Source organism: Amycolatopsis sp. PSD-21 (assembly GCF_055561455.1).
This window is the reverse complement of the sequence record NZ_CM145712.1, coordinates 5,260,815-5,374,762: the sequence shown is the minus strand read 5'-3', so window position 1 is coordinate 5,374,762 and position 113,948 is coordinate 5,260,815. Positions and strand designations below refer to the sequence as shown.

At 68.7% G+C, this 113,948-nt stretch carries 98 protein-coding genes, 4 tRNA genes and 4 pseudogenes (1 of these 106 only partly in view); 63 read left to right on the top strand and 43 right to left on the bottom strand.

Going from position 1 to position 113,948, the window contains the following annotated elements; genetic code table 11:
- Positions 1–220: 220 nt before the first annotated feature.
- Positions 221–1,255: an AsnC family transcriptional regulator gene (locus tag ACZ1DY_RS25290; RefSeq protein WP_465481072.1), complete on the bottom strand. Its 1,035-nt coding sequence runs from the start codon at positions 1,253–1,255 to the stop codon at positions 221–223.
- Positions 1,256–1,371: 116 nt separating this feature from the next.
- On the opposite strand from ACZ1DY_RS25290, the gene ACZ1DY_RS25285 reads away from it, so the two are divergent.
- Both ACZ1DY_RS25285 and ACZ1DY_RS25280 read left to right on the top strand, forming a co-directional pair.
- Positions 1,372–2,598, top strand: a complete 1,227-nt coding sequence (locus ACZ1DY_RS25285; RefSeq protein ID WP_465481071.1) for a M20 metallopeptidase family protein — start codon at positions 1,372–1,374, stop codon at positions 2,596–2,598.
- Complete coding sequence (locus ACZ1DY_RS25280) at positions 2,595–3,932, top strand: MFS transporter (RefSeq protein WP_465481070.1); 1,338 nt, start codon at positions 2,595–2,597, stop codon at positions 3,930–3,932. Before ACZ1DY_RS25285 ends, ACZ1DY_RS25280 begins: the two co-directional genes overlap by 4 nt.
- On the opposite strand, the gene ACZ1DY_RS25275 is transcribed toward ACZ1DY_RS25280, so the two are convergent.
- Positions 3,929–4,912, bottom strand: coding sequence for an SDR family oxidoreductase (locus tag ACZ1DY_RS25275; RefSeq protein ID WP_465481069.1), 984 nt, complete (start codon positions 4,910–4,912; stop codon positions 3,929–3,931). The genes ACZ1DY_RS25280 and ACZ1DY_RS25275 overlap by 4 nt on opposite strands.
- A 147-nt stretch (positions 4,913–5,059) precedes the next feature.
- Between ACZ1DY_RS25275 and ACZ1DY_RS25270 the strand changes: the two genes are divergently transcribed.
- Positions 5,060–5,923 (top strand): helix-turn-helix transcriptional regulator, encoded by an 864-nt coding sequence (locus tag ACZ1DY_RS25270; RefSeq protein WP_465481068.1) that lies wholly within the window; start codon positions 5,060–5,062, stop codon positions 5,921–5,923.
- Here ACZ1DY_RS25270 and ACZ1DY_RS25265 read toward each other — a convergent pair.
- The 5 genes from ACZ1DY_RS25265 to ACZ1DY_RS25245 all read right to left on the bottom strand — a co-directional run bounded on the left by ACZ1DY_RS25265 (position 5,898) and on the right by ACZ1DY_RS25245 (position 9,823).
- Positions 5,898–6,092: a hypothetical protein gene (locus tag ACZ1DY_RS25265; RefSeq protein ID WP_192741939.1), complete on the bottom strand. Its 195-nt coding sequence runs from the start codon at positions 6,090–6,092 to the stop codon at positions 5,898–5,900. The two genes, ACZ1DY_RS25270 and ACZ1DY_RS25265, sit on opposite strands and share 26 nt — an antisense overlap.
- 102 nt (positions 6,093–6,194) lie before the next feature.
- Positions 6,195–6,824, bottom strand: a complete 630-nt coding sequence (locus tag ACZ1DY_RS25260) for a TetR/AcrR family transcriptional regulator (RefSeq protein WP_465481067.1) — start codon at positions 6,822–6,824, stop codon at positions 6,195–6,197.
- Positions 6,825–6,920: 96 nt separating this feature from the next.
- A complete protein-coding gene (locus ACZ1DY_RS25255) occupies positions 6,921–7,751 on the bottom strand; it encodes an alpha/beta fold hydrolase (RefSeq protein ID WP_465481066.1) in 831 nt (276 codons plus the stop codon).
- Positions 7,752–7,767: 16 nt separating this feature from the next.
- Entirely contained in the window at positions 7,768–9,054 is a 1,287-nt protein-coding gene (locus tag ACZ1DY_RS25250; protein WP_257486134.1) for an MFS transporter, read from the bottom strand.
- A 157-nt stretch (positions 9,055–9,211) separates the two neighbouring features.
- Positions 9,212–9,823 (bottom strand): TetR/AcrR family transcriptional regulator, encoded by a 612-nt coding sequence (locus ACZ1DY_RS25245; RefSeq protein ID WP_465481065.1) that lies wholly within the window; start codon positions 9,821–9,823, stop codon positions 9,212–9,214.
- 134 nt (positions 9,824–9,957) lie between these two features.
- Between ACZ1DY_RS25245 and ACZ1DY_RS25240 the strand changes: the two genes are divergently transcribed.
- Entirely contained in the window at positions 9,958–12,429 is a 2,472-nt protein-coding gene (locus tag ACZ1DY_RS25240) for a beta-glucosidase H (protein WP_465481064.1), read from the top strand.
- A 154-nt stretch (positions 12,430–12,583) separates the two neighbouring features.
- Complete coding sequence (locus tag ACZ1DY_RS25235; protein ID WP_465481063.1) at positions 12,584–13,612, top strand: 5'/3'-nucleotidase SurE; 1,029 nt, start codon at positions 12,584–12,586, stop codon at positions 13,610–13,612.
- Positions 13,613–13,664: 52 nt separating this feature from the next.
- Here ACZ1DY_RS25235 and ACZ1DY_RS25230 read toward each other — a convergent pair whose 3' ends face one another.
- The 4 genes from ACZ1DY_RS25230 to ACZ1DY_RS25215 all read right to left on the bottom strand — a co-directional run bounded on the left by ACZ1DY_RS25230 (position 13,665) and on the right by ACZ1DY_RS25215 (position 17,487).
- Positions 13,665–14,708, bottom strand: a complete 1,044-nt coding sequence (locus ACZ1DY_RS25230; RefSeq protein WP_257486138.1) for a quercetin 2,3-dioxygenase — start codon at positions 14,706–14,708, stop codon at positions 13,665–13,667.
- Positions 14,705–15,619 (bottom strand): alpha/beta hydrolase fold domain-containing protein, encoded by a 915-nt coding sequence (locus ACZ1DY_RS25225; RefSeq protein WP_465481062.1) that lies wholly within the window; start codon positions 15,617–15,619, stop codon positions 14,705–14,707. Before ACZ1DY_RS25225 ends, ACZ1DY_RS25230 begins: the two co-directional genes overlap by 4 nt.
- A gap of 75 nt (positions 15,620–15,694) precedes the next feature.
- Complete coding sequence (locus ACZ1DY_RS25220) at positions 15,695–16,576, bottom strand: LysR family transcriptional regulator (protein WP_465481061.1); 882 nt, start codon at positions 16,574–16,576, stop codon at positions 15,695–15,697.
- Between the two features lie 56 nt (positions 16,577–16,632).
- Positions 16,633–17,487, bottom strand: a complete 855-nt coding sequence (locus ACZ1DY_RS25215) for an alpha/beta hydrolase (protein WP_465481060.1) — start codon at positions 17,485–17,487, stop codon at positions 16,633–16,635.
- Between the two features lie 101 nt (positions 17,488–17,588).
- On the opposite strand from ACZ1DY_RS25215, the gene ACZ1DY_RS25210 reads away from it, so the two are divergent.
- On the top strand, positions 17,589–18,200 hold the full coding sequence (locus ACZ1DY_RS25210; RefSeq protein WP_465481059.1) for a TetR/AcrR family transcriptional regulator: 612 nt from the start codon (positions 17,589–17,591) through the stop codon (positions 18,198–18,200).
- Positions 18,201–18,204: 4 nt separating this feature from the next.
- Positions 18,205–18,798, top strand: a complete 594-nt coding sequence (locus tag ACZ1DY_RS25205) for a hypothetical protein (protein ID WP_465481058.1) — start codon at positions 18,205–18,207, stop codon at positions 18,796–18,798.
- Positions 18,799–18,918: 120 nt separating this feature from the next.
- Here ACZ1DY_RS25205 and ACZ1DY_RS25200 read toward each other — a convergent pair whose 3' ends face one another.
- Positions 18,919–19,827 carry a pectate lyase family protein gene (locus ACZ1DY_RS25200; protein WP_465481057.1) on the bottom strand — a complete coding sequence of 303 codons (909 nt, stop codon included), beginning with the start codon at positions 19,825–19,827 and terminating at the stop codon, positions 18,919–18,921.
- 323 nt (positions 19,828–20,150) lie between these two features.
- On the opposite strand from ACZ1DY_RS25200, the gene ACZ1DY_RS25195 reads away from it, so the two are divergent.
- The 6 genes and pseudogenes from ACZ1DY_RS25195 (at position 20,151) to ACZ1DY_RS25170 (ending at position 26,453) form a co-directional block, all read left to right on the top strand.
- A complete protein-coding gene (locus ACZ1DY_RS25195) occupies positions 20,151–21,914 on the top strand; it encodes a pectate lyase (protein WP_465481056.1) in 1,764 nt (587 codons plus the stop codon).
- Positions 21,915–21,984: 70 nt separating this feature from the next.
- Positions 21,985–22,842 (top strand): SAM-dependent methyltransferase, encoded by an 858-nt coding sequence (locus ACZ1DY_RS25190; RefSeq protein WP_257486146.1) that lies wholly within the window; start codon positions 21,985–21,987, stop codon positions 22,840–22,842.
- Positions 22,843–23,089: 247 nt separating this feature from the next.
- Positions 23,090–23,608: pseudogene (locus ACZ1DY_RS25185) on the top strand (ABC transporter permease); the annotation flags it as partial.
- An 84-nt stretch (positions 23,609–23,692) separates the two neighbouring features.
- Positions 23,693–24,478: pseudogene (locus tag ACZ1DY_RS25180) on the top strand (ABC transporter ATP-binding protein); the annotation flags it as partial.
- Positions 24,479–24,547: 69 nt separating this feature from the next.
- Complete coding sequence (locus tag ACZ1DY_RS25175) at positions 24,548–25,450, top strand: ABC transporter permease (protein WP_465485707.1); 903 nt, start codon at positions 24,548–24,550, stop codon at positions 25,448–25,450.
- A 28-nt stretch (positions 25,451–25,478) separates the two neighbouring features.
- The gene (locus ACZ1DY_RS25170) at positions 25,479–26,453 is read left to right on the top strand and encodes a glycine betaine ABC transporter substrate-binding protein (protein ID WP_126734667.1); all 975 of its coding nucleotides are present in this window, start codon (positions 25,479–25,481) and stop codon (positions 26,451–26,453) included.
- Positions 26,454–26,475: 22 nt separating this feature from the next.
- Here ACZ1DY_RS25170 and ACZ1DY_RS25165 read toward each other — a convergent pair whose 3' ends face one another.
- Together ACZ1DY_RS25165 and ACZ1DY_RS25160 are read right to left on the bottom strand one after the other, a co-directional pair.
- Entirely contained in the window at positions 26,476–26,682 is a 207-nt protein-coding gene (locus ACZ1DY_RS25165; RefSeq protein WP_257486147.1) for a hypothetical protein, read from the bottom strand.
- Between the two features lie 38 nt (positions 26,683–26,720).
- Positions 26,721–27,518, bottom strand: coding sequence for a hypothetical protein (locus tag ACZ1DY_RS25160; RefSeq protein WP_257486148.1), 798 nt, complete (start codon positions 27,516–27,518; stop codon positions 26,721–26,723).
- A 157-nt stretch (positions 27,519–27,675) separates the two neighbouring features.
- Here ACZ1DY_RS25160 and ACZ1DY_RS25155 point away from each other — a divergent pair, with 157 nt between their 5' ends.
- From ACZ1DY_RS25155 to ACZ1DY_RS25145, 3 genes are all read left to right on the top strand, one after another.
- Positions 27,676–28,056 (top strand): MerR family transcriptional regulator, encoded by a 381-nt coding sequence (locus tag ACZ1DY_RS25155; RefSeq protein WP_465481055.1) that lies wholly within the window; start codon positions 27,676–27,678, stop codon positions 28,054–28,056.
- Between the two features lie 98 nt (positions 28,057–28,154).
- On the top strand, positions 28,155–29,078 hold the full coding sequence (locus ACZ1DY_RS25150) for an NADP-dependent oxidoreductase (RefSeq protein WP_465481054.1): 924 nt from the start codon (positions 28,155–28,157) through the stop codon (positions 29,076–29,078).
- A gap of 166 nt (positions 29,079–29,244) precedes the next feature.
- Positions 29,245–29,691, top strand: a complete 447-nt coding sequence (locus tag ACZ1DY_RS25145; protein ID WP_126734665.1) for a hypothetical protein — start codon at positions 29,245–29,247, stop codon at positions 29,689–29,691.
- Positions 29,692–29,754: 63 nt separating this feature from the next.
- On the opposite strand, the gene ACZ1DY_RS25140 is transcribed toward ACZ1DY_RS25145, so the two are convergent.
- Positions 29,755–30,609 (bottom strand): alpha/beta fold hydrolase, encoded by an 855-nt coding sequence (locus ACZ1DY_RS25140; RefSeq protein ID WP_465481053.1) that lies wholly within the window; start codon positions 30,607–30,609, stop codon positions 29,755–29,757.
- An 87-nt stretch (positions 30,610–30,696) separates the two neighbouring features.
- On the opposite strand from ACZ1DY_RS25140, the gene ACZ1DY_RS25135 reads away from it, so the two are divergent.
- Positions 30,697–31,542 (top strand): sulfite exporter TauE/SafE family protein, encoded by an 846-nt coding sequence (locus tag ACZ1DY_RS25135; protein WP_465481052.1) that lies wholly within the window; start codon positions 30,697–30,699, stop codon positions 31,540–31,542.
- Here ACZ1DY_RS25135 and ACZ1DY_RS25130 read toward each other — a convergent pair.
- Positions 31,520–32,593 carry a flavin-containing monooxygenase gene (locus ACZ1DY_RS25130; RefSeq protein WP_465481051.1) on the bottom strand — a complete coding sequence of 358 codons (1,074 nt, stop codon included), beginning with the start codon at positions 32,591–32,593 and terminating at the stop codon, positions 31,520–31,522. The two genes, ACZ1DY_RS25135 and ACZ1DY_RS25130, sit on opposite strands and share 23 nt — an antisense overlap.
- Before the next feature lie 88 nt (positions 32,594–32,681).
- A complete protein-coding gene (locus ACZ1DY_RS25125; protein ID WP_465481050.1) occupies positions 32,682–34,019 on the bottom strand; it encodes an FAD-dependent oxidoreductase in 1,338 nt (445 codons plus the stop codon).
- 104 nt (positions 34,020–34,123) lie between these two features.
- Here ACZ1DY_RS25125 and ACZ1DY_RS25120 point away from each other — a divergent pair, with 104 nt between their 5' ends.
- Both ACZ1DY_RS25120 and ACZ1DY_RS25115 read left to right on the top strand, forming a co-directional pair.
- On the top strand, positions 34,124–34,963 hold the full coding sequence (locus ACZ1DY_RS25120; RefSeq protein WP_126734661.1) for a helix-turn-helix domain-containing GNAT family N-acetyltransferase: 840 nt from the start codon (positions 34,124–34,126) through the stop codon (positions 34,961–34,963).
- Positions 34,964–35,086: 123 nt separating this feature from the next.
- Positions 35,087–35,623 carry a hypothetical protein gene (locus tag ACZ1DY_RS25115; protein ID WP_465481049.1) on the top strand — a complete coding sequence of 179 codons (537 nt, stop codon included), beginning with the start codon at positions 35,087–35,089 and terminating at the stop codon, positions 35,621–35,623.
- 362 nt (positions 35,624–35,985) lie between these two features.
- Here ACZ1DY_RS25115 and ACZ1DY_RS25110 read toward each other — a convergent pair whose 3' ends face one another.
- Entirely contained in the window at positions 35,986–36,330 is a 345-nt protein-coding gene (locus ACZ1DY_RS25110) for a DoxX family protein (RefSeq protein WP_465481048.1), read from the bottom strand.
- 103 nt (positions 36,331–36,433) lie between these two features.
- Between ACZ1DY_RS25110 and ACZ1DY_RS25105 the strand changes: the two genes are divergently transcribed.
- Both ACZ1DY_RS25105 and ACZ1DY_RS25100 read left to right on the top strand, forming a co-directional pair.
- Positions 36,434–36,691, top strand: a complete 258-nt coding sequence (locus tag ACZ1DY_RS25105; protein ID WP_465481047.1) for a hypothetical protein — start codon at positions 36,434–36,436, stop codon at positions 36,689–36,691.
- Between the two features lie 52 nt (positions 36,692–36,743).
- Positions 36,744–36,908: pseudogene (locus ACZ1DY_RS25100) on the top strand (cytochrome P450); the annotation flags it as partial.
- Positions 36,909–36,989: 81 nt separating this feature from the next.
- Here the strand turns inward: ACZ1DY_RS25100 and ACZ1DY_RS25095 are convergent.
- Positions 36,990–37,337 (bottom strand): ArsR/SmtB family transcription factor, encoded by a 348-nt coding sequence (locus ACZ1DY_RS25095; protein WP_126734659.1) that lies wholly within the window; start codon positions 37,335–37,337, stop codon positions 36,990–36,992.
- Positions 37,338–37,510: 173 nt separating this feature from the next.
- Here ACZ1DY_RS25095 and ACZ1DY_RS25090 point away from each other — a divergent pair, with 173 nt between their 5' ends.
- Positions 37,511–38,980, top strand: coding sequence for an MFS transporter (locus ACZ1DY_RS25090; protein WP_257486159.1), 1,470 nt, complete (start codon positions 37,511–37,513; stop codon positions 38,978–38,980).
- Positions 38,981–39,026: 46 nt separating this feature from the next.
- Here the strand turns inward: ACZ1DY_RS25090 and ACZ1DY_RS25085 are convergent, their stop codons facing one another.
- The 6 genes from ACZ1DY_RS25085 to ACZ1DY_RS25060 all read right to left on the bottom strand — a co-directional run bounded on the left by ACZ1DY_RS25085 (position 39,027) and on the right by ACZ1DY_RS25060 (position 44,985).
- Positions 39,027–39,905, bottom strand: a complete 879-nt coding sequence (locus tag ACZ1DY_RS25085) for a Gfo/Idh/MocA family protein (protein ID WP_465481046.1) — start codon at positions 39,903–39,905, stop codon at positions 39,027–39,029.
- Entirely contained in the window at positions 39,902–40,381 is a 480-nt protein-coding gene (locus tag ACZ1DY_RS25080) for a flavin reductase family protein (RefSeq protein ID WP_126734656.1), read from the bottom strand. The genes ACZ1DY_RS25085 and ACZ1DY_RS25080 overlap by 4 nt, the downstream gene beginning before the upstream one ends.
- A 25-nt stretch (positions 40,382–40,406) precedes the next feature.
- Entirely contained in the window at positions 40,407–41,840 is a 1,434-nt protein-coding gene (locus ACZ1DY_RS25075; protein ID WP_465481045.1) for an alpha,alpha-trehalose-phosphate synthase (UDP-forming), read from the bottom strand.
- A gap of 78 nt (positions 41,841–41,918) precedes the next feature.
- The gene (locus tag ACZ1DY_RS25070; protein WP_465481044.1) at positions 41,919–43,040 is read right to left on the bottom strand and encodes a zinc-dependent alcohol dehydrogenase; all 1,122 of its coding nucleotides are present in this window, start codon (positions 43,038–43,040) and stop codon (positions 41,919–41,921) included.
- Positions 43,041–43,091: 51 nt separating this feature from the next.
- Positions 43,092–44,321, bottom strand: a complete 1,230-nt coding sequence (locus ACZ1DY_RS25065) for an acyl-CoA dehydrogenase family protein (protein WP_465481043.1) — start codon at positions 44,319–44,321, stop codon at positions 43,092–43,094.
- A gap of 217 nt (positions 44,322–44,538) precedes the next feature.
- Positions 44,539–44,985, bottom strand: a complete 447-nt coding sequence (locus ACZ1DY_RS25060) for a hypothetical protein (RefSeq protein ID WP_465481042.1) — start codon at positions 44,983–44,985, stop codon at positions 44,539–44,541.
- 55 nt (positions 44,986–45,040) lie between these two features.
- Here ACZ1DY_RS25060 and ACZ1DY_RS25055 point away from each other — a divergent pair, with 55 nt between their 5' ends.
- Complete coding sequence (locus ACZ1DY_RS25055; protein ID WP_465481041.1) at positions 45,041–45,364, top strand: XF1762 family protein; 324 nt, start codon at positions 45,041–45,043, stop codon at positions 45,362–45,364.
- Positions 45,365–45,646: 282 nt separating this feature from the next.
- On the opposite strand, the gene ACZ1DY_RS25050 is transcribed toward ACZ1DY_RS25055, so the two are convergent.
- Positions 45,647–45,772 carry a hypothetical protein gene (locus tag ACZ1DY_RS25050; RefSeq protein ID WP_257486163.1) on the bottom strand — a complete coding sequence of 42 codons (126 nt, stop codon included), beginning with the start codon at positions 45,770–45,772 and terminating at the stop codon, positions 45,647–45,649.
- A 66-nt stretch (positions 45,773–45,838) separates the two neighbouring features.
- Here ACZ1DY_RS25050 and ACZ1DY_RS25045 point away from each other — a divergent pair, with 66 nt between their 5' ends.
- From ACZ1DY_RS25045 to ACZ1DY_RS25020, 6 genes are read left to right on the top strand one after another with little or no spacing between them, the layout of a single operon-like run.
- Positions 45,839–46,678 carry a 2-amino-3,7-dideoxy-D-threo-hept-6-ulosonate synthase gene (locus ACZ1DY_RS25045; protein WP_465481040.1) on the top strand — a complete coding sequence of 280 codons (840 nt, stop codon included), beginning with the start codon at positions 45,839–45,841 and terminating at the stop codon, positions 46,676–46,678.
- Complete coding sequence (locus ACZ1DY_RS25040) at positions 46,675–47,802, top strand: 3-dehydroquinate synthase II (RefSeq protein WP_257486165.1); 1,128 nt, start codon at positions 46,675–46,677, stop codon at positions 47,800–47,802. The genes ACZ1DY_RS25045 and ACZ1DY_RS25040 overlap by 4 nt, the downstream gene beginning before the upstream one ends.
- Before the next feature lie 25 nt (positions 47,803–47,827).
- Positions 47,828–49,321: a class I adenylate-forming enzyme family protein gene (locus ACZ1DY_RS25035; protein WP_465481039.1), complete on the top strand. Its 1,494-nt coding sequence runs from the start codon at positions 47,828–47,830 to the stop codon at positions 49,319–49,321.
- Between the two features lie 8 nt (positions 49,322–49,329).
- On the top strand, positions 49,330–50,415 hold the full coding sequence (aroF, locus tag ACZ1DY_RS25030; RefSeq protein ID WP_465481038.1) for a 3-deoxy-7-phosphoheptulonate synthase: 1,086 nt from the start codon (positions 49,330–49,332) through the stop codon (positions 50,413–50,415).
- Positions 50,408–52,054, top strand: a complete 1,647-nt coding sequence (locus ACZ1DY_RS25025) for an HAL/PAL/TAL family ammonia-lyase (protein ID WP_465481037.1) — start codon at positions 50,408–50,410, stop codon at positions 52,052–52,054. The genes aroF and ACZ1DY_RS25025 overlap by 8 nt, the downstream gene beginning before the upstream one ends.
- A gap of 10 nt (positions 52,055–52,064) precedes the next feature.
- On the top strand, positions 52,065–53,498 hold the full coding sequence (locus tag ACZ1DY_RS25020; RefSeq protein ID WP_465481036.1) for a phenylacetate--CoA ligase family protein: 1,434 nt from the start codon (positions 52,065–52,067) through the stop codon (positions 53,496–53,498).
- Positions 53,499–53,527: 29 nt separating this feature from the next.
- On the opposite strand, the gene ACZ1DY_RS25015 is transcribed toward ACZ1DY_RS25020, so the two are convergent.
- The 3 genes from ACZ1DY_RS25015 to ACZ1DY_RS25005 all read right to left on the bottom strand — a co-directional run bounded on the left by ACZ1DY_RS25015 (position 53,528) and on the right by ACZ1DY_RS25005 (position 57,698).
- A complete protein-coding gene (locus ACZ1DY_RS25015) occupies positions 53,528–54,523 on the bottom strand; it encodes an LLM class F420-dependent oxidoreductase (RefSeq protein WP_465485706.1) in 996 nt (331 codons plus the stop codon).
- 93 nt (positions 54,524–54,616) lie between these two features.
- The gene (gene asnB / locus ACZ1DY_RS25010) at positions 54,617–56,437 is read right to left on the bottom strand and encodes an asparagine synthase (glutamine-hydrolyzing) (protein ID WP_465481035.1); all 1,821 of its coding nucleotides are present in this window, start codon (positions 56,435–56,437) and stop codon (positions 54,617–54,619) included.
- A gap of 34 nt (positions 56,438–56,471) precedes the next feature.
- Positions 56,472–57,698, bottom strand: coding sequence for a cytochrome P450 (locus ACZ1DY_RS25005; RefSeq protein ID WP_465481034.1), 1,227 nt, complete (start codon positions 57,696–57,698; stop codon positions 56,472–56,474).
- A gap of 295 nt (positions 57,699–57,993) precedes the next feature.
- Here ACZ1DY_RS25005 and ACZ1DY_RS25000 point away from each other — a divergent pair, with 295 nt between their 5' ends.
- Positions 57,994–59,232: a serine hydrolase domain-containing protein gene (locus ACZ1DY_RS25000; protein ID WP_465481033.1), complete on the top strand. Its 1,239-nt coding sequence runs from the start codon at positions 57,994–57,996 to the stop codon at positions 59,230–59,232.
- 23 nt (positions 59,233–59,255) lie between these two features.
- The gene (locus ACZ1DY_RS24995) at positions 59,256–60,779 is read left to right on the top strand and encodes an FAD-binding oxidoreductase (RefSeq protein ID WP_465481032.1); all 1,524 of its coding nucleotides are present in this window, start codon (positions 59,256–59,258) and stop codon (positions 60,777–60,779) included.
- Between the two features lie 98 nt (positions 60,780–60,877).
- Here the strand turns inward: ACZ1DY_RS24995 and ACZ1DY_RS24990 are convergent, their stop codons facing one another.
- Positions 60,878–62,074 (bottom strand): FAD-dependent monooxygenase, encoded by a 1,197-nt coding sequence (locus ACZ1DY_RS24990; RefSeq protein ID WP_465481031.1) that lies wholly within the window; start codon positions 62,072–62,074, stop codon positions 60,878–60,880.
- Between the two features lie 247 nt (positions 62,075–62,321).
- Here ACZ1DY_RS24990 and ACZ1DY_RS24985 point away from each other — a divergent pair, with 247 nt between their 5' ends.
- On the top strand, positions 62,322–65,111 hold the full coding sequence (locus ACZ1DY_RS24985; RefSeq protein WP_465481030.1) for an ATP-binding protein: 2,790 nt from the start codon (positions 62,322–62,324) through the stop codon (positions 65,109–65,111).
- A gap of 43 nt (positions 65,112–65,154) precedes the next feature.
- Here ACZ1DY_RS24985 and ACZ1DY_RS24980 read toward each other — a convergent pair whose 3' ends face one another.
- A complete protein-coding gene (locus ACZ1DY_RS24980) occupies positions 65,155–65,916 on the bottom strand; it encodes an SDR family NAD(P)-dependent oxidoreductase (protein ID WP_465481029.1) in 762 nt (253 codons plus the stop codon).
- A 48-nt stretch (positions 65,917–65,964) separates the two neighbouring features.
- The gene (locus ACZ1DY_RS24975; protein ID WP_465481028.1) at positions 65,965–66,483 is read right to left on the bottom strand and encodes a quercetin 2,3-dioxygenase; all 519 of its coding nucleotides are present in this window, start codon (positions 66,481–66,483) and stop codon (positions 65,965–65,967) included.
- Positions 66,484–66,746: 263 nt separating this feature from the next.
- Between ACZ1DY_RS24975 and ACZ1DY_RS24970 the strand changes: the two genes are divergently transcribed.
- Positions 66,747–68,201, top strand: coding sequence for an MFS transporter (locus ACZ1DY_RS24970; protein WP_465481027.1), 1,455 nt, complete (start codon positions 66,747–66,749; stop codon positions 68,199–68,201).
- Positions 68,202–68,280: 79 nt separating this feature from the next.
- On the opposite strand, the gene ACZ1DY_RS24965 is transcribed toward ACZ1DY_RS24970, so the two are convergent.
- Positions 68,281–68,982, bottom strand: coding sequence for a LuxR C-terminal-related transcriptional regulator (locus ACZ1DY_RS24965; RefSeq protein WP_465481026.1), 702 nt, complete (start codon positions 68,980–68,982; stop codon positions 68,281–68,283).
- 176 nt (positions 68,983–69,158) lie between these two features.
- Between ACZ1DY_RS24965 and ACZ1DY_RS24960 the strand changes: the two are divergent.
- Positions 69,159–70,409 (top strand): annotated as a pseudogene (locus ACZ1DY_RS24960) (IS256 family transposase).
- 418 nt (positions 70,410–70,827) lie between these two features.
- On the opposite strand, the gene ACZ1DY_RS24955 reads toward ACZ1DY_RS24960, so the two are convergent.
- The 4 genes from ACZ1DY_RS24955 to ACZ1DY_RS24940 all read right to left on the bottom strand — a co-directional run bounded on the left by ACZ1DY_RS24955 (position 70,828) and on the right by ACZ1DY_RS24940 (position 71,633).
- Positions 70,828–70,902: transfer RNA gene (locus ACZ1DY_RS24955), tRNA-Val, on the bottom strand.
- A gap of 1 nt (position 70,903) precedes the next feature.
- Positions 70,904–70,974: transfer RNA gene (locus ACZ1DY_RS24950), tRNA-Cys, on the bottom strand.
- 25 nt (positions 70,975–70,999) lie between these two features.
- A tRNA-Gly gene (locus ACZ1DY_RS24945) sits at positions 71,000–71,072 on the bottom strand.
- 135 nt (positions 71,073–71,207) lie between these two features.
- Positions 71,208–71,633, bottom strand: coding sequence for an SsgA family sporulation/cell division regulator (locus ACZ1DY_RS24940; RefSeq protein WP_005159130.1), 426 nt, complete (start codon positions 71,631–71,633; stop codon positions 71,208–71,210).
- 389 nt (positions 71,634–72,022) lie between these two features.
- Here ACZ1DY_RS24940 and ACZ1DY_RS24935 point away from each other — a divergent pair.
- The 5 genes from ACZ1DY_RS24935 (at position 72,023) to ACZ1DY_RS24915 (ending at position 77,956) form a co-directional block, all read left to right on the top strand.
- Positions 72,023–72,094 (top strand) — tRNA-Val (locus tag ACZ1DY_RS24935).
- An 871-nt stretch (positions 72,095–72,965) separates the two neighbouring features.
- The gene (locus ACZ1DY_RS24930; protein ID WP_465481025.1) at positions 72,966–74,492 is read left to right on the top strand and encodes a sugar transferase; all 1,527 of its coding nucleotides are present in this window, start codon (positions 72,966–72,968) and stop codon (positions 74,490–74,492) included.
- Between the two features lie 108 nt (positions 74,493–74,600).
- Positions 74,601–75,215, top strand: a complete 615-nt coding sequence (locus ACZ1DY_RS24925) for a malonic semialdehyde reductase (protein ID WP_192741987.1) — start codon at positions 74,601–74,603, stop codon at positions 75,213–75,215.
- 180 nt (positions 75,216–75,395) lie between these two features.
- On the top strand, positions 75,396–77,423 hold the full coding sequence (gene thrS, locus ACZ1DY_RS24920; RefSeq protein ID WP_465481024.1) for a threonine--tRNA ligase: 2,028 nt from the start codon (positions 75,396–75,398) through the stop codon (positions 77,421–77,423).
- On the top strand, positions 77,420–77,956 hold the full coding sequence (locus ACZ1DY_RS24915) for an HIT family protein (RefSeq protein WP_257486183.1): 537 nt from the start codon (positions 77,420–77,422) through the stop codon (positions 77,954–77,956). The genes thrS and ACZ1DY_RS24915 overlap by 4 nt, the downstream gene beginning before the upstream one ends.
- A gap of 78 nt (positions 77,957–78,034) precedes the next feature.
- On the opposite strand, the gene ACZ1DY_RS24910 is transcribed toward ACZ1DY_RS24915, so the two are convergent.
- On the bottom strand, positions 78,035–78,577 hold the full coding sequence (locus ACZ1DY_RS24910; RefSeq protein WP_034307837.1) for a YceI family protein: 543 nt from the start codon (positions 78,575–78,577) through the stop codon (positions 78,035–78,037).
- 118 nt (positions 78,578–78,695) lie between these two features.
- Between ACZ1DY_RS24910 and ACZ1DY_RS24905 the strand changes: the two genes are divergently transcribed.
- The 6 genes from ACZ1DY_RS24905 to ACZ1DY_RS24880 all read left to right on the top strand — a co-directional run bounded on the left by ACZ1DY_RS24905 (position 78,696) and on the right by ACZ1DY_RS24880 (position 83,018).
- Positions 78,696–79,238 carry a MarR family winged helix-turn-helix transcriptional regulator gene (locus ACZ1DY_RS24905; RefSeq protein ID WP_257486184.1) on the top strand — a complete coding sequence of 181 codons (543 nt, stop codon included), beginning with the start codon at positions 78,696–78,698 and terminating at the stop codon, positions 79,236–79,238.
- 103 nt (positions 79,239–79,341) lie between these two features.
- A complete protein-coding gene (gene pgsA, locus ACZ1DY_RS24900; RefSeq protein WP_016334780.1) occupies positions 79,342–79,983 on the top strand; it encodes a phosphatidylinositol phosphate synthase in 642 nt (213 codons plus the stop codon).
- Positions 79,980–80,897, top strand: a complete 918-nt coding sequence (locus tag ACZ1DY_RS24895) for a phosphatidylinositol mannoside acyltransferase (protein ID WP_034307832.1) — start codon at positions 79,980–79,982, stop codon at positions 80,895–80,897. Before pgsA ends, ACZ1DY_RS24895 begins: the two co-directional genes overlap by 4 nt.
- Before the next feature lie 22 nt (positions 80,898–80,919).
- Entirely contained in the window at positions 80,920–82,065 is a 1,146-nt protein-coding gene (locus tag ACZ1DY_RS24890) for a glycosyltransferase family 4 protein (RefSeq protein WP_126734628.1), read from the top strand.
- Positions 82,062–82,544: an NUDIX hydrolase gene (locus ACZ1DY_RS24885; RefSeq protein ID WP_257486186.1), complete on the top strand. Its 483-nt coding sequence runs from the start codon at positions 82,062–82,064 to the stop codon at positions 82,542–82,544. Before ACZ1DY_RS24890 ends, ACZ1DY_RS24885 begins: the two co-directional genes overlap by 4 nt.
- Before the next feature lie 12 nt (positions 82,545–82,556).
- On the top strand, positions 82,557–83,018 hold the full coding sequence (locus ACZ1DY_RS24880; protein WP_126734626.1) for an XdhC family protein: 462 nt from the start codon (positions 82,557–82,559) through the stop codon (positions 83,016–83,018).
- Here ACZ1DY_RS24880 and ACZ1DY_RS24875 read toward each other — a convergent pair.
- Positions 83,012–85,120 (bottom strand): elongation factor G-like protein EF-G2, encoded by a 2,109-nt coding sequence (locus ACZ1DY_RS24875; RefSeq protein ID WP_257486188.1) that lies wholly within the window; start codon positions 85,118–85,120, stop codon positions 83,012–83,014. The genes ACZ1DY_RS24880 and ACZ1DY_RS24875 overlap by 7 nt on opposite strands.
- 164 nt (positions 85,121–85,284) lie before the next feature.
- On the opposite strand from ACZ1DY_RS24875, the gene ACZ1DY_RS24870 reads away from it, so the two are divergent.
- The 7 genes from ACZ1DY_RS24870 (at position 85,285) to asnB (ACZ1DY_RS24840) (ending at position 94,904) form a co-directional block, all read left to right on the top strand.
- Positions 85,285–86,703, top strand: a complete 1,419-nt coding sequence (locus ACZ1DY_RS24870; RefSeq protein WP_465481023.1) for an FAD-binding oxidoreductase — start codon at positions 85,285–85,287, stop codon at positions 86,701–86,703.
- Positions 86,704–86,843: 140 nt separating this feature from the next.
- A complete protein-coding gene (pdxS, locus tag ACZ1DY_RS24865) occupies positions 86,844–87,758 on the top strand; it encodes a pyridoxal 5'-phosphate synthase lyase subunit PdxS (RefSeq protein ID WP_007034941.1) in 915 nt (304 codons plus the stop codon).
- A 265-nt stretch (positions 87,759–88,023) separates the two neighbouring features.
- Complete coding sequence (locus ACZ1DY_RS24860) at positions 88,024–88,641, top strand: VldE C-terminal domain-containing protein (RefSeq protein ID WP_465481022.1); 618 nt, start codon at positions 88,024–88,026, stop codon at positions 88,639–88,641.
- Positions 88,638–90,788 (top strand): prolyl oligopeptidase family serine peptidase, encoded by a 2,151-nt coding sequence (locus ACZ1DY_RS24855; protein ID WP_465481021.1) that lies wholly within the window; start codon positions 88,638–88,640, stop codon positions 90,786–90,788. Before ACZ1DY_RS24860 ends, ACZ1DY_RS24855 begins: the two co-directional genes overlap by 4 nt.
- Positions 90,785–92,035 carry an MFS transporter gene (locus ACZ1DY_RS24850; protein WP_465481020.1) on the top strand — a complete coding sequence of 417 codons (1,251 nt, stop codon included), beginning with the start codon at positions 90,785–90,787 and terminating at the stop codon, positions 92,033–92,035. Before ACZ1DY_RS24855 ends, ACZ1DY_RS24850 begins: the two co-directional genes overlap by 4 nt.
- Positions 92,036–92,044: 9 nt before the next feature.
- A complete protein-coding gene (locus ACZ1DY_RS24845; RefSeq protein WP_465481019.1) occupies positions 92,045–93,148 on the top strand; it encodes a DUF1611 domain-containing protein in 1,104 nt (367 codons plus the stop codon).
- Between the two features lie 13 nt (positions 93,149–93,161).
- Positions 93,162–94,904 carry an asparagine synthase (glutamine-hydrolyzing) gene (gene asnB, locus ACZ1DY_RS24840; protein ID WP_465481018.1) on the top strand — a complete coding sequence of 581 codons (1,743 nt, stop codon included), beginning with the start codon at positions 93,162–93,164 and terminating at the stop codon, positions 94,902–94,904.
- Between the two features lie 10 nt (positions 94,905–94,914).
- Here the strand turns inward: asnB (ACZ1DY_RS24840) and ACZ1DY_RS24835 are convergent, their stop codons facing one another.
- On the bottom strand, positions 94,915–98,013 hold the full coding sequence (locus ACZ1DY_RS24835; RefSeq protein ID WP_465481017.1) for an AfsR/SARP family transcriptional regulator: 3,099 nt from the start codon (positions 98,011–98,013) through the stop codon (positions 94,915–94,917).
- Positions 98,014–98,238: 225 nt separating this feature from the next.
- Between ACZ1DY_RS24835 and ACZ1DY_RS24830 the strand changes: the two genes are divergently transcribed.
- From ACZ1DY_RS24830 to ACZ1DY_RS24815, 4 genes are all read left to right on the top strand, one after another.
- The gene (locus tag ACZ1DY_RS24830) at positions 98,239–98,418 is read left to right on the top strand and encodes a hypothetical protein (protein ID WP_465481016.1); all 180 of its coding nucleotides are present in this window, start codon (positions 98,239–98,241) and stop codon (positions 98,416–98,418) included.
- A gap of 79 nt (positions 98,419–98,497) precedes the next feature.
- On the top strand, positions 98,498–99,022 hold the full coding sequence (locus tag ACZ1DY_RS24825) for a hypothetical protein (protein ID WP_465481015.1): 525 nt from the start codon (positions 98,498–98,500) through the stop codon (positions 99,020–99,022).
- On the top strand, positions 99,010–99,936 hold the full coding sequence (locus ACZ1DY_RS24820) for a hypothetical protein (protein WP_465481014.1): 927 nt from the start codon (positions 99,010–99,012) through the stop codon (positions 99,934–99,936). The genes ACZ1DY_RS24825 and ACZ1DY_RS24820 overlap by 13 nt, the downstream gene beginning before the upstream one ends.
- Complete coding sequence (locus ACZ1DY_RS24815) at positions 99,933–100,961, top strand: GNAT family N-acetyltransferase (protein ID WP_192742004.1); 1,029 nt, start codon at positions 99,933–99,935, stop codon at positions 100,959–100,961. Before ACZ1DY_RS24820 ends, ACZ1DY_RS24815 begins: the two co-directional genes overlap by 4 nt.
- 549 nt (positions 100,962–101,510) lie before the next feature.
- Here the strand turns inward: ACZ1DY_RS24815 and ACZ1DY_RS24810 are convergent.
- The gene (locus tag ACZ1DY_RS24810; RefSeq protein WP_465481013.1) at positions 101,511–102,503 is read right to left on the bottom strand and encodes an aldo/keto reductase; all 993 of its coding nucleotides are present in this window, start codon (positions 102,501–102,503) and stop codon (positions 101,511–101,513) included.
- 187 nt (positions 102,504–102,690) lie between these two features.
- Here ACZ1DY_RS24810 and ACZ1DY_RS24805 point away from each other — a divergent pair, with 187 nt between their 5' ends.
- The 6 genes from ACZ1DY_RS24805 (at position 102,691) to ACZ1DY_RS24780 (ending at position 110,597) form a co-directional block, all read left to right on the top strand.
- Positions 102,691–104,568: an ABC transporter ATP-binding protein gene (locus ACZ1DY_RS24805; protein WP_465481012.1), complete on the top strand. Its 1,878-nt coding sequence runs from the start codon at positions 102,691–102,693 to the stop codon at positions 104,566–104,568.
- On the top strand, positions 104,565–106,349 hold the full coding sequence (locus tag ACZ1DY_RS24800) for an ABC transporter ATP-binding protein (protein ID WP_465481011.1): 1,785 nt from the start codon (positions 104,565–104,567) through the stop codon (positions 106,347–106,349). The genes ACZ1DY_RS24805 and ACZ1DY_RS24800 overlap by 4 nt, the downstream gene beginning before the upstream one ends.
- Positions 106,350–106,439: 90 nt before the next feature.
- Positions 106,440–107,501, top strand: a complete 1,062-nt coding sequence (locus tag ACZ1DY_RS24795) for a phytanoyl-CoA dioxygenase family protein (RefSeq protein WP_465481010.1) — start codon at positions 106,440–106,442, stop codon at positions 107,499–107,501.
- Positions 107,483–108,796 (top strand): DUF6271 family protein, encoded by a 1,314-nt coding sequence (locus ACZ1DY_RS24790; RefSeq protein WP_465481009.1) that lies wholly within the window; start codon positions 107,483–107,485, stop codon positions 108,794–108,796. The genes ACZ1DY_RS24795 and ACZ1DY_RS24790 overlap by 19 nt, the downstream gene beginning before the upstream one ends.
- A 14-nt stretch (positions 108,797–108,810) precedes the next feature.
- Complete coding sequence (locus tag ACZ1DY_RS24785) at positions 108,811–110,058, top strand: type III PLP-dependent enzyme (protein WP_465481008.1); 1,248 nt, start codon at positions 108,811–108,813, stop codon at positions 110,056–110,058.
- On the top strand, positions 110,058–110,597 hold the full coding sequence (locus tag ACZ1DY_RS24780) for a GNAT family N-acetyltransferase (protein WP_465481007.1): 540 nt from the start codon (positions 110,058–110,060) through the stop codon (positions 110,595–110,597). Before ACZ1DY_RS24785 ends, ACZ1DY_RS24780 begins: the two co-directional genes overlap by 1 nt.
- On the opposite strand, the gene ACZ1DY_RS24775 is transcribed toward ACZ1DY_RS24780, so the two are convergent.
- Positions 110,569–111,477 carry an aminoglycoside phosphotransferase family protein gene (locus tag ACZ1DY_RS24775; RefSeq protein WP_465481006.1) on the bottom strand — a complete coding sequence of 303 codons (909 nt, stop codon included), beginning with the start codon at positions 111,475–111,477 and terminating at the stop codon, positions 110,569–110,571. The two genes, ACZ1DY_RS24780 and ACZ1DY_RS24775, sit on opposite strands and share 29 nt — an antisense overlap.
- Before the next feature lie 115 nt (positions 111,478–111,592).
- A complete protein-coding gene (locus ACZ1DY_RS24770; protein WP_465481005.1) occupies positions 111,593–112,705 on the bottom strand; it encodes a hypothetical protein in 1,113 nt (370 codons plus the stop codon).
- 162 nt (positions 112,706–112,867) lie between these two features.
- Between ACZ1DY_RS24770 and ACZ1DY_RS24765 the strand changes: the two genes are divergently transcribed.
- A protein-coding gene (locus ACZ1DY_RS24765; RefSeq protein ID WP_465481004.1) for a glycosyltransferase family 2 protein crosses the window boundary here: on the top strand, positions 112,868–113,948 show its 5' portion. The gene runs 83 nt beyond the window's last position; 1,081 of the gene's 1,164 nt are visible here — the first part of the coding sequence; it begins with the start codon at positions 112,868–112,870; its stop codon lies beyond the right edge, outside the window.

The window sequence follows — 113,948 nt, the reverse complement described above, 5'->3', positions numbered from 1 at the left end:
AGGCCTCAAATCGAGTCCCTTGTGGACAGTCGAGATCTCCTGGATGAGCCGCTCCTGCCGCAGACCGAGTGGCAATGTGCGACTGCCAACCTCCAATGTCCCGGAAGTGGCTTTCGCGACACGCGCCGAGGCCAACTCACGCTGCGAAAGCCACTTCCCCAACCTCCAACGTTGCGAAAGTGGCTTTCGCAACACCTCAGGCGCCTACCCCGCACAAGGCTCACCCCCGTCGAGCAGGCATCGTGACGACGAATCCCGTGCTGCGCCCCAAATCGTCCAGCAGCCACCCCATCCGTTTGGCCGTCCGCAGGATCAAGGCCGAGTCGACGACCGACAGCGGGGCCAGGTCCTGTTCCAGATGTTCCTGCATCCGCATCGATTCCTCGATCGAGCGCATCCAGGTGGTCACCAGCAGGTTCGCCGGGCCGGGCAGGCTCGCGATCTGACGGATGGCCGGGTTGGCCCTCAGCCGGTCCACGCAGGTCGGCACGTGCGCGACGGGCACCTGGCACCACCAGTTGACGACGATCGGCGACGGGGTGAGCCCCTGCGCGATCTCGCACCGGAAGGTCAGCGCGTCGGCGGCGATCAGGTGACCGAGCTGGCGCCGGACGGTCGACACCGGGCGGCCGGTGAGCCGGGCGAGGTCCGCGGCGGTGCGGCGGCCGTCTTCGCCCAGCGCCTCGGTCAGCGCGGCGTACGGCTCCTGCCACGGCTGTAGCGCCGTCTGCCGTCCGCCCGCGCCGCCGGACGACGGCGGCAGCTGCGACAACGCCTGCACGCGCTCCCGGTCCAGCGCGCCCACCCGCCACGAGCTGCCTTCGACGTGCAGCCGCGCCACCAGATGCGAACGGATGTTGAGGACGCCGGGAAGCCCGGGGATCGCGTCCAGCAGCAGGGTGGAGAGGTCGTGCATGCCGAGGCCGAACACCGTCAGCACCAGGCTGTACTCGCGCGAAGCCTCCTCGATGCTGACGACCGACGGCCAGGTGGACAGTTCGCGGATGAGTTCCCGGATCCGGCCGCTCGCACACCGGATCTCGACGTACGCGGCCTGAACCCGGGACCGCCCGGGCACGCGTGGATACGCCGTCACCCAGGCTCCGCCTCCATCGCGCAGCCGCTCCCATCGCCGCGCCAGCGTCACCGGCGACGAGCCGAGGGCGTCGCCCAGCTGCGCCCAGGTGGCGCGCGGCCGTAGTTGCAGAGCGTGGATGAGCGAAAAGTCCTCCTCATCCAGGGAATCGATCACCATTTGTTCTTCCAGGGGCCGATCGTTGAGCGATTCCGACAATTCTAGCTCGATATCGGACGCGGATTCGCACACTCGACGACCAAGACGCCGACGTCCGACGAAGAGGAGATCGACCGGTGGACCTTCACGACGACGCTCGAAGCCTGCAGGACGAGCTGGTCCGGCTCCGCAGCGACCTGCATCGCGAGCCCGAGATCGGTCTCGACCTGCCCCGTACCCAGGAGCGGGTTCTGCGTGAACTCGACGGGCTCGGCCTGGAGGTCTCCACCGGGACCGGCACGACCTCGGTGACCGCGGTGCTGCGCGGCGAGGGCACGGCGCGGGATTCGGCCCGGCCGCGCACGGTTTTGCTGCGCGCGGACATGGACGCTCTCCCGGTGGCCGAAGCGACCGGGCTGGACTTCGCCGCCACGAACGGCGCGATGCACGCCTGCGGCCACGATCTGCACACCACGTCGCTGGTCGGCGCGGCCCGGCTCCTGCACACCCACCGAGACCGGATCAACGGCGACGTCGTCCTGATGTTCCAGCCCGGCGAAGAGGGCTGGGACGGCGCCGGAGTGATGCTCCGGGAAGGCGTGCTCGAGGCCGCGGGCAGGCGCGCCGACGCGGCCTACGGGCTGCACGTCTTCTCGTCGATGCTGCCCAGCGGGCAGTTCGCCGGCCGTCCCGGCACGCTGATGTCCGCGTCGTACCGGCTGCTCGTCACGGTGCACGGAGAGGGCGGCCACGGGTCGATGCCGCACCGCGCCAAGGATCCGATCTCCGCGACCGCGGCGATGATCACCGCGTTGCAGACGATGGTCACCCGGCGGTTCGACATCTTCGATCCGGCCGTGCTCACCGTCGGCGTCATCCGCGGCGGCACCAAACGCAACGTCATCCCCGCCATCGCCGAGTTCGAGGCCACCGTCCGCTGTTTCTCGGACGCCGCCGGCGCGCTGCTCGACACGGCGATCCGGGAGACGATCGACGGCGTCGCGCGAGCGCACGCGGTCACCGCCGACGTCGTGTTCGAGAGCGAGTACCCGGTCACCGTCACCGACGTCGACGAGACCGCGTTCGGCGCCGAGGTCGTCCGCGAGACGATCGGCGAGCAGTACTACACCGAACTGCCGAATCCGGTGGCCGGTTCCGAGGACTTCTCCCGGGTGCTGGCCGAGGTGCCGGGCACGTTCCTCGGTCTCGGTGCGCTGATGCCTGGGCTCGAGCCGGACACCGCGCCCAACAACCACAGCCCGTACGCCGACTTCGATCCGTCCGTGCTGTCGAGGGCCGCCACCGTCTACGCCGAACTCGCCGTCCGCCGTCTCGACCGCTTCGCCGAAGGAGCCACCCGATGAGCGCGACCGCGGGCACGGCCACCATCCCGGATCGCCGCCGCACCCTGTTCGGGCTCGGCGCGGGCAACGCGATGGAGTGGTTCGACTGGAACATCTACGCGACGTTCGCGTCGTTCTTCGCCGCGCAGTTCTTCAACGCGCAAGACGAGGTTTCGGCGCTGCTGAGCACCTTGGCGGTCTTCGCGGTCGGCTTCGCCGCCCGGCCACTCGGCGGCTTGGTCTTCGGCTGGATCGCCGACCGCAAGGGCCGTCAGCTGGCGATGACGCTGACGGTCGCGATCGCCGCCGGCGGCAGCCTCGTCATCGGTCTTTCCCCGACCTACGGCCAGATCGGCGTGTGGGCGTCGGTGATCCTCGTGGTGGCACGGCTGGGCCAAGGTCTCGCGCACGGCGGTGAGCTGCCATCGGCGCAGACCTACATCGCCGAGGTCGCCCCCGCCGCCCGCCGCGGGCTGTGGTCGAGCCTGATCTACTTCTCCGGAACGTGCGGCGTGCTCGCCGGAACCCTGCTGGGCGCGGTCCTCTCCGGTGTGCTGAGCCACGATCAGATGCTCTCGTTCGGCTGGCGGATCCCGTTCGTGCTCGGTGGCGTCTTCGGGCTCTACTCGCTCTACATGCGGATGCGCATGCGGGAGACCGGCGTGTTCCTCGCCGAGAACGCCAAGGACGACGCCGCCGGGAAGAAGGCCGAGAAGGGCCGGATCTGGCAGACGATCAAGCAGCACCCGAAACTGCTCGTGCAGGTCGTCGGGCTGACCGTCGGCGCCACGGTCATCTACTACATGTGGGCCGTCGCCGCGCCGTCGTACGCGATCACCGTGCGGGGCGTCGACCCGACCGGTGCGCTGTGGGCGGGCGTGTTCGCGAACGTGATCTTCCTGATCGCCCTGCCGCTGTGGGGAAGGCTGTCCGATCGCATCGGCAGGAAGCCGGTCCTGTTCATCGCGATCGTCGGCCTCCTGGTGCTGAGCTTCCCGCTGAACGCGATGGTCGGCGACCAGGCCTGGCAGCTGTTCGTGGCGATGTCGATCGCGCTGGTCTTCATGGCCGGGTTCTCCTCCATCGGCCCGGCGGTCTACGCGGAGATCTTCCCGACCCGCATCCGCACCATCGGCGTCGGTGTGCCGTACTCGATCGCGGTCGCGGCCTTCGGTGGAACCGCGCCGTACCTGCAGACGCTCCTCGCCAAGAACGGCTACCCGTCGCTGTTCGTCGTCTACGGCATGGTGCTCATGGTCATCAGCGCCTTGGTCGTCTTCACCCTCCCGGAGACCCGCGGCGTCGACCTGCACGAGAAGGCGAAAGCGGAGGCCGGGTCCAAGGCCGCCGTCTAAGACCGGCGCCTTGATCCCGGGTCGTGGTGGGCGTCCTCGCCGGCGGGGAAGGCGGTGCCGGTGAGTTCCTCGGAGATCCGCCAGATCCGTGCGGCGTCGTCCTTGCCGCGGAGTCGCGAGTAGACGGTCTGCTCGGCGGGGGCGCCCGCCAGATGCCCGAGTCCGCTGGGTCCGTACAGGCGGGCGCCTTGTGTCTCGGGCGAGGTCGCGGCCATCAAGGCGGGGAGCAGTGCCGTCTCGACCGTCCCGAGGAGGATGCCGCGGCCGGCGAGAGCCCGGATGACGCGGACACCGACGGTGTCCCGTGTCCGGCCGACCTCGGGGCGCGCGGCGAGGAGGCTGGTGGCGGCGACGCCGGGGTGGGCGAGGTTGCTGGTGATTTCCCAGCCCCCGGCCTGGCTGCGCCGGTCGAGTTCGAGGCCGAACAGGCCGAAGGCGATCTTCGACTGGCTGTAGGCGTGGCGGCCGTTGTAGGACCGTTCCCAGTTCACGTCGTCCCAGTTGATGGAGTGCTGGTTCGCGGCGACGCTGATCTGCGACGTCACCCGCGCACGTCCCGCGCGCAGCAAAGGCAGCAGGTGGGCGACGAGAGCGAAATGCCCCAGATGGTTACTGCCGAACTGCAGCTCGAATCCCTCGGTGGTGGTCTGCCGGTCCGGCGGGGTCATCACACCGGCGTTGTTGACGAGGAGGTGGATCGGCCGGCCCTCCTCACACAGCGTGGCGCCCAGCGCGGCGACCGAGTCCAGCGACGACAGGTCTAGGTCCCGGAGGGAGACCTTCGCTCCCGGATGCTGCTGCTCGATCTTCGCGATGGCCGCGTCGCCCTTGCGGCGATTGCGGACGGGCATGACGACTTCGGCGCCGGCGGCGGCCAGACGGGCCGTCAATCCCAATCCGACCCCGTCGCTGGCGCCGGTGACGACGGCGAGCTTCCCGGACAGATCGGGAACGGTGATATCCGGTCGGGTGCGTGCCATGTGCTGCTCCTGGTTCTCCTGGCCGTCGATGTGTTCCCTCCCAGGCTGCGCCGGATCGACGGCACTAGCCACGGCCTGTCGATCCCAGGCAAACCTCCGGCGGCGGAGGCAGACTGAACCGGCACCGGGACCAGAGAGGAAGCAGCCGTGATCGATCGAGCCGGGCTCGCCGGGTTCCTGCGCCGTCGCCGCGAGTCGCTCCAGCCCGAAGACGTCGGGCTCCCGCGCGGGCAACGGCGCAGAACCGCCGGCCTGCGCCGCGAAGAGGTCGCCACGCTCTGTCATATTTCCACCGACTACTACAGCAGGCTGGAGCGGGAACGCGGACCTCACCCGTCCGAGCAGATGATCGCTTCGATCGCGCAGGGCCTCCATCTGTCGCTCGACGAACGAGACCACCTTTTCCGGCTCGCCGGGCACAACCCGCCCGCGCGGGGCGCGACCAGCGAACACATCAGCCCAGGCCTGCTCCGCATCTTCGACCGGCTCACCGACACGCCCGCCGAGATCGTCACCGAGCTCGGCGAGACGCTCCGGCAGACCCCGCTCGGTGTCGCCCTCACCGGCGACACCACCCGGTACACCGGCCCGTCCCGCAGCATCGGCTACCGGTGGTTCACCGACGAGGCCACCCGGTCGCTCTACCACCCCGACGACCATCCGTTGCACACGCGCGTCTTCACCGCGGGGCTCCGCAAGATGGTCACCCTCCGCGGACCCGGTTCACGGGCGGCGCACCTCTTGGATCTCCTGCTCGACCGCAGCGAGGAATTCCGCACCGCGTGGAACGACCACGAGATCGGCGTCCACTACAACGGCGTCAAACGGTTCGTGCACCCCGAGGTCGGCGCACTGGAACTGACCTGTCAGACCCTGATCGATCCCGACCAGTCCCACCTGCTCCTCGTCAACACCGCGGTCCCCGGCAGCGAAAGCCACGAGAAGCTCCAGCTTCTCGCCGTCATCGGGCCCCGGACGCGTGAGCTCAGTGGCCGGCCAGATCCATCGTGAACAGAAGCAGTGCGAAGAACAATTGGAGTGCGGCGATACAGACGCCCGCGACGACAAGGCCGTCCAGCCGATATTGCCGGTCGGTGAACGCCGACGTCGCTCCGGCGGCCAAGGCCAGCACCGAGGCCACCTCTCCGTAGGGGAGCACCCAGGCGAGCAAGGCGAGCACGAGACAGACAGGACCGAGTACGCCTTTGACTCCGGGACGATCTCTCGCTGCCAGCCGTCGAGTCACGCGCCGATCTTCCCTTCAGCTCGTCTGGCGCACACGCTACCGCCGGGTCGCCCACCGGTGTTTCACGGCGTCGACGAAGGCGCCGAACTCCACGGTCATCGAGACCGTGCCGGGGTCGAGCATCCACTGCTGCTGCAGGCCGTCCAGTACGGCGATCGTCGTGCGTACCAGCGTGGCCACCGGGGCGTCGGCCCGGATCTCCTCGGCGTTCTGTCCACTGTGGATCGCTTCGGTCAGCCACCGGGTCACCGTGGTGTAGTGCGATCGCGTCCACTCGTGCGCGGGGTGCCGCGGATCGGTGGCCTCGGCGGTCACGCGGACGAACAACCCCACCAGTTCCGGTCGCGTGGTGTTGCGGGCGACCAGCGCCTCGAGCGCCGCGAACGCGGCCCAGCTCAAGGGCATCCGGTCGCCGTCTTGCCGGAGGAAGCGGGTGTCCTCCGCGTCGCGTGCTTCGAGCACCGCCGTCAAGAGGGCGGTCTTGCTCGGAAAATGGTGCAGCAGCCCGGACTGCGAAAGCCCGGCGGTGCGGGCGACGGTGGCGATCGAGGTGCCGCGGTACCCGGTGGCGGAGAACAGTTCGGTGGCCACTCGTACGACGGCCGCCCGCGACGCCGCGCCGGCCGCTTCCCCGCGCGTGGTCGGCCTTTCGGCGGGGAGGGACATGAAGCACTGCTCCTGGCGGTCCTGCGCTCGCGCGCCCGACGGGGTTACGAGCGCAGGGTAGTCCGCCATGGCCGGCCGGGCGCGAACCAGGCCGTTCTAGCCCGCTTGAGCCCAGAATTCCGCGAAGAGGCGCGCCGTGACGCCCGGCTTTTCCTCGTTCGGCGTGTGGCCGGAACCGGCGATGACCTCGTATCGGGCGCCGAGACGGGCCGCCATCTCGCGTTGCGCCTCCGGCGGCCACGCCGCGTCGTTTTCTCCGTGGGCCACCATGATCGGGACCCCGGTCGCCCGCAGTTCCGCCACCCGGTCCGGTTCGCCGGCGATGGCGCGGGCGATGCCGAGCAGATTGGCCGGGTTGGTCTCGTGGACCCGGGTCCGCAGATACGTCACGACCGGTTCAGGAGCCCCGGCGGCGAAGAACGGTTCGAGGAATCGCCAGGCGCCGGCGGAACCTTCGGCGGCGATGGCGTCTTGCAGTGTCGGTCCGGCCGGACCGGTGACGGTGGAGCCGCCGGGGCCCGAGCACAGGATGGTGTAACTGCGGAAGCGGTCCGGCTCCCGGATCACCGCCGCGCGTGTGACCAGGCCGCCGAAGCTGTGCCCCACCAGGTGGACCCGCTCGTCCGGCACGGCGGCGTCGAGTACCTCCAGCAGGCCGGTGGCGAAGGCCTCCACGGTGTAGTCGTCGGCGTCGTCCGGGCCTTCGGACAGCCATTGTCCCTGCTGGCTGTAGGTCAGGACGTCGTAACCGGAATCGGTCAGCCCGCGCAGCATCGGGACGAAGTCCTCTTTGGACCCGGTGAAGCCGGGGACGAGCACGGCGACGCCGTTGGCCGCGCCGCCGTCGGGCGTGGCCCGGACGGCGGACAGCCTGCCCGCCGTGGTGGGCACGGTGAGTGTGCGGGCATGGGAGGGAAGGGAGTACAACGGTCGCTCCTCGGGGTCAGCGGACGGATCGGATGGGCAGGAACGCGGCGGCGCCGATGAGCACGAGCAATCCGGCGACGGCGAACAGGACGTGGTACCCGGCGAGGGTGATGAGGAAGGCGGAGAAGGTCGGCGCCACCGCCTGGGGGAAGTTGGTGGCGACGTTGAGCAGTCCGAGGTCCTTGGCCGCGTCGTCGTCGCTCGGCAGCACCTGGGTCATCAGCGCGACGTCGAGGGTCATGTAGGTGCCGAACCCGAAGCCGGAGATCGCCGCGAACGCCAGCATGCCCCCGATGGTCGGGCTGAAGAGAGGAAACGCCAGTCCGACGGCGATGATCACCGAAGCGGCGATCACGAACGGCTTGCGGCGGCCGACGCGGTCCGACCACGGGCCGGTGACGAAGCTGGAGAGCACCGTGCCGACGAGCATCACCAAGGACAGTTGCCCGGTGACGGCGTTCGCGCGCTCCAGCGGGATACCCACGTGGTCGACCAGGATGTAGAGCTGGAAGTTGTAGACGGCCCAATAGCCGAGCACGAACAGCATCCGGGCGACGAAGGCCCAGGCGAAGTCGGGGTGGCGGCGCGGGCTGACCCAGAAGCCCTTCAGGAACGCCGGCCACGACCAGGCGGCACGTGGCCGTCCTTCGCTGGAGGTGTCGCGGTTTATGAGCACGAACACCAAGATGACCACGAGCACGACGGCGGCGAAGACGCTGTAGCCGATCCCGAGGTCGGTGGCGAACCGGGCGGCCAGCAGCACACCCGCGGTGGCGCCGACCATGCTGCCGACACCGACGAAGGCGGACGCCGTGCCACGCTGCCCGGCCGGCAGCCGGTCGGCCAGGATCGCCGTCATCGGGCCCTGGACGATATTGAGCGAGACCTGCACGAGGAGCCACAGCACGGCCAGCAGCGCGACCGAGCCGGCCACGGGAAGCGTCACCAGGAACACCGCGCCGAACAGCGCGCCGAGCATCATCCACGGGGTGCGGCGGCCGAACCGGCTGCGCGTGCGGTCGGACAGCGCGCCGACGATGGGCTGCACGAACAGTGTGGCGAACGCCGACACGCTGACCACCAGGCCGAGGCTGCCGACCTTTCCCGCGGGGTCGACCTCGGCGACCTGGTTCGGCAGCAGGATGCCCAGGAGGCCCGAATAGGCGAGGAAGAGGGAGAAGTTGCCGATCAAGAGCGACCCGATGAGCACGCGCCCGCGCCCTGGACCAGGGCGGGGACCGGGGACATCGTCCGGCGCGACGGTCGCGGTGTGCGGTGCTGGGTCAGGCAGTGTGGGGGCCATGGCCGCCTCCTGAACGCGAATGCCGGGCACCACTGCCACGGCGAATGCGGCGCATCACATCACGGCGACCGACCGCTTAGTCGGTCTGTATATACGTTCGTGATCTACTAGTGTCGCGAGTGTGACCTCTTGCGGGGTCGGAAAGCGTCAGGCCGGCTCAGGTGGTCTGGCGCAGCAACTGGATCAGCGCGTTGAACGAGGCGGTCATGTCCGCCTCGTCGGCGTCCAGGAGCCACTGGAACTGCATGCCGTCCATCACCGCGATCACCAGGGGCGCCACCGCTTCCGGGGTGAGGTTCCCCGGCAGGCGGTCACCGAATTCCCGGCGCAGGGTCTCGGTCAGCGAGGCGCGGATCGTGGCGTAGCGGCGGGTGAAGAACTCGCGTGCCGGGTGGTCGCCCGTGACGCTCTCGCCGAGCAGGGCGGAGAACGTCTGGACCACGCCTGGCCTGCTCGCGTTGTATTCGACGAGGGTGGCCAGCAGGTCCAGTGGCCATGGGCCCGTCGCCTGCTCGGTGGCGCCGGCGGTGTCCCATTCGTCGCGCGCCTCGAGCAGGGCGACGAGCAGGTCCTCCTTGGTGGGGAAGTAGTGCAGGAGGCCCTGCTGGGTGATGCCGACGCGGTCGGCGACGGCGGCCAGGGAGGCGCCGCGGTAGCCGCGTTCGGCGATGACGGCCATGGCCGCCCGGAGGATTTCGTTGCGCCGGTCCGCGCGTCGCCGCCCTGGGCGGGCCGCGTCGGCGTGCCCGGCCTCGTCTGTCGCGCGCACGGGACAAGGGTAACCGGTGGCCTGTAGATAACGAAACGGAAACGAAACCTACCGACCGTCAAGTCAGTGGGTGACGATGGCCGGCACGGACGTCCTGTCGGACCGGCCGCCGGGTCACTACAGAGGGAGTCGCAGTGAACAGTCACCACGCCGATCACGGGGCCGAGATCGAGGCGGCGATCGACGCCGCCTTGCCCACGCTCGGCCTCGACGTCAAGGCGAGGCTGGTGGCGGGCCAGGGCATGTGGTCCCTGCCCGCGCTGCCGGAGATCGGCCTGCGGTCGCTGGTGATGTCCGACGGCCCGATCGGGGTCCGCGGGGTGCGATGGACCGCGGCCGATCCTTCGATCGCCCTACCGAGTCCCACCGCGATGGCGGCCACCTGGGATCCCGGACTCATCCGCCGGGCAGGCCATCTGCTGGCGCAGGAAGCACGCCGCAAGGGCGTGCACGTGCTGCTGGCGCCGACGGTCAATCTGCACCGTTCGCCCTTGGGCGGCAGGCATTTCGAGTGCTATTCCGAAGACCCGTTCCTCACCGGCGCGATCGGGACCGGGTACGTGCGCGGCGTGCAGGAAGGCGGCGTCGGAACCACCGTCAAGCATTTCGTCGCCAACGACGCCGAGACCGACCGGTTCACCGTCGACAACCTCGTCGACGAGCGCACACTCCGCGAGCTGTACCTGACGCCGTTCGAGATGATCGTCGCCGGTGCGAAGCCGTGGGGTGTGATGGCGGCCTACAACTCGGTGAACGGCCCGACGATGACCGAGCACGACGAACTGCAGAACGGGGTCCTGCGGGGGGAGTGGGGCTTCGACGGCGCCATCGTCTCGGACTGGTTCGCCACCCGGTCCACCACGGGCGCCATCGGCGGCGGGCTCGACGTCGCGATGCCCGGCCCGCGCACGGTATACGGCGAAGCGTTGGCCGCGGCCGTTCGCGCCGGTGAGGTGGAAGAGTCCACAGTGGACAATGCGGTCCGCCGGGTGCTGCGCCTTGCCGCGCGGACCGGCGCCTGGGACCGGGTCGCTCCGGCGGTGGCGGCGGACGAGCTGCCCGCCCCGCTCGACGGCGTGGCGATGGCGAGGGAACTCGCCGGACGGGCGTTCGTGCTCCTGCGCAATCGGGACGAGGTGCTCCCGCTGGACGCCGCCCGCCACGGCACCGTCGCCCTGATCGGCGCGGCCGCGCGGGACGCCCGGGTGCTGGGCGGCGGCTCGGCCCAGGTGTTCCCGGAGCACGTGGTGTCCCCGCTGGAAGGTCTGCGGGCAGCGCTGCCGGAGGGGGCCTTGACCTACCGTATCGGCGCCGACCCGACCGACGAGCTCAGCGTCGCGGGCAACGGTTTCGAGCTGCGCGCGGTGTGCCGGGACGCCGAGGGAACGGTGCTGGGCGAGGACACGCTGCCCCACGGCATGGTGCAGTGGTTCGGTACCGACCTGCCCGAGGGGGTCACGCTCGACCGCCTGCGTTCGGTCGAGATCACCGGCAGGTTCACCCCGCGCGAGTCCGGGCTGCATTCGTTCGGTACCAAGGGTCTCGGCGCGTTCACCCTGTCCGTCGACGGCACGGTGCTCTTCGACGGTGTCGCGGTCGCCGACGGCCTCGACCCCTTCGAGGCGTTCTTCGCCGCCCCGGCCGAGCGAGCCAAGGCGGAGCTCGTCGCGGGAAAGACCGTCGAAGTCGGCCTGGTCTACACCGTTCCTGATCTGTCGGGGGCGCCGGTCGCGAGCATCAGCTGCGCGCTGGTGCACCGCGAGCCGCAGCTCGACGCCGACGAGCTGATCGAAGAGGCGGTGGCCGCCGCGTCGGTGTCCGACGCCGCGATCGTGGTCGTGGCGACCACCGAGCGCGTGGAGAGCGAGGGATTCGACCGCGCCGACCTGCGTCTGCCGGGCCGCCAGGACGAACTGGTGCACCGGGTGGCCGCGGTCAACCCGCGCACGATCGTCGTGGTCAACGCGGGCTCCCCGGTGGAGATGCCGTGGCGCGACGAGGTCGCAGCGGTGATGCTGAGCTGGTTCCCCGGGCAGGAGGGCGGTTCCGCGCTCGCCGACGTGCTGCTCGGCGACGCCGAACCCGGTGGCAGGCTGCCCACCACCTGGCCTGTCCGGCTGGACGACGCGCCGGTCACCCAGGTGCGCCCTCGGGACGGGAAGCTCAGCTACGACGAGGGTGTCTTCATCGGCTACCGAGCCTGGCAGCGGGGCGACGCCGAACCGGCCTACTGGTTCGGGCACGGACTCGGTTATACCGACTGGTCCTATGAGGACGCCCGTGTCGTCGAACCGGACACTGTGGACGGTGACGTGCGGGTCATGGTGACCGTGCGCAACTCCGGCATCCGCGACGGCCGCGAGGTCGTCCAGGTGTACGCCTCCCGCCCGGACAGCGCGGTGGACCGGCCGCACCGCTGGCTCGCCGGTTTCGCGACCGTGGAGTGCGCCGCCGGGGCGCGCGCCACGGTGGACATCGCCCTTCCCCAGCGGGTTTTCGCGCACTGGGACGGCGCGTGGACGGTCGAACCCGGCGAGTTCGAGCTCCACATCGGACGGTCGGCCGCCGACATCCGGCTGGTGCGTGCCATGACCCCCGGTCCGTGAAGGCCTCCTTCCCTGCCTTGAGGGTAAGGAAGGGGCCCATCGCTACCTGCTGGCAGGGACTTCGGCAGCCGGTCCTGTCGCCGGGGTCTCCCACGGTCTGGACGTCCTGCTTGTCCTTACCTCTCGATGGATCTCCCCGGAAAGGAAACCTTCCATGAAAACACGTTCGGCTCTCAAGGCCGGTGCCCTGCTGGCGGCCACCGCCACCGTGGTGCTCACCGGCGCCTCGGGTGCGGTGGGCGCGCCCGCGGCGCCGCTGGCCGGGATGCGCGTCCTGCTCGGCAACGACGATTCGATGCAGGCCGCGCGGCCGGACGGCGCCGACGGCATCGGCCTGTACGACTTGCGGAAACGTCTCTGCGCCGCGGGGGCCGACGTGGTCGTGGTCGCGCCGTGGGCGTACATGAGCGGCGCGAGCGGAGCGGTGACCACCGGTGGCACCGTCTCCGCGCAGCGGCGCACCGCGATGCCCGCCGGATACCAGCAGGACTGTGGGGGAGCGCCCGGCGCGGGCGCGGTGTTCGGCCTGTGCCGGGGAGCTTCGCCGTGCACGCCGGCCTCGCCTTCGGCCACCCCGGCCGACACGGTGAAGTTCGCGCTGCGCGGTGGGCTCGGTCATCTGGTGGGCTGGCGCGAAGCGCCCGACGTCGTGGTGACCGGGATCAACTCGGGGCCGAACGTCAGCTCGGCGGTCAACGACTCGGGCACCGTGGGCGCCGCGATCGCCGCGCTCGACAGCGAGGTCCCGGCGGTGGCGTTCAGCGGGATGGTCGGGGACGGGCTGGTGGTCGGCCGGAAGACCTACGAGGCCGCGGCCGAGTTCGGTGCCCGCCTCCTGACCCGGCTGCGGCAACGCGACCTGCTGTCCCCGCGGTTCGCGCTGAACGTGAACTACCCCGACGCGGCGCGAGGCAAGGCGAGCCGGGTGTCCTGGACCAGCATGGGCACCGGCCCGCTCGGCGTCGCCACCTTCACCCCGGTGGACGCCGACACCTTCACCCTCGGTCTCGGTCTCTGCCCGGCGGACCGGTACTGCCTGCCCGAGACCAAACGCGATTCGGACACCGAGGCCATCCGCCGCGGCGAGGTGTCGATCACCCCGATCACGGCGGACCGGACCCTGCCGGGCCGGGACGCCGACCGGGTCCGGGCGGCCGTCACCGGCGGACGGCTGCCCGGCTGAGGGGGAGCTGCCCGGTCACCGATGCGTGGTGGCCGGGCAGCGCCGCCGGCGATTACAGCCCGGTGGCACGGATCCGGTCCGGGGGCCCGCCCACCACTACGACGTCCAGGTCCGGGTTCGCCCGGATGCCGCCGACGACCACCGACGGGTCGATGAGTCCTTCGGTGTGCACGTGATCGTCGGTCGGCACCCCGGTCACGTCGAAGAACGGCTCGAAGATGTCGGAGGTGAGCAGCCCGAGCAGCTGGGTGTTGTGCGCCGTGACGGCGAAGCTGTGCACGGCCCCGGCCGGCGCGTGCAGGAAGTCGCCGGGCGTCAGCAGGATCTCCTCGCCGTTGACCCACAGCCAGATCCGGCCGGAGAGACAGAGGAAGTTCTCGGTGTGCCGCCGGTGGAAATGCCGGATGACGTACGGCTGCGGCGCGGCGAGGGTGTTGACCGCGAAATAGCGGCCGCCGGTGTTGCGGCCGCGGGCCAGGAAAGAGTTGACCGCGTCCGGCCATCCCCGCCGTTCCCCGGTGCGGGAGCGCAGGAAATAGCCCTCGGTTCCCCCGGGCAGGGTGTCGTCCCATTCGGTGCTCGGGGCCACGAGGGGAAGGTCGTGCCGCGTCGCCTTCGACGGCGCTTCGCCGGTGACCGTGGCGCCCGCGGCGTAGAGGTGCCGCTCGACCTTCGCCGCCTCGGAGAGCCCGTCCAGAGCGCCGCCGGGGGCGGAGTACTGCAGCACCTTCGTCAAATGGCTCAGCATGCGGCAGGCCACCGGGGTTCCCGGCGGGACGTGCACGGAGTCACCGGGAACCAGCACCCGGCTCTCGCCCGGCAGCCAGAACTGAGCGCTGCCCTCGAAGACGTAGAACGAACGCTGGTGCTCGGTGAAGCTGTGGAACGGGATTTCCGCCCCCCGCGGGCCGAGCACGAACGCCGCGTCGAACAGGCCGCCGGTGTCGCGAGTCCGGGCGATGACCGTCCACAACAGACCGCCGGTCTCGAACCGCAGGCCCTCGCCGCTCGCCAGGTAGTAGGGGACCGGTTCGCCGGGTAGGGCGCCGACCACGGGCACGACTCCGTGCATGGTCTCCGGATCGGGAGTGGTCACCGGTTTTCTCCTGTCATGAGGTGCTTTCGGAAGAAGTCGTGGATGTCGGAGAAGCCGAACGCGGCCTGTTCGCCCTCCGCCGCCAGCCTGCCGTCGTCCATCACCCGGCCGAGTGCGACGTCGAGACGGCCGGGAGGATTGAGGAAACCGTGCCGGTAGCCGTCGAGGAGGTGCAGCTCGCTCGGCACACCGGCGGCCACGAGCGCGGCGTGCAGGCGTTCGCTCTGCCGGTGGGACACCAGCACGTCGGCGGTGCCGTGGGAGATTTGGAACGGCGGTGCGCCGGGGCTGATCCAGGTGAGCGGGCTCGCCAGCCGTGCCTGCTCCGGCAGCCGCGCGGGATGCCCACCGAGCAGCCGTGCCTCCGGAGTGGACTTCGCGTCGAGCCCAGGGCGGGCCGTCTCCGCGTCGGCGACGACCTCGGCGAGATCGACCGGGGGATAGGACACCGCCACCGCTTTTACCGGTACGGCACCGCTTTCTCGCTCACCCGGTACCTCGGCGAGGTGTCCGGTGAGCCCGGCGAGCGCGGCCAGATGACCACCGGCCGACGCGCCCCAGAGCCCGACGGCCCCGGGGCGCAGACCATAGTGCCCGGCGTGCGCGTTCAGAAACCGGACGGCGGCGCGCACGTCGTGCAACTGGGCGGGGAACAACGCCTGCGACGAGAGCCGGTATTCGATACTCGCCATCGCGCAGCCGGTGGCCACGGCATGCCTTGCGAGGTCGGGTGCCAGCGTCCGGTCACCGGCGAACCAGCCGCCGCCGTGCAGCCACAGCACCACCGGGACCGTGCCGCCGGTGACCGGGCGGTACAGGTCGAGCAGGAGGTCCCCGGTGTCCCGCCGGGCGAAGACGACGTCGGCTTCTACGCGGATCGTTTCGGACGGGGGCGCGGAGCGAGATGCCATGTCCGCAAGCTTCGTCGGCCGCGCCACGACATACCAGCGCGATCATCCGCACGATCGTTCGGCGGATCCGGATGATCAGCCTGGCGCGTCACCGAGTTCGACGGCGATCCGGACGAACCGATCCAGCGCGCCGGAGCGGCGTTCCCGGCGCAGGTACAGGTACGTCGTGGCCGGCGGGGAGTCCTCGATGGGCACGAACGTCAAGCCAGGCCGCGCGTAGGTTTCGGGCGCGGATTCCCCGGCCACGTTGACGCCTTGCCCGGCGCCGCACAATTCGAGCACCTCTTCGAAGTTCCTGGCGATCGGCAGCAATGTGGGCGTGATGCCGGCCTCGGTGAGCGGCGAAGACCAGTGCCGCGCGGCCGTCTCGTCCTCGACGGACACGAAGGTCTCGCCGTCCAGATCGGCCAGCCGTACCGAGTCCCGCGCGGCGAGCGGATGCCGGTCGGGTACCACCAGCACGCACCGTTCTTCCCACAATGGCAACGATTCGAACGCGGGCGACGGATTCCGGCCGAGTTCGGCGACGAACGCACAGTCCACCTCGCCGCCGGCGAGCGCGTCGTGACAGCCGAGGAAACCGAGCTGCCTGATCTGCCACCGGACCTGCGGCAGTTCGTCCGCGACCGCCGCCATGATCCGGCGGAACCTCGGGCTGGAGACCATCAGGCCGACCCGGACGCCCGGCTCGTCGGCCGTCTTCCGTGCCCAGGCCAGGACCTCGTCCATGGCCGCGATGGCCTCCCGTGCCCGCGGCTCCAGCTCCCGGCCGTGTTCGGTCGGTTCGACGCTGCGGGAGGTGCGCTGGAACAACGTGCGGGCCAGCCGTCGTTCGAGCGCGGCGATCTGCTCGCTCACCGCGGACGAACTCAGGTGCAGCCGGGCGGCGGCGCGGCCGAAATGACGCTCCTCCGCCACGGCCAGGAAGCACCGGAGGTGATGAATCGTGAGGTCCATGGCTGTCCGCCGGTCAGCAGGCGGTCCTCCCGAAGGTGATCGTAGAGCGGGCAAGGTCATCCATTCGGTGCCCGGCAGGTCCTGAGGTAGCTGAGGAACGAAGCCTGCAGGCCGGTCACGTGCGTTTCGCGCAGGACCGCGCTGGTGACGGCTTCGCCGCGTGCGGTGAGGCGGTGCAGGAGAGTCGCCGTGTTCTTCGTGAGGCTCTGGTAGATGGCCAGGTCTCCGAGCAACTCTTGCTCGTTGAGGGTCACGTGGAGTCTGGCTGCCTGCTCACCCAGCTCTTGGAGCCGGGCGAAGACCTGACTGTCTTCACTGGCGACGCCGGGACTGCCCGCACCGATGCTCTCGAAGAGAGTGCAACCGGTGAGCCAGGTGTAGAGGCTGAACAGGCCGCCGTAGGAGTAGCCGAAAAGGCCGTGACCGCTCGTGGCGGTGCCGTAGTCGCGTTCGATCCGCGGGTGCAGTTCCGTGGTGAGGAAGTTCAAGAACGCGTCGGCGTGGGTGTCGCGTAGTTCGGCGAGGTAGGCGTCGGATTCCTCTCGGGTCCTCGCGCCCATTCGAACCCCCAACTCCACGGCGTCGACGAGCTCCTTGGCGATGGGCTCGCCGGGTGGCACGAGGTCCCTGTTGCGCAGCCGATCCCAGTGCTGTGCGTCTTCACCCGCGTAGCCGACGCTGACCTGGATGTAGGGCTGGATCCGCTGCATGGGGTCCGCCTGGGTGACGATGAGCGGAGCCGTCTGGCCCACGGCCCAGTTGCCGTCGAGCACGTACACGGCAGGCGCTCGCGTCGTGGCGGGGTCGTAGCCCGGGGGAGTGGTGACCCAGACGCCGTAGTCGTGCCCTCCGCTCGAACGCAGCTCGAAATAGTCGGTGTCGGCAAGGCAGCCCTGCCACATGGTGCTCATCGAAGGCCCTTCACATTCAACGCTGACGCCGACTGCCTGAACACGTGTGACGCGCGGCACGGTACTGTCGGCTCTTCTTTTCCAATGGATAAACTGCGGGAGTGATCTTGTCAAGCGCGGAACGCAAGGGCGACGCACGCGAGCGCCTCCTGGCTCGGCTTCTCGACGCCTTCGGCGAGGCGCTTCCCTCGCCGGAGGTGTCGCTCCGCGAGATCGCCGCCCGGGCAGGGACCAGCCACGCCCTCCTGCGCTACCACTTCGGGTCGCTCCCGGGCGTCTTGGCGGCGATGCTCAAGGAGCAGCGATCTCGCGACAACGAGGCGCTCTTCGAGGCCGCCCGGCAGGGCACCTTCGACGACTTCGTCGTGGCGATCTGGCGGGCCTACACCCGTCCGGAGCAACTGTCGCGAGTCCGCGGCTTCTTTCACGTCGTCGGGCTGGCCGCCTACAGCCCGGGGGACTTCCGTGAGTTCGTCGACTCGCTCGACGACCTGACCAAGATGCTGGCCTCACTCGCGGAACGCGAAGGGCTCGACGCCGACGAAGCGTTGACCACGGCCACCGTCACCATCGCCGCGATTCGTGGCCTGCTCCTCCAGGAGGTCCTGACTCCGCAAGGCCACTCGCGGGACGCGGTCGCCTTGATCCTGCGCATGAGGACGGGCGAATCCGTTCCGCGGACACGCCCTGGACGCCGGGGTATGTCAGAGTGACGGAATGTCCGACCGGTTTGCTGATCGCGATGAGCCGATGTTCTACCTGCGTCCGGGCAAGGTGCTGGTGCGCTGCCCGCGATGTGCCGGCCGGGCGGTGGCCACCGACACCAGGGTGAGTTGCACGGGGTGCGGGTACGCCTCTGTGGACGGACGCGGTGGCGCCGCAGGCGACCGCCTGGAGCTCTTCGCCAACGGCCGCTGTGGGAACTGTGGGCGGCCGATGGCGCAACGGCTGCGGCGATGGCGGCGTGCCCGGCCGCGCGCGCTCAGCGTGCTTTGCCGCCACTGCCGGGCCGTGACCGCTCTTCCGGTGTCGGCGGTGTGCTCTCCTTCTGTTCCGGTGGTGCCCCGGTATCGCGGTCTTGAGTTGTGGCTACAGGCCCCGTGCAAAGGGGAGACTCTCTGGGCTTACCACGAAGCACACCTCGATTACTTGGAACGGTATGTCGCGGCCGGAATCCGCGAGCAGGTTCCGAACCACAACGGCAGTCTGGCCAGCCGCCTTCCCGCCTGGATCAAATCGGCGAGGAACCGCGACGACGTTTTGCGTGCCCTGTCTCGAATGCGGGCCTCCCTGCAGGATCGTGAAGCGTGAGATCCCGGGCCCGCGGTTGTACCGGCTCCAGGGCCATGGGCATCCCCAGACGGATGACGCGAAAGCCACTTTCGCAACACTCAAGGTTGCGAAAGTGGCTTTCGCGTCAGGCCCGGCCGGTCAGGGCAGGATCTTGCCCGCTCCCGCTCCGGCGGTCACGCTGCCTTTCACCGCACTCGCGGGCTCGAGGCTGTAGGCGTACGGAATCTTGGCCACCGTGCCGCTCGCCTCCGGTGAACCGGATCCGGTGAAGAGGTTCCCGCGCTGCACCAGGGTGCCTGCCGGCGAACCCGCGTAGCCGACCAACGTCGGCTCGTCGACGTTGTCGAAATGGTTGTTCTCGACCAGGACGCCGGCGTTGCAGGTGGACGCGACACCGTATTCGTTGTCCCGGTAGTAGTTGTTGAACACGTGCACCGGATTGGCGAATCGCACCCGCGGATGCCGTGTCCCCGAGCCGTCGAAGTAATTGTGGTGATAGGTCACCCGCAACTTGCCGGTGTCCTGGCTCCCGTTGTCGTCGCTGTGCCCGAGCAGCATCGATTTGCCGTGCCCGTGCACGCGGTTCCAGGACACCGTGATGTAGTCCGAAGCGCGCTTGATGTCGACGGCACCGTCGTATCCGTTGGTGAACGTGTTGTGGTCGACGACCACGTTGGTCGACGCCTTTTCGATGTTGATCGCGTCGTCGTCCCAGTCCCGGAAGGACAGATTCCGGATCACCACGTTCTTGGATCCGCTCAAGGTCAGGCCGCAGCCGTCGATCGTCGCGCCCGCGTTGCCCAGAATGGATTTGTTGGACCCGACCTTGAGCATGCCGGAGCAGGAAATGGTGCCGGAGACCCGCACCACCGCCGCCGTGGTCCCGCTGATCGCCGAACTCAGCGCGGACGCCGAGGTCACCGTGATCGGCGTCGCGCCGCCGCCGCCTTGGGTGCCGCCGTTCTGGCTCGCCCAGCCGATCGGTGCCTCCTGTGCGGGGAGTTCCGCATCGGCGCCGGTGGTCACCACGGCCGTCGAAGTGATCACGGCCGAAGTCAGAATCGAAAGGAATCGAGAAGGACGCAAATTCATCACGCCGCCTCCTTGCGGTCGATGAAAACGGAATGTCCTAAAAGGATTTATTCGGATCCGATGGCGAAGTGTCGAGAACAGGAGACCAATGAACCGGCGTCGCGTCAACCCTCGATCGCCGATTCCCGATTCACACTGATGAATCGTGAGGCCAGCCGCACCGCGATTCGCCGATATTGCTCCAGGCGGACGACCCGGGCTTGACGGGAGCGCTCCCAGCTATCACGATGCGTTTACAAGTGTGGATGGTGTTCATATATGTGAATCGAGATGTGATCATGAACCTCACGCGCCGCAGCTTCGGACTCCTCGCCACCGCTGTGCCGGTGGCCGTCCTCGCGGGTGGAAACCAGGCCGTTCAGGCCGCCGTGCCGGGAATCCCGGAGGTCATGCGCCGGGCCGCGGCGTTCTTCGACGAAGAGCTCTCCTATCGCGGTGCCTATGTCTGGAGCTACCTGCCCGACCGCTCCCAGACCTGGGGTGAGATGGCGGCCAACCGCACCATGTGCTGGGTGCAGCCGCCGGGAACGCCGTCGATCGGGCACAGCCTGCTCGACGCGTACCACGCCACCGGCGACGAATCCTTCTACCGCGCCGCTTCGCGCACCGGTCTCGCCTTGGCGGCCGCCCAGTTGCCGGTCGGCGGCTGGAACTACGTGCACGATTTCGCGGGTACGAAGTCGCTGCGCCGGTGGTACGACACCGTCGGCGCGAACGGCTGGCGACTGGAGGAGTTCCAGCACTACTACGGCAACGCGACCTTCGACGACGCGGGCACGTCCTCCGCGGCTCAGTTCATGCTGCGCCTCTACCTGGAACGCGGCGATCACCGATTCGGCGCGGCCCTCGACCGCGCCCTGCGCTTCGTGGTGAAGGCGCAGATCCGCGGAGGGATCGCCGATGGCGGCTGGCCGCAGCGCTTCCCCCAGTTCGCGGGGGCCGTGAAGGACACACCGTGGCCCGAGGTGCTGCCGCCGTGGTTACCCACCGACATCCGCCACGGCATGGAGGACGGTGACTACACCGGCCACGTCACCTTCAACGACGACGTCCTCGGCGAGAACATCAAATTCCTGCTGATGTGCATGTCCACTTTGGACAAGCCGGGGCTGGCCGAGCCGATCCGGCGCGCGATGGACTGCCTGCGCCGTCTGCAGCAGCCAGGACCGCAGGCGGGCTGGGCGTTGCAGCACCTCGCCAGGGCGTCGGGCGGCAGGCCGGCGGGGGCTCCGGCGGGTGCGCGATCCTACGAACCCCGCGCCCTGGCCACGCACACCACCCAGACCAATGTGCAGCAGCTGTTCCACTACTTCCGGCTCACCGGCGATCGAGGGTTCCTCGACCGTGTTCCCGAAGCCATCGCGTGGCTGGACAGCTGCCCGCTCACCGCGCGGCAGCACGCAGAGAACCCGTTGCTGGCCGGGCGAACCCATCCCACCTTCGTGGATCTGGAGACCAACCGGGCGCGGTTCGTCCACCGCTTCGGCTCGAACGTCCGCAACGGCGCCTACTACACCGACAACGACCACCGCGCGACGCTGAGCCATTATTCCGGCGGCCGGGTGATCGACACCGCCGCCCTGCGCGCCACCTACGAGCAACTGCGCGCCCTCACCCCGGCGCAGGTCGCCGATCTGAAGGCCCGCTCACCACTCAGCGGCGTCCGGGTCCCGCTCCCTCGCTACTTCACCCCGCGCGAGCCTCAGCTCACCGACCTCTTCCTCGGCGCGCCGTCACAGCTGCCGGTCGTGTCGGACGCGGAAGCGAAGGCGCTGGCCGACGGGCTGGGCGGCAACGACTACTGGCTGACCCCGGCGGACGCGATCACCAACCCGTATCGCGGCCCTTCGCCGGCCACGCCTTACGCCGGAAAGGCGTATATGAGCAAGCACGTGGGGGACCTGTACGACACGTCGCCCTACGATCCGCTCAACCCGCCCGAGGAGCCGCCGTACCGGCCGAAAGAGCGGCCGCCGGTGATCAGCACCAGTACCTATGTGGCCAACATGGGCAAGCTGATCTCCTGGGCCGCCGCCCGGTAGTCGCGTACAGTAGGTTAATCGCTAACGTAGTGGGGTCGATCTTTGCCGGCGTTCGGTTGTGAGGGTGGACATGCCGTCGTACGAGTCCGGGTACACCGCGCCGAGTTCCGTTCCGGTCGGGGTGGACCCGACTCGGGCGAGCATCGCGCGCGTGTACGACGCAGCGCTGGGCGGCAAGGACAACTACGAGATCGACCGTGAGGTCCTGCGGCAGGTCGCGACCAAGGCACCCGAAGTCCGGGATCTGGCGTGGTCCAACCGCAATTTCCTGACCCGGGCCGTGCGGTTCCTCGCCCAGCAGGGGAAGATCACCCAGTTTCTCGACTGCGGTTCGGGACTGCCGACGGCGGAGAACACCCACCAGATCGCCCAGCGGGTCAATGCCGGCACGCAGGTGGTTTACGTCGACAACGATCCCGTGGTGCTCGCCCATGGCCGGGCCATCCTCGAGAACAACCCGAACACGCACTTCGTCGCCGAGGACATTTTCCAACCCGAGCGGCTCCTGGCCGACGCGGCGGTTCGCGAGCACCTCGACTTCACGCGTCCGGTGGCCTTACTGCAGGTGGGCACCCTGCATCACTACACCGCCGACAATGGCGCGGACCTGATGCGCGAGTACATCGACGCGCTGCCCAGTGGCTCGTTCGTCGTCATCGCGCACTTCTTCGATCCGGAGAAGCCCGGGTTGAGCGAGCTCGCCAGGAAGATGGAAGAGCTGTTCATGCACAGCCCGATGGGCTCGGGCCGGTTCCGCACGGCAAGCGAGATTACGAGCTTCGTCGAGGGCCTCGAGATCATGCCCTCCGGTCCTGGCAAGGAACCAGGCCTGGAGCTGTGCGATCTCTGGTGGCCGGACGGGCCGAAACTCGCCCCGCTCAACGAGGTCGAGCAGTGCATCGCCGGGGTTGTCGCCCGCAAACCCTAGTGCTTGCTGCCGTCGAATATCGATTGTCCCTCGTTCGTCACCCCTGCCAGGGTGGCGGACGTGACGCGATCGTTCCTTCCCGGCCTTGAGCTGGACAGGAACCCCGCCGCCATGTTGGGCTGTGGTCGGCGATTTCCTTCCTGCGACGTCGAGGAGTGCCGCCCTGAGCCTGTCGGAGTACCTCCGGGAGAACTGGATCGACGTCGTGAACGACGCGATCCTGCACGTGGATCTCACCCTGGCGGCGATGGGACTCGCCGTGCTGGTCGGCATGACGATCGGCCTGCTCACCTACCGGCGGCGCTGGCTCGGCGCGATGGCGACCACGACGACGGCGGCGTTCCTGACCGTCCCGTCGATCGCGCTGCTGGGCATCCTGATCGGCCCGTTCGGGCTGGGGCTGACGAATGTCCTGTTCGCTCTGGTGCTCTACGCGCTCCTGCCGATCACGCGCAACACGATCGTCGGGCTGCGCGGCGTCGATCCGGCCGTGGTGGACGCGGCGCGCGGGATGGGGCTCGGCCGCCTGCGGCTGCTGTTCCGCGTGCGGCTGCCGCTCGCCTGGCCGGTGATCCTTTCCGGCATCCGGGTCTCGACGCAGATCACGATCGGCATCGCGGCCATCGGGGCGTATGTCAAGGGCCCCGGCCTCGGCAACCAGATCTTCGACGGGCTCGGCCGGTTCGGCTCGGTCAACTCCCTGAACCAGGTACTCACCGGAACGCTCGGGATCATGGTGCTGGCGCTGCTGTTCGACCTGGCCTTCGTGGTGGTCGGCAAGCTGACGACACGGCGACGTCCCCGCGCCCTCCGAGAGGTGGCTCCGGCGGCGAAGGGGAGAGCCGCCGGAATGGGCGGTGAGACGATCGAGTTGCGGGACATCAGCAAGCACTACCCCGGACGAGCGGTGCCGGCGGTCGAAAACCTGACGATGCGCATCCCCGCGGGTGAGATCGTCGTGCTGGCCGGCCCTTCGGGGTGCGGCAAGACGACGACCATGCGGATGATCAACCGGCTCGTCGAGCCCACCGCGGGCGTCGTCACGATCGGCGGCACCGACGTGTCGGCGCTCGACCTCGACGAACACCGCCGCAACACCGGCTACGTCATCCAGCAGATCGGGCTCTTCCCGCATCTGCGCGTGGACGCCAACATCGGCGTGGTGCCGCGGCTGCTCGGCTGGACCCGGCGACGCATCGCCGACCGTGTGCGCGAGCTGCTCGACGTCGTCGGCCTGACCCGCGAGCACGGCGTCCGGTACCCGCGCGAGCTTTCCGGCGGTCAGCAGCAGCGCGTCGGGGTGGCGCGGGCGATGGCCGCGGACCCGCCGGTCATGCTGATGGACGAGCCGTTCGGCTCCACCGACCCGATCACACGCGCCCGGCTGCAGGACGAATTCCTTCGCCTGCAACGGGAAGTGCGCAAGACGATCGTGTTCGTCACGCACGACTTCGACGAGGCGCTGAAGGTCGGCGACCGGATCGCCGTGCTGCGGCCGCGATCGGTGATCGCGCAGTACGACACGCCCCAGGCGATCCTCGCCGCGCCGGCGGACGATTACGTCGCGAGCTTCGTCGGGCCGAAGCGGAACCTGAAGCGGCTCGCGCTGATCCGGGTGGGTGACCTGGAGCTTCGGCCGGCGGCCGGGCCGGACGGCCTGCCTCCGGTCCGGCCCGACGTCACCCTGCGGGACGTGCTGGACGTGATGGTGCGGACCGGCAGCACCTCGGTCGTGGTCACCGAGGACAGCTCCGGGCAGCCGCTGGGGGTGTGCGACGTGTCCAGCCTCGTCGCGGCGCTGCGACCCATCGACGAGGCGCCCGCGATCCCGGCCGCCGAGGAGGCGCCTGTCGCGGGCCCGGACACCAACGAGCCCGCGCGGCCTCGCCGGCGACGGCTCGGGCTTCTGGTGCGCCCGGTCCTGTTGATCCTCACCCTGCTGACGCTCTTCCTGATCGTGCGTGCGCATCCGCTCGACTCGATCGAACAGCGTTTTCTCAATGCCGGCGAGATTTTCACCGAACTGGGCGCGCACCTGCGGCTCACCGCGATCTCGACGGCGTGCACCATCGCGATCGCCCTCCCGCTCGGCATCCTGCTCACCCGCGCCGGCGCCCGCTGGGCCAGGCCGATCGGGCTGGGGCTGGGCAATCTCGGCCAGGCGATCCCGTCGATCGGGCTCGTCGTGCTGCTCGCGCTCTGGATCGGCACGGGTACCGCGACGGCGGTGACGGCACTCGTCGTCTACGCCACCTTGCCGGTGCTGCGCAACACGATCGTCGGGCTCGACGGTGTCGACCCGACCCTCGTCGACGCCGCGCGAGGCATGGGAATGGGCAAGACGGCCATTCTGTGGCGGATCGAACTGCCGCTCGCGGTACCGGTGATCCTCGCCGGGATCCGGACCGCGCTGGTGCTCACCGTCGCGAGCGCGACGCTGGCGACGTTCATCGACGGCGGTGGCCTCGGCGGCGGGCTCGTCGCCGGAATCGGGCTGTACCGCCCGATGCTGAGCTTGACCTTCGGCGTCATCGTCGCCGTACTGGCGCTCTTCGTCGACTGGCTGGGGCTGGTCGCCGAGGAGATCCTGCACCCGCGCGGCATGTAGCTCGACCGACCTCAAGGAGGACCAACCCATGCGGATGCTCCAGCGCACGACCGCCGCGGTGCTCGCGCTCGTCACGGCGGCGGCGCTCTCGGCAGGCTGCACGATCGGCAAGGACGAGACCGGCGCACAGGTGGGCGCGGGATCCATCAAGAAGATCGACGCGCTGAACGGTGTCCAGATCCGGGTCAGCTCCAAGGAATTCGACGAGCAGCTGCTGCTCGGCCAGATCGCCATCGTCGCACTGCAGGCGGCCGGGGCGAGCCCGCAGGACAAGACCAACATCACCGGATCGAGCAACGTCCGCCAGGCGCTCACCAGCGGCGCGGTCGACCTGTACTGGGAATACACCGGTACCGCCTGGATCAGCTACCTCAACCAGACCAAGCCGATCAGCGACCCGCAGGCGCAGTACGACGCGGTCAAACAAGCCGACATCGCCAACGGCGTCACCTGGTGGGCACGCTCGCCGGCCAACGACACCTACGCCCTCGCCGGCAACCCGGCGACACTGGCCCGGACCGGCGTCAAGACGCTGTCCGACTACGCGGCACTGGTGAAGCGCGATCCGGCCGCGGCCTCGACCTGTATGGGCCCGGAGTTCAAGAGCCGGGACGACGGATTCCCCGGCCTGGCGAAGACCTACGGGTTCACCCTGCCCGACCCGCAGGTGCACCTGCTCAACGACGCCGTCGTCTACCCGAGCATCGGCAAGGGGGAGCCGTGCGGCTTCGGCTCGGTCGCCTCCACCGACGGACGCGTGGCCGCGCAGCAGCTCACCGTGCTCGAGGACGACAAGCACTTCTTCCCGACGTACAACCCCGCGATCACGATCGCCACCCCGCTCGCCCAGAAATACCCGCAGCTGGAGCAGGTCTTCACGCCGATCGCCGCGAAGCTGGACACCGCGACGCTCACGGATCTGAACAAGAAGGTCAGCGTCGACGGCCAGAAGCCCGCCGCGGTCGCCCACGACTGGCTCAAGGCCGGGGGTTTCATCAGCTGAACCGGCGGGATGGCGCCCGTGGTCAGGCGTCGCGGTTGCCGATGGCGGTCAGTCCGGTGCAGATGGCGGCGGTCGCCCACAGTGTCATCGCGACGAGCGCGCCCAGCGGGGTCGCCGCGCCACTGAGCTGGCCGGTATCGCGGCGGAGGCGGGCCGGGTGCTGTAGGTCCAGCTCTACTTTGTGAGCTCGCCGGGGATGAGGGAGCTGCCCCTTCGAGACCTCAGCCATGGCACGGGCCGGGCGGGGCACCCGGCCCGTGCGTGCCGTCAGGCCAAGCGGACCTGGAAGACGGCGACCCGGGCGTCATGCCCGTCCACGCGCATGTCCACGGTCTTGGTGTCGATGAACTGCTCCTGGACGACGCCGTTGCCCGCCAGCCAGTTGATGCGGTCGATCCCCGTGCCGAAGCACCGGCGCTCCGCTTCCAGGTTGGTGGCCTTGTAGTAGTTCGGGTTGTTGACATCCGCGGTCCAGAAGACCAGGCGCCCGACGTTGTGGTGCGCGAGCACGCGACTGGCGTGGATCCTCTTGTGCTCGTTCCACTCGTCGCGCAGGTCGGCGCGCTGGTCGCCGTTGTACGCGTTCGCGATGTAGTGCGAGTTGATCAGCGCGAACTGGAGCGTCGGGTGGCTCTGGTGACGCACCACGACCTCGTTGATCCAGCGCGGCGGGGTCACCCCGGTGATGCCGCCGTGCACATACGTGGTCTTCGAGCTCGCCACCTCCCACGGCTGCGGGATCGAGATCGGGATCCGGAACGACGAGCTGTGCCGGAGGAACGCGTTGTTGTACAGGGGCCCGAAGTAGTGGTCGATCATCGCGGGCTCCCCGGTGTCGCCCTCGTTGATCTCCTGCCAGCCGACCAGAGGCCGCACCAGGGGGTCACAGTTGCGGACGGCGTCGATCGCGGCCTCGCGCGCCCCGAGGTTGTCGCGGCCGACGTTGGCGGTGACGATCGGCAGGCGGATCCATCCCGTCGCGGCGGAAGCCGTGCCGGTACCGGCGGCCATGACGCCGAGCGCGGCACCACCACCGAGAGCGAGCGCCTTGCGTCTGTTGAGCATTCCGGACAAAGCAGATTCCCTTCTCGCGCTGTCGCTGCGGGACACAGCCCGTCAAAGTGTCACAGAATGCGGAGCGATTGTGACCCCCGTGCGCCAAAACTGCCGCTTGCCGGTCAGTGGCACCGGGCCGGGAACAGGCGGGCGTAGGGTTTCGGGGATGCGGATCGGCGAGCTGTCCAAGCGCACGGGCGTGAGTCCGCGCTCCCTGCGGTACTACGAAGAGCAAGGCCTGCTGACCAGTTCACGTTCCGGCGCGGGGCAGCGGCACTATTCCGACGCCGAGGTTCAGCGCGTGTCGCTCATCCGGCAACTGTTCGACGCGGGTTTGTCCAGCCAGATGATCGCGACCGTGCTGCCGTGCGTGGACATCCCCGACGACCTCGGCGTCGCCGAGGAGACGTTCACGGCCATGCTGCGCCAGCGCGACCGGATCGACGCCGACATCGCGCACCTGATCGAAACCCGGAACGCCCTCGACCTGCTGATCGAAGCCAACAGCAAGCACAGGGAGAAACTGTCCCGCACCGCGCGGCCGTGACCCGCACCTCAGCCGCTTGCCCCTTACACCGATGTCAACGGTGAGGATGACGTCAGCGCCCGGGACCACCGGGCCGGTCATCCAGGAGGCGGCGGAAAATGGGACAGGCATGGGGTTTCGGCAAGCATGGCGGACCCGAGGTGCAGGAGTTCTTCGATCGTCCCGATCCCGTCCCCGGCGGCGGTGAGGTCCTGATCCGGATCGACGTCGCCGGCGTGAACCCCCTCGATCACGCGGTGCGCTCGGGTCTGGTCCCCGGGCTCGACGGTGGGCGTCCGTTCCCCCGCGTGCTGGGCATGGAGGCGGCCGGAACGGTGCTCGCCCTGGGTGACGACGTCGACGGGCTCGACGTGGGTGACGCGGTATTCGGCTTCGCCCTCACCGGCGGCGGTACTTACGCCGAGACGACGGTGCTGTCCGCGCCGAACACCGCGCGCATCCCGGTGGGCCTGTCCGCGACCGTGGCGGCGACGCTGCCGGTGGCCGGGACGACCGCGGTGGACGTGCTCGACCAGCTCGGTCTCCCGGCGGGTGCCACGGTCCTGGTCAACGGGGTCGGGGGCGGCGTCGGCCTCGCTGTCGCGCGGCTGGCCATCGGGCGGGAACTGCGGGTGATCGGCACCGGGAGCACCGCCAAACGTGAGCACGCCGAAGCCATCGGTGTGCGGTTCATCGACTACACCGCCGAGGACGTCGTCGCGGTGGCCCGCGAGCTGGTTCCGGACGGTTTCGACGGGATCGTCGATCTGGCCGGGGGCACCTCGCTGCGGACGGTCGCTCCACTGGCCCGGGAGTCCCGCGACGTCATCTCCGTGGGGGACATGTCGGTGCCGGACCTCGGTGGCCGATTCGTCGAGAGGCGCCTCGACCGCGCGAACCTGGAGCGGGCCGCCCAGCTGGCCCTCGACGGTGTCCTCGCTCCGGTGATCACCGCGGTCCACCCGCTCTCCGACGCCCCCGCTGCCCTCGCCACCGTCGAAAACGGTCACGCCGCGGGCAAGGTGGTCATCAAGGTGGCATGACAGCGGTCTTGCCGTCAGCGACCATCCATAGTGGACTGGCGAGGATCGCCTCGGTCGTCCGACCCAGGTCTGACGCGCCCAACACGGCGAATCCCAGGTAATCGCCTGAGCAGCCTGATGTACTGGTCGAGCACGTGCTCACCGCGACTCGACGTCAGGAGAAACGATGCGCAACAAGACCATGGAACAGCTGGCCATCCTGGCCGGGACGTGGCGGACGACGCTGAGCGACGCCTGGTTCCTGGAACCGGCCGGTCAGGAGGTGCCGGGTTCAGCGACCGTCGAGTGGCTCGGTGACGCCTTCGTGGTTCTACGCTGGACCATGGGCGACGAAGACGGCCAAGCCGGGAGCGAGCTGACCCTCGTTCTCGGCCGCAGCGACAGCCGCGACGCCTACACGGCCCTCTACCACGACGAACGAGGTGTCTGCCGGGTCTTCGCCATGACCTTCGACGGCACACACTGGATCCTGAATCGCGAAGACCCCGACATGTACCAACGCTTCGTCGCCGACGTCGAACCCGACCGGATCGCCGGACGCTGGGAAGCCTCCGAAGACCGCGGATCGACCTGGCGCAAGGACTACGACCTCGTCTTCGAGCGAATCGGCTGAAGAGGCGGCGTCGCGCCGCCCCCGATCCGGCAGCGGCGCCCTGGTGGCGAGCCGGCTGTGGGGTCAACCGGCGAGGAATCGACGGATCTCGGCGCTGAGCGCCGGCCAGTCCTCGCCTAGCCAGATGAAGTGGCTGTCAGCGGCGCTTTCGACGAGCCTGCTGTCGCGGATGGTGGCGGCGAGTGCCTCGGCATGGGTGAAGGGCACCGAACCGTCGTTCCGGCTGGCGAGCACCAACGTCGGCTGCGTGACCTCACCGGAGGTCTTCCCGATTTCACTGAGGTCGTTGAGGAATCCGTGGCCGGATCCCATTCCGGCGAACAGGCCGAGCACCATCTCGCGGTTCGCGGGTGAAAGGTTCGTCAAGGCCTGACGGGCCGGTCGGGTGGACAGGTCGCTCAGCAGGATGCGCAAGCCGACGTCTGGTGCGGCGCGCATGAGTGCGCGCACCGCTGACCACGTAAGGCGCTCGGTGGCGGAACCGAACGCGAGACGAGCGCCGATACGGGTTCGGCGGTCCGGCCATGGCAGTGGGCCGACCGCGCTTTGGAGCACGACTCGCTCCACCAGGTCAGGATGGCGCGCGGCCATCGCCATCGCGGTCGGACCGCCGGCCGAGATACCGACGACGGCCGCGACGCTGTCGATGCCGAGGTGCGCGCACAACGACCGGGTGACGTCCGCGAACCCGCCGGTCGTCTTGCCGGTCGAGAGCGGAGTACGCCCGTAGCCCGGTCGGGAGGGCACGAGCACCGAGTAATCGTCATCGGCGAAGGTGTCTTCGCCGAGCGCGAGCCCGGCGTTCATGTGGCCGCCGTGGAATATCACCACCGCGGGACCGGTCCGTCGATCGAACCTGTACTCGACCACTCCGCCGCGCAACTCGGCGGTGGTGGTGTGAAGGTGAGCCTCGGTCATGCGGGCATGATGGCTCATCGGTACTCGACGACGCGATCAGGCAACTCCTGTTCCCCGCGCGCAGGGCCGCTCCGGTTAGCCTGTCTCGTGGCGTATGCACGGCAGCGGAAACCCGATGACGACGCCGCCGAGCGTTCGGGTGTCCACCGCGGACGACGGTCGTGGCCCACGGTGTTCTGTTCGGGCGCCGCGATCGGCCTGCTCGGCGGGATGATCGGTCTCGGAGGCGCGGAGTTCCGGCTGCCCGTCTTGATCAGTGTCTTCGGGTTCGTCGCCTTGCAGGCGGTGATCTTGAACAAGGCGATGAGCCTGATCGTGGTGATCACCGCGCTACCGGCCCGTCTGGTGGCCGTGCCCCTCGATGACGCGGCTCCGCACTGGCCGATCGTGGTGAACCTGTTGGGCGGCAGCCTGCTGGGCGCGTGGCTCGGCGCGACCTTGGCCACCCGCATGCGCTCGGCGACGCTGTACCGGCTGCTTGCCGTGTTGCTTCTCGTCATCGCCTCGGCCTTGGCGTGGAATCACCTCGGCGAGGTGGGCACGGTGTCGCTCCCGCCGGTCGCCAGGGCAGTGGCGGGTGTCGGCGCCGGTGTCGCGATCGGGGTGGTCGCCGCGCTCATGGGCGTCGCCGGCGGCGAGCTGCTCATCCCGACGATCGTCCTGCTGTACGGGGTGGACATCAAACTCGCCGGGTCGCTCTCGCTCGCGGTGTCGCTGCCGACGATGCTCGTCGCGTTCGCCCGGTACAGCCGCGATCAGAGCTTCCAGGTCCTGCGCGCCAACACCTCCTTCGTCGCGGTCATGGCAGTGGGCTCTGTCGTCGGAACAGTGCTCGGGGGTCTGCTGCTCGACGTCGTGCCGGGCGCCGTGCTGATCCCCGTTCTGATCGCTTTGCTTCTGCTGTCCGCGATCAAGGTATGGCGTCACGACTGACACCGGCACGGGTTCCCGTCAGTTTCCGCAGGACGTAGCGGGCGTCGCGGCCGACGCCGCGCAGGGTGGCGGAGGCGAAGCTGCGCTGCCATTCCAGCCCGACGTAACCCAGCCCCGGATGGGTGGTGGACAGGCCGCGATCCTGCAGCGGACGCCCGTCGGAGGCGAGTGCGCCGAGAGCGTCCAGATAGGACAGTTCAGGCCTGAAGCCGGTGGCGAGCAGGATGGTGTCGACGCGTTCGCGGGTTCCGTCCGGCCACTGGACGGTGTCGCCGTCGATGGTGGTGAACATGCGCCGCTGGTCCGGTTTTCCCTTGTGGATCGCGGCTTTGTAGCTGCCGGGATCGTTCACCGCGGTGGTCGGCGCGTTCTTCAGCAGGTGCCCGATCGGCAGGTGGTCGAAGCCGACGGCGACGGACCAGAAGTGCACGTCCTTCCCGAACAGCCGTTGCGGTGCGAACTTCACCGGTGCCCGGTTGGCGAGGGTGACGTGGGCGTGTCCGGCGAGTTCGGTGGCGATCTGGACGGCGGAGTTTCCCGCGCCGACGACTATCACGCGTTGTCCGGCGAACGGTGCGGGGTTTCGATATTCGCCACTGTGCAGGACGTGTCCGGTGAAGGTGTCCAAACCGGACAGTGCCGGTCGGTAGGGGCGGGAGAAGCCGCCGGACGCGGCGATGACGAACGGCGCGGTCAACGCGGTTTCCCCGGCGGCGTGCACGGTGAACGCGCCGTTGTCCCGGGTCACGGCGTCGACCCGGTGATCGGTACGGATCTCGGTGCCGAGACGACCGGCGTAGCGGCGAAGGTAGTCGACGACTTCGTCGCGATGCGGGTAATGCTCGGGGTCACCGGGGAAGGTCAGGCCGGGGAGGCCGCTGTAGCGGGCGGGGGAGAAGAGGGTCAGCGAGTCGTAGTAGCGGGGCCAGGAGCCGACCGGTTCGGCACCGGCTTCGAGGATCACCGGTGTCAGTCCCCGCTCGCGGGCGGCGTAGGCGGCGGCGAGACCGGCCTGGCCGCCGCCCACGATGATCACGTCGTGGTCGGTCATGGGTTCCTTCCGGAATTAGGTGTCGCCCGCGAGAGTGAGGATGGTGGCGCCCAGGGGAGTGCGTCGGGCCGCCCGTAATGGGTGGCGGTCAGCGCCCCGCGGCCGACGGCGCGGACAGTGTGAAAACTTCCGGCTCCGGGGTCGCGCAGCAGCCACCGGCGGCCGGTGCGTCGTCCGGCTCGTCGAACAGGCCCGCGCCGCCGCAGACGCCGGTCTCGGCCATGCGCAGTTCGACCCGCGCGGTCGCTTCATGGTCGCCGGCCAGCTGGGCGGCGATGCTGCGAACCTGCTCGTACCCGGTCATCGCCAGGAACGTCGGTGCCCGGCCGTAACTCTTCATCCCCGCCAGGTAGAAGTCCTTCTCCGGATGCGCGAGTTCCTTGGCACCGTGGGGATACACGGTTCCGCACGAGTGGACGTTCGGGTCGATCAGCGGCGCGAGCGCGACCGGCGCCTGCAGTGTCGGGTCCAGCTCCAGCCGGATCTCCGACAGCCAGGTCAGGTCGGGACGGAAACCGGACAGGGTCACGACCTCGTCGACCTGCTCGATCCGCTGCCCGCCGGCGGAGATCAGGGTCAGCCGTCCCTCGGTGCCGCGTTCGACCGCCTCGGTGCGGAACCCGGTCACCACCGTGATCAGTCCGGATCCCACCGCTTCCCGGGCGCGCAGGCCGAGAGCGCCGCGCGCGGGAAGCTGATCGGCCTCGCCGCCGCCGAAGGTGTCGCCGACCGCGCCGCGGCGCAACACCCAGCTGATCCGCGTGCCGTCCTTCGCGAGGCCGGACAAGGCGACCAGCGCGGTCAGCGCCGAATGCCCGCTTCCGGCGACCACCACGTGCTTGCCCGCATACCGCGCCCGCACCGCTTCGTCGCCCAGATCCGGGACCCGGTAAGCGATCCGCTCCGCCGCCGCACGCTCTCCGACGGCGGGGAGACCTTCACCGCCGAGCGGGTTGGGCGTCGACCACGTGCCGGACGCGTCGATCACGGCCCGGGCCGCGATCCGCTCCTCCGCGCCGTCGGCGGCGCGGACGTGCACGGTGAACGGCTCGTCGTCACGGCCGCTGTCCACGACCAGGTCTCGTCCCCGGCGGGCGACGCCGATCACCTCGGCGCCGAAGCGGACCCGGTCACCGAGCGCCGCCGCCAGCGGTCGCAGATACAGGCCGGCCCAGTCGGAGCCCGTCGGGTACGCCTCGCCGTCGGGCCGGATCCAGCCGGTCGTCTCCAGCAGCCGTCCGGCCGCGGGGGCGACGAGTTCGGACCACGGCGAGAACAAGCGCACGTGATGCCACGCCGCCACGTCCGAACCCGCTTGCGCGCCACGCTCCAGGACCAGCGGCTCGAAACCCCGCTCCACCAGCTCGGCGGCGGCCGCCAGCCCCACCGGCCCGGCCCCGATCACCACGACGGGCAGCTCGTTCATTCCGATGCACCTTTCATCGATACGGCTCGATTGAAGCGATGCGAGGGACTGTATCGACGCGGGTCGATTGACGCAACCATCGATTCTGGTCGATACTGGGCGCTATGACGACGGTCGTTCCCCTCGCCGGTCTCCTGCCCGAACGCGAAGCCGCGACGTATGCCGGGTGGTTCGCCTGTTTGGCCGAGCCGATGCGGGTGAAACTGCTGCACGCGGTCGCGACCGCGCCGCGCGGCCTGACCGTGGGTGCGCTGACCGAGATCCTCGGGACCAGCCAGTCGACGTGCTCGCACCACGTCCGGAAGCTGGCCGATGTGGGTTTCGTGCATCTGCGCAAAGAGGGCACCGCGACGGTCGTGACGATCAACCAGGCGTGCTGCAGCGGACTCCCGCACGCGGCCGACGCGGTCATGGGCCTGCTCGCCCCGCGACCCTGCTGCCCGGACAACCTGCCTGACGACGTGCTCCTTCGCGCCCAACGCGATGACGACTGGACCGCGGTGCGCCGGATCTACGCCGAAGGTATCGCCACCGGACTCGCCACCTTCGAAACCGAAGTCCCGACGCGGAAGGCTCTCGACGCGAAGTGGCTGACCGGGCATCGCTGGGTCGCCGAAATCGACGGCGAGGTCGCCGGCTGGACCGCCGCCTCCCCAGTCTCGCAGCGCGAGTGCTACCAGGGAGTCGCCGAGACATCGGTCTACGTCGCCGAAAGCCACCGCGGCCGCGGCGTGGGCAAAGCGCTGCTCTTCAAACAGGTCACCGAAGCCGACGCCGCCGGGCTCTGGACCCTGCAGACCTCGATCTTCACCGACAACCGCGCCAGCATCGCCCTGCACCACAGCGCCGGCTATCGCACCGTCGGCATCCGCGAACGCATCGCCCAACGCGACGGCATCTGGCACGACACCGTCTTCCTCGAACGCCGTAGCCCGGCTGACTAGGTACCTCGCACCTCGGCATCCGCAGGGTCAGGTTCGTTAGTTGAGGGCTGAGGCACGGCTGACGAAAATCGACGACGATCCAGTGCCGAAAAGCGCCAACGTCCGATCTCGGCGGAGAGTTCGATGCGGATCTTCGGCCTGGGAGCAGAACGCTCGCGCCTGGCATATCCCCGGGTGCGCTATGTGGCACCGCGGCGTGCCGTGAAGGCGGCCTTCCGGCAGGCGGGGCTCTCTGGAAGCATTCCGGGGCAGGGTCAAGCTGGTCTGGGAGGTTCCGGGATGGTCGTCCGTCATGTTCTGTCCGGTGTGGGTGCGCTGGGCGTGTCCGCCGTATTGCTGACCGCCGCGGCCGGCAGCGCGAACGCGCATCCGTCCGCCGACCGTGCCATCTGGTCGGCACCGACGGTGCCGATCCCGGTCACCATCCACGATCTGAAACCGCGTGTTTGCTACAACGTCCATGGCCTGCTCGGGGAGAAGGCCAACTTCCTGGCGAACCGGACCAAGTCGTCGGTGCTCAACCTGTTCTCCGAACCCGACTGCGGCGGCGGCCTGTTCATCGACGCCATCTTCCCGCCGGACAATTCCGGGAGCCGGTCGGAGTCCCACAAGAACTACTACAGCTTCAACGTGTCCCCGCTGTCGGGCGGCGGAGTCTGATCGCGCGACCGGCGAGTGCGGTGCTGCCCGTCGGCGTGTGAGGCATGAGGTCAGGGCCTGGATGGCGGGGCCGCCGCTTCGGTGACGGTGCCGCACACCTGGTTCAAGATGCCGACGGAGCCAGAGCAAGCCGAGCTCTGATCGCCCGGCTCTGATGCCCGCCGAACGTTCGCTCGCACCGCCAGTCCACTAAGGACTGACAGGTTAAGGCGGGCCGCAGGTGGTCGGCCGGCCGAGCAGGCTGAACGGGACGCCTTCGAGGTAGGCGCGGGTACAGACAGGCCGGGTCGATGAGCACGCAGACCTCTTCGGCGGCCCCGCGCGCCGCACTCTCACGGCACAGAGCGGTCGCGGGGCGCTTCTCAGACGGCTGTGCTCAAGGCCAAAGTGGCGATGGCCAAGAGGAGGAACGGGTATTGCAGACCAAAGGAGTAGTCGCGTGCTCTCAAGTGGGTCACGATGGCTGCGCCGAAGAAGAGAACGAGACCGGCCGCGGCGGCGATGGCGATCATCGGTATCCAGAAACCGATGAGCAGTCCCAGCGCGGCCACTGCCTTGGGGACTCCGAGCCAGGGCATCCACCGCCGAGGCACGCCGACCGTGTCCATGGCGACGCCGACACGTTCCCACCGCACGAAGTCGGCACCGGCCGAAAACAGGCAGTACGCGATGGTCGTTACGGCGACGATGACGTAGGCAATAGTCATGGGCCACGGCTCCAGGGGGTTCAGCCAATAGGACGCTTCCGCCGCTATGACGGATGAGCCGGTTCAGAGGTAACAGCGACGACGATTTACTTCAGGCAGTTGAGTGCACAAGGAAGTCCTCGGTCTGATCGTGGGCCTGATGTTCCTCTTCGGGTTCGGCAACGTCCTGGCCTTCGGTCTCCGGCTCGGCGTATCCGGTTGGGTCACTCCGTTGGTCGCGCCCGCCGTAGACCTGTCGGTGCTGGCTCCACTGATAGCCATCCGGCAGCTCTCGCTGCGTGGCGCCGCGGCGGAGGTGATCCGGCCGGCGCGGGGATTGCTGCTGGTCTCGGTCGCCCGCCGCTGCGACCGGGCCGCGTGAATTCACTGGTCAGCGTCGGTGAACGACTTTTGGAACCCCACACGTCGCCTTCGGGCACGGTGCACACCACTGTCTCGGGTCGCCGCTGGCGCGGACGGAATTGCGCACCGCCCTGCCGGCGTTGCTGCGACGATTCCCTGGTCTCGCGATGGCGGATCCCGGCGACCAGGTGGACTTCCGCGTCTTCAGCCTGGTTTACGGGGTTCGCGCGTTGTGAGTGAGCGCAGGTCGGCAAGACGGATGGCCATCGGTGGTCGTGAGTGATCGCCACTCACAATCACCCCGCCGAAGGGGCAACTCAGCCCGCGGAAACGGGCAGCGAAGTCTTCTCGGACTCCTGTGCGCAGCCGAGGATCGACGCGAGCAGACCCGGGTAGCGCTCGGCGAGGTCTTCGGTGCGCAACGAGAGCAGGTTCTCGCGGCCGGCCGGGCGCTGCCAGATCACGCCGGAGTCCCTCAGCACCCGCCAGTGGTGGGTCAGGGTGGACTTCGACATCGTGGCGTCGAGGTCGGCGCCGACGGTCCCGCAGGCCTGCTCGCCACGCTGAGCGAGGATCCGGACGATGTTCAGCCGGATGGGGTTGCCCAAGGCCGCGAGCACGTTCTCCAGTCGGATCTGGTCACGTTCGGGGTGCTGGGCAATCATGCCCGCGAGTGTAGACGATTGTGCGGCCGGACGCGCACTATCGTACGGTCGCTTTCCGGCTACAGTACGTCAACTCACGAACCAATCCCGCGACCCGGGTTCCCCTTAGCTCGATAGTACGTTAAATTTCGTACAGTCGTACTTCTGCTGACCTGAACTTGGAGTCGCGTGCCATGTCGTCACCCTCTACAGCGGCGGGCCACCGTTCGCTCGGCTGGACTCTGGCGCTGCTCGCGCTGGCACAGCTGATCTTCTCCCTCGACCTGAACATCGTCTTCGTCGCGCTGCCCGAGATCGGCGCGGACCTGGGCTTCTCCGATCAGACCCTGCAGTGGGTCGTCGGCGCCTACGCGGTCTTCGCCGGTGGCTTCCTGCTGTTCGGCGGCCGGGCGGCGGACCTGTTCGGGCGCCGCAGGGTGTTCGTGATCGCGTTGACGCTCTACGCGCTGTCGTCGCTCGCCGGCGGCCTCGCCACCAGCCCGACGATGATCATCGTCGCCCGCGCCGTGCAGGGCATCGGCGGCGCGCTGCTGTTGCCGTCCACGCTGTCCCTGATCAACACCCTGTTCGAAGAAGGCCCTCGCCGGAACAAGGCACTCGCCGTCTGGGGCGGCGCAGGCGCGAGCGGTCTCACGGTGGGAGCGCTGCTGGGCGGGCTCCTCACCCAGGGATTCGGCTGGCCCGCGGTCTTCTACGTCAACGTCCCGCTCGCGGGGATCGTGGCCCTCGCCGCGCTGTACTTCATCCCGCGCGACGAGCGCCGGACCGACTCCCGCAAGTTCGATTTCCCGGGCGCGCTGACGGTCACCATCGGCGCGACGCTGCTGGTGTACGTCCTGGTCCAGGGCCCCGAGGACGGCTGGAACTCCGTCGGCATCCTCGTCGCGGCCGCGCTGGCGGTTCTCCTGCTGATCGCCTTCGCCGTCATCGAGGCGCGCAGCTCGGACCCGCTGATGCCGTTGCGGCTGTTCAGCAACCGCAGTCTCCTCGTGGGTATCACGGTCACCTTCATCTACATGGGGACCTTCGGCGCGTTGCCGTACTTCCTCACGACCCTGTTCCAGGGCGTCCACCGGTTCTCCGCGCTGGAGACAGGGCTCGCCTTCCTGGTCCCGTCGCTTGCCATCGCGACCGGCACTCAGCTCGGCGGCAAGATCGCGACCCGGCTGGGAGTCCGCCCGACGTTGTGGATCGGCTTCGGTATCGGCATCGTCGGCACCGCGGCGCTCGCCATCGGCTTCGACGCGAACAGTTCGTACCTGGTCGCGGTGCCCGGTCTGATCATCTCCGGCGTGGGCCAGGGTCTCGTGTGGACAGCCATGTTCATCGCCGCGTCGTCCGGTGTGGCACCGGAGGAACAGGGCGTCGCCAACGGGATGGCCACCACGACGCTGAACCTCGGTTACGCGATCGGCCTCGCCATCCTGATCGCCGTCGCCAACGCCGGAACCGCCGGGCTTTCCGGTGAAGAGGCGCGGATCGCGTCGGCCGACGGCGGCTTCGTCGCCGTTCTGCTCGCGGCCGCGGGAATGCTGCTGGGATTGCTGATCACTCTCGTCCACCCCAGGACTTCCGAGTCGCCCGTCCCCGAAGGCGACCAGAAGGCCGGCGAGAGCGAGCCCGCGACAGCGCGAGTCCCGTAGCCGCCTCGGGGGTCGCGGCGGGCCGGACCGCCGCGACCCCCACCCCTCACCCTGCCGCCGCGTCGATCTCCTCGAGCAGCCGCGCGCAGCGGGTGATGTCGCCGCTGGTGGGCGGTTCCCAGCTCACGACGCCGTGGAGCTCGTCCAGCCAGGCGGGGACCACGGCGGCCGCGTCAGGTGGCGGGTGCGTCTCGGCCCGGTGCCCGGTATCGGTGACGACCACGAGCCGCCCGCCGCTCACCGTGCTCGATCCCCGCGCGCAGTCGACGCGGACGTCGAAGCCGCCGGGTCTCGACCTCCATCCACAATGGAGCGTCGCCGGCACACCGGCCCAGTCCAGGCGAGCCGTTCCGCCGACGTCCACCGCGATTCCCGGAGCCCGTTCCTTGACGGCGGAGACGACCCCGAGACCGGCACCGGGCCGTAGCCACAGCAGCAGGTCGAGCAAATGGATCCCGAGGTCGGCGAAGCCGCCGATGCCGCCCTGACGGGGCTCCAGCATCCACGCGGTCCGTCCGCGGAACCAGCCGTCGAGCAATCCCGGATGGGAGAAGCGGGCCCGCACCGACGTCACCGGACCACAGGGTTCCTCCAAAAGAAAGGTGCGCAGCCCGCGCAAGGCGGGGGCGCACCGCAGGAACATGGCCGTGGTCACCGGGACCGCGGTCGCATCGATCAGGGACGTGAGCTCGCCGGTCTCCGCGACCGTCGCGGCGAGAGGCTTTTCCACCAACGTGGGTTTCGCCGCTGCTATCGCCGCTCGCAGCAACCGCGGATGATCCGCGGTCACGGAGTCGATGATGACGGCGTCGGCGTGGTCGAGTCCGGAGACCTCGGTGGCCCGGGGATCGCGCCGGATCGCCTCGCGGTGGTCCGCCAGGTGCGGATGCGCGCTCCCGAGGATCGCGACCCGCACCGGCGTCACCGGGGCTCCGGCCGGGTGAACGACCGGTCGACGTATACCAGGGGATCACCGTCGCCCACGTGCACGGCCTCCACGAGGCCGATGAGGATGCTGTGATCCCCACCGTCCTTGATGGAATGGGTGGAGCACGACAACCGCGCCACCGCCTGCGGCAATCCGGGCAGCCCGTGCTCGACGGGGACCGCGTCGCCGGCGCTGAACCGGTCGACGCCCGAGGTCGCGAAGCGCGAAGCGACGTCTTCCTGGGACTGGCCCAGCACGTTGATCAGGAACCTGGCCGACGTCGTGAACGCGCGATGGGTGCTGGCCTTCTTGCCGAGGCACACCAGAACGAGCGGCGGGTCCAGGGACAGGGAACTGAACGAGGTTCCGGTGAAGCCCCAGCGCCGCCCCGACTCGTCCGCCGTGGTGACCACGGTGACCGGCCCGGGAACGCGGGTCATGGCGCGGGTGAAGTCTTCCGCGAGAACAGGCATGTTTCCCCCAATTGCTGTGTGGTGGCTAGAACGCGACCTTGACGTGCTCGGTCGCGAGTTCGTCGAGGAACGACGATGCCCAATGGTCGATGTCGTGGTCGAGCACGTGGTCACGCAGCCGTCGCATCCGGCTCCGGATTTCGGCCGGGGGCAGGAAGACGGCCTGCGTGATCGCCTGTTTGACCTCGTCGACGTGGTACGGATTGACCAGGAACGAATCCGTGAGTTCCCCGGCGGCGCCGGCGAATTCGCTCAGCACCAGCGCGCCGGTCAGGTCGTGGCGGCTGGCGACGTACTCCTTGCACACCAGGTTCATACCGTCCCTGAGCGGGGTCACCACCGCCACGTCGGCGGCGCGGTAGAACGCCGCCAGTTCGCGCTGGTCGATCGAGGAGTGCAGGTAGTGCACGGCCGGGTGACCCACCGCGCCGAATTCGCCGTTGAGCCTGCCCACCTCGCGCTCCACCGCGCGCCGCATCAGGCGGTAGTGCTCGACCCGTTCGCGGCTGGGGATGGCGATCTGCACCATGACGGTGTCCCGGGCGTGGAGCCGCCCTTCGCGCAGCAACTCTCCCAGCGCGTGGAGACGGACGTCGATGCCCTTGGTGTAGTCGAGGCGATCCACCCCCAGCAGCACCCGCCGCGGATTCCCGAGCGTGGCCCGGATCTGCTCCGCGCGCTCCTGCACTCGCGGATCCCTGGACAGGGTGTCCCAGGTGCCCGCGTCGATGGAGATCGGGAACGAGCCGACGGACACCGACCGGTGGCCGAGGTCGATCGCGCCGCCCAGCGGCCCCGTGCCGACCTGTCTCGGCACCTGCGCCGCCCCGGTCAGCGTGCGGCTGAGCCAGAGGAAGTTCTGGGCCGCGCCCGGCCGCTGGAACCCGATCAGGTCGGCCCCCAGCAGCCCGCGCACGATCTCGGTCCGCCAGGGCAGGCGCATGAACAACTCGACCGGCGGGAACGGGATGTGCAGGAAGAAACCGATCCGGACGTCGGGACGCAGCTCGCGCACCATCGCCGGAGCCAGCTGTAGCTGGTAGTCGTGGATCCACACGGTGGCGCCGGGCGCGCTGACTTCCGCGGCGGCTTCGGCGAACCGCCGATTGACCTCGACGTAGCTGTCCCACCAGCTTCGCCGGTATTCGGGCGGCATCACGACATCGTGGTACAGCGGCCACAACGTGGAGTTGGAGAATCCTTCGTAGAACGAGGCGACAGCGTGCTCGTCGAGTGAGACGGGCGAAAGCCGGATCCCGCCGACGGAGTCGGGCGGGGTCACGTCGCCCGAGATCCCCGGCCAGCCGACCCAGGTACCGCTTCGCTTGCGCAGCAACGGTTCCAGCGCGTTCACCAGACCTCCTGGGCTCCGGCGCCAGACCTCGGCCCCGGTTCCGGTGCGGTGCATGCTCGCCGGCAAACGGTTGGCGACGACCACGAATTCCGAACGATCGGTCATGAACCTCTCCCGGTGAGGGCGACCAAGGAAGCGAAGCCGCCGGGGAGAGGGACGCCGTTGTCCCCCCTCCCGGTGAGATCACCCCCTGAAGTCCACGATGGTCTTCAGGTCGGTGGTGGTGCGGTAGTTCTCGAAGATCGACACCAGCTGGTCGTAGTCGTCGAACCGGCAGACCGACGACAGCAGGCTCGGGCCGTCAACGACGCCGCTCATCAGGATCTGCATCGCGGAGTAGATCACGTTGGCACTGTGGTGCATGGGGAAACTGGACACGTCGAACGGCGCCGACATGATGTTGATCCCCTTGGCCAGCATCAGCCACGTGTCGAACTTCTGCATCTCCTGCGAGGCCCCGTAGAGCACATAGCGGCCGCGCGGCTTGAGCTTGCGCATCGCCATCCGGCGCGGATCACGCTCTTCGTCGACGTTCTTGATGGTGGGCAGCGTGTCGAAGACGTAGTCGAAGGTGCCCTCGTTGACCGCCGTGTTCAGTTCGTCCGGCAGGTACGCGTGGTCGGAAAAGTTCTGCGCGGCGTACTCGTTCCGGTTCGGGTTGAGGTCCACCGAGACCACCGAATTGGGGGCGAAGAGCCGCTTGATGATCCGGCCGGCGATGACCCCGATGGGCCCGGTGCCGAGGATCAGGACCTTGTCCCCGATATGGGGCGGGTTGCTCAGGATGGACCGCAGCGCGCCCGTGGTCGGCTCGATGAACGAGCACTCCAGATCGCTCATCTCGGCCGGGATCTTCACCGCCGCCGCGCGACGGTCGTCGAGGAAGTTCCGGTCGGTCCAGAAGACGTCGCGCTTTACCTGCCCGGAGAAGATCGGCCGGACCGACCGGTACTCGGCCAGCCCTTCGAAGTCCGTCTGTCCCCAGTAGACGACCCGGTCGCCGATCTCCAGGCCGGCGCTGTCGTTGTCGAAGTTCGAGCCGATCTCGACGACCTCGCCGAGGTACTCGTGGCCGAGCACGACGGGGTACTGCGGCGGGAACAGGTGTCCCTCGAACACCGAAATGTCCGTCGAGCAGATCGACACGCAGCGGGTCTTGAGCAGCAGGCCGTCCTCGGGAGTCGCCGGAACGGGCACCGTCGCCAATTCCGTCTTCCTCGGCGCGGTCAGGTGGAAGGCCTTCATGGTGGCCGGAAGCGGAAGGTCCGAACGGCCCTTTGTCGTGGACACGGAGGTGGTCATCATCAATCCCCTCAGAAAAGTACAAGAAAATGTGCGGACTCGGGAAAGGGCGCGTCAGCGGCGCATGAGCAATTTCCCGGTCAACAGGTACTGGCCCACCATCTCGAAATGCGAATGCGACAGGGTCACGTGCTTGACCGCCGAACGCACGTCCCGGAGATTCCGTTCGAGCCTGCTCGCCGTGTACAGCGAACTCGTGCCCGCGTACTGGTGGGCGGTGTCGACGACCTGGCAGGCGTTCTCCGCGACCGTCGCCACCGTCAGCCGGATCAGCGAGGTCAGTTCGTCACCGCCGTCCGCGCCGTGTTCGGTGGCCTGCTGGGCCGCGTGTGCCAGGACGAGGCGGCTGCTGTGCACGGCCATCTCCATCCTGGCCAGCTTGTCCTGGACCACGTGGCTGCCCGCCAGGGTGCTCGACCCGCCTGCCGGCGTCTTGTGGAGCGCGAGGTCCTTGAACGTGCGCAACGCGTCCTGGGCGATTCCCAGCGCGGTGGACGACGACGTGAACGGCCCGAAGTCGTAATAGCTGATCCCGTAGGCCCGGGAGTCGCGAGGAAGCGGCGCCGCGTGCATGGTGGCCACGTCCACGGTGTGGTCCTCGCTCACGAAGACGTCGTCGACCAGGTAACTCACGCTTCCGGTGCCCCGCAGGCCGAGTGTGTGCCAGTCGTCGACGAACGTGACGCTGGAACGCGGAAGGAACAGCATCCGGAGGACCGGGCCCGCTTCCCCGAGCCGCGGCTTCCCGTCGTCGGTGACACGGGCCGCGCACACCAGCCAGTCAGCGTGCGCCGAGCCGCTGGCGAAGGACCATTTCCCATTGAGCCGGAAACCGCCTTCGACGGCTTCGGCGGTCCCGGAGGGGTTGACCCCTCCGACGACCAGCTTGTCGCTCTCGGCGAAGAGCTTGCGGGAGGTCTCCTCGGGCAGGTAGTCGGAGAGCCTGCCGATCGCGCCCTGGACGCCGACCTGCCAGGCCACCGACGCGTCGAGGCGCGCCAGTGCCTGGATGACGGCCGAGCCGGTGGCGATGCCCACCTGGCCACCGCCGAATTCGCGGGAGACCCACATTCTGTGCAGTCCTGCTTCGCGAACGGCGTCGAGCGTCTCGGCCGAGGTCACGCGCCGATCTTCGTTGTCGTTTCTGTACTTCTCGATCACGGGCGCTATCTTGTCGACCTTTGCCAGCCATTCCTGAATTTCGCGGGTTGGCTGCGGCCGGTCGAGAAGGCGCGGCAAAGCTTCATCCAATGACAATTTTCCCCCATCCCCAAATGGAATCATCGCCTCAGAACAAGGCTTCGATAGTCTTAGGTTCCTCGAACTATCGAAGCAATGATTACCTGGGCACCGCCACACGAGCAAGGGGCATGTTCGCATCTGGGAGTGATCTAGGTCACGGGGGAAACATGTTCGCCCGAACGGCGGTACTGGATCAGTCCAACGGCGCAACGTTTCGCCCGAAATGACTTCCTTTTCGGGCGTGATACCGATCAGTCGGTCAGAAATTCGTATCGCGGTGCGGCAAAATTACCCACATCGGCAGTGGTGGTCGTTTATGTCCACAATGGACTTCCGTTGGCACCGTTTTCCTTTGCTGGCTCACAGTCAGCGCCTCCTCACGTTCGGTGGGTACCGAATCCGTCCTCATTGGAAATACTGTGTTTCTTTCAGGTGAACCGGATCGGCGTTCACGTCGCGACAGTCCGAACTGGCAGAACGGGTAAAGGATTACCGCAGGCCGGCCGATCGGGCTGCGCTGGTCGCCCTGTTGCGTTTCATGCCCGACGACCAGAACCCGCGCGCCGCGCCCGGCTTCCACCGCGCGATGCTTCCCCCGGGCAGTTTCCTGGCGGTCTCCCATATCCACGTCGTGCCCGAGGACGTCGAGACCCAGAACGCGGGCAAGAAGGTGGCGCAGGAGTACGGGCGGCGGACCGACCACCACGCCGCGATCATGCCGGTCGCGGGAACAGCTCGGCGAGTTCTTCGGCGACCTGGAGGTGGTAAGCGTCGAGGTGACACGCACCTGCACGACCGGGACTCGCAACGCCAACTCCAAGCCGTGCGGAGTTTCGTGGCGTGTCGCTCGGCCCCTCGGGTTCCTGCGCCTGATCACCGACACGCAGGACGGGGAGAGCGGAGCGAGTCTGCGTGCGGCGGGGTTTCGTCCGGTCGCAGGCGGGTTGGTCCACAGTGTCCCGACCACGCGAGTCCCGTGGTGTCGACGGGGCCGGCGAACGCGGTGGGAGATCCGGGCGGAGCGGTGGTTCACCCGATCGGGCAGGTCTCCGGCTCGGCTCAGGTTTGCCTTGTGCGCCAGCTGATTCAGCTGGCGATCGACCGACGCTGCAGCGCCTGATCAGCTGATCCGTTGTCACGAGCCCGCACGTCTGCGGGCGCCGGAACCGTCCGGTGACGCAGCCGTGGCGGGGCGATCCATGCTGTCCGCATCTGATGGTCGGGTTCTCGTCGACGTTTGCGACCGGGCGGGTGTCGGGGCCGCCGTAGTGCTCGCCGAAATCTAGTCGATACAGAGGGCTTCGGCCGTGTCCTCGATGCGGGCGGCGGGGCGCTGCATCGACGGTGGGCTCGCCTAGCCCGGTCGGCTACAGCCGTGCCTGGCTCGCGGCGATCCCCGCCCGGAAGTCGTCCTCGCAGGCGCTGCTCCGCCGCGAGAGCGCGCCCGCGACCTCGCCACCTCGGCCGTGCTCCTGGTGTAGCCGGATGGGCATATCCGAGGAGTCTTATCCCCTTGTCCCGCCCGGGAGATGCTCTGTGCCACCACGGGAGGAGGCGGCATGACGAAGGGAGAGTGGTCAGGAGTGACCAGTCACAGCCACGTCGGCACGGCGGTGCGGCTCAACCGGCTTTCCCGCTTTCGCGACGGACGTTTTCTCTTCATCCCCCTGGACCATTCTGTCTCGGATGGTCCGATCGCCGACGCGGCCCCCTTCCGTGATCTGGTGCGGTCACTGGTCGCCGGCGGCGCCGACGCGCTGGTGGTGCACCGGGGGAGGGCACGGTCGCTGCCGCCCTCGCTGCTGGCGGAGTGCCCGGTGATCATGCATATGAGCGCGAGTACCGCCCAAGGCCGCGATCCGGACGAAAAGGTGCTGGTCGCCGCCGTCGAGGACGCCGTCCGGCTGGGGGCCGACGCGGTGAGCGTGCACGTCAACATCGGCTCGGACACCGAGGCGGCCCAGCTCGCCGATCTGGGTGCGGTGGCGGCGCGCTGCGATCAGTGGGGCCTGCCGCTGCTGGCGATGATCTACCCCCGCGGCCCCCGGGTGGACAACCCGCACGAGGTCACGCTGCTGCGCCATGTCGTCAACATCGCCGCAGACCTTGGCGCCGACCTGGTCAAGACGACCTGGTGCGACCCGGCCGAGGAGATGGCCGCGGTGGTAGCCAGCAGCCCCATTCCGGTCCTGGTGGCGGGCGGCCCCGGCCGCGGCGCCGACCTGGTTGCCTACGGGCAGGCGGCGATGGCGGCCGGGTGCGGTGGCCTGGCGATCGGCCGCCGGGTCTTCCAGCACCCGCAGCCGGGCGTGATGGTCCGGCGGCTCGCCGAGGTGGTGCATCAGGACATGGGCAATTCCCTTACCGATCCGCTACGAGCATTGGCAGGTTCTTCGTGAAATTCGCATGGATCGATCTTCGTTCGCTGTCCGGACAGCGGCGTGACGCCGTGGTGGACGCCGCGGTGCACGCCCGGGTGGACGCGGTGGTCGACGACAAGCCCGACGTGCTGGCCACCCTGCCGCCGACCGTGCGGAAGGTACTGGTGGGCCCGATGCCCGCCGACACGGGCTCTGTGGAGGTCGAACACAACCCGGTCGCCGACGTGCTCGTGTGTGAGATCAGCTCGACCGCGGAGCTGGACCGGCTGAAGTCCTTGCGTGGCACGGCCGAACAGCAGCTCGGCGCGTATGTCTACATCACCGACGACGCCTCGCTGCAGCTGGCCTGCGCGGCAGCCATGGTCCTGCCCTGCACCGTGGTCCGCTTCCGTGATCCCACCAAGATCCCGCTGGAGATCGTGATCGCCGCGGCCGACAAGAGCCCCGGTGTGCTCATCTGCGCGGCCGAGGACGTGGCCGAGGCCGAGATCATCCTGGACGTGCTGGAGAAGGGCTCCGAAGGCGTGCTTCTCGCGTCGGGCGAGGTCGAAGAGGTCTTCGCGTTGGAACGGTTGCTGCGTAGCGAAACCCCGCAGCTCGCCCTGACCAAGCTGACGGTCGAGTCGATCGAGCACAGCGGTCTCGGCGACCGGGTCTGCGTGGACACCTGCACCCATTTCGAGAAGGACGAAGGCATCCTGGTCGGTTCGTACGCGCACGGTTTCATCTTGTGTGCCAGCGAAACCCACCCGCTGCCCTATATGCCGACCCGGCCGTTCCGGGTCAACGCGGGCGCGCTGCACTCGTACGCGGTCGGTCTGGACAACCGCACCAACTACCTCAGCGAGCTGCAAGCCGGAAGCACTGTGCTGGCGGTCGCCGCGGACGGGCGGACCCGGCGCGTCGTGGTGGGCCGGGTGAAGCTGGAATCCCGCCCGCTGCTCACCATCAAAACGGTGTCCGAGGACGGCCATTCGGTGAGCCTGATCGTGCAGGACGACTGGCATGTCCGCGTGCTGGGTCCGGGCGGCGCCGTGCTCAACGTGACCGAGCTGAAACCCGGCGACCACGTGCTCGGCTATCTCGCCACCGACAAGCGTCACGTCGGCTGGCCAGTCGGCGAGTTCTGCATCGAGAAGTAGGCGCCACGCGGGGGATGGGACGATCGTGGATACCGAACACTGGTGGGGATCTCCGCTGCTGAACCGCTGGTCTTCCGACGCCGTCTGGGCGTCCGGCAGCCGGGACGTGTCGTACGGCGAGCTGCGCGAGCGGGTGGCGCAACTGGTCAACGTGTTCGGTATCGCGGGTATCGGGCCGGGCAGCACGGTGGTGTTGCGGCTGTTGCCCAGCCTGACCCTGTTGTGGGCGCTGTTCGCGCTGTGGTCGCGGGGAGCGCAGGTGATCCTGGTCGATCCGCGGCTGACCCGCGAGCAGGTCGGCAGGCTGGTGGAGTTCTGCCAGCCGCAGCACCATCTCAGCTCGGGCGGGGCGAATTCCGCGATCGTGCCGTTCCACTCCGAGTGCGAGGTCGTCATCGAGCCGCGCCGCAAGGGGCTGCCGGCGCAGACGGAGCACTGCCTGGTGCAGCTCACCTCCGGAACCACCGGCAAGCCGAGGGTGGTGGCTCGGACCGCCGAGTCCCTGCTGGACGAGATCGACCGATTCGGTGGCATCCCGGACATGCCCCGACGCGGTGAGCGGCTCCTCCTGCTCAGCTCACTGGTGCATCCGTTCGGCCTGGTCGGCGGTGTCCTGCACGCGATGCGGGCAGGCGTGGGGCTGGTTTTCGGGCAGAGCTACCGGCCTGACGAGATCCTCCGGACCCTGTCCACTTCGGCGGCCGAGGCGGTGTTCGGCACGCCGTGGCATTTTTCGCTGCTCAACCGGGCCGAGCAGGTGCCGGAGCTGCCGGGGTTCCGGCTCGCGGTGTCCAGCGGGGAGATCCTGCCCCCTCGGCTGTCCGACCAGTTCGAGCGACGCTTCGGCGTGCGCATCGGCCAGGCGTACGGAACCACCGAGGTCGGTGTCATCGCCGCCGATCTGGCCGGGAACTGGCCACCGCCGTCGGTGGGCAGGCCCGCCCCCGGGGTGGACATCCAGCTGCACGACGGTGAGCTCTGGGTCCGTACGGCACAAACCCCGTACCTGCGGAACCTGCTGGACGCGGGAGCGGACGCGACACCGTCCCGCTATGCCGACGGGTGGCTGAACACCCACGACAGGTGCGATTTCGACCCGGCCACCGGTGTGCTGCGGTTGCACGGCCGCGGCGATTCGACCGTCTCCGTCGGAATCGGCGAGATGCACCTGAGCCAGATCGAGGCGAAGCTGCGGACCCACGCCGAGGTCGCCGAGGTGGTCGTGGTCGCCGAACCGGCGCTGGAGCTCCACATCGGCACGGCGGGCGCGGTCAGTGAAGCGGAGCTGGCCCGCTGGTGCAGTGACCACATCGGACTGCACATCTCGCCGGACGACGTCTACCTGGTACCGGAGATTCCCCGTACCCACAACGGAAAACTGGTCCGAAGCAGGGAAATGCTCTATGCCGCCTACGCTTCGCGATCCCGGTTCCGCCGCTGGCACGCCGCCCGACGCCGGGCGCGGACCGCATCACCAGAAAGCACCGAGCGAACCAGTCCATCAGGGCTTGAGGAGTGACACCAACGATGGCCACTTACATCTGTCTCACCCGCGAAGGAGCCGAGGAGTCCGATCTCCGTGAACTGGCCGATCGGATCACCGCGTTGGGCGGCACGCTGGAGACCCGTTCCGCAGGCGGGCGCACCTTGCTGATCACCAAGGCGGATTCCGCGGTCGTGCTCGAAGCCGAGCTGACCCGCAGCGCCCAGGTGGCCAGGATCTTCGACGGCGACCGGCCCCATCCGCTCGCGGGTCTCGAGGCCTATCCGGAGCGGACCGTCGTGGACATCGGCGGAGTGCGGATCGGTGGCGGTCGGCCGGTGCTGATCGCCGGCCCCTGCTCGGCGGAAAACCCTGATGTGCTGATGGAGGCCGCCGCGGCGGTCAAGGCCTCGGGTGCGTCGATGCTGCGAGTCGGCATCTTCAAACCGCGGACCTCGCCGTACAGCTACCAGGGGCTCGGCCGCGACGGCCTGTCTGCGCTGCGGGACGCCCGCCAGGAGTTCGGTCTCCCGATCGTGAGCGAGGTGATGAGCGTCCGCGATCTGGACGCGGTCGCCGATTCGGTGGATCTGATGCAGGTGGGCGCCCGCAACATGCAGAACTACTCGCTGCTGGTCGAGATCGGCCGCACCGGGAGGCCGGTGCTGCTCAAACGCGGAATGGCGGCCACTGTGGCGGATTGGCTCAACGCCGCCGAATACCTGCTCGCCTACGGTTGCCGTGACGTGGTCCTGTGCGAGCGGGGCATCCGGACCTTCGAGCGCACCACCCGGTTCACCCTGGACCTCAACGCGGTCCCGGTGGTGAAGGAGCTGTCGCATCTGCCGGTGATCGTCGATCCCAGCCACGGCACCGGAGCCAGCCGCTATGTCGCGCCGATGTCCGCCGCGGCGATCGCGGCGGGCGCCGACGGGCTGATCATCGAGGTCCACCCCCGCCCGGACGAAGCGCTTTCGGACGGCGACCAGTCGCTGGACTTCGAGCAGTTCCACGCACTCAGCGCCCATGTCGGCAGGATCGCCGGCGCGCTGGACACCGGACTGGCGGCCGCTCCCGAGTCGCTCATGGCCGGTTCTCTGCCCACCAGGAACGGCAGGGCCCATGACTGAGACGGTTTCTCCGGAGTCCTTCGTTGACAGTGACGTGGCCGGGCTCGTCCTGGACGGCGACTCGCTGACGATCGAGGACGTGGTGCGGGTCGCGCGGGCGAGGGAGCTGCCGGTGCCGGTGGACATCGACCCCGTCGCCGTGTCCGGGATGGACGCCTCGGTCCGGCTCAAACAGAAGCTCATCGACCAGGAGATCCCGATCTACGGGGTCACCACCGGGTTCGGCGACAGCTGCATCCGGCAGATCTCCCCGGACAAGGCGCCGGAACTACAGCGGAACCTCGTGCTGTACCACCTCAACGGGGTGGGGCCGATCGCGTCCGCCGACGTGGTCAGGGCGACCATGCTGATCCGCGCCAACTGTCTGGTCCGCGGGCCGTCGGCGATCCGCCCGCACACCGTCCGGTCGTTGCTCGGGCTGCTCTCCGCCGACGTGGTGCCCGCCGTTCCGGAACGCGGCTCGCTCGGCGCCAGCGGTGATCTGGTCCCGCTCTGCTACGTGGCGGCCGCCTTGATCGGAGAAGGGGAGGTGCGCCACCGCGGCCGGACCCGCCCCGCGCTGGACGCGCTGGCGGAGGCCGGTGTGGCCCCGGTCGAACTCGCCGCCAAGGAAGGTTTGGCCCTGGTGAACGGAACCGCGTTCACCTCCGCCTTCGCGACACTGGCGTTGTGGGACGCGCGGGAGATCGCCTTCGCGGCGGATGTGGCGACCGCGATGACCTGTGAGGCGCTCGGCGGCAGCGCCTCACACTTCCATCCTTTCTTGCACAGGGCGAAACCACATCCGGGTCAGCGCACCAGCGCCGCCCTGATCCGCGAGCTGCTCGACGGGTCCGCGCTCACCACCGACTACCGGCAGATCGTGTCGGAGGAGGAAGCGCTGGACGGCCGTGGCTTCACCGAGCTCCGGGCCCGGATCCAGGACAAGTACTCGGTCCGGTGCGCACCCCATGTGACGGGAATGCTCCGCGACACCCTGGAGTGGGCGGATCGCTGGATCGAGATCGAGATCAATTCGTCCACCGACAACCCGCTGTTCGATGAGGAGAACGAAGAGGTGCACAACGGCGGGAACTTCTACGCGGGGCATGTCGGGCAGGCCATGGACAGCCTGAAGATCGCCGTGGCGAACGTCGCCGATCTGCTTGACCGGCAGCTGGCACTGGTCGTGGACGAGAAGTTCAACGGCGGGCTGCCGCCGAACCTGGTGCGGCCCAGGGAGGCCGCCGACCACGACGCCGGGCTGCACCACGGTTTCAAGGGTATGCAGATCGCGGCCTCGGCGGTGACCGCAGAGGCGCTGAAAACCACCTCGGCGGCGACCGCGTTCTCCCGGTCCACCGAGGCGCACAACCAGGACAAGGTCAGCATGGGCACGATCGCGGCACGGGACGCCCGCACCGTGGTCGAGCTGACCAGGGACGTGGCCGCCATCCATCTGCTGGCGCTGGCGCAGGCGATCGAGCTGCGCGGGGTGCGCCTCGCCTCGACCGCGAGCCGCCGGGTGCACGAGCTGATACGTGCGCAGGCGCCGTTCGTCGATCGGGACCGGCGGATGGATGGCGACATCCGCCGGGTCGCCGAGCTGATCCGATCCGGCGCGCTGCGAGCCGTCGCCGCCGGACAACCGAGCGAATAGAGGAGTTTCCATGCTATTGCTACGTGACGACCGCGCTCGCGCGGAATGTGCCTCCCTGCAACAGCAACACACCGAGCTGGTCGGCGCGGTCCATCGTGGCGAGGCGGATCTGGCCCGAGTGCAGTCGGAAAAGCTGTTCGCCACGATGCGGGCGGCGCTCGGCTCGCGGATGTACGACTCGATGATCCCGCCCGAAGTGCGTGAGGTGCTGGCCAGTGGCAGAGTGCCCGGCGGCACGGAGATCCACGCCTTGTTCGACAAGCTGCCGTTTCTCGGCAAACAGGAACTTGGCGAACGCGGGCGCTCGGCGTTCACCCGCTCGGTGTCGGAGTTCCTGCACTACTACGAATCCTCCGGAACCACGGGCAGTCCGTCCGCCGCGCCGAAAGCGATCGACGACCTCGTGGTCAACACCATCAACATCGGTGAGATGTGGGGGCGGTTCCTGCGGCCGGAGGACGTGGGGCTGATTCTGATCAACGCGCCGTTCGCCCCGGCCGCCTACCAGTTCGAGAAAATCCTCGAATACCTCCAGGTGATGTCCTTCCGGCCGTGGGTGGACAACATCACCGGCGACTACACCCGGGTACTCCGGCTGGTCGAGGAACTGGAGGCGAACGTCTTCATCGGCCCGCCTTCCCGTCTGCTGGAAATGGTGCAGTTCGCGTACCGCAAGGGATTGCCCGCGCCGCGGTTCGACCGGTTGTTACTGATGGCCGAGCAGACGGGGGAGAGTTTCGTCCGGCACCTGGAGCGGCTGACCGGCGCGACGGCGTACGTCGCTTCCTACGGTTCGTCCGAGACGGGCACGCCGGCGGTCACCTGCGGGCACCGCAAACTGCATCTGCAACCGCAGAGCTTCCTGCTGGAACTCGTCGACGACGAGGGCGTGCGCAGGGTGACCGGCGCCGCCGACCGCGGCGAGCTGGTGATCACCACCCTGGACATGCCCGCCCGGCCGCTGTTGCGCTACCGCACCGGTGACCTGGTGGAGATCGACGACACCCCGTGCCCGTGCGGTCTCTCGCTGCCCGTGCTGAACACCCTCGGCCGCGCGCAGGACCTGTTGGTGCTGGAGGAGAACGGCATCCGGCAGGGTGATCTCGAAGCGGCGCTGTGGGCGGACGAACCGGTCGGCGGTACGGTGTTCAACTACATGATGGTGGTCAAGAACCACCGGGTCCTCGTGCTGGTCACCACCGACGGCGACGGCGGTGACGAGTGGAGCGCCAGGCTGGCCGGGAAACTGCGGCCGCTCTTCGGTTCCTACGAGGTGCTGGTGCGCGCGGTGCCGACCCTGCCACCGCTGGCCTCGCTCGGCCAGTACCTCGGCTGGAAGCTGTCACGGGTGCTGGACCTCAACGAGGAACGCAACTGGGACCGGCTCCCCGAGCCGATCCTGGCCATCGTCCAGGCCACCCTGCTCGAAGTCGCCGAACGCTGACCCCCCCACAGAGGGGCTCGTGAGTGCACTCACGAGCCCCTCGTCCTCGTCGGTTCAGGGGCCAGCGCGCGCACGGCCTGCCGCATACCGTGCAGGCCGGTGCCGTATTCGGGGGCGGGCTGGACCGAGAGGACCGGGGTGGTGACTCCGGCCTCGACATAGGCCCGGACCTGGTCCTGGCACTGCCCTGGGCTGCCGTGGATGAGCAGATCGTCGATCACCTGGTCCGGCACAGCCGACAGGGCACCGCGGTAGTCGCCCGCCGCAATCGCCGCCTGTGCCGGGGCGAGCAGTTCCCCACGCCCGAGCCATTCGTGGAAGGCCGCGTAATTGGGCGAGGTGATCACGCCGGTCATGATGCGCCTGCCCACTTCCCGCGCGTAGTCCGCGTCGGTGGTCGGGCAGACGAACAGCCTGGCGACCAGTTCCTTGCCGTCCCCGTCCGCGCCGATCGTGGCGGCCACCTGCTTGACGTCCGCCGGGGACAGGAAGTTGATAATGGCGCCGTCGGCCTCACGCACCGCCAAGCGGAGCATGCGCGGGCGCAGTGCCGCGACCATCACCGGAACCTGTCGCGGCGGAAGGCTCACCTGGAACCGCTCGATGGAGAAGGTGCCGAAGTCGCCGGCGACCACCTCGCCGTCCAGCGCGCGCCGCAGGAACCGCACCATGTCACGGACCCGGTCGAAGGGCTGTTCGAACGGGATGCCGTTGATCCGTTCGACGAACATCGGCCCGGACGAGCCGACCCCCAGTACGAACCCGGCGGGCGCCGCGTTCGCCATGGTGGCCGCCGTCATCGCCAGCAGCGCAGGTCCCCGGGTCTGCACCGGCACGATCGCCGTGCCGACGCGGAGGGAAGGCGCGAAAGCGGTGGCCAGTGCGAGCGGGGTGAAACCGTCCGCGTGGCCCGCTTCCCCGGACCAGACATCGGTGAAGCCGAGATCCGGAAGTTCCGTCACCAGCTCGCGGTATGCCGAAAGCGGCACTGTCTCGATGGGCAGTGTGAGACCGTAACGGCGCATCGCGTCCAGCTCCTCGGCGGTTGCCTTCATACGTACGAAACGCAGGCTAGGGCCGTCGCACGGCTGCCGGGATCACGCGAATCCGCCACCCGCTCAAGGACGGACGGCGATCCGGTACTGCCGGAGCCACGCGTCCAGCAGCAACGCCCGCGGCAGCACCGGCGGCGGGCTGTAGGTCCCGTTCGACCAGGCGTCACTGTCCACCATGGCGCGCAAGGTCCCCTCGTCGAACAGCTGCCGCGCGGGGGACGTGGAGTCGGAGAGCATGTCCCGGACACCGTCGCGCACGGCGAGGAGGTACTCCGGATTCTGCCCGAACGGGAAGCCGCTCTTCTTGCGCCGCACCACATCCTCCGGCAGCAGATCGGCGACCGCGTCCCGCAGCAGTCCTTTTTCCTGTTGTCCCGTGTACTTCTGCGACCAAGGCACGTTCCAGAGGTACTCGACCAGGCGATGATCGCAGAACGGCACCCGGACCTCGAGTCCGGAGGCCATGCTCATCCGGTCCTTGCGGTCCAGCAGGAACGGCAGGAAACGGGTGAGCTGCACGTAGAACATCTCACGCATCCGCCGCCCGGCCGCGGATTCCCCGTCCAGGCGGGGCACTTCGCGCAGCGCTTCGGCATAGCGTTCGAGGACAGCCGAGTTGAGGTCGAGATGCGCCCGCAGATCCGCGGAAAGCACGGCATTGCGATCGCCGACGCCCGCCGACCACGGAAAGCTCGTCGCCGGTTCGGGCGAGACGGCGGTGAACCACGGGAAACCGCCGAAGATGTCGTCCGAGCCCTCGCCGGAGAAGACGACCGTGGCGTGCTTGCGGACCTCTTGGAACAGCAGGTACAGCGAGACGTCCAGATCGCCGACGCCGGGAATGTCCCTGGCACGCAAGGTGGTGCCCATTTCCTCCAGCAGGGCAGGCGCGTCGAGCACGACCTCGGTGTGCTTGGTGCCCAGATGCGCCACGACGGCCGACACGTACGGCGCGTCCCGGCTGATGTGCAGCGCGTCCGCGGTGAAGTCGGTCTCGCTGTCCGCGAAGTCGACGGAGTAGGTTTCCAGCGGGCCGGTGCCGTCCGGATCCGTCGCGGCCAGTGCGCACAGCACGCTCGAGTCCAGGCCACCGGAGAGCAGGGCGCCGAAGGGGGCGTCCGACACGAGTTGCTCACGCACCACGGTTTCCAGCAGCTCGCGCACCTTCGCGGTGGTGTCGGCCAGGTTCTTCTCGTGTTCGGCGCTGCGCAGTGACCAGTATCGGCGCTGCCGCGTGCCGTCCGGGGTGACTCGCACCGTGTAGCCGGGACGGACCTCGCGCAGGCCGCGGAAAACGGCGTCGCCCGGTCGTTTCGCGGCGACCACGAACACATCGACCAGACCTTCCGCGTCCACCACCGGCTCGAACAACGGGTTCGCCAGCACCGCCTTCGGCTCGGAGCCGAAGAGCAGCCCGCCATCGTATTCCGCGTAGTACAAGGGTTTCACGCCGAGCCTGTCCCGCCCGAGCAGCAGCGTCCGCTCCCGTTCGTCCCAGATGGCGAAGGCGAACACCCCGTACAGTCGGGTGACGCATTCCTCGCCCCACTCGCGATAGGCGCGCAGCAGCACTTCCGCGTCCGAGTCGGTGCGGAACACCTGTCCCCGGCCGCGCAGTTCGGCACGCAGCTCGCGGTAGTTGTAGATCTCCCCGCTGAAGCTCAGTACCGTGTGGCTGTCTTCGTCACCGTCGAGCATCGGCTGGGTGCCGCCGGATACGTCGATGACGGCCAGCCTGCGGTGGCCGAGGGCGGCGTGCCGGGACGTCCAGACCCCGCCGTCGTCCGGTCCACGGTTGGTCATCGTGGTCGTCATGGCCTGTATCGTCGGCAGTTCGGTGGTGAGATCACGCTGCCAGTCGAGCCAGCCGGCGATGCCGGACATCTCGGTCACCTCTCGGTCGGGTGGTTCTTCAGGATCACCAGGTGGCGGGCAGGGCTTCCGGGCGCACGGTGAGCAGTCCGCCGAGCCAACGCACGTCCTCCGCGGGCACGGCGAGCCGCAGTGAGGGCAGCCGCCGAGCCAGGCAGGAGAACGCGACCTGAAGCTCCATCCTGGCCACTCCGGCACCGGGGCAGTAGTGCACGCCCGCGCCGAAGGCGATGTGCTGGATCTCCTCCCTGGTGAGGTCGAGCCGGTCCGGATCCTCGGTTCGCCGTGGATCCCGGCCTGCCGCGTGCATCACCGGAATGACCGCTTGACCCTTGGCGACGTCCACGTCGGCGATCCGCAGATCGTCGGTGGCCACCCGCATGAAGCCGATCTCCGAGGACGGGGCGTACCGCAGGAGTTCCTCGACCGCCCGCTCCGTCAGTTCGTGGCGCTCACAAAGGATCCGCCACTGATCCGGGTGCCGCATCAGCATGAACAGGCCGCGGGAGAGCGCGCTCACCGTGGTGTCGTGCCCCGCCACCAGCAGGTTGATGCCCAGCCAGACCAGTTCCCGATCCGAGAGCCGGTCCTTCTCGTCCTGCGCGGTGATCAGCGCGCTGAGCAGGTCCTCTCCGGGATCTTTGCGGCGCTCCGCGACCAGTGCCGCGACGTAGGCGGCCGCTTCTTCCCGTGCGGCGAGGCGTTGTTCGGAGGTGTAGGCCGTGACGCTGATGAGCCGGTCGGTCCACTCCTGGAGTTTTGGCCGGTCCTCGATCGGCGCGCCTACCATCTCGCAGATGACCCAGATCGGCAGCAGCGCGGCGAATTCGTGGTGCAGGTCCACCGGCCGCGGCCCGGCTTCGAGGCGGTCGACGATCTCATCGGCGATGCGTTCCACCCGCGGCCGCCAGATCCGCGCCTTGTGCGGGGTGAAGGCGGGGGCGATCAACCGGCGCAGCCGGGCGTGATCGGGCCCCTCCTGGTTGAGGAGGTTGAACGGGTTGTCGGAGAAATCCGGGCCCGGGATCATCCGTGGCGCACCGGGATCGCGCAGTGCGGCCCGGGACAGGCGCCGGTCGGTCATCGCCGTGATCACCTCGTCGAAGCCGGTGACCATCCAGGCGGTGTCACCGCTGGGCAGGGAAACCTTGGTCACCGGGCATTTGTCGCGCAGCTCGCTGTACCTTCGCGGCGGCTCGGCCAGCGGGGCCAGCGGTAAGGGGTACCGGTCGGCCGGAACCTGGTCCGGTGCGCTCGCCTGCGTTTCGCTCACTCGTAGCCCTCCTGATCGCGCTTGAACCCCTGAGGACGGCCGGAATCCGGCCGTCTTCGCGTGGCCAAGTCAAGAGAGGCCTCGGCAGCGCGACAAGGCGCGAGTGAGGCCCCAGATCTCCCGCTCGGATGCCCTGGCCAGGTGGAGTAGCCACCTGGCCACCCCCCGGCGCGCCAGGTGGCGTGCTCTGCCGGCCGGTGCCGGTGAGCCTTGTCCGGACCGGTTTGACCGCCGAGCCTGTACTCGGCGGTATCAGTCACGGCCGGCGTTCGCCCGGCAAGGCAGGAGGAACCCGGTGGGGGAACTGAAGATCGAGGTCGACCCGGCTGAGGTCGGGCTGGACGAGGCACGGCTGCGGCGGATGGACGACTACTTCCAGGCCTATGTCGACGACGGGCGGCTGCCCGGGTGGAGCCTGCTGGTCAGCAAGCGCGGGCAGGTCGCCCATCTGGCGCACGCCGGGTACCGGCATGTGGAGAACGGCCTGCGGGTCGACGACGACACCATCTGGCGGCTGGCGTCCTTGACCAAACCCATTGTCTCCGTGGCGGCCATGATGCTCTACGAACAGGGCGCGTTCGGCCTCCACGATCCGGTGAGCGACTACATTCCCGCGTTCGGCGAGACCCGGGTCTACCGCAATGGCATGGCCGGTTCGCCGAACACCGATCCGTTGCTCGAACCGATCCGCATCTGGCATCTGCTGACCCACACCTCCGGCTTGACCGTCGGCGCCTGGCAGGCGCATCCGGTCGAGCAGATCTACGCGCAGGCCGGCTACATCTGGGACGCGCCGCCCGGGGTCGATCTCGCGGGCGCCTGTGAGGGCTGGGCAGGTTTCCCGCTGCTGTTCACGCCGGGAACCCAGTGGAACTACGGAGTTTCGGTGGACGTGCTCGGGCGCGTCCTGGAGGTCGTCACCGGGAAGTCGATCGACGAGGTGCTCGCCGATCTGGTGCTGGGTCCGCTGGGGATGACCGAGACGAGCTTCTGGGTCGACGAGGCACAGACCCATCGGGTCGTGCCGGTGTACAGCCCGCGCCCGGAAGGCGGGCCCGCCTTCCGGAACGATCCGCTGAGCCCGTTGCCGACGAGCAAGCCGACCTTCCTGTCCGCCGGGGGCGGGCTGTTCACCACTTTGTCGGACTACCACCGGTTCTGCCAGTTCCTGCTGGGCGGTGGAGAACTGCACGGCACCCGGCTGCTGGGCACCCGGACCCTGGCGTACATGGGGAAGAACCACCTTCCCGGCGGCGCCGATCTGGCCGCGGTCGGAAGGCGGGTGATGTTCGGGCAGCCGACCTACGAGGGACTCGGCTTCGGGCTCGGCTTCCAGACCGTGGTGGACGCCGCGGCCACGAAGATCCTCATCAGTCCCAGTGAGATCTCCTGGTATTCCGGATACAGCACGCTGTTCATGGTCGACCCGATCGAGCAGCTGAGTGTGCAGTTCTTCTCGTCTTTCGCCCCGGTGAAGACTTATCCGCTTTATGGTCGCCTGCGGCAGCTCGCCTATCAGGCGCTGATCGACTGACGCGACGGCTGAGAGGACGGAAGATGTCTGGGGACCAATCCGCAGGACAGTCCGCGGTGACCGTGAAGGCGGAAGATCCGCGATACGCTGATTTGACCCGTGGTGCCAACGGGAGGTGGGTAAGCACACCGGAGAGGGTGGAGCTGGTCCGTTCGCCGGAACAGATTCGTGCGGTGGTGCAGGCCGCCGCCCGTGCGGGAAAGCGGCTGACCGTGCGCAGTGGCGGGCACTGCTACGAGGACTTCGTGGACGATCCGGAGTCCGAAGTGATCGTGGACCTGTCGCAGATGACCGAGATCCGGTTCGACGCGCGGCGTCGCGCGTTCGCGGTCGACGCGGGTACCCCGCTGGGGAAGGTGTACGAGACCCTGTTCAAGAACTGGGGCGTCACCCTCCCCGGGGGATCCTGCCCGACGGTCGCGGTCGGCGGGCACGTCGTCGGTGGTGGTTACGGGCCGCTGAACCGGCTGCACGGCCTGATCGTGGATCACCTGTACGCGGTCGAGGTCGTAGTGGTGGACCGTTCGGGGCGGGCGTCACTGGTCTACGCCAGCCGCGAACGCTCGGACCCGAACCGCGATCTGTGGTGGGCACACACCGGCGGTGGCGGTGGCAACTTCGGCATCGTCACGCGGTACTGGTTCCGGACTCCAGGGGCCACCGGCTCCGACCCGGCGCGGCTGCTGCCCCGGCCGCCCGCGCGGGTTTGGGTGGCATCGGTGAACTGGCCGTGGGCGGGGATGAGCGAAGCATCGTTCACCCGGTTGCTGCGGAACTACGGCGCCTGGCACGAGCGGAACAGCGACGCGGATTCGCCCTACGCGGGCCTGTTCAGCAGGCTCGGCCTCATGCCCAGCACGGCGGGTGTGCTCAACGTGGCCCTGCAGATGGACGCCACCGTGCCGGGCGCCGAGAAGCTGATCGACGAATACCTCGCGGCACTGGGGGAAGGCGTGGACGTCACGCCGTTCACCATGGAACGCCAGTGCCTGCCGTGGTGGCGCGCGACGACCTGGCTGGGGTTGTTCACCAATATCCAGACCGCACGTGAGGACTTCAAATCCGCTTATATGCGGGCGAACTTCACTCCCGAGCAGGCGGCTGCCTTCTACCGCAACCTGACCAGCGCGGAGTCCGCGAACCGTGGCGCCGTCGTCTCGATCGCTTCGTACGGCGGGCGGACGAACACCGTCGCGTCTTCGGAGACGGCCGTCGCCCACCGGGATTCGATCATGAAACTGCTCTACGTCGTCGGCTGGACCGATCCGGCGCAGGACGAAGCGAACCTGGCTTGGATCCGGCGGCTCTACCGAGAGGTGTACGCGGGTTCCGGAGGGGTGCCGGTGCCCGACGAGACCACCGACGGCTGCTTCGTGAACTATTGCGACACGGATCTGTCCGATCCGGAGTTCAACAAGTCAGGCGTGCCGTGGTCGACGCTGTATTACAAGGAAAACTATCCGCGGCTGCGGCGGATCAAAGGAAAATGGGATCCGCGCGACTTCTTCCGGCACGGACAGTCCGTGGAACCGGCCGTCGCTCCCTGAGCTTCGCCATGATGTCATGAAGGTGACCTTCCTGATGGGGAGGTCACCTTCATGACGTTCGACGGCCCGTGGTCAGGGCCGGGGCCGCATTCTTGGCATCACGACCGTCCGTTCACGATCTCGGCGGTGATCCGCTCCACGTCATACTCGTACAGCCACGCCTGATTCCGCAGATTCGCCCGCCCGATCAGTTCGGAATCCCGCTCGCGTTGTTCCTCACCGTCCGGCAGGTGCAGGACCTTGGCGTTGGCCCGCGAGTTCTGCTGGATGTCCCTTGTCCGGGGATTGCGCAGCTCTTCGTACTGCTTCAGCGCAGCGCCGGTGCTGTCCGGGGTGGCGCCCCGCAGGAAGCCGGCCAGCGCGATCGCGTCCTCGATGGCCTGATTGGCGCCCTGCGCCATGAACGGCAGCATCGGGTGGGCGGCGTCGCCGACCACGGTGACCCGGTCGGTGCTCCAGGTGGTCAAGGCCCCGCGGTCGTGCAGTGCCCACCGGTTCACCGCTTCCGCGGCGGAGAGCACCTGCTGGAATTCCGGGTTCCAGCCCGCATACTGCCCGGCCAGCTCGGTCACCGAGCCCTGTGCTGTCCAAGATTCGGTCCGCCAGTCCGCGGCGGGAGTCGTGGCACCGAAGCTGATCAGTTTCCCCGCTGAAACGGGATAACACACGCCATGCTGCTCAGGTCCGAGCCAGAGCACGACTTTCGGCTCGGTCAGCAGGAATGGCAGCCGGTCGGCGGGAACGAGTCCCCGGTAGATCGTCTGCCCGGAGAATTCCGGCGAATCGGCGAGCAGGACTTCGCGGACCGTGGAATGAATGCCATCGGCGCCGATCACGACGTCGGCGGTGGTCGTGAAGCCGTCGGCGAAACGCAGTACGACCTCATCGGTGTTCTCCTCGATCCCGATGCAGCGACGGCCGAGGTGCACCGTCCCGGCGGGCAGCAGTTCCAGCAGGCCACGGTGAAGATCCGCGCGATGGGCGGTGTAGTACGGATCGCCGTACAGCTCTTCGCACTCCTTGCCGAGCGTTGTCCGCGCCACGACCTGATTGTCGTCCCAGCGCCGCATTTCGATCGCCTCGGGGCGAACGGCCACCACACCGAGGAAATCGCCGAGGCCGAGCCCGCGCAGGACACGGGTCGCGTTGGGTGCCAGCTGAATACCGGCGCCGATTTCCCGCAGGTGCCGGGTCTGCTCGAACACCTCGCAGCGGATGCCTTGCCGGGAGAGGGCGGCGGCCACGGTCAGGCCCGCGATCCCGGCGCCGATCACTGCGACTCGTAAGGGAACCATCGTGTACTCACTTCCTCGGCGGGCTGGGGCGGGCTCGTTCCGGCTGGTGCGCCAAGAGGACCCGTTGTTGCATGGTGCCCGGGAATTCCGCGTCGCGTATCCCTTGCTCACGTGACTTTTCCGTCCATTGCCCGAAAAGCGGCCCGGTATCGCCCGATAGTGATCGCGAGTGGCCCGCGTACCGGGGTATCGTGGGCGCTTCTCGTCTGTGTGGGGGAGATTTCGAAACGAGGAATGGGGAGAACCCATGGTCGCGCCCAGGTTGGTGGGCAGGGTGGAAGAAGTGGCCGCGATCCACGCGGCGATCGACGCGACCGCGCGGGGGCTCGGGCAATGCCTTGTGGTGGAGGGCATGGCCGGTATCGGCAAGAGCCGGTTGCTGAGCGAGGGGACCGAGTACGCCGCCGGGCTCGAGCTGTCCGTTGTCACCGGCCGGGCCACCGAACTGGACCGGGTCGCCCCGCTCAACGTGCTGCTCGGGGCCTTGCGTCCGGTACTGCCCGTGCCTCCCGCGGAGATCGGGGCCGGCGCCGAGCACAACGGCTTCTGGCTGATCGACCGGCTCGGCGCGCTGATCGAGGATCAGGTGCGTACCAGGCCGATGCTGGTGGTCCTCGACGACGTGCAATGGGCCGACGAGCTCACCGCACTGGCTCTCCGGGTGCTGGTCCCCGCGCTGGCCTCCTCGCCGGTGTGCTGGGTGCTGGCCCGGCGCCCGCTGCCAGAACGCGCACCGGGCCAGGAGGCCGTGGACTGGCTGCTGGCGGAGGGCGCGCCGCGGCTCCAGCTCGAACCGCTGCGGCGGGACTGCGTCGCCGAGTTGTGCTCCGAGCTGCTCGGCGCGGCTCCCGACGAGCAGCTGCTGGCCTTCGCCGAACGCAGCGACGGGAATCCCTTCCTCCTCGGTGACCTCCTCACCTCGTTACGGGACGCGGGCCGGATCGCCGTGACCGCCGGCAGAGCCACGGTGACCGGCGAGGAACTGCCATCGAGTTTCCTGCTGTCGGTGGAGCATCGGTTGCGGGACCTCTCCGAGCACACCAGGGCGCTGCTGGTGGCCGGGGCGGTGCTCGGCAGGCGATTCACCCTGCACGAGGCGGCAGGTCTGGCGGGCCGGTCGGCGGTGGACCTGGTCATCGGGGCCAAAGAGGCGGTGCGCAGTGGCGCGCTGGTCGACGACGGCGCCGCCCTCGCCTACCGGCACGACCTGATCCGGGAGGCCGTCTACAACGCGCTGCCCGAGCCGGTGCGCCGGGCGTTGCACCGGGAAGCGGCCGAGGTGGTGCGGAAAGAGGGGCATCCGGTGCTGGAGGTGGCCTCGCATCTGCTTCGCGGGGCACGCCAGGCCGACGCGCAAGCGATCGAGGTACTGCGGTCGGCCGCCGATCAGGTCGCCTCCACCTCGCCCGGGACAGCGGCGGAGCTGATGCTCCGGGGTCTCGAACTGCTGGACCCGCAGGACAGTGCACGCCCGGATCTGGTCGCGGCCACCGTCCGGTTGCTGGCCTCGGCGGGGCGGCTGGCCGAAGCCCGTGAACTCGGCGAGCGGGCCTTGCGCGCCGGGTTGCCCGAGCCGGTCGAAGCCGGGCTACTGCTCGGGTTGGCCGAGGCGATGAAGCACGCCGGTCAGTCCGGTGCGGTACTGGAGTTCACCCGCCGCGCGCTGGCCCACGAAAGCGTCCACGAGTCGGCTCGTGCGCAGCTGCTGGCCAGCGAGGCGCACGCCCTGCTTCAGACGGGTGAGCTGGTGAACGCCGCCGAGGTGGGTGAGCAGGCGGTCCGGCTGGGCCGCGCGGCGGGGGAGCACTCCGCGGTGGTCTACGCCCTGGGCGCCTGCGCGGTCGGCGCGCAGGATCGTGGCGAGGTGGCGGCCGCCATCGAGATCGCGGGCGAGGCCGTCCGGCTCGCGAACGAGGTCGGCGGGGCGGCCAGCCAATGGCATCCCCGGCTGTGGCTGGCGCCCGCCCTGGTCGCGGCCGACCGGCTGAACGAGGCGTCCGCGGTGTACGAGATGGGGCAGCGCGAGGCGGAATGGTTCGGCACCGCGTGGACCTTGCCGCTGTGGCACTACTACCGCGGCGAACTCCACGCGGCAGCCGGGCGGCTGGACGACGCGGCCGCCGAGTTCGAGTCGGGGCTCGCCGTCGCCGAACAGCTCGGTGCGCTGGCGCTGGCTCCGTCCCTGCAGCTCGCGCTGGCGCGGATCTCGCTCTGGCAGGACGAAGTGCCGCAGGCCCGCAAGTACCTGCGCCGCGCGAAGCAGCTGGCGGAGGAGGGGGTGGGCGTGGTCTCAGAGGACCTTGCCTGGACCTCGGCCCTGCTGCTGGACAGCGGCGGTAAGCCGGACGAAGCGGCGGCGGAGCTGGCCGAGATCTACTCGGCCCTGCCGCGGCGGCTGCTGTTGCTCACCTATCACCCGTACGCCGGTCCGCAACTGGTCCGGATCGCGTTGCGGGCAAGGCGCCCGGAGCTGGCCGCGGTGGTGGCGCGGGCGGCAGGCGCACTCGCGGAAGCCAACCCGGGGGTTCCGACACTCGTGGCGGCCGGGCTGCACGCCGACGCGCTCGTGCGTGGAGATCTCGACGATCTGCGCGAGGCGGTCCGGTTGTACGAGGCGAGCCCGCGCCCGCCCGCCGTGGCCGCGGCGTACGAGGACGCGGCGGCGGCCGAGCAGACGGCGGGCAACCGCACAGAGGCGGTGGGCTTGCTGGAATCCGCGCTCGGACTGCACACCACGAGCGGCGCCAAACGCCATATCGCTCGCGTTCGCGGCCGGATGCGCCGGCTCGGCGTCCACCTCGCGGCCCCCGCGGGCCAGCGTGGGGCCACCTCCGGCTGGCACAGCCTGACCCGCTCGGAACTGAAGGTGGCCAGGCTGGTGGCCGAGGGCCTCACCAACCGGGACGTCGCCGCCCGGCTGTTCCTGTCCCCGCACACCGTGGACACGCATCTGCGGCACATCTTCGCCAAACTGGATGTGTCCAGCCGGGTCGAGGTGACCCGCAAGGTCCTCGAACACGGTCAAGACGGGGACTGATCCGCCGACCACGGCGGGGAGCGGCGAATCAGCCCTCGCGTGGTCAGGAGCTGGCGCCACCGTCGATGACGAGATCCTGCCCGACCACATAGGCCGATTCCGGCGAGGCAAGGTAGAGCACCGCGGCCGCGACCTCTTCGGTGCGCCCGACGCGGGCGATCGGCATGCCCTCGGCCATCCGTACGTCTCGTTCGGCTTCGCTTTCCCCCGGCAGCAAGGACATGGGGGTGTTGATCGGCCCGGGGCTGACCACGTTGATGCGGATGCCTTCGGGGATGTACTCGCGTGCCGCGGTGGCGGACAGCGCGCTGATCCCGGCCTTGCTCGCGGCGTAGGCGCCGGTTCCCGGCACGGTCACATGACGCCCGACCGCGGAGGCGAGGTTCACGATCGCGCCGCCGCCGTTGGCCCGCATATGCGCGATCTCCTGCTGCATGGACACCAGCGTGCCGGTCAGATTCGTGCGGAGCTGGTCCGTCCATTCCGCCACGTCGATATCGGTGATCATGCCGCCGGCGGCGAAGACACCGGCGTTGTTCACCGCCACGTGCAGCCCGCCGTGGCGGGACACGATCGTCTTGACGAGCTCGGCCATTTCGGTGGCGCTGGTAGCGTCCGCGACCACCGAGCTCGCCTCGCCGCCCGCGTCCTGGATGAGCTTCACGGTCTGCGCCAACGGTTCCTCGCTGCGGCCGCTCACCACCACCGTGGCACCTTCCTCGGCGAAGGTCGTGGCCACGGCTCGGCCGATACCCGCGCCGCCGCCGGTGACGAGTGCGACCTTGCCGGTGAGTCTTCCGGTCATTCCTGTGCTCCTGTTCCGTTCGTGCGATGAGGACTGGGCTGGGCGGGGTCAGACGTGCAGCGCCGAGTCGTCCCAGGTGACACGGACGCCGTACTCGGGTGCGGCGTCGGCGGAGCGCTGGACGTCGGCCTCGGTCAGCGGCGGCGGCAGCTCGCCGGGTTTGGCCGGATGTCCGATCTTGGTGAAGTAGCCCTCGAATCCGCCTGGGGTGAAAAGGAACAGCAGCCGCGCGGTGTGCAGCCCGACGTTCTTGAACCGGTGGCGGGTGCCGCGGGGGATGAACACGAAGTCCCCCGCGTGCGCCATGAAGGTCCGGTCGTCGCCGAGCACTTCAAGACTGCCGGACAGCAGGTAGTAGGCCTCGTCCTCGCGGGCGTGCCAGTGCGGCGGCGGCCCCTCGCCCGGCGGCACGGAGGCTTCGATGAGCGACAGCGCGCCGTTCGTGTCCTTCTCGGTGGCCTTGATCGTGTAGGTGTCACCCATGACCCACAGCGTCTGTCCCTCGCCTGCCGGGGTGTGCACGACCTGGCCCCTGGTGGTCTTGATGGTTTGGCTCTCCTGCGACACCCTGGCCTCCCTGTTCGGTCTCGTGGTGCCGAGCCAACCCCACCGCGACGGGCGTTGGCGTCACCCGTTCACGCCATCTCTGCGGGTGTTCCCGCCCGACTGCGTCCACTGACGGGTGGCGCGCGGCCACATCACGCGAAGACGTGATGCGGGCGGTCCCCGCCGGGAGAGAAGGTTTCCTGGTTCCGCAGGTGGAGGCGTCACCGCCGAAATGCCCGATCCGGGCACGCGGTGGCGCCCTGGCATGATGTGAGGTTCCGAAAATGACTGAGGCGCCTGTCGCCCATCGGCCTTGGCCGATCTTCTGGCTGCTGGCGGTCACCCAGTTCATGGTCATCCTGGACACCACGATCGTGGCCATCGCGCTACCGGAGATCCAGCGTGACGTGGGGTTCACCCCATCGGGACTGTCCTGGGTGATGGACGGGTACATGCTGGTCTTCGGCGGGTTCGTGCTGCTCGGCGGCCGTGCGGCGGATCTCGCCGGTCGACGCCGGATGCTGGTGCTGGGCATGACCCTGTTCGTGCTGAGTTCCGTGCTCTGCGTGATGGCCACCGAACCGTGGATGCTGGTGGTGGGCCGGATGGTGCAGGGTCTCGGTGGTGCGCTCGCCAGCCCCGCCGCGCTGGCCCTGGTGTTGCAGGTCCTGCCGGAGGGGGCGAGCCGCACCCGGGGAATGGCGATCTGGGGCGGGATCGCCGGGGTCGCCGGGCCGACCGGGGTGCTGCTGGGCGGCGCGCTGTCGGAGGTGGCGTGGGAACTGGTCTTCGTGATCAACGCGCCGATCGGTATCGCCGTGATCGTGTTCGGGCTGCGCATGCTCCCAGGCGGTCAGCGATACGTGAAGGGCGACCTCGATGTCTTCGGCGCGCTTTCCGGTACGGCGGGCTTGTGCCTGCTGGTCTTCGGGGTGATGCGAGGTGCGGTCGAGGGCTGGGGCTCGGCCGTCACGGTCCTCACGCTGGGGGCGGCGGTGGTACTGCTGCTGGCGTTCGTCGCCCGGCAGGTGAAGGCGGCGAACCCGCTGCTGCCGCGGTCTCTGTTCGGAGTGCCGACGGTGGTGCTCGGGGTCGCCGCGAGCGGTCTGCTCGGCATGGCGCTCTACGGAAGTTTCATCACCAACACGCTGAACCTGCAGCAGGCCAGGGGTTACAGCGCGATCGTGGCCGCGTTGCTGCTGATACCACTGGACATCTGCCTGTTCGCCGGCACCAGCGTCGCCGGGCGGGTCATGGCGCGGATGGGGCCGAGTACGGTGCTGTCCTCCGGGCTCGGGCTGCAAGCCGTCGCACTGGTCTGGTGGGCGAGCGTTCTCGACGCGCACGACAATGTCTGGCTGTCGACGGTGCTGCCGGCGAGCGTGGCCAGCTTCGGCCTTGGCGCGGCGATCGTATGCGTGTTCGTGATCGGCACCTCCAATGTCAGCGGTGAACTCAGTGGTACCGCCTCGGGCATGGTGGTGACGGCCAACCAGGTGGGTGGCGCTATCGGTATCGCTGCGCTGACCACCGTGGCCGCCACCCATACGACCGGGTTGCTGGCGGGCGGGGCGCCGGATCGGGCGCAGGCCGTTTCGTCCGGGCAGTCGGTCGCGCTGTGGGTAGCGGCGGGTGTCGCGGCGGTGGGTGCGTTGGTCGGACTGTTGCTCAAGCGCGACCACGGGGCAACCTGGCGCCGGGCCACGCCGGTCGCGGCCGGTGGTGCGGCACCGGAGTGATCCCCGGCTCGCGCCCACAAAAGTGGCTTCCGGTCAGCTGCTGACCGGAAGCCACTTTTGTGATCGTTTCTTCTGATTGTCAGGAATCGGCGCGATCCGCTTTCGACGGCAGCAGGCCTTCGCGCAGTGCGCGGGAAACCGCGAGAGTGCGGTTCGAGCAATTGAGCTTTGCCAGTACATTGGCCACCAGGCGTTTCGCTCCGTGTAGTGAAATTGTCAGCGTGCGGGCGATCTGTTTGTTGCTCAAACCGTCCACCATCAACGAGAGCACCTGCTGTTCGCGCGGTGTCAGTGAAACGGGAGTTCCGTTTCGGGTCATTGTCGAACCATTGCGTGCTTGAGCGAGCAAATTCTTGGTCAAGGCGGCAGGCATCGGCACCTCGCCTTTGCATACCCGGTGGAGAGCGTCGTGGATCCCCGGCGCGGTCAGATTGCCGATGTCGAGGAAGCCGTCGCAGGACACGCCGGTCGATCGGGTCATGTCCTGTTCGGACGAGCTGTCCAGCAGCAACAGGATCTTGACGCACCGCTCACGGCTCGGGATACAGGAGTCACGGATCTGCTCGTCGGAGATATCGCACAGGGCGATTATCAGCACATCGGTTTCATGTCTTTCTTCGAGTGTGCCAAGTACTGAACCCGGCGAGTTGAACGTACTGAGATTTCCGATGGACGGCAACAGTCCGAGTAGTCTTTCCAGGCCATAGCGGGTGACTTCGCTCCGTATGGCCAAGCCAACGTTCAGTGTTTCCGCTTGATATAATTCTGGTGCATTGATCATCTTCCCCCCAGATCATCCATGCGTGGACCGCGTCGCCCCTGCCGCGGTCCGTCGAACCCAAATCGAGCCTTGCGAGAATTAGTCTACCGGCGTTCTTGAAACAATGGCAACCTAATGGGTAAGCTGCGGCCGCAAACGGGACTGTAAAACGGGCGGTGCAACTCCCGATCATGGAAGTGCACCTGATGACCGACATGATGCCCGGCGTGGAGAACGCTGAGGACTCGAAACCCTTGACCGGTCTGGATGGCTTGGACGAGCAGCTCGTCGCGCAGCTGCTGAGCAGTGCCAAGGCCAGCGGGCTGAAGCTGTTGCAGCAGTTGACCAAGCGGTTGCTGGAGTCCGCGCTCGAGGGCGAGATCACTGATCACCTCGGCTATGACGAGCACGCCGGCCGCGGGACCGGTAACCCGCGCAACTGCGCCCGCTCGAAGACCATGCTGACTGATGTCGGCCCGGTCGAGAGCGACGTGCCGCGGGATCGGGACGCCGGCTTCGAACCCACGATCGTCGCGAAGCTGCAGAAGCGCCTTGGCGGTGTGGACGAGATGGTGATCTCCTTGGCTGCCAAGGGATTGACCACCGGGGAGATTTCCGCACACCTGGCCGAGGTCTATGGCGCCGACGTGTCGCGGCAGACCATCTCCACGATCACCGGCAAGGTGATCGAGGGCATGACCGAAGGGCGGAACCGGCTCCTGGACCTGGTCTATCCGGTGATCTCCCGTCGACGCGATCCACGTCAAAATCCGTGACGGGCAGGTGGCCAACCGGCCGATCTATGTCGCGCTCGGGGTGACCTGCGAGGGCCGCCGGGACATCCTTGGCTTGTGGGCAGGCGACGGCGGCGAGGGCGCCAAGTACTGGCTGCATGTGCTGACCGAGCTGAAGAACCGCGGCGTGGCCGACGTACTCATGGTCGTCTGCGACGGGCTGCCCGACGCGATCACCACGGTCTGGCCACAGACGATCACCCAGACCTGCGTGGGGCACTTGCTGCGCAACAGTTTCCCTTACGCGGCCGTCGGCACTGGGACGCGGTCGCCAAGGCCTTCAAACCGGTCTACACCGCGCCGACCGCACACGAGCGGTTCGCCGAGTTCACCGAGACCTGGGGCGCCCGATATCCGGCCATCGTGCGCTTGTGGGACAACGTCTGGGCCGAGTTCGTACCGTTCCTCGCGTTCGATCCGGAGATCCGGCGGCTGATCTACTCGACCAGCGCCATCGAGAGCGTCAACGCCGGCATCCGCCGCGCTGTGAAGGCCCGCGGGCACCTCCCCAACGAGCAGGCCGCGCTGATACGTGGCGATCATGAGCCTGGACCCGACCGGCACCGGCCGCAAACGCTGGACGATGCGGTGGAAACCGCGTTGAACGCGTGCGAGATCGCCTTCGACGGCCGCCTGGCTGCCGGACGCAAGTAGTTCCCCTCCAACCCGAGTTACACCGCTCGTTCGGCAGACCCCTACGAGAGCGGACTCGGGCTCGCCGGATTCGTGCTCGGCCTGCTCGACTTCTACCAGCAGCGGCACGAGTACGACGGCGAAGCACGTGCGATCCAGATCCGCGAGCCGTCAAAGGAGATCGGCGGATGGCATCGCGAGGGTCTACGACCACGTGACCCCGCTGATGCGCCAGCAGATTCTGCAAGCACTGGAGACCAGGTGGATCGGGTCGCTGGCCGCGCTCACCCCGAGTGAGCGGACGAAGCTGGGGGAGTGGCTCCCGCACCTGCACGCCACGTTCGGTCGACATGCGGCTCGAGACCGCCTCGTGGGTCCTTTTACGACCGAAGCCCCGCCCCTCCGAAGAGGAGCAGGGCTTCTGACCTGCGAAAACAGATGGTGCGCGATACTGGGATTGAACCAGTGACCTCTTCCGTGTCAGGGAAGCGCTCTCCCGCTGAGCTAATCGCGCGAGGTGGAGACGGGATTCGAACCCGTGTACACGGCTTTGCAGGCCGTTGCCTCGCCTCTCGGCCACTCCACCGTGTCAGGCCCGAGAGGGCCTTCCGAGCGGATGACGGGATTCGAACCCGCGACCCTCACCTTGGCAAGGTGATGCGCTACCAGCTGCGCTACATCCGCACATCCTCGGTCCGGCTGAAGCTCAGAACCTCGCGGTTCTGTTCCTCACCCCGTCGCCGTGGTGTGTGTGAACACTATCGGACCCCGAAATCGGCCCTGCAACCGGGGTGCCACTTGCTGTTCGCAAGCCCGTCATCAGGCCAGATCGTTGGGAATCAGGTGGGTCAGGGCGTCGTCGACGTCGACCCAGAGGTGCTCGTTGCCCGGGAGCACGACGTCGTAGGTCCGGTCGAGGAAGTCGGCCAGCTCCTGAGCGGACGCCTCGAACATGGCGTGCCCGGACGGCGAGTTCAGTTCGATGAGGACGGACTCGGGGTCTTCGACGGAGGGGCGGATGCGTACGTCGCCGTCGCCCGCGTCGGCCAGGAGGCCGTCTGCGAGGAGGTCGCGCGCGTAGACCCACTCGACCCAGCCGGCGCGGCCGGTGCGGAAGGCGGCCACGACCGCGTACGGGTCGCGTGTGTCGTATCGCAGTTCCACCTTGACCGGGACCGCGGGGGTCCGCGGCGCCAGGAGGTCGAACACCGCCGTCGAGCGGAGCGTCACGTGATCGTTGCGCATCGTCCTACCCTTCGTCTCCTTCCCGGCCCGGTCGAACCGAGTGGCGATGATGTGACGTATCGGCCGGCTGATCGGAACGCGGTTTTGCCGCAGATCACCCGGACGGGGTCATCGGACCCCGGGTCACCCCATCATCACCCGCGCGACGCGCAGCCATCCATGCGCCCTGCAGGCAGTCCACATGTACATACTGCGCGGTTTAGTCGTCACGCGATAGCACCGTCGCACGAATGTCGAAACGCGTCGCGGGCGGCCCCCGGCCGGGACAGCCCCGGCTAGCTCGCGGTTGTTCGCTCCGTATTTGCTGGTGAGCGGAGTGTGGTCGGACGGAACCACCCGTTTGCAGGCCCCCTAAAGTCGTGGGGTAGAGTCTGCCGGACACCGCGAGCGGGCGATTAGCTCAGCGGGAGAGCGCTTCGTTCACACCGAAGAGGTCACTGGTTCGATCCCAGTATCGCCCACCGGATGAAGGCCCTGGACCGATGGTCCGGGGCCTTGATTCATTCTCGGGGGTGCGCCGTCCGGCGGCAGTCGATCCCCAGGTCGGACGCGGGTTGTGTGGGGGCGGTACTTCTGCCGTCCCGGGCGGCGCCACCGGCGCGGCCGAATCCGCCCGCCTGACCGCCGGTCACGGTTCGACGATCTCCGAAGCCTCTCGTTCCGGCCGGTGTGGACACTCGCCGGAGATCGCGTGTCACGTCGTGAAAATGTCGCACGATCCGGCCATTGAGACATCTTTGTGATCCTCGGCACGAAGTGTCCGCCGAAAGGTCCAGACCACGAGAAAGGTGATGTGGGACATGGCCGGGCGGCTCACCCGTCCGGCCGCGGCGGCGGAGTCGCCGTGATGCTGACGTGATGTGACGAAACGCCACTCCGGTGACCGATTGACAAGGTAGGTCGGCTCGCGGTGGGCGCGCCGGGCGGCCGCCCCTCCGCCGGGGTCGTGAAATCCACAGTGGACCGACCGGAGATCGACTCGCCGGAACAGTCCACTGTGGAGTTTTCGGGGCTGTTCGGCCGATCGGGGAGGCAGTGCTCCAAGTGGCCGCGAGACAGGGGAATTCGTGACTACTTTGAGTAGTTGTTCGCAGGATACGGTCTATTACGCATCGTCATCATGTTGTTATCGACACGGCATTCATTTGCCGGATGCTCGCCAAGGGTGTGGCTGGAAATCCTTGTAACGATGGCCGGAGAGTGGCCGATACCTTGGCGTGTGTCGCCCCATCGGCCGCGGAGAGACCTTGAGAATCGATCACTCTTCGAGATCACTCTCATTTACTCAGCGTGTTGATCCGGCGTTCGGGAATCCCCTCTCCGGGAGGTCTGATGGAAGAGTCGGTGCGGCCGTCGTCCACCGTCAACGGGACGCCGCAGCACATCGACCTTCAGTCGATCCCGCTTCCCCCGCAACGGGATGCGGGCCATGCCGCCGCGGTCGACACGATGTCGGCACGGCCGCCATACGCGGCTTGGGAATCGCGCTACCGCGCCTGGGTCATCGGTAGTGACGTTTTCACCGCTTTCGTGCTCATCGTGATGAGCGCCTTCTTGATCGATCGATCCGATCCGCACGACATGCACGCGCTCGGTACCGCCGCGGCCTTCCTGTTCGGGCTGTCGGTCTGCCGTGCCTGGAGTCCGCGTGTGCTGGGCGAGGGTGCGGAGGAGTACCGGACGCTGGGGCGCGGCTTGGTGACCACGGCTGTTCTGGTCGCCTTGGGCGGCCTGCTCTTCGGGGCGCTCGCCGTGCAGCCGTGGGTCTTCATCGTCGTCCCGATGATCTCCGTCTTCATGTTCCTGCAGCGGTACGCGCTGAGACAGGTGCTGCACCGGCGCAGGCGGCTCGGTGAATGCCTGCTGCCGGTGCTCGCGGCGGGAAGCCCCGACACGGTCGCCGATCTGATCGCGCGCACCAAGGCCGATCCTCATGTCGGCTGGCGGGTGGAAGCCGTCTGCACGTATTCCGGTGCCGGCGCGGAACGGGGGAGCGGCGAGGTGGAAGGCGTCCCGGTCGTCGGGAAGCTCGACGATCTCGCGGGCCACGTCCGCCGCGGCGGCTACCGGGTGGTCGCCGTGACGGCCGACCAGCACTGGAACCCGAAACGCCTGCAGCGGCTCGCCTGGGATCTCGAAGGCACTTCGGCCGAGATGGTGGTGGCGCCGATGCTGATGGAGGTCGCCGGTCCCCGGCTGAACGTCTCCGGCGTGCTCGGCATGCCGCTGCTGCGGGTCACCGCGCCGATGTTCACCGGCGGCCGCCGCCTGGTGAAGGAGGCGCTCGACCGGTTCGGTTCCGCCCTGCTCCTCACCCTCGTTTCCCCGTTGCTGCTGGTGATCGCGGTCGCGATCCGGCTCGACGACAGCGGCCCGGTGATCTACCGGCAGCGCCGCGTCGGCCGCGACGGTCACACCTTCACGATGCTGAAGTTCCGCACGATGGTCACGGACGCCGACAAGCTGAAGCGGGAACTCCAGGCGGAAAACGAAGGCGCGGGCCCGTTGTTCAAGATGCGGAAGGACCCGAGGGTCACCCGGGTCGGTGGACTGCTTCGCCGGTACTCCCTCGACGAGCTGCCGCAGTTGTTCAACGTCGTGAGCGGGCGCATGTCGCTCGTCGGCCCTCGCCCGCCGCTGCCCGAGGAGACCGCGAAGTACGCTCCGGACGCGCGCCGCCGTCTCCTGGTCAAGCCGGGGCTGACCGGGCTGTGGCAGGTCAGCGGCCGCAGCGACCTCAGCTGGGCCGAGAGCATCCGCCTCGACCTGCGTTACGTCGAGGACTGGTCGCTCGCCCTCGACCTGGTGATCCTGTGGAAGACCTTCCGTGCCGTGGTGCAGGGGCGAGGTGCCTACTGACGCGTTTCTGTGACCGTACCCACACGAAGAGATAGTTGAGCGAGAAATAGTTCAGCGCTCAACTAGGTTGGGACGGGTACAGGACGCGTACGGAAGGAAGATCCACCCATGACCACCAGCGTTGAGCCGACCGAAGCCTTGAACCTCCCGCAGGACGTTCAGGACCTGTTGTTCCGCGAGGCCCGCACCGCGAACAACTTCAGCGACGAGCCGGTGACCGACGAGCAGATCCGCGCGATCTACGAGCTGGTCAAATGGGCCCCGACATCGATGAACAACCAGCCGCTGCGCGCGCTGGTCATCCGCACCGAAGAGGGCAAGAAGCGCCTCGCGCCGCTGATGTCCGAGGGCAACCGCGCCAAGACCGAGGCCGCGCCGGTGACGGTCGTGCTGGCCGCCGACACCGAGTTCCACGAGAACCTGCCGCGGACGTTCCCGCACTTCCCGGGCGCCAAGGACCTGTTCGCCGACGAGGCGGGCCGCGTCGAGACGGCCAAGCTCAACGCGCTGCTGCAGGTCGGTTACTTCATCATCGGCGTCCGCGCCGCAGGGCTGGCCGCCGGCCCGATGACCGGCTTCGACGCCGAGGGCATCGACAAGGAGTTCTTCGCGGACAAGCCGTGGAAGTCCCTCGTCGTGATCAACGTCGGCAAGCCGGGCGAGAACCCCTGGTTCGACCGCCTGCCGCGGCTGGACTTCGACGAGGTCGTCGAGACCGTCTGACCTCGTTCCCCGGTACGCGAAGGCCTCTTTCCGATGGGAAGGAGGCCTTCGTGGTGCTTGGGGTAATGCGCGTGAGCCGCGCGGTGGGTGACGACTAACATCACACGAAACATCCGCCTTCATCGCGAGGAGTCCATCGTGTCCCAGCCGTCGTCAGTAGCAGCCGCAACCGCCCCTCGCGTGGTGGTACCGGCCGGCACTACGGCGGGCACCGCGGTCCGCGAAGCCGGGCTGCCGACCAAGGGGCCGGACACGATCGTCGTCGTGCGCGACGCCGAGGGCAACCTCCGCGACCTTTCCTGGGCCCCGGAGTCCGAGGTCGAGGTCGAAGCCGTCGCGGCGAACACCGAGGACGGCCGCAGCGTCATCCGTCACTCGGCCGCCCACGTGCTCGCCCAGGCCGTGCAGCAGCAGTTCCCGCAGGCCAAGCTCGGCATCGGGCCGCCGGTCAAGGACGGCTTCTACTACGACTTCGCCGTCGACACCCCGTTCACCCCGGAAGACCTGCAGGCGCTCGAAAAGCGCATGAAGCAGATCGTGAAGGGCGCGCAGCAGTTCTCCCGCCGCGTCTTCGACTCGGTCGACGAGGCGAAGAAGGAACTGGCCGACGAGCCGTTCAAGCTGGAACTCGTGGACATCAAGTCCGAAGACTCCACAGTGGACACCTCCGAGGTGATGGAGGTGGGCGGCGGCGAGCTGACCATCTACGACAACCTCGACCCGCGCACCAAGGAGCGCGTGTGGAGCGACCTCTGCCGCGGCCCGCACGTGCCGACCACCAAGTTCATCCCGGCGTTCAAGCTCACCCGCGTCGCCGCCGCGTACTGGCGCGGTGACGACAAGAACCCGCAGCTGCAGCGGATCTACGGCACCGCTTGGGAATCCGCCGAGGCGCAGGACGTCTACCTGGAGCGCCTGGCCGAGGCCGAGCGGCGTGACCACCGCAAGCTCGGTGTCGAGCTGGACCTGTTCTCCTTCCCCGACGAGATCGGCTCGGGGCTGCCGGTGTTCCACCCCAAGGGCGGGATCATCCGGCAGGAGATGGAGAACTACTCGCGCCAGCGGCACGTCGAAGCCGGGTACGACTTCGTCTACTCGCCGCACATCACCAAGGGCGCGCTGTTCGAGACCTCCGGTCACCTCGACTGGTACCGCGACGGCATGTACCCGGCGATGCACCTCGACGCCGAGCACAACGAGGACGGTTCGGTCCGCAAACCCGGCCAGGACTACTACCTCAAGCCGATGAACTGCCCGTTCCACGACCTGATCTTCCGTTCGCGCGGGCGTTCCTACCGGGAACTGCCGCTGCGGATGTTCGAGTTCGGCTCCGTGTACCGCTACGAGAAGTCCGGCGTGATCCACGGCCTGACCCGCGTGCGCGGTATGACGCAGGACGACGCGCACATCTTCTGCACCCTGGAGCAGGTCCCCGGTGAGCTGAAGTCCCTTTTGGACTTCGTGCTGAACCTGTTGCGCGACTACGGTCTCGACGACTTCTACCTCGAACTGTCCACTCGGAACGAAGAGAAGTACATCGGTTCCGAAGAGGTCTGGGCCGAGGCGACCGAGGTGCTGCGCACCGCCGCCGTGGACTCCGGGCTGGAGCTGGTGCCGGATCCGGGTGGCGCCGCGTTCTACGGGCCGAAGATCTCCGTGCAGGCGAAGGACGCGCTGGGCCGCACCTGGCAGATGTCGACCATCCAGCTGGACTTCATGCTGCCCGAGAAGTTCGAGCTGGAGTACACCGCGGGCGACGGCAGCCGCCAGCGCCCGGTGATGATCCACCGCGCGCTGTTCGGTTCGATCGAGCGGTTCTTCGGCGTGCTGACCGAGCACTACGCGGGCGCGTTCCCGGCGTGGCTGTCGCCGGTCCAGGTGGTCGGCATCCCGATCACCGAGGACCAGGTCGAGCACCTGCGCGGGGTCGAGAAGGCGCTGCGGGCCAAGGGGATCCGGGTCAACGTCGACGCGAGCGACGACCGGATGCAGAAGAAGATCCGCACCCACACCACGCAGAAGGTGCCCTTCATGCTCCTGGCGGGCGCGAAGGACGTCGAGGCGGGCGCGGTGTCGTTCCGGTTCCGCGACGGCGGCCAGATCAACGGTGTCCCAGTGGCGGACGCGGTCGAGGCGATCGCCGGCTGGGTCCAGCGCCGCGAGAACGCTTCGCCGACCGTGGCGGGCTTGGAGGCGGTACTCCGGTGACGGGCCCCGATGGCCCTGAAGTCGTCGGACAGGACGGTGTGGGGGTCCCGGACGCGTTGCAGCGCCTGTGGACCCCGCACCGGCTCGCCTACGTGCAAGGGTCGAAGAAGCCCGATGAGGGCTGCCCGTTCTGCCATCTTCCCGGGAAGAGTGACGAAGACGCGCTGATCATCGCGCGCGGGAAGACCGTGTACGTGGTGCTGAACCTGTACCCGTACAACCCCGGTCACCTGATGGCGGTGCCGTACCGCCATGTCGCGGACTACACGGACCTGACGGCGGACGAGACCGTCGAGGTGGCGGAGTTCACCCAGCACGCGATGCGGGTGATCCGTGAGGTTTCGTCGGCGCACGGGTTCAACATCGGGATGAACCAGGGCGTGATCGCCGGCGCGGGGATCGCCGCGCATCTGCACCAGCACGTGGTGCCGCGGTGGGGTGGCGACGCGAACTTCATGCCGGTGATCGGGCATACGAAGGTGCTGCCGCAGTTGCTGGGGGAGACCCGGCAACTGCTCGCGGATGCCTGGTAGGTCGCCTGGGCTGTGAAGCGCGTGAAGGCCCCCTTCCCTCGGCTCAGCCGAGGGAAGGGGGCCTTCACGCGCGGTGGCTCAGGCGTTGAGCGCGGCCTGCAGCTCGATGTCGATCTTGACCTTCTCGGACAGGAAGGCGTTGCCCTCCGGGCCGATGCCGAAGTCGCGACGGTTCACGGTCGCGGTGGCCGAGACGCCGAGGGTGGTGGCGTTGTCGTTGGCCGGGTTGGTGCCGATGCCGTTGAACTCGGCCTCGAGCGAGACCGGGACGGTCTTGCCGCGCCAGGTGAGCTCGCCGTCGATGACGTAGTCGCCACCGTCCTCGCGGATGCCGGTGGAGCGGAACGTGATGACCGGGTGCTCGTCGACGTGGAAGAAGTCTTCGGACTTGAGGTGCGTGTCGCGCCCGTCGACACCGCTGGCGACCGACGAGGCGTCGATCTCGACGGTGACCGACGAGTCGAGGATGTTGTCGGCGGTGACGACCTCACCGGTGAAGGCGGTGAAGTTGCCCCGGGACTTGGCCAGGCCGAGGTGCTTCACGGTGTAGGCGATGTCGGAGTGGGCGGTGTCGATCGTCCACTTGCCTGCGACGTAGCCCGGGATCTCGGTGGTGGTCATGAAAGTCGATCTCCAAAAAGTCTGGGTGCGTTCGTGGTGAACCCTCGTCTGGTTGAGCGCTCAACCATGACTGTAGCGCAATTTGGTTGAGCGTTCAACCAGGGGTAGAATGGGTGGCATGTCCGAACCCCGATGGCTCTCCGACGAGGAGCAAAAAGTCTGGCGCGACTTCTCCGCGGCCACGCGCATGCTGCAAGCGCACCTGGAGGGCCAGCTTCAGCACGAGGCGGGCATGCCCCACACCTACTACGAAGTGCTCGTCGCCCTGTCCGAGGCCCCGGACCGGCGGCTGCGGATGAGCGAACTGGCCGACGCGCGCAAGGCGTCGCGCAGCAGGCTCTCCCACGCGGTCGCGCGGCTCGAGGCGAACGGCTGGGTGCGCCGTGAGTCGTGTCCGACGGACAAACGCGGCTCCTGGGCGGTCCTGACTCCCGCGGGTTTCGCCGCGCTGGAGGAGGCCGCGCCCGGGCACGTCGAGGCCGTCCGCGAGAGCCTCTTCGACCCGCTGACCCCCGAACAGGTGAAGGCACTCGGCGAGATCAGCGCCGCCGTCCTGGGGCGGTTGTCGCCGAAATGCGCCGCCGCCGAGGCGGAACTGGCGCTCCGGGAAGAGACCCTCGCGGACCTCGAGGACTCGGCCGAACTGGCCAAAGCGGACTGACCGGAACCCGGTCCGGGGGCGGGCGCGACGACGGGTGTCGGTGCGGGTGGATAGGCTTCGGGCGGCCACCCGACCCTGCTGCTTAGGTGCACCTGAAGAACCGATGCTCAACATTTTCGCGCGCGCCTCCGTTTCCCGCGTCACCGACCCGATGGGGAAGGTGCTCGTGCGCGCCGGTCTGACCCCGAACGCGATGACCGTCATCGGCACGGCCGGGGCGGTGCTGTGCGCACTCGGGTTCTTTCCCAACGACATGCTGCTGTGGGGCACCTTCACCGTCTGGGGCTTCGCGATGCTGGACCTGCTCGACGGCGCGATGGCCCGCGCCCGCGGGTACGGCACGGCGTTCGGGGCCGTCCTCGACGCGACCTGCGACAGGCTGGTCGACGGCGCGTTGTTCGCCGCGATCGCGTGGTGGTGCTTCGTCCACGACGACAACCGCCCGGCCGCGGCCGCCGCGCTGATCTGCCTGGTGCTCGCGCAGGTCATCTCGTACGTCAAGGCCCGCGCCGAGGCCTCCGGGCTGGAGGCGGACGGCGGGCTCGTCGAACGCGCGGAACGCCTGATCATCGCCCTCGTGGGAACCGGACTGCACGGTCTGGGCGTTCCGTACACCGTGGACATCACCCTCTGGCTGCTCGCGGTGCTTTCGGTGATCACCCTGCTGCAGCGGACGGCCGCGGTGGCCAAGGCGGCGAGGGCCGCCAAGGCGGCCGGGCCACCCGCCGCGGAGGGCGGGGCATGAGCGGGTTCTCCCAGCGGCTCAGCGACTTCGGGTACGCGGCGGGCTGGCGGCTCGCGCGCTGGCTGCCGGAGTCGGCGGGCGCGGTGACCTTCGGGCTCGGCGCCGATCTGGCCGTCCGGCGGGACGGCGGCGGCGTCCGCCAGCTGCGCCGCAACCTCGCCAGGGTCGTACCGCAGGCCGACGGTGTCGAACTCGACGAGCTGACCCGCCGCGCGATGCGCTCCTACGCCCGCTACTGGCACGAGATGTTCCGGCTGCCTTCGATGGACCACAAGGAGGTCAGCCGCAAGGTCGCCCAGTCGATCACCGGCGTGGAGAACCTCGACGCCGCCCTCGCCGAGGGCAACGGCGCGGTGATGGCGCTGCCGCACAGCGGGAACTGGGACGCCGCCGGCGTCTGGCTGGCGGACTACCTCGGCGGTTTCACCACGGTCGCGGAGCGCCTGAAACCCGAGTCGCTGTACCAGCGGTTCGTGTCCTACCGGGAATCGCTCGGCTTCGAGATCGTCCCGCTGACCGGCGACAGCTCCGCGATGCGCGTGCTGCTCAAGCGCCTGCGGGAGAACAAGGCGATCTGCCTGGTCGGCGACCGGGATCTGACGAATTCCGGCGTACCGGTGAAGTTCTTCGGCGAGCAGACCCGGATGCCGGGCGGACCCGCCAGGCTGGCCGCCACCACCGGTGCCGCGCTGATCCCCGCGGGGTGCTGGTTCACCGAGGACGGCTGGCAGATCCGGCTGCATCCGCGGATCCGGGTGACGAACCGGTCCGAGGTCCCGGCGGCCACGCAGGCGCTGGCGGACATCTTCGCCGGGGACATCGCGGCGCATCCGGCCGACTGGCACATGATGCAGAAGTTCTGGCTCTCCGACTTCGAAGCCGGGGAACAGGCCGCCCTCGGCGAAGCGAGCTGAGCCGATGGCTCAGGCGCGGGTCATGAAGATCGGGATCGTCTGCCCGTACTCGTTCGACGTACCGGGTGGCGTGCAGGGCCACGTCATCGATCTCGCGAAGGCGCTGCTGGCACGCGGGCATCAGGTCTCCGTCCTCGCTCCGGCGGACGAGGATTCCGACGTCCCGGATTTCGTCGTCCCCGCGGGGAAGGCGCTCGGCATCCCGTACAACGGCTCCGTCGCGCGGCTGCAGTTCGGCCCGGTGTCCTACGCCCGGGTGCGGCGGTGGATCCGCGACGGCGACTTCGACGTCCTGCACCTGCACGAGCCCGCCGCGCCGAGCCTCTCCCTCCTGGCGCTGAAGGTCGCGGACGGCCCGATCGTGGCGACCTTCCACACCGCGACGACGCGTTCGCGCACGCTGGCGGCGTTCCAGCCGGTGCTGCGGCCGCTGCTGGAGAAGATCACCGCGCGGATCGCGGTTTCGGCGCTGGCCCGCCGGGTCCAGGTCGAACACGCCGGCGGCGACGCGGTGGAGGTGCCCAATGGCGTCGACGTCGACTTCTTCTCCCGCGCGCTCCCGCTGGACGGCTACCCGCGCGCGGGCGGCACGGTCGGGTTCGTCGGGCGGTACACCGAGCCCCGCAAGGGGATGGGAGTACTGCTGGAGGCGTTGCGGATGCTGCTGCCGGAGTTCGAGGAGCTGCGCCTGCTGGTCGTCGGCCGTGGCGACGCCGATCAGCTCCGCCGCGAGGCCGGGCCGGAGCTGGCGCCGCATATCGCCCTGCTCGGCCAGGTCGACGACGAGACGAAGGCACGGGCGCTGCGCAGCGTCGACGTCTACTGCGCGCCGAACACGGGCGGCGAGAGTTTCGGGATGATCCTCACCGAGGCCATGGCGGCGGGCACGCCGGTGCTGGCGAGCGGGCTGGATTCGTTCCGCCGGGTGCTCGACGACGGCAAGGCCGGGATGCTGACCGAGACCGGCGACGCGGCGGCACTCGCCGACGGCCTGCGCGAACTGCTCGGTGACCCGGCCCGGCGGGTGTCGCTGGCGGCGGCCGCGGGGGAGCGGGTCGCGATGTTCGACTGGTCCGTGGTCACCACGCAGGTGCTGCGCGTGTACGAGACCGCGATCGCCGCCGATCCCCGGCGCGTCGGAGCGGGTGAACGCGAGTTCAGCCGATGACGACCTGGGTGTGGATCGGCGGTCTTGTGGCCGTGATCGTCGTGCTGGGCGGGCTTTTCCTGCTTGCGACGGCGAACAGGCTGGACCGGCTGCACGTCCGCACGGACGCGGGCTGGGCGGCGCTCGACGCGGCCCTCGCGCGGCGCGCCGTCGTCGCCAGGGCGGCCGCCGCGATCCTGGGCGACGAGGAGCTGCGCGCGCTGGGCGAGCGGGCCGAGCGGGCGCCGAGGCCGGATCGCGAAGCCGAGGAAAGCGAACTGACGTTGAGGCTGGCGCGCGTCGACCGGTCGGCCCTGCCGGCGCCGCTGGCCGAGGAGCTGACCGACGCCGAGCACCGCGTCGTCATCGCGCGGCGCGTGCACAACGACGCCGTCCGGGACACCCTGCATCTGCGGCGGCGGCGGAAGGTCCGGTACTTCGGACTCGCCGGGACCGCCCGGCTTCCGGAATACTTCGAGATCGCCGAACCCGAGCTGTAGGAGGACGGACCCGTGAGCGAGCGGCTGCTGGTGGCGGTGTTCGCGACGCCCGTGGCGTCGTTCCTCCTGCGCTACGGCAAGGATCTCGGCTACAAGGCGGTGCTGTTCGAGCCGGACGGCGCACGGGTGACCGACGTCGAGGACGGCTTGGACGCCCTCACGACGGTGCCGGATCTCGGCCCGGACGCCGACGTCGTCGTCACCGATCACGACCGGCCCGAGCTCGGCGAGGTCCTCAAGGCCGTGCTGGAGCGCCCGGCGCGGTGGGTCGGGGTGCTGGGCAATCCGCGCCATGCCGGCCCGCACGTCGCCGCGCTCAAGGCGCTGGACGTCCCCGACCGCGAGATCGCGCGGGTCCACCGCCCGGTCGGGCTGAACATCGGCTCACGCACGCCGCCCGAGATCGCCGTCGCCACCCTGGCCGGTCTGCTGGCCGACCGGAACGGGCGGCCGGGCGGCTTCGAGTTTCAGTAGGCCACCGCCCCTTCCGGCATCGGCTCGAACCGGGCGTGCCTGCGGGTGAACGTCGCCGTTCCCGAAGTCAGCGAACGCAGGTCGATCGCGTAGCGCAGGAGCTCGACCGCGGGGACCTCGGCGCGGATGACCGTGCGGCCGCCTTCACCCGATTCGGTACCGAGCACGCGGCCACGCCGGGACGAGAGATCACCCAGCACGGTGCCCAGGTGCTCGTCCGGAAGCCGCACCGCCACCTCTTCGAGCGGTTCGAGCAGCGCGATCTTGCCCGCCGCGGCGGCCTCCTTCAGCGCCAGTGCCCCCGCCGTCTGGAACGCGGCGTCCGACGAGTCGACGCTGTGCGCCTTGCCGTCGACGAGCGTCACCCGGATGTCGATCAGCGGATGGCCGTCGACGATCCCGCGCTGTGCCTGCGCCCGGACTCCCTTCTCGACGCTCGGGATGAACTGGTGCGGCACCGAGCCGCCGACGACCTTGTCCACGAACTCGAAGCCCGACCCCCTCGGCAGCGGCTGGACCTCGATGTCGCAGACGGCGAACTGGCCGTGCCCGCCGGACTGCTTGACATGCCGTCCGTGGCCCCGGCCCGGCCCGGCGAAGGTCGAACGCAGGCTGATGCGGACGGGCTCGGTGTCCACGTCGGCGCCTCCCGCGCGGAGCCGTGACAGCACGACGTCGGCGTGGGCCTCGCCCATGCACCACAGGACGAGCTGGTTGGTCTCGGCGTTGCGGTCCAGCCGGAGTGTCGGATCGCCCGCGACGAGCCGGGAAAGGTTGCGCGCCAAGGTGTCTTCGTCGCTGCGCGTCTTCGCGACGACGGCGACCGGCAGCAGTGGTTCCGGCATCGCCCACGGCTTCATGATCAGCGGATCGTCCGGTGAGGAAACGGTGTCGCCGGTCTCCGCCGAGCCGACCTTGGTGAGCGCGCAGAGGTCGCCCGCGACGCAGTACGGGACTTCGCGCAGGTTCGCCCCGAGCGGCGAGTACAGATGCGCGACCCGTTCGTCGGCGTCGTGATCCTCGTGGCCGCGTTCGGCGAGGCCGTGGCCCGAGACGTGCACCGGCCGTTCTGGGCGGAGCGTCCCGGAAAAGACCCGCACCAGGGACACCCTGCCGACGTAGGAGTCGACAGCGGTCCGGACCACCTCCGCCGCCAGCGGGCCGTCGGGATCGGCGCGGAGCCCGGCATGCGGTTCGCCGGTGGGGGAGGTGACCTCCGGCGGGACGTGCTCCAGCGGCGAGGGGAAGGCGCGCACGATCCCGTCGAGGACTTCGGCGAGCCCCACCCCGGTCGTCGAACACACCGGGATCACCGGATGGAAGGACCCGCGGGCGACGGCGGTCTCGAGGTCGGCGATCAGTGTGTCCTCGGCGATCTCCTCGCCGGCGAGGTACCGGTCCATCAGGGACTCGTCCTCGCTCTCGGCGATGACCCCTTCGATGAGTTCGTTACGGGCCTCGGTCATCCGGGCGAGATCGGCCTCGTCCGGCTCGCCGACCCGAGGTGGGAAGCCGTTCGAATAGTCGAAGTAGCGGCGCGTGATGAGCCCGACCAGCCCGTCGCGCGCGGGCAGGTACAGCGGCAGGACTCCGGCGCCGAAAGCCTCCTGACAGGCCGCGATCTCGCCGTCGGGGTCGGCGCGGTGATGGTCCAGCCGGGAGACGACCACCGCCCTCGGCATGCCGACGGCGGCGCATTCCTCCCAGACCGCGATCGTGGCCGCGTCGACGCCTTCCGCCGCGCAGACCACGAACAGCGCCGCGTCGGCGGCGCGGAGCCCGGCGCGCAGTTCGCCGACGAAATCGGCGTACCCCGGGGTGTCGATGAGGTTGATCTTGTGGCCCTGATGCAGCACCGGGGCGACCGAGAGACCGACCGACCGCTGCTGCCGGACCGCGGCGGGGTCGTGGTCGCATACCGTGGTGCCCTCGACCACCGAGCCCGCCCTGGTCACCGTGCCGGACGCGGCGAGCAGCGCTTCGGCGAGCGTCGTCTTGCCTGATCCCGACGGGCCGACCAGGACGACGTTGCGGACCTTCGCCGGGTCGTCCACAGCGACGGCGGCCCCGGAGTCTCCGTTCTTGCTCTGTTTGTCGGCCATGCCGGTCTCCTCACCACACGATGCCGCGTACAGGTGTGTCCTCGATCACACACCCGCGACGGGCGTCGCGGCAAGGCGACCGGCGAGGGAACCCCCGAATGTCGACCCGCCGTTATGCTCGATGGCGGACACCCGGAGGCGGATCCGACGGTGGGGGATGAGCGATGGAGCTCGACAGGCGAACCGTGTTGCGGCTGGCGGGGGCGGTCCCGGTGATGGCGGCGGTGCCCGCGGGGATCCCCGGTGGCGGTGGCCCGTGGGAACGGTTGCGCGCCCGGTTGACCGGTGAGCTGTTCCGGCCCGGCGACCCGGGGTACGACGAAAAGAGGCTCGGGTTCTTCAGCCTCTACGACCATCGGGTGCCCGCCGGTGTCGCGGTCTGCGCGACCGAGGACGACGTCCGGCACTGCGTCGATTTCGCGGCCAGGCAGCGGATTCCGATCGCGGCCCGCTCGGGCGGGCACAGCTACGCCGGATATTCCATTGTGGACAAAGGACTGGTCGTCGATCTGTCCCGGCTGAACCCGGTCCGGATCCTGTCCGGTGGCCGGGCGGAGATCGGGGCGGGCGCGCAGCTCGGTCAGGTGTACGAGGCCTTGGCCGCGGCGGGCCGCGCGTTGCCCGCCGGCAGTTGTCCCCAGGTCGGTATCGCCGGGCTGACCCTCGGCGGCGGGATCGGGGTCCTGGGCCGGAAGTACGGCCTGACCTGCGACAACGTCGAGTCCGTTCGCTTTGTCGGCGCGGACGGGAAGGTGCGCCTGGTGTCGGAGGAGACGGCGCCGGACCTGCTGTGGGCGTTGCGCGGCGGTGGCGGGGGCAACTTCGGCGTCGTCACGTCGTTCACCTTCCGGACGGCGGCGGCCAGGACGCTGGCGAACTTCAGCCTGGTCTTCCCGCCCGCCGCGCTGGCCGCGCTGGTCGCGGCCTGGCAGGAGTGGCAGCCCGCGATGCCGGACGAACTGTGGGCCGGGATGGGGCTCGGCGCGACGGCCGCGAACTGCGGCGGCTGCTTCGTGGGCACCGCCGCGCAGGTGAATCCGTTGCTGGACGATCTGGTCCGCCGCGTCGGCGTTCAGCCGACCGAACGCGTGGTGACCGAGCAGGGCCACCTGGCCGCGATGCGGACCTTCGCCGAGGAAGCCGAGTTCCCCGCCGCGGTCGCGCAGCGAGGTGAGTACGTGGCCACTTCGCGGATGCTGACCCATCCGGTGCCCGACCCCGACGCGCTCGCCGCGTTGCTGAGCAGCGATCCGCAGCTGTACTCGATCGTGGACGCGTACGGCGGCGCGATCGCGCGGGTGCCGTCGAGCGAGTCGTGCTTCCCGCACCGGTCCGCACTGGGCAGTGTCCAGATCATCCGCGGCCTGGACGGCGGCGAGGCGTACGCGCGCCAGGTGATCGGCCGGGTCCGTGACGAGCTCGGCCGGGAATACGGGCAGGCCGGGTACGTCAACTACATCGACCCGGAGATGCCCGAGTGGGCGAAGGCGTACTACGGCGACAGCCTGCCGCGCCTGCGGCGGGTGGCCCGGAAGTACGACCCGGACGGCCTGTTCGCCTTCGAGCAGGGCCTCGCCCGCTGACGAAACGCGGGGGAGGGGTGCGGGCCAGATCACCCAGTGGACTGCTGAAATCGCCGCGAACTGGCCTGCTTCAGAGGTCCAAAAGCGGCCTACCCTCGGAGGTGTCACCCCACCTCGCGCGCTTTCCGAAAGGTCCAGCAGTGTCTGACGACTCCACGAACACGGCCACCACCTCGCTCACCGGCACCGCCCGGGTCAAGCGCGGGATGGCGGAGATGCTCAAGGGCGGTGTGATCATGGACGTGGTCACCGCCGAACAGGCGAAGATCGCCGAGGACGCCGGCGCGGTCGCGGTGATGGCGCTCGAGCGGGTCCCCGCGGACATCCGCGCGCAGGGCGGCGTCGCCCGGATGAGCGACCCGGATCTGATCGACGGCATCATCGAGGCCGTTTCGATCCCCGTCATGGCGAAGGCCCGCATCGGCCACTTCGTCGAGGCGCAGCTGCTTCAGTCGCTCGGCGTCGACTACATCGACGAGTCCGAGGTGCTGACCCCGGCCGACTACGAGAACCACATCGACAAGTGGGCCTTCACGGTGCCCTTCGTCTGTGGTGCGACCAACCTCGGCGAAGCGCTGCGCCGGATCAACGAGGGCGCGGCGATGATCCGCTCCAAGGGCGAGGCCGGCACCGGCGACGTCTCGAACGCGACCACGCACATGCGCAAGATCCGCGCGGAGCTGCGCCGCCTTTCCTCGCTCCCCGAGGACGAGCTTTACGTTGCGGCGAAGGAACTCCAGGCCCCGTACGACCTCGTCAAGGAGGTCGCGGAGAAGGGCAAGCTCCCCGTCGTGCTGTTCACCGCCGGTGGTATCGCGACCCCGGCCGACGCCGCGATGATGATGCAGCTCGGTGCCGAAGGCGTGTTCGTCGGCTCCGGCATCTTCAAGTCCGGCAACCCGGCGCAGCGTGCCGAGGCGATCGTCAAGGCCACCACCTTCCACGACGACCCGGACGTCATCGCGAAGGTTTCGCGCGGCCTCGGCGAAGCGATGGTCGGCATCAACGTCGACGACGTTCCGGAGCCGCACCGTCTTTCCGAGCGCGGCTGGTAACGCCCACTCGACCGCGGACACGGCCCGGCGCTCAGCGATGAGCGCCGGGCCGTTTCCTGTGGATAGCAAGAATGGGGAGCGTTCGCCGACGAGCGGGCCAGGGCGGGTTGCCAAACCCTTTGGTCAAGAAGGCAGGCGAGCAATGCGGGTGACCGGGCAGAACTTGCCAGAAGTCTTGGTGGTAGCGCGAAGCTTCTGTTGACAGACTTGCCAAAGGTTGCCATGCTGGCGCTGTTCGTTGTCACGGCCGCATTGGAAGTGCTACGTGATCACTTCTCGACCTCTCAGCTCGCGCGCCACCGAAGACCAAACCACGGAAATCCTCCGTTCCACGACGGGTTGGCGTCCCGGCACCGTCGAGTGCCTTGTCGCGGCGCTCCGCGAGTTCGGGCCGGGAATCGACGATCCCGCCGTCCACGAGCCGCAGACCGGCATCTCGCCGGTGGCCCAGCCAGGTGTGGTCGCCTTCCGGGAGCTGGTGCTCCGGGCTTTTCCGGACACTGGCAGCCTCGGCATCCTCCGGCCCGCGCACGTTCCGGGACGCAGCGAGCACAAGGAGGGCCGGGCATGGGACTGGAAGGTCTGCCGTGACACCCAGGGCGAGCAGGCGGAGGAACTGCTGTCGTGGCTGCTGGCCACCGACCGGCACGGCAACGCGTTCGCGGCCGCCCGCCGGTTCGGGATCATGTACCTGATCTGGGATTCCCGGATCTGGGGCGCCTACGCGGCCGCACAGGGGTGGCGCCCGTACACCGGGCCGCACCCGCACACCGACCACGTCCACATCTCGTTCAGCCGCCGCGGCGCACGGGGGGAGACCTCGTGGTGGCGCCGGTTCGGCCTGGACATCATCGCGGATCCGGCTGCCAAGGAGGCACTGTGAAGACCACTCGTCCCGAATCGGTCCCGCTTCCCCCGTCCGCCCCGGTGCAGCCGACCGAACGGACCCTGCACGGCGAGACGGTCGTCGACGCCTTCGGGTGGATGCGGGACCACGCCGATCCCCGCCTGCGGGAATACCTGGTGCGCGAACGCGAGTACTTCGACGGTTACGCGCGGGAGATCGGTCCGCTCATCGACGAACTGGTCGCGGGAGCGGGCAGGCGCAAGGTCGGCGAGCGGCCTTTCAGCTGGCGGCTGGGTGATCACGAGTACTCCACCCGGCTCGCGGACGAGGGCGGGCGCTACACCCGCTACGTGCGCAGGGAGCTGAGCGAGGACGGGGAACCGGAAGTGGTGCTGGACCTCGGTGACCTCGCCAAGGGCCACGACTTCACCCGTATCGGCCTCTTCGAACCCAGCCCGGACGGCCGCTGGCTGGCCTACTCGGTCGATCACGTCGGCTACGAGTCCTACGAGCTCCGGTTCCGGGATCTGGCCACCGGCACCGATCTGCCGCGCACCAGGCAGGAGACGTACTACACCGGCGCCTGGGACGCGTCCTCGTCGACGTTCGTCTACGTGGTCCACGACGCCGCCATGCGGCCGTACCGGGTACTGGCGCACGACCTCACCGCGGACCCCGGCGTACCCGACGCCGTCCTGTGGAACGAGGAGGACGAGCACTTCACCACGACCGTCCGCACCACGCGCACCCATGACTGGCTCGTCATCACCAACCAGAGCCGGACCACGACCGAAGAACTCCTGCTCCCCACGGACGATTTCACCGCCACGCCACGGCCGGTCATGCCGCGGCGTCACGGCCGGGTGTACTTCGCCGACCACCAGCGGACGACCAGGGAGGACCGGCTGGTCGCACTCGTCGCGGAAGGCCGCGAGGAACGGCGGCTGGTCGGGCTCCCGCTCGCCGAGCTGGAAACGCAGCAATGGCGGGAAATCCTCGACCGCCGGGCGGACACGGCCTGGCAGCGGCTCGACGTGTTCGCCGCCGGACTGCTGCTCAGCGGGCACCGGCGGGGGACCACGGTGTTCACCTTGCTCGGTCCCGACGGCGCCACCCGCGATGTCACGCCGGCCAGCCCCGGCGGCTGTCTGATCTTCGAAGGCAGGAGGGACGCGCTCCGGGTCCAGATGGACCAGCGGACCACGTACGAGGCCGACGACATCGTGCTGACCGAGCACACGTTGTCCGGGCCTCCGCGCTACCGGCGTCTCTCCCTGCGCACCGGCGCCTGCGACACGCTCGACGAGGTCGCCGTCGCGGGGTTCGACCCCGGCGACTACCGCACCCGGAAGCTGTTCGCGGAGTCGGCGGACGGCACCGCGATACCGGTCACGATCGCCCACCGGGCCGACGTGCGGCCGGACGGCGGCAACCCCGCGGTCGTCTTCTGTTACGGCGCCTACGAACGGCCATGGGAACCGGTTTTCTCCCAGGAAGTGCTCAGTCTCCTGGACCGAGGCTTCGTCTACGCGATCGCGCACGTCCGCGGTGGTGGGGAGCTGGGCCGGTGCGGCTGGTTCGACGGGAGCATGCTGGCGACGCCCCAGTCGTTCCGCGACCTGGCCGCGGCCCGTGACCACCTGGTCGCGACCGGCTGGGCCCATGCCGGCGGGGTCGTCGCCCACGGCAGTTGCGCCGGCGGTGTGGCGGTCGGGCAGGCCTACACCGACACACCGGGCAAATGGGCGGGTGTCGTCGCCGAGGCGCCCGCGTGCGACCTGCTCAACGCCATGCTGGACGAGAAGCTCCCCCTCACGGTGAACGAGTGGGAGGAATGGGGCGATCCACGGGATCCGGCCATCTACCGGAGCATGCGTGAGTACGTCGCCTACGAAAACGTCTCCGATCTGCCGCGTCCGCCGCTGCTGGTGACCGCGTACGCCAACGATCCCCGGGTGCTGGTGCACGAGCCCGCGCGGTGGACGGCGGCGTTGCGGCAGGCGGACACCCACGGGAACACGATCCTGCTGCGCACCGAACTGGGCGACGGAGGCCACCACGGGCCGTCCGGGCCAGCACAAGTGGCCCGCGCGGCCGCGGAGATCACCGCGTTCGTGGTCGAGTCCGCGACCAGGGGAATGGCGGCGGGGGTGGACGACCGGGTCCAGGGAACGACAGCGTGACGAAGGGGCGGGAGTTTCCCGCTCGGTTGGCCGCGCTCCGGGACGAGCTGACCGCCTCCGGCGGCGGGTACCTGCTCGGCGCGACGCTCGCCCAGTCGGTCGGCCAGGGTGCCGCGATGGCCTGCAACGCGGTGTTCTTCGTCCATATCGTCGGGCTGGCTCCCGGGGAGGTCGGGGCGGTGCAGAGCGCCGCGGCGCTGACGTCGATGGCGCTGGCGGTGGTGATCGGGCCGATCGTGGACCGTACCGGGGCGCGGGCCGTCGCGTTCCGCCTCGGGCTGTCGATGGCCGGGGCGGTGGCCGCCTACGCGCTCGTCTTCGACCTCCTCGGCTTCGTCCTGGTGCATCTGCTGGTGGCGGCCTTGCGCACGGGGCGTCAAATAGGCGAGAACGCCCTGATCGGCCAGCTGGTCGATGCCCGCACGAAATTCCGCGCGTACCAGCGATCCGTGCAGAACATCGGATTCTCACTGGGAACGGCCGCCGCGGCGATCCCGCTCTATCTGGACACGAGGGCCGCCTACCTGGTGGTGATCTTCCTCAACGCCGCCGTGATCACCGTCGGCGCCTTGCTCCTTCGCGCGGTCCCCGGTGCGCCGGTGTCCGTCCCACGCCGGGCCAGGACGGCGTGGCGGGCCATCCGTGACCGCCGGTACGTCGCCGTCGGCCTGCTGTGCGGGCTGATGGAGATCCGCGACAGCGTGCTCACCGTGGGCCTGCCGCTGTGGGTGGTCTCGCATACCGACGCGCCGAAGCCGGTCGTCGCGGCGCTGCTGTTCGTGAACACGGCTTTGGTGATCACCCTGCAGGTGCGGGCTTCGAGGGGAGCGGCCACCGTGGGCGGCGCGGCCCGCGTCCTGTGTGCCGGCGGGGCCGCCCTCGCCGTCGGCTGCGTGCTGTTCGGGCTGGCCGGGGGGACCGGTGGGCTGTGGACCGTCGCCGTACTGGTGGCCGGAGCGGTGGTACTGACCTTCGGTGAGATGTGGACCTCGGCGAGCAGTTGGACGCTGAGCTATGACCTGGCCGACGCGGGCGCGCACGGTCAGTACCAGGGCGTGTTCGAGATGACTTCGGGCATCGGAGTGCTGGCCGGGCCGATCCTGTGCACCACCGTCGCCCTCTCCTTCGGGTTCTGGGGCTGGGCCGGGATCGGTGCCGGTTTCGTGATCGTGGGTCTCGCCGCGCGCCGCCTCGCCGGCCGCGGCGGGCCGGGCGTGCACCAGCCGGTGCCCGCCGGAACCGGATGAGGAGCCGAAATGGACAAGCTGGGCCGTATCGCCGTGCTCGCCGACGACGAGATCGTCCCCGAGCCGTCAAAGACACTGGTCGCGATTCTGCGGTATCGCTCCGACCGGGTCGTCGCGGTCATCGATCGGACCACCGCGGGTAAGGAAGCGGCCACCGTCGCCGGTTTCCCCGGAGAGCTGGGCATCCCGGTGGTACCGGACGTGCGGGCGGCGCTCGACGCGCACCGTCCCGACGCGGTGCTGCTGGCCGACGAGCCGGTCGGAGCGGCACTGCAGTCGTATTGGCGGGACCAGGTCCGGGTCGCGCTGGAGGCCGGGGTGGACGTCGTCAGCGGCCTGCACTTCCTGATCTCCGACGACCCGGAGCTCAGCGCCGTCGCCCGGCGCACCGGGGCGAAGATCCATGACCTGCGCAAGCCGCCTGCCGAGAAATACCTCACCCCGTTCGACGCCGAGGGCAGGCCGGTCCTGCACTTCCGTGACCACCGGCCCGGCAGCCGCACCGTGCTCGCGGTCGGCACCGACTGCTCCAGCGGCAAGATGACGACGATGCTCGAACTGGAGCGGGCACTGCGCGAAGGCGGGACGGACGCCTCGTTCCTGGCCACCGGTCAGGTCGGGATGATGATCTCCGGTGGCGGCGTCGCCGTCGACGGCCTGATCTCCGACTTCCTCAACAGCACGGTCGAGGACGTCGTGTTCCACGCCACGCAGGAGCACGACGTCGTCCTGGTGGAAGGCCAGGGCGCGCTCAACCACCCTCGCTACTCCGCCGTCACGCTCGGGCTGTTGCACGGCACGCGGCCGGACGCGATGGTGCTGTGCCACGACCTGCGGCGTACCGGGCTCGGCCTGCTGCCAGGGGTCGCGTTGCCCTCGATGCGACGGGCCATCGAGATCAACGAACAAGCGGCCAGGTGGGCCGATCCGGAGCGGGCCCCCCGGGTGGCCGGACTGTCGGTGGTCACCGCGGGACTCGACGACGGTGAGGCCCGTGCGGCCTTGAGGCGGTTGACGGACGAGACCGGCCTGCCCGCGACGGACGTGCTGCGGTACGGCGTCGACGCCTTGCTGCCCGCCGTCCTGCCTGGTCTTGTCGGTTCGGTTTCCTGACGCTGGAGGGGAAATGTGTGGTTTCTGCGGGGTGACCGGCGCGACGCCGCTGGAGGAGGCCGAGGTGGACTGGGTCGGGGAGGCCACCGGCCTGCTCGCCCACCGCGGCCCGGACGATGAGGGCCGCTACACCGGCGAAGGCGTGGCGCTGGGATTCCGGCGGCTCGCCATCGTCGATCCGTCGGAGGCGGGGCACCAGCCGATGATGTCCGCCGATGGCCGCTACCGGATGGTCTACAACGGCGAAATCTACAACGCCCCCCGGCTCGCCGCGGAACTGACGGCCAAGGGGGTGGAACTCAGATCCTCCAGTGACAGCGAGGTCCTGCTCGAACTGTTCGCTTTGTACGGGCCCGCCTGCCTGGACCGAGTGCGGGGGATGTTCGCGTTCGCGGTCTGGGACGCCGAGGAACGCACGCTGTTCGCCGCGCGGGACCCGTTCGGGATCAAGCCGTTCTACTACCGCCTGGACGGCACGTCGCTGCGGTTCGCCTCGGAGAAGAAGGCACTCGTCCGGCCCGGCGCGCATGGCCCGGTCGACCCCGAGTCGGTCCGCCGTTTCCTTTCGCTGCAGTATGTTCCCGGCCCGGGAACGATGTCGCCCCGGATCAGGGTGCTCCCGCCGGGTCACCAGTTGTCCTACGGACCCGACGGTGAGCTACGGGTGCGGCGGTATCACTCGCACGCGTTCCGTCCGGCGGCCGCGGCCCGGCCGGACACGGGACGGCGGATCCGCGAGGCGCTCGAGGACTCCGTGGCCGCGCATCTGCGCAGTGACGTCCCGGTCGGTTCTTTCCTCTCCGGCGGCGTCGATTCGGCGGTCGTCTGCGCGCTGGCCGCGACGCACGACAGTTCTTTGCAGACGTTCACAGTGGGCTTCGGCCGCGAGGGTTACAGCGAGATCGAGCACGCCGTGGCCACCGCGGACGCGCTCGGGGTGAAGTCCAATCCGTACTTCATCAGCGCGGAAGAGTTCGCCACGCGTCTGCCGGAGATCCTGGCGCAGTTCGACGAACCGTTCGCCGACGCGGCGGCCGTCGCGTTGTGGTTCCTGGCAAGGGAAGCACGCAAACAGGTCAAGGTGGTGCTCTCCGGCGAAGGCGCCGACGAGCTGTTCGGCGGCTATCACGTCTATCGCGGCACCGGAGAGGGATACCTGGGAGCGGATCTGGTCTACGAGCCGTCGGAGCTGGCGCTCGTCACCCCCTTGACCGGCGGCTCGGCCGACGAACTGGCGGCACCGCTGCGGGAACGGGCGCGGAAGGCGGGATGGGACCCGGTGACCCTGCGCCAGTCGGTCGATCTCGCGCTCTGGCTCCCCGGCGACATCCTGACCAAGGCCGACCGCATGACGATGGCCCACGGGCTCGAACTGCGTGTGCCCTTCCTCGACCGCGAGGTACTGGCCGCCGCGGAGACCTTGGCGTACAGCGAGAAGATCAGCCCGGACACGACGAAGTCCGCGCTGCGCGAGGCGGTCGCGGACCTCGTTCCGCCCGAGGTGGCCAGGCGGCCCAAGCTGGGCTTCCCGGTGCCGATCCGGTTCTGGCTCCGCGACGAGCTCTACGACTTCGCCGAGGCCGTCCTCACCGAAGCGGAGATCGGTGACTACCTCCATCGGGACACCGCGCTGACCATGCTCCGGGACTACCGGCGAGGGGACGACTTCGACTGGCGCCGCCTGTGGGTCTTGGTCTGTTTCGCGGTGTGGCACCGGATCCACGTCGAAGGGGTGGATCCTCGGCGCTTCGGCTGACCCTCGCCGGTCACCTCGCGCGGGCGCCGCTGCAGCGAAAACAGCGCGTGTCGAGCCGGAGCGACTCAAGGTGGGCGCGAGCGAACTCGGCGTCGACCATGCCGTCCGGGTACAGCTCGATCGCCTGCTCCCAGCGCTCCTTCGCGGTGGTGATCTCCCGTTGAAGCGACGCCACGTGCGCGAGCCCTTCCAAAGCTCTCGCCTCGTAGCGCTTGGACCCGTAGAGGACGGCCTGCTCCCGCGCGTGGTCGAACACCTGCCGGGCCTGGTCGATGTCGTTCAGCGCGAGATTCGCCTCGCCGAGTACGTTCAAGGCCTCGCATTCGACCTTCCACAGGTCGAATTTCCTGGACAAGGACAGCGCGGCCCGGCCGTATTCGACGGATTCGCTCAGGTCTCCCAGCGATCGGTGTGCTTCGGCGAAGCCGAGCATCGCCACCGCACGGCCGTGTTCGAACCTGCCTTTGGTGCTCGCTTCGAGGACTTTCCCGAAGAGCTCGATCGCTTGCCGGTGATCACCCCGGTAGTGGAGCACCGCCGCGATACACCAGGAGGTCAAGGCTCTTCGTCGCGGATGGCTGTCGTCGGCGAGGATGCCGATGGCCCGGTTGAGATACCGCAAGGCGAGGTCGAACTGTCCCAGATCGCGGTAGATGACCCCGAGATTGTTCGCTATCGCGGCGCGGACGAAGGTCTTCGGGGTGAAGGAGATCAGTTGCTCGGCGGAGACGAAGGCGTCCCGGCCTTCCCGTAGCCGGTCTTCGTCCAGGTGCAGGTTGCCCAGTTCGACCAGCTGCTCGGCCTCCGCCCTCCGGTCGCCGAGGTCGCGGCTGATCTTCAGGGCCTGCTCGATGTAGTCCTTGGCCTGATTGGGTGACTTGCGCTCGCGGCAGATCGCCGCCAGCCCCTGCAGGCAGGTGGATTCCCCTTGGCTGTCCCGCAATCCGCGTGCCGCGCGCAAGGCACCTTGGAACAGCGAAAAGGCGGAACCTCCGTAGTTGTTGCGCAGCTTCATGAGCGGCTGTATCACGCAGGGGAGCTGCCACGCGTGCCTGAGCCAGTTGTTCTCCGCCGCGTACTTGGCGACCGAAAGCAGGTTGCTGTATTCGAGATTCAGGGCATCGACGGCCTCGTCGGACGAGCTGACTCGTTTGACGTGCCGGGGCGGGTGCTTGACCTGGACGGCGGCGCCGCCGGCACCGCTGTCCAGATATTCGCACCACGTGGCCGCACAATGCAGGTAATAGTCGAGCAGACGTTCCAGCGCGAGTTGGTGCTCGTTGCCGTCTTCGAGCTCTCCGAGTATCTGGCGTGCGCAGTCCTTCACCAGGTCGTGGAAGTAGAAACGCTTGCTCGACCGCTGCTTGACCAGGTTGTCGTCGAACAGTGATTCCAGGATGTACTCGGCCTGACCGTGGGACAGGCCGGAGATCGCCGCGACGAGGTAGGCGTCGAAGTCGATCCCCGGATGTGCCCCGAGCAAACGAAAGACAAGCTGTTGTTCCGGCCGGAGATACCGGTACGACAGACGCAGCACGGAGATCACGCTGCGGTCGTCGGCCGCCAGGAATCGCGCGCGCTGGCTCTGGTCCCGCAGCCGGTCCGTGAGATCCGCGATCGTCCAGTGTGGTCTGCTGCGCAATCTCGCGGCCGCGATGCGGATCGCGAGCGGCAGCCTGCCGCACAGCTCGGCGACGGTGGCCACCTCGTCGGCGTCATCGCGGCCGTCCCTGCCGGCGACCTGTTCGAACAGGGCGATGGCGTCGTCACGGGTGAGCACGTCCAAGGACATCGGAACGGCGCCGTCGAGCGTGGTGAGTTTGCGACGGCTCGTCACGAGCACGAGCACGCCGGCCGTACCCGGCAGGAGCGGACGCACGTGGTCGGCGTCGATCGCGTTGTCGAGCACCAGAAGTGCTCGCTGCCCGGCCATTTGCGACCGCCACAGCGCGCTACGGGCTTCGAGCTGGGGAGGAACGAGTTCGGGGGGCACACCGCTGCCGCGAAGGAGGGTGTCGAGCGCTTGTTCCGGCGCGACGGGTTCCAGTCCGGGGCTGAATCCGTGGAGGTCGACGAAGTACTGGCCGTCCGGATAGTGCTCGGCGATCTGGTGCGCGAGATGTACGGCCAAGGTCGTCTTGCCGACGCCGCCCATCCCGTCGATGGCGGAGATCACCAAGGCGGTGGGCGAGGTGTCCCTCGTCGTGGAAAGCAAGTGGGCCAGTTCGGCGGAGCGGCCGGAGAAGTCCCCGATGTCATGTGGAAGGTAGAACCGGCGGGCCGGTCCGCTCAGGGCGGGCGAAGGTGGTGAGTCACCCGAATGAGGTAAGCCGTCGTCGGGCGGCGTACGGCCCGGCACGACGTCATCGGGATCGGCGTCGCCGCTCAAGATCACCGCATGGAGCCTGCGGAGGTCTGGACCAGGGTCGATGCCGAGGTCTCCGGCGAGAATCCGCCTTCCCTCGTCATAGACGGCGAGCGCGTCCGCCTGCCGGGAACTGAGGTGAAGCGCTTGCATGAGGAGGCTCCGCAGTGACTCCCTGAGTGGATGGTCGGCGACCAGCTGACGTAGTTCGGCGACCAGCGACGCGGCTTCACCTGCCCGCAGGCGATGGGATATCAGGTCCTCGATGGCGGAAAGACGTTGCTCGTCGAGGTTGGCGGCCGCACTGGTGATCGTGTCCCCTTCGAGCCCGGCCAGTGCGTGACCCCGCCAAAGACGGAGCGCTGCCTCGAAAAGTTCGATCGCCTCAGGGATCCGTCCGGCGGACCCCGCCGCCCTCGCCTGCCGCGCCGTGTCGGAAAAGCGGTACGCGTCTACGACATTCGGCGGAACGTCCAGGCGGTATCCCAGGTCCGTCCTGGTTATGCGGACCTCTTCGCCCAGGGCTTCCAGCGTCCGGCGGAGACTGCCGACGGCGTTGTGGACCTGCTGCCGTGCCGACTGGGGCGGGTCTTCCCACAGATCACCGATCAACTGCCCGTCGGGGATCACCTGATTGGCGCTGAGTACCAGGAGCGCGAGCAGCTTCTGCTGCCTGGTGCCCGGAATTCCGATCGGACGACCGGCCGCCCACAATTCGATCGGCCCCAAGATCCGCAGCTCCACGGCTCCCCTCTCGCGCTGGTCGCTGCACCGCGAACCGTTCACCGCCGTACCCGGCAAGAGGCTCCGGCAGGGGTGCGACCTGCCACTGAGTCCAAGATCCTCTCAAGAGTAGCGAACCGGTAGCTCCAAGGTAGCCACCGCGGCTAATCTCGGTGGTGTCTATGAACCACCATCGCCTGGAATAGTGCATCGCGGTGGTTTATACCATTGAACTGGGGGATAGTGATGCGGACAGTCATGCTCGGGTTAGGTTGCGTCGCCGCGACGCTCGCCATCGCGGTCGCGATCGGTACACCGTCCGACGAGATGTACGACCGGAAACCGCGCTCGCAGAACAGCGTGGTTGAACAGGAGCCGTTCTCCGGGGTGAACTGGGACAACGTCTCAGATGCCGACCGCGGCTAGCACCGATTCGGAGGCAGGTCGAGCCGGCGCTCACGGCATCAGCGAAGGCGAGGATCCGGAGCAAGGCTTCCGGGGTTTCGTGCTCACTTCGTTGGTGCTGGGGCTCGGCTTCGTCCTCGCGTGTCTCGCGCAGGCCGACCTTTTCGGGATATCCGGGGGACTCCGGGACCGCCTCGACGCGTATCGCGTGTTGTGGCCGCAGGAATGGGTCTTCTTCATCGGTTTGGACAAGAGCTCGGTCGTGCCCTATCGCGCCGGGCACGACGGCCGGCTCGTCCGCCTGCACGAACGAGAGGTCTGGGGCGAGCGGCTCGGCGGACTCAACCGCGAACACGACGTGTACACGACCGAGGTACGGCAGATCGCCGACCGGATCCCGGATCGGTACTGGCAGGAATGCGGCCAGGGAGGCGAAATGCGCTGTGAGAAGGTACCGGACCCGGCTTTGCTCTACCGGACGGAAAACCCCTTGAAGTCACCGACCCTCTGCGGCCGCGCCGTGCTCGCCATCGAGCGCGCGTCGTCCTCGGAAGCCGGATCCCGGCGCGACGGGCCCTGGGCGGCCTACCGAGTCGCTTCGGTGGATCTGCGATGCAGCGGCTGACCGGCCTCCGGCGCAGGCTCGGTACGGCGATCGAGCGGCACGAACCGCGGGGGCGGGCCTTCGCGATGGGGCGAAGCCTCCTCGCCGCGGCGACCTTGAGCGTTCTGCTCTTCAATGCGGATACCACGCTGTTCGTGGCTTCGCCCGACGCACCGCAGGGACTGCGCTGTGGTGGCATCCGTTCGGCCTCATTGTGGTGCCTGGCCGCCGAAACGGAGACGGGGCAGGCGCTCCCCAGGCTCTTGGCGATCGCCACGCTACTGGTCGTGCTGTCGGGTTACCGGCCTCGCTGGACCTGCCTTCCCCACTGGTACGTCACCTTCAGCCTCGCGGTCAGCATGCCGTTGGCCAACGGGGGCGACCGAGCGGCCGCGATCGGGGCGATGCTGTTCGTCCCCCTCTGCCTCGGGGACGGCCGGACATGGCACTGGAGCGCCCCCGTGGCTCCGCTGCCCATGCGGTGGCGAGGCGGTTCGTTCGCCGCCCTGTGGTGTCTTCGCGGCCAGCTGTCGCTGATCTACCTGACGGCGGCCACCCACAAGGTGCTGGACCCGGCGTGGTCGCGGGGTGACGCCCTGTACATGGTGGCCTTCGACGCGCAATTCGGCTTCCCGCTGCCGATCCGCGATTTCCTGGGCCCGTTGCTCGCTTCGAGCGGGCTCATCGCGACGTCGACCTGGGGCGTGGTCGCGCTCCAGTACCTGATCGCCGTCGCGATCCTGGCAGGCGGCAAAGGGCGGAAGCCGGCGGTCGGGTGCGGGATCGCCCTGCACGTCGCCATCGGTCTGCTGCTGGGGTTGCCGGGCTTCGGAACGGTGATGATCGCGTTGCTGCTCTGCGCCGCATCTTCGTCAGGCGGTGGGCGCGTGGTGGCGCCCGCGCCCGAACTGGCGGGGGCGGGCCGAGGCCGGTGACCACCGGCCTGGTGATCGAGCGGTTCGACCCGTCTCTGGCCACGGAAGCGGACTTCGTCGTCTGCCACCGGGTGATGCTGGCCAGTCAGGTCGTGGACCGGCCCGGAGAACCTCCACTGCCACTCGCGGAGCTGGTCGCGCGGATGAAAAGGCCCATGCCGGGTTCGGGCGCGGTCGCGTACTGGCTGGGCCGTCGCGGCGGGGAGGTCGTGGCGTTCGCCCAGGTGTGTTTCCTCGACGAGGAGAACAGTGATATCGGGCTGACCGACGTGCGGGTGCATCCCGCATACCGTCGCCAGGGGATCGGGGTCGCGATGTTGCGTGCGCTGCTCCCGGAGCTGAGGATCCAGGCGCGCCGGGTCGTCGAGTGCTGGGAAGTGGTCGCGGGCACCGCGGGACAGCGGTGGGCCGAGGCGCTGGGGTTCCGGCCGGTACGCGTGATCACCAGGCAGGTGCTGGTGATCGCCGACGTCGACCGGAGGTCGTGGGAGGTCGACGTGCCCGCCGGGTACCGGCTGCTGCGGTGGCGGGGATCCGCCCCGGACGGCGTCGTCGATTCTTACGCCGTGGCACGAGGGGCGATCCACGACGCCCCCTTGGGGGAATCGGGTTACCGGTGGCCGGAATGGTCGGTGCCACGGGTGCGGGAGAAGGAAGCGGAGCTGCGGGCGCAGGGGCTCGTGCAGCGGGTGGTCGTCGCCTTGCACGAGCTGTCCGGGACGGTCGCCGGATTCACCGAACTCTGCACCCATCCCCGGCGCCCCGACTGGGGATATCAGCGCGACACGGCCGTGCTCGCCGCGCACCGCGGTGCGGGCTTGGGGCGGTGCGTCAAGGCGCACATGATGCGGTGGCTGCTCGTCGATTGTCCCGCACTGGAGCGGATCGGCACCACGACCGGCGCCGAGAACGCGCACATGATCCGCGTCAACCGCGAGATGGGTTACACGGCCCTGCGTTCCCTGGTCGCCGTCCAGCAGGAACTCACCGCCGTGGAGAATCGGCTGGCGACGCCACGCCGGTAACAGGTTCGTACCGGGCGCGGGCCGACCGGACGAACCCCTGACCAGCAAGAGTAGTAGACGAGTCTCCACCTGGTAGTGGTGCGTGTAACAATTTTCTGGAAGGCCGGAACGTTCACTGGGGTGATCCAAGCCGCGTCCGGAACCGGCTGCGCCGGACGTTCTCGCCTTCGGGAAATTCCCGAATCCGAACCTGGTCTCTACTGGGGAAATTGGGTGGTAAGCCCGGCGAATCGCGCCGAGGGAAAAACCATTCCACCTGTTCTTGTTCAAGCCTGAGAAAGGTAGGAGAAGGCTGTGCGAAAGTCGTCCGACGCGACATCGAACGGTGAAACAGTGGAATTCCGGTCACCGGGTTCCGGGGGGTCGACCTCCTCGGAAGTCGACTGGCCGAGTCACTCTGGCCGGCTATAGGCGGGGTAAGGCGATTTCGGCTTGACCGGGCGTCCCGGTCGTCGCCCATAGGTACCGTTTCGCAGTGCGGATAGCGCGTTCGGCCTGATCGTCGGTGGAAAGAACGGTCAGGCCGAACGCGAACCGCGGCCGCGCCGGTCACCACAAATGGTGAATCTGCCCCCGAATCCGACGGTCGTAGATCTCCTCGACGGCGCTGAGCGTCGCCGCGGAAAGCGGGGGCGAGCCGGCGGCGGCCGCGTTCTCCCGCGCCTGTTCGACGCGCGTGGCGCCCGGGATCACCGATGTCACCCCGGGCTGGTCGATGATCCAGCGCAGTGCGAGCTGCGCCGGAGTTCGCTGCCCCGATGCGAGTTCACCGAATTCCCGTGCCGCCGCGACACCGGTGGCGTAGTCGATGCCGGAGAAGGTCTCACCGACGTCGAAGGCCTCGCCGTTCCGGTTGTAGGTGCGGTGGTCGTCGGGCGCGAAAGCCGTATCGTGACGGAACTTCCCGGACAACAGGCCCGACGCCAGGGGAACCCTGGCGATGATGCCGACGCCCGCGGCTCGCGCGGCGGGCAGGACGCGTTCGAGTGGCTTGCGGCGGAAGGGATTCACGATGATCTGCACACTGGCGACAGCAGGCTGGGCGATCGCGGCCAGTGCCTCGTCGCACCGTTCCACGCTGACGCCGTACGCGGCGACACGCTTCTCGTCGACCAGCGTGTTCAGGGCGTCGTAAACCGCGGCGGTGCCGAAGACCGGTGTCGGCGGACAGTGCAGCTGCACGAGATCGAGCGTGTCGACGCCGAGGTTGGCCCGTGAGCGGTCTGTCCAGGCCCGGAAGTTGTCCAAGGTGAACTCGGCGGGATCCTGCGGTCCGCGCCTGCCCATCTTCGTCGCCACGAGGAGGTTCTCAGCGCCCTTGCCGTCGAATTCGCGCAGGAACCGGCCGATCAGGCGCTCGCTGCGCCCGTCTCCGTACACGTCCGCGGTGTCGAAGAACGTGATGCCGGAATCCGCGGCCGCCCGCAGGATCGCCGCCGCGTCGTCCTCGTCCACCGAACCCCAGTCCGCGCCCAATTGCCAGGTCCCGAGGCCGATCACCGAAGCCCGTTGCCCGGTCCTGCGGAATGTCCTCTGCTCCATCCGAACCGTCCTTGTCCGTCTTCCGGGCCAACGCGCCAGGCAGTCCGTCACGCGGAGTGCGCTGCGGGAACCCCGGTTTGCCAATCTGGGCCCTTGGATTTGCCATAGTGTCGCACAGTCTGGCAAGCTGTGGAAACCTCCGGTGATCCCGCGGGAGGCGGTGAGGCACGGTGACGGAGGTTGGCACGTGACCGCTCTGGTGGGCCTGGTGTGGCGGCGTGCGGGCCGCTGGCTGCGGATACTCAGTCTGCTGCGCTACGTACCACCCGCCACGCTGGTGATGGCGCTGCTGCTCAACGTGCTGCTCGGGTTGCTCCCCATCGGCTTCGTCGTCGCCATGAGCGTGCTGCTGCAGCGAGTGCCCGCCGCGATCGGCGGCGATCCCGCCGCGTGGACGGCCCTGCTCGCCGTCTTGGCCGTGGCCGGTGCCGCTTTCGGGCTGCAGCAGACACTCGCGCCGTTCCAGGCCGCGGCCGGTGAACTGGTCATGCGGCATGTCGACGGCCGATGCCGTGTCCTGCTCATGCGCGCCGCGCTGGTGGACGCGCCGGCGATGGCGCTGGACGACCCGGAGCTGCTCGACGACGTCAACGCCGCGCGAGAGGCTTTCGACCGCGCTTCCGCGTCGCCGGGCGACGCGGCCGCGGGTGCCGTGGCCCTCGTGGCCAGGTACACGCAACTCGTCGGTGCGGTCGTCCTCGTCGGTATCACCTTGAGTCCGCTGGCCGCCGTCGTGATCGGCGTGACGGCCGTGGTGATCCGCTTCGGTCAACGCGGTTCCCTCGGCAAGTTCGGTGATTTCTACGACGGGCTGGCCGGGGAGCGGCGCAAGGTGTCCTATGTGAAGGCACTCGCGTCCGGTCCGCAGGCGGCCAAGGAGATCCGTCTTCTCGGGCTGGTCGACTGGCTGCGCGACCGGCACCGCCGGGACGACCTCGGTTACCTGCGCACGATGTGGCGAGGCAGGCGGGCGCTGCTCGGGCCGCCGTTCCTGTGGCTGTCCGCGGCCGGGCTCGTCGGTGCCACGGTCGTGTTCCTCCTGCTGGCCGGGCACGGTGGACTGAGCCTGCTCGAACTGGGCATCGCGCTGCAATCGGTGCTGATCCTGATGCGGTTCGGCGTCTACTTCCCGGAATGCGACGTGCAGACCCAGTACGGGTCGCTGGCCTACGAGGCGTTGCTGGCGTTCCGCGACAAAGGCCGCTCCCTGCGCCCGCTCGAATCCGGCCTGTCCTTGCCGTCCGACGGCCTGCCGCGGCGGTCGATCCGGTTCCACGACGTCGGATTCCGGTATCGCCCCGATGGCCGCGAGGTGCTCGCGGGGCTCGATCTCGAAGTGCAGGCCGGCACTTCGCTGGCCGTGGTCGGCCTCAACGGCGCCGGCAAGACCACGCTGGTCAAGCTCCTGACGCGGCTGTACGACCCGACCAGCGGACGGATTTCCGTCGACGGACGCGATCTGCGCGACATCGAACCGCGGGACTGGCATCGGCGGCTCGCGGTGATCTTCCAGGACTACGTTCGCTACGAACTTTCCTTCGCCGACAACATCGCGCTCGGCGCGCCGGAGTTCGACGCCTCGGACGAGGATCTGCTGGCGGCGGCCCGGCGCGCGGGAGCGGCGGAGATGCTGGGGTCCATGCCGGACGGTCCGCGGACCGTGTTGTCCCGTCAGTACGAGGGTGGCCGGGACCTTTCCGGCGGCCAGTGGCAGCGGGTGGCACTGGCCCGCGCCCTGCACGCGGTGAACGCGGGAGCATCGGTGATGGTCCTCGACGAGCCCACCGCGCAACTCGACGTGCGCGCCGAGGTCGAGTTCTTCGACCGCTTCCTGGACATCACCCGCGGCCTGACCACGGTGATCATCTCGCACCGGTTCTCCACCGTCCGCCGGGCGGACCAGATCGTGGTCCTGGAACACGGCCGGGTCGCCGAACGCGGCACTCACGACCAGCTGCTCGCGGCGGGCGGGCGGTACGCCACCCTGTTCCGCCTGCAGGCGGAACGGTTCACCGACGAAACGGCGCCGCCGGTTCTCGAATCCACAATGGACGAGGTTTCATGAAGAACCTTGCTCGCACCGCACGGTGGTTGTTCACCCTCGCCTGGCAGGCCGACCGGGCTCGCCTGCTCAAGGCGATCGTCCTGCTGACACTGGGCTACCTGGCGACGCCGGGGATCGCACTCGCCCTGGGAGCCTTCACCGACAACCTGCTCGATGGCCGGCTTGGCGCCACCTTCGTCGTCGGGGTGCTCATCGCCCTGGTCCTCGTGGCCGAACTGATGATGGGGCACTTCGCGCATCTGTACTACTACGAAGTCGGCGAACTGGCGGAGTCGCGGATCAATTCCGAGCTCATCCGCTACGTCAACGGCACTCCCGGGGTCGAGCATCTGGACAACGCGAAGTTCGCCGACACGGTCACCCTCGTGCGCGAGGAGATCCAGAAGGCGCGGGCCTACATCGAAGCGCTGCTGCAGGTGGTGCTGCTCGGCGGGCAACTGATCCTCACCACCGTCATCTTGGCTTCGCTGGAACCGTGGCTGCTGCTCCTGCCCCTCGGCGCGCTGCCGCCGGTGATCATGGGCCGCTACGCGCAGCGGTCCATCGACCGCTCGCGCGACGCCGCGGTGGAACAGAACCGGCTGGCCCGTCATCTGCTGCACGTGGCGACCTCGTCCTCGTCGGCGAAGGAAGCCAGGATCCTCGGTGCGGAGGCGGCACTGAAGCGGCGGCATGACCAAAGCTGGCGGGAGGCGACGGCGAAGCTGTGGCGTGGACAGCTGGCGGGAGCCGCGCTGCGCGCGCTCGGCCAGGTGACCTTCGCCGCCGCTGTCTGCGCCACCGTCTATCTCGTGCTGCTGCAGGCCGTCCGCGGCCTGGTGACCGTCGGCGACGTCGTCCTCGTCATCACGTTGGCCGTGCAGGTCAACGCGCAGGTCGCCGCCGCGTTGAGCGTGTTGTCGACCTTGCACGCGGCGGGCCACACCCTGCGGAGGCTGGATTCGCTGAAGACATGGCCGACGAGGGTGCCCCGGACACCGGCCGCGGTCAGGCCCGTCCCGGCGCGGTTGCGGCACGGCATCCGGCTCGAAGCGGTGAGCTTCAGCTACCCCGGAAGCGATCGGCCGGTGCTGCGTGAGGTCGACCTCGACCTGCCCGCCGGCCGCACTGTCGCGCTGGTGGGGGAGAACGGCGCGGGGAAGAGCACACTCGTCAAACTGCTGTGCGGGCTGTACGAGCCCACGGCGGGCCGGATACTGGTCGACGGTGTCGATCTGCGGGAAATGCCTCCGGAGGAATGGCGATCCGCGATCTCCACGCTGTTCCAGGACTTCGCGCGGCTGGAGTTCACGTTGCGCGAAAACGTGGGTGTTGGCGACCTCGCCCGGATGGGGAACGACGACGTCTTGACCGGCGTGCTCGGCCGGGCCGGTGCCGAGCCGATCGTGCGGCGGGTACCGGGTGGTCTCGACGGCGCGCTGGGACACGGTTACACGGATGGCGCGGAACTGTCGGGCGGGCAGTGGCAGACACTGGGGCTCGCTCGTTCCGCGCTGCGCGACCAGCCACTGATGCTCGTGCTCGACGAGCCCGCCGCGGCACTCGACGCGGCGGCCGAGCACGCGACCTTCGAGCAGTACGCCGGTTCCGCCGGTGAGGTGGGCAGGAACGGCGGCGTCACGCTGTTCGTTTCGCACCGGTTCTCGACGGTCCGGATGGCCGACCGCATCGTCGTCCTGGAGGGCGGCAGGGTGGCGGAGATCGGTGACCACGCCGAGTTGCTCGCGAGCAGAGGCCTCTACGCCGATCTGTTCGAACTGCAGGCCCGTAGTTACAGCTGACGTCACCTGGCATTGCCAAGCTCTTGGCAACATATTGCCAAGAGCTGATCGGCCCTCTAGACTCGTTGTCGTTCAACGTCTGGAGGGTAGATGCCACCACGTGGCCATGACCTGTATCGAGCGGATTCGGACATTCCCTATTGGAGTTCCGACGGCGAGTCGTATGTCGCGCAGGTCCCGTTGAAGGAAATACGGAAGACCCGGCCGTTGCGGGTCCTCTCCGAAGCGGATTTCGACTTCTGGCAAACCTGGGGCTATGTCGTCGTGCGAAGGGCGATCTCGGCCTCGGCCGCGAAATCGCTGCTGGATTTCGCCTGGGAGTTCCAGGGGCTCGACCCCCGGCGGCCGGAGAGCTGGTACGCCGAGCGCGAGTTCCGGACGGAACTGGAACGGGATCTGTACATCTACGGCTTCGTCGAGGCTTACCACCACCAGCTCCTGTGGGACTCCCGGCAGACGCGGCGGGTGTACGACGCGTTCGTGGATGTGTGGGACTGCGAAGAACTGTGGGTGAGCCTGGACCGGCTCAACCTTAACCCGCCCAATGTCGGGAACCGGTCCCGGTCGCTCATCGAGCCCACGGAGAAAGGGTTCGACATCGAGCTGCACTGGGACCTCGACAGCACGTTGCCGGAGCCACCGCAACGCGTGCAGGGCATCATCGCGCTCAACGACACGCGGCCCGAACTCGGCGGCTTCCAGTGCGCGCCGGAACTGTTCCGGACGTTCGAGGAGTGGAAGGCGGAGCAGCGACCGGATCGCGATCCGATCCGGCCGTCGATCGACCGGGCGCGGACTCCGGTCGTCAGGCCGGAACTCGAGGCTGGCGACCTGCTGATCTGGAACGGAATGCTGGCACACGGGGTGGCGCCCAACACCTCCGGGAACGGTGTGCGGGCGGTCCAGTACCTCGCCATGATGCCCTCGCTGGAATCGCACACCACGTTGAAGCGATCGCGGGTCGAGTCCTGGCGGTGGCTGAAGACGCCGGAGTGGAACCGAACGCTGGTCGGTGCCAGGGAACGGCCCGAATGCGAGAGGTATCCGGCCGCCGAGCTGAACGACCTGGGTGCGAAGCTGCTCGGCCTCGAACCGTGGCGACGGCGACACACTTCGCCACGAGGAGAGAAGGCATGCGGAAGATCTGCCTGACCCTGCCGACGAACAGAGCCTGCGCGGACACCCTGTCCGCCGTCATCGAAGAGGCGCGATACGCCGTCGAACGATTCGACGTCGAAGTGCGCGTGCTGGTACTGGACAGTTCGGACGCGCACGACTTCGCCGCACATGCCCAGGTCGTCCGCGCGGCTCGCCGGGTGCCGAAGGTGAGCCTCTGGCATCTGGACGAGGCGTACCAGCGAAGCTTCCTGAACGGGGTGATCCGGCGAGCGGGCCTCGACCGGCAGTCGCGGCTGCCCGGCTTGATGCTTCCGGCGGGTGTGTCCTATGGCGCCTGCACCAACCGCGCGTTCCTGTTCGGCGCGGCACTCGGCTGCGAGTCGGTCCATCGCCGGGATTCCGACAGCCGCTATCAGGTCTTGAACGACGCCAAGATCTTCCCGATCCACCATGAGCTCGCTTCGCTCGGCAAGAGCGCGGCCCACGCGGCGCCCGGTGTTTCCGAATCCGTGCTGGATCCGGGTCTCGCGGAGCGGCCTGTCGTCCTGGTGGGTGGCTCCTTCGTCGGCGAACCCTCGGTGGACATCGAGGAGATCCACCGCATGGACGAGGATGTCTACTACGACATCGTGAGCCTCTGGGCTCCTGCCCACGCATCGGAAGATGAGAAGCGGAACCTGGTGAAGGAGTCCTTCCGTGGGTCCGGTGCCGGCCCGTTCACCCGGGACCGTTCGACACTGAACGTCCTCGACCCGATGCGCGTGGACATGTGCAACATCGGCTTTTCGCGGGTGCATGAGCAGATACCGTTGCTGCCTGCCACGGATACGATCGGCAGTGACTATTTCCTGCTCCACGTCGTCCACGCCACCGGGCTGCCCGCCGTTCAGCACAACCGCGACATCGTGAACTTCCATACACCGGAACGGCGAACCGAGTCCGGCTTCGTCGGCTACCAGCTGCGGTTGGCGAAGTTCTTCCTTTCGATGCAGTACCTGAACTTCATCTACGGCCGGATGAAGACGGCGGGCGAGTCCTTGTGCGACGAACGGGATCACGTGCGCGCGTCCGCGATATCGGCGCTTGTCAGGGAAAGTCTCGAGCTGGACGACGAGGAGAACGTACTGCGGCTGGCCTGTCTCCAACGCGCCTACCGAAAGCTCGGCGGTAAGTACACGAAACTCGCTGAAATCCTCGCGGCGCGAGGATCCCGCTTGCTTTCCGAAGCTCGGCAGGACATCGCGGATTTCGCACTGTTGATCGACCACTGGGAACGACTGATGTCGGCGAGCAGGGAAGCGGATCTCGTATCCCCGCCTGGCGGATGAGGACAAGCCACACCATGTTCGACGACAAGCGACTGCTCGCCGCCTTGGCGGCGGCCTCCGAGGACCAGATCGTCTTCGACCTCCAGGGAATCGGCGAACGCCACGCCTCTTTGAAACGCGAACTGCCCGGCGTCGCCGTCCGGTTCGCGATGAAGGCCTGTCCGGTGGACGCCGTCGTCGAGTTCCTTGCCCGGCAGGGAGCCGGGTTCGACGCAGCGAGCCCGGGTGAGATAGCGACCGCGCTCGGCGCGGGAGCGCCGCCCGGTTCGGTGCATTACGGGAACACCGTCAAATCCGATCAGCACATTCTCGACGCCTTCCGGCTGGGCGTGCGGGACTTCGCCACGGACAGCGTCGAGGACGTGCGGGCGATCGCCACGCACGCCCCGGGGGCGAAAGTGTTCTGCCGTCTGGCCACCACCGGGGACGGAGCGCTTTGGGGGCTGAGCGGCAAGAGCGGATGTTCAGGCCCGGAAGCGGTGCGGGTGGCGGAGACGGCGCGAGCGATGGGTTTGAGGTTCTCGGGTTTGTCGGTGCATGTCGGTTCGCAGCAGATGACCACCGAAGCGTGGACGGACGCGTTCGATTCCCTGGCGGAGGTGCTGATCGCCCTGAAGCGGAAGGGGATCCTGCTCGAACACGTCAACCTCGGTGGCGGTCTTCCCGCGCTCGGCTACCTCGACGAACGGGGGAGACCCCTGATTCCCCCGCTCGACAGGATATTCGAGACGATCCGGGCGGGCATGGGGCGGCTTCGGCGAGCGGCCGGGACCAGACTGGCCTTCGTCATCGAACCCGGCCGGTACCTGGTCGCCGACCACGGCGCGATCCGTGCCCACGTGGCGCGACTGTCCGAACGGGAGCTGCTCGACGGCCGGCGTCGGCGCTGGCTGTACCTGAGCTGTGGCAAGTTCAACGGCCTGTACGAGATGGACCAGATCCAGTACCGCCTGGAGTTCCCGGCGCACCGGGACGGCGAGTACGGTCCAGCCATCGTCGCCGGACCGAGCTGTGACAGCGACGATGCCGCCGGTCATGGCCGGTACCCGGCGCGGGTTCCCCTCGGCGTGGTCTCGGGCGATCCGGTGTGGATACTCTCGAGTGGCGCCTACACGACCAGCTACACCACGCTGGGGTTCAACGGTTTCAGCCCGCTCCCGTACACGGTGGCACACGGCGGTGACACCGATGAGCGCAAGCCCACACGAGTGTTCACCACGGTGACGGCCACACCGGTCTCGCGGTCGACGAGCTTCACGTGATGTCCGCGGATATCCGGATCCGGCATATCTCGGCGCGGGACTGGCCGGACATCCGCGGCCTGGAAACCTCGGCCTACCAGGCCTCCGGGCTCTCGGAGGGCGAGGATGCGCTGCGCTCACGCGCCGCGCTGTCTCCGCTCACCTGTTTCGTGCTCGACGCCGGACGCCGGACGGCGGGGTACTTGATCGCGTTGCCCTACCGGCTGTTCGGGTGCCCGGACCTCGCCAGGCCGGAAAGCGTGGGCCACCGGGACTCGCGGAACCTGCACCTGCACGATCTGGTCGTCGCCAAGGACTTTCGCCGCCATGGCCTGGCCACGCGTCTCGTGCGCCACCTCACGCTCCGCGCGGTATCGCTGTCCTACGAACGGATTTCACTGGTGGCCGTCGTCGGCAGCGGTGGTTTCTGGTCGGCGAACGGTTACCGGGCGTACCCCGGGGCAGGACTTCCGGCAGGCTACGGTGAGGATGCCGTGTACATGTCCAGGGCGCTCCGGCCCGGCGGGCACGCTATCGGAAATCCTTCAGCGTTTCGGTGATCTGGTGGCGGGTGTTCTCCGCCACCCGGGGGTTCGTGGCCGCATAAGCCGTGTAAGCGTTCAACCCGGTGCTCAGGGCGTAGCCGCGGCCCCTGGCCCAGGTGGCGTCGTCGACGTCCAGCGTGGCACGAAAGGTCTCCCGCGCCGGCGAGGGCAGAAGGGTCCACGCGATCAGCAGATCGCACGCCGGATCGCCCACGCCGAGCCCGCCGAAGTCCAGCACGGCGCTGAGGTTGCCGTCCACGGTCAAGAGGTTGCCAGGGTGCAGGTCGCCATGGATCCAGACCGGTGGCAGGCTCCACGGGGGAGCGGCCATGGCCGCTCCCCAGACCTCGGTGAGCGCGGTGCCGTCGAAAACGCCGTCCACGGCCTCGATCGCGGCGCGGGTCGCGGGATCACGACGGGCGAGCGGGGCGCCGATGAAGCTGTTGTGCGGCCCGGGAAGGAGTGTCTCGTCCGGCGGCACCCGCTGGAGGGCCTTCACAAACTCCGCCAGTTCGACAGCGGTCCTGTCCGCGTCGGCGAGTCCGCCGATGGTCGCGGTCTCCCCTTCGAACCACCGCGAAACGCACCAATACCACGGATAGCCTTCACCTGGCGAGCCGAGCGCGACGGGCGTGGGAACAGGAAAGGGCAGTCGCGGGGCGAGGCGCGGAAGCCACTGGAACTCCTTCCGCGGTTGCCCGGTGGACCAGTCTCCGCGTGGCAGGCGTACCGCCAGGTCGTCCCCGAGCCGGTAGATCACGTTGTCCGATCCGGCGGGCTCCAGGCGTTTCAACGGAAGTGACGCCAGGTCCGGCAGCTGGGCGGCGAGAAGCCGCTCGACCAAGGGGGCGTCGATCACCGGGTTCGCGCCGGTCTGCTCGATCGTCACGGACATCTCCTCGATGATCTGTCTCGCGGTCCTGGACTTCCGCGGTCGATCACACCACGCGGGCCGTCGCCCGTCGAGCCGGATTCCGCGGCCGACGACCCGCGCGGTGCGAAGTCCGTGCTCAGCCCGACGCGCGGGACGCCTCCCGCGCCGCGCCGGCACGCACGCCGTCGAGGATCAGCGGTTCGAGTGCTGAGCCGACCGCCGGCAGCCAGCGGGCCGGTACGACGCGGCGCACGGCACCCGGCCCGAACGTCGCGAGCGCGGCCTTCGTCAGCGGTCCGGTGAAGTCCGGTGTCCTGCCGACGGCGCGGGCGTGTTCGGCCGTGATCACCCCGAGCAGGTACGCGACGATCCACAGCTCGGAAAGGGAGATTTCGCTGAGCCGGTCGACGAGGAACTCGCGTTGCGGATGCCTGTCCAGTGCTTCCTCGAGTAGGACCATCATGTCCTGGTAGGTGACACCGCGTTCGCGCAGCCAGACCCGCGCCGAAGACCGCACCCGTCCGTCCACAGAGGACTCGTCGGGGACGCAGGCGTCGGCGTACTGCCCCCAGAAGTCGTAGTACGGAACGGTGGCCGGCGCGGTCAGCAGCGAATGAGGACCGTCGGGGACGGCGTCCGGCGGCGGGAGGCAGGCGGCCGAGCGGTTACCCATGACATTGTTGCCGACGAGGCTGATGTCGTCCCGGTGGTCCACGAGATTGGCCACCGGGATCACCGTCCGGATGCCCAGGTCGCTCAGGTAGTCCAGGAGCGCGACATCGTCCGGGGCGCCCTCGTCGACCTTGGCCTGTACGTATTCCTCGAAACCGCGTGCGACTTCGGCGGGCAGCACCAACGCCACGGCCGGGATGTAGTCGTCCACGACCGGGGCCATGGTGTAGCCGAGCATCGCGGCGATCCGGATGACGTGCGAAGTGCGTGAGCCCCATTCGGTGAACAGGCTCACCGCGGCGTCGGGTTGCGCCGCGATCAGGGAGTTCAGCCTTCGGGTGAAGTCCGCGGACGGCACCGCGTCGTCCTGGATGACCAGGTGATGGGTGGCGCCGGGATCGACCGCGGCCCAGGCGAGCCGGGCCGCGCGCAACGCGGCCGGGGGACCTTCGGGTTCGGGGTCGACCACGACCTTCAACCCCAGTTCCGGCAGGCCGTCGGCCACGGCGCGCGCCGCGTCGATCCGCTTCGGATGCGTCATCACGGCGCCGGAGAGCCGGATCGGAGGTGGTGTCACGGTTGCTCCCGGTAGAGGTCGTCGTCTCAACGCTGTTTTGCCGGCTCCGGGCCGGAGCCACCCCATCCTACCCCAGGGTTGCCAGGGTCTTGTCAATAACTTGCCATGGTGTGCGCACGCGTCCTATGCTTCGGCCGGTGTCGAGCCGTGCGAGGAGTGGCCGTGAATAAACCCGTGCTCAGTATCGTGATCCCGTACAAGCAGCGACTGCAGACCTTGAAACCGGTGTTGCGGTCGCTTGCCGAGCAGACGCTGGACAGGGCGAAGTTCGAAGTCGTACTGGGTGTGCTGGAGCACGATCCGGAATTCGCCGCGTTGTGCCGTGAGTACACCGGAAAGATGAAAGTCCTCTCCGTGCAGGTCGAGGAGGACTGGAACACCAGCAGAGCCACGAATCTGGGCATCCGCCAGGCCTCCGGCGAGATCATCTGCCTGGTGGACGCGGACGTGGTGCTGGCGCCCACGGCGCTGCAGACCCTGTGCGACCGGTATTTCCAGCACGGTCACAACATCTGCGCGATGGGCCAGGTGCTCGGCTACGAGGAGGTCGTCCCCACCGAGGTCGGCGATGTCGAGGTGCGGCCGTTCGAGCACTACCGCAAGGTACTCGAGGAATTGGCGACGGCGGACCGGGTGAAACTGGATCCTCGTTTCTCCGCGGAATACGCCTCGGCTTATGCCAGGTATCCGTGGGCGTTCGCCCGTACCGGCCTCATGGCCATTCCGGCGGAGACCATCCGGCGGCACGATCTGATGCTGGACGAAGGCTTTGTCAGCTGGGGGCCGGAGGATCAGGAATGGGCACTGAGGATCTCCCGGAGCGGAACACCGCTCGTACTCGCGCACGACGTGTACGGGATACATCTTCCGCATCGCCGGGACCAGGCGGCACAGGACGTCTCGGCGTCCATCACCAACCGCTACTACCTCGCCAAGTGGCCGCGTCTCGACCTGGAACTGGCGCTGACCTTCGGTGGCTGGGTCGAGATCGATGCGATCTGTCCGGAGATCGAGCGGGAGCTGGCGGGCGTGGCCCCCGGTGGTTCGCTCGGTCTCGTCCGCGGAAAGATCGACGGGATCCCCACCCTGGTGGTCGGGGCCGTGCTGGATGGACAGGCGGAACTCGATGATCCCGAACTCGGCGAATGGTTCGACTGCCGTTCCAAGCTGGAGGTCATCCCCTTGGTCGGCTTCGCGATGCCCTTCGAGGACCGGTTCTTCGAGGAGTGCCGCGTTCTCGCGC

Excerpts from the sequence above, each read along its gene's own strand:
- ACZ1DY_RS24870 (WP_465481023.1), top strand. The coding sequence starts at position 85,285 with ATGGAGCTCGACAGGCGAACCGTGTTGCGGCTGGCGGGGGCGGTCCCG.
- ACZ1DY_RS24780 (WP_465481007.1), top strand. The coding sequence starts at position 110,058 with ATGTCCGCGGATATCCGGATCCGGCATATCTCGGCGCGGGACTGGCCG.
- ACZ1DY_RS24910 (WP_034307837.1), bottom strand. The coding sequence starts at position 78,577 with ATGACCACCACCGAGATCCCGGGCTACGTCGCAGGCAAGTGGACGATC.
- ACZ1DY_RS24995 (WP_465481032.1), top strand. The coding sequence starts at position 59,256 with ATGTCTGGGGACCAATCCGCAGGACAGTCCGCGGTGACCGTGAAGGCG.
- ACZ1DY_RS25045 (WP_465481040.1), top strand. The coding sequence starts at position 45,839 with ATGACGAAGGGAGAGTGGTCAGGAGTGACCAGTCACAGCCACGTCGGC.
- ACZ1DY_RS24875 (WP_257486188.1), bottom strand. The coding sequence starts at position 85,120 with ATGGCCGACAAACAGAGCAAGAACGGAGACTCCGGGGCCGCCGTCGCT.
- ACZ1DY_RS24970 (WP_465481027.1), top strand. The coding sequence starts at position 66,747 with ATGACTGAGGCGCCTGTCGCCCATCGGCCTTGGCCGATCTTCTGGCTG.
- ACZ1DY_RS25160 (WP_257486148.1), bottom strand. The coding sequence starts at position 27,518 with ATGCTCAACAGACGCAAGGCGCTCGCTCTCGGTGGTGGTGCCGCGCTC.
- ACZ1DY_RS25140 (WP_465481053.1), bottom strand. The coding sequence starts at position 30,609 with ATGACCGAGGCTCACCTTCACACCACCACCGCCGAGTTGCGCGGCGGA.
- ACZ1DY_RS25190 (WP_257486146.1), top strand. The coding sequence starts at position 21,985 with ATGCCGTCGTACGAGTCCGGGTACACCGCGCCGAGTTCCGTTCCGGTC.
- ACZ1DY_RS25220 (WP_465481061.1), bottom strand. The coding sequence starts at position 16,576 with ATGGACCTCACGATTCATCACCTCCGGTGCTTCCTGGCCGTGGCGGAG.
- ACZ1DY_RS24830 (WP_465481016.1), top strand. The coding sequence starts at position 98,239 with ATGCGGACAGTCATGCTCGGGTTAGGTTGCGTCGCCGCGACGCTCGCC.
- ACZ1DY_RS25090 (WP_257486159.1), top strand. The coding sequence starts at position 37,511 with ATGTCGTCACCCTCTACAGCGGCGGGCCACCGTTCGCTCGGCTGGACT.
- ACZ1DY_RS25225 (WP_465481062.1), bottom strand. The coding sequence starts at position 15,619 with ATGGCATCTCGCTCCGCGCCCCCGTCCGAAACGATCCGCGTAGAAGCC.
- ACZ1DY_RS25155 (WP_465481055.1), top strand. The coding sequence starts at position 27,676 with ATGCGGATCGGCGAGCTGTCCAAGCGCACGGGCGTGAGTCCGCGCTCC.
- ACZ1DY_RS24940 (WP_005159130.1), bottom strand. The coding sequence starts at position 71,633 with ATGCGCAACGATCACGTGACGCTCCGCTCGACGGCGGTGTTCGACCTC.
- ACZ1DY_RS25250 (WP_257486134.1), bottom strand. The coding sequence starts at position 9,054 with ATGGCCCCCACACTGCCTGACCCAGCACCGCACACCGCGACCGTCGCG.
- ACZ1DY_RS24785 (WP_465481008.1), top strand. The coding sequence starts at position 108,811 with ATGTTCGACGACAAGCGACTGCTCGCCGCCTTGGCGGCGGCCTCCGAG.
- asnB (WP_465481018.1), top strand. The coding sequence starts at position 93,162 with ATGTGTGGTTTCTGCGGGGTGACCGGCGCGACGCCGCTGGAGGAGGCC.
- ACZ1DY_RS25215 (WP_465481060.1), bottom strand. The coding sequence starts at position 17,487 with ATGAGCACCATGTGGCAGGGCTGCCTTGCCGACACCGACTATTTCGAG.
- pgsA (WP_016334780.1), top strand. The coding sequence starts at position 79,342 with ATGCTCAACATTTTCGCGCGCGCCTCCGTTTCCCGCGTCACCGACCCG.
- ACZ1DY_RS25080 (WP_126734656.1), bottom strand. The coding sequence starts at position 40,381 with ATGCCTGTTCTCGCGGAAGACTTCACCCGCGCCATGACCCGCGTTCCC.
- ACZ1DY_RS24965 (WP_465481026.1), bottom strand. The coding sequence starts at position 68,982 with ATGATCAATGCACCAGAATTATATCAAGCGGAAACACTGAACGTTGGC.
- ACZ1DY_RS24990 (WP_465481031.1), bottom strand. The coding sequence starts at position 62,074 with ATGGTTCCCTTACGAGTCGCAGTGATCGGCGCCGGGATCGCGGGCCTG.
- ACZ1DY_RS25175 (WP_465485707.1), top strand. The coding sequence starts at position 24,548 with ATGGTGCGGACCGGCAGCACCTCGGTCGTGGTCACCGAGGACAGCTCC.
- ACZ1DY_RS24810 (WP_465481013.1), bottom strand. The coding sequence starts at position 102,503 with ATGGAGCAGAGGACATTCCGCAGGACCGGGCAACGGGCTTCGGTGATC.
- ACZ1DY_RS25145 (WP_126734665.1), top strand. The coding sequence starts at position 29,245 with ATGCGCAACAAGACCATGGAACAGCTGGCCATCCTGGCCGGGACGTGG.
- ACZ1DY_RS25125 (WP_465481050.1), bottom strand. The coding sequence starts at position 34,019 with ATGAACGAGCTGCCCGTCGTGGTGATCGGGGCCGGGCCGGTGGGGCTG.
- ACZ1DY_RS25095 (WP_126734659.1), bottom strand. The coding sequence starts at position 37,337 with ATGATTGCCCAGCACCCCGAACGTGACCAGATCCGACTGGAGAACGTG.
- ACZ1DY_RS24885 (WP_257486186.1), top strand. The coding sequence starts at position 82,062 with ATGACGACCTGGGTGTGGATCGGCGGTCTTGTGGCCGTGATCGTCGTG.
- ACZ1DY_RS24845 (WP_465481019.1), top strand. The coding sequence starts at position 92,045 with ATGGACAAGCTGGGCCGTATCGCCGTGCTCGCCGACGACGAGATCGTC.
- ACZ1DY_RS24790 (WP_465481009.1), top strand. The coding sequence starts at position 107,483 with ATGCGGAAGATCTGCCTGACCCTGCCGACGAACAGAGCCTGCGCGGAC.
- aroF (WP_465481038.1), top strand. The coding sequence starts at position 49,330 with ATGGCCACTTACATCTGTCTCACCCGCGAAGGAGCCGAGGAGTCCGAT.
- ACZ1DY_RS24980 (WP_465481029.1), bottom strand. The coding sequence starts at position 65,916 with ATGACCGGAAGACTCACCGGCAAGGTCGCACTCGTCACCGGCGGCGGC.
- ACZ1DY_RS25260 (WP_465481067.1), bottom strand. The coding sequence starts at position 6,824 with ATGTCCCTCCCCGCCGAAAGGCCGACCACGCGCGGGGAAGCGGCCGGC.
- ACZ1DY_RS25110 (WP_465481048.1), bottom strand. The coding sequence starts at position 36,330 with ATGACTATTGCCTACGTCATCGTCGCCGTAACGACCATCGCGTACTGC.
- ACZ1DY_RS25195 (WP_465481056.1), top strand. The coding sequence starts at position 20,151 with ATGAACCTCACGCGCCGCAGCTTCGGACTCCTCGCCACCGCTGTGCCG.
- ACZ1DY_RS25275 (WP_465481069.1), bottom strand. The coding sequence starts at position 4,912 with ATGGCACGCACCCGACCGGATATCACCGTTCCCGATCTGTCCGGGAAG.
- ACZ1DY_RS25025 (WP_465481037.1), top strand. The coding sequence starts at position 50,408 with ATGACTGAGACGGTTTCTCCGGAGTCCTTCGTTGACAGTGACGTGGCC.
- ACZ1DY_RS25235 (WP_465481063.1), top strand. The coding sequence starts at position 12,584 with ATGAAAACACGTTCGGCTCTCAAGGCCGGTGCCCTGCTGGCGGCCACC.
- ACZ1DY_RS24985 (WP_465481030.1), top strand. The coding sequence starts at position 62,322 with ATGGTCGCGCCCAGGTTGGTGGGCAGGGTGGAAGAAGTGGCCGCGATC.
- ACZ1DY_RS24905 (WP_257486184.1), top strand. The coding sequence starts at position 78,696 with ATGTCCGAACCCCGATGGCTCTCCGACGAGGAGCAAAAAGTCTGGCGC.
- ACZ1DY_RS25050 (WP_257486163.1), bottom strand. The coding sequence starts at position 45,772 with ATGCCCATCCGGCTACACCAGGAGCACGGCCGAGGTGGCGAGGTCGCG.
- ACZ1DY_RS25280 (WP_465481070.1), top strand. The coding sequence starts at position 2,595 with ATGAGCGCGACCGCGGGCACGGCCACCATCCCGGATCGCCGCCGCACC.
- ACZ1DY_RS25130 (WP_465481051.1), bottom strand. The coding sequence starts at position 32,593 with ATGACCGACCACGACGTGATCATCGTGGGCGGCGGCCAGGCCGGTCTC.
- ACZ1DY_RS25075 (WP_465481045.1), bottom strand. The coding sequence starts at position 41,840 with ATGACCGATCGTTCGGAATTCGTGGTCGTCGCCAACCGTTTGCCGGCG.
- ACZ1DY_RS24800 (WP_465481011.1), top strand. The coding sequence starts at position 104,565 with ATGAAGAACCTTGCTCGCACCGCACGGTGGTTGTTCACCCTCGCCTGG.
- ACZ1DY_RS25015 (WP_465485706.1), bottom strand. The coding sequence starts at position 54,523 with ATGCGCCGTTACGGTCTCACACTGCCCATCGAGACAGTGCCGCTTTCG.
- ACZ1DY_RS25115 (WP_465481049.1), top strand. The coding sequence starts at position 35,087 with ATGCGGATCTTCGGCCTGGGAGCAGAACGCTCGCGCCTGGCATATCCC.
- ACZ1DY_RS25120 (WP_126734661.1), top strand. The coding sequence starts at position 34,124 with ATGACGACGGTCGTTCCCCTCGCCGGTCTCCTGCCCGAACGCGAAGCC.
- ACZ1DY_RS24925 (WP_192741987.1), top strand. The coding sequence starts at position 74,601 with ATGACCACCAGCGTTGAGCCGACCGAAGCCTTGAACCTCCCGCAGGAC.
- ACZ1DY_RS24820 (WP_465481014.1), top strand. The coding sequence starts at position 99,010 with ATGCAGCGGCTGACCGGCCTCCGGCGCAGGCTCGGTACGGCGATCGAG.
- ACZ1DY_RS25170 (WP_126734667.1), top strand. The coding sequence starts at position 25,479 with ATGCGGATGCTCCAGCGCACGACCGCCGCGGTGCTCGCGCTCGTCACG.
- ACZ1DY_RS25165 (WP_257486147.1), bottom strand. The coding sequence starts at position 26,682 with ATGGCTGAGGTCTCGAAGGGGCAGCTCCCTCATCCCCGGCGAGCTCAC.
- ACZ1DY_RS25150 (WP_465481054.1), top strand. The coding sequence starts at position 28,155 with ATGGGACAGGCATGGGGTTTCGGCAAGCATGGCGGACCCGAGGTGCAG.
- ACZ1DY_RS24775 (WP_465481006.1), bottom strand. The coding sequence starts at position 111,477 with ATGTCCGTGACGATCGAGCAGACCGGCGCGAACCCGGTGATCGACGCC.
- ACZ1DY_RS24895 (WP_034307832.1), top strand. The coding sequence starts at position 79,980 with ATGAGCGGGTTCTCCCAGCGGCTCAGCGACTTCGGGTACGCGGCGGGC.
- ACZ1DY_RS25205 (WP_465481058.1), top strand. The coding sequence starts at position 18,205 with ATGTCCGACCGGTTTGCTGATCGCGATGAGCCGATGTTCTACCTGCGT.
- ACZ1DY_RS25290 (WP_465481072.1), bottom strand. The coding sequence starts at position 1,255 with ATGGTGATCGATTCCCTGGATGAGGAGGACTTTTCGCTCATCCACGCT.
- ACZ1DY_RS25020 (WP_465481036.1), top strand. The coding sequence starts at position 52,065 with ATGCTATTGCTACGTGACGACCGCGCTCGCGCGGAATGTGCCTCCCTG.
- ACZ1DY_RS25065 (WP_465481043.1), bottom strand. The coding sequence starts at position 44,321 with ATGATTCCATTTGGGGATGGGGGAAAATTGTCATTGGATGAAGCTTTG.
- asnB (WP_465481035.1), bottom strand. The coding sequence starts at position 56,437 with ATGTCCGGCATCGCCGGCTGGCTCGACTGGCAGCGTGATCTCACCACC.
- ACZ1DY_RS24890 (WP_126734628.1), top strand. The coding sequence starts at position 80,920 with ATGAAGATCGGGATCGTCTGCCCGTACTCGTTCGACGTACCGGGTGGC.
- ACZ1DY_RS24930 (WP_465481025.1), top strand. The coding sequence starts at position 72,966 with ATGGAAGAGTCGGTGCGGCCGTCGTCCACCGTCAACGGGACGCCGCAG.
- ACZ1DY_RS25070 (WP_465481044.1), bottom strand. The coding sequence starts at position 43,040 with ATGATGACCACCTCCGTGTCCACGACAAAGGGCCGTTCGGACCTTCCG.
- ACZ1DY_RS24795 (WP_465481010.1), top strand. The coding sequence starts at position 106,440 with ATGCCACCACGTGGCCATGACCTGTATCGAGCGGATTCGGACATTCCC.